This window comes from Pseudomonas sp. SORGH_AS_0211, assembly GCF_031453455.1.
Classification (GTDB): domain Bacteria; phylum Pseudomonadota; class Gammaproteobacteria; order Pseudomonadales; family Pseudomonadaceae; genus Chryseomonas; species Chryseomonas aestiva.
The window spans coordinates 3,538,140-3,648,911 of record NZ_JAVIZV010000001.1 but is presented as its reverse complement, the minus strand read 5'-3'; the positions used below and the strand labels follow the sequence as shown (position 1 = coordinate 3,648,911).

Sequence of the window (110,772 nt, the reverse complement as noted above, 5' to 3'; positions counted from 1 at the left end):
CCGCCGCCGATGCCCAGCTCTATGCGGCCAAGCACCAGGGCCGCGCCCGGGTCTGTGCCGCGGAACTGGCTGGCTGAGGCTATCCCGCGAAAGGGCCCGTTCGGGTAACGCCGGGTAACAGAGGCCCGGGCTTTCTTCGCTGTCCAGTGTGGTGTTTCAGACGTTCGCGCAAGAATTGGCAATTGATTTTTGTTCATGGGCCAGGCGCCGGGACGAGTCATAGCAGGGCTGTGGCGAGGAGGGGCAACGCCGTCCAGGGACAAAAGGCGCCGGCAAAATTGCGTAGATAACTTTTGAAACACCACACCAGGCTGGGCGGCGAGGCGGCAGACTGTCAGACTGCGGGCAGGGATTCTGCCGCCGGTAATCTATGTACGCCTTCACGCAACGCCAGGCCATCTTGGCCAGCTGGATCATCGTCTTCACCGCGCTCTATCTGGTTCTCCCGCTCAAGCTCCTGCCCAGCCTGCTGGCCGGCCTGCTGGTGTACGAACTGGTCAACACCCTGGCCGGGCGCCTGCAGCGGCAAATGCCCGGCGGCGGCGCGCGCTGGCTCGCCGTGGCCCTGCTTGGCGCCCTGGTGGTGAGCCTGCTGACGCTGTTCTTCGTCTGGTTCACCAGCTTCATCATCCAGGAGGTGCAAAACCCCGGACGGCTGCTGGACAAGTTCATGGTGCTCACCGAGCGCGCCCGCGCCCAGTTGCCGCCTTCGCTGGATGCCTACCTGCCGGCCAACGCCGACAGCATGAAGCAGGAGCTGGTGGAATGGGTACGCGCCCATGTGGCGCAGCTGCAGCTGTTCGGTCGCGACGCGGCGCGGACCTTTGTCATTGTGCTGATCGGCATGATCCTCGGCGCCATCGTCGCCCTGCAGCCTACGCCCGATCCCGAGCGCCTGCGCCCGCTGTCCGGCGCGCTGCTGGTGCGTCTCGGCCTGGTGGCCCAGGCCTTTCGCAACATCGTCTTCGCCCAGATCAAGATCTCGCTGCTCAACACCACCCTGACCGGCATCTTCCTGCTCGGCGTGTTGCCGCTGTTCGATGTCCATCTGCCGCTGGCCAAGACCCTGGTGATCCTCACCTTCATCCTTGGCCTGCTGCCGGTGATCGGCAACCTGATGTCCAACACCCTGATCTTCATCGCCGGCCTGTCGCTGTCGATCTGGGTCGCGGTGGCGGCGCTGGGCTACCTGATCGCCATCCACAAGCTGGAATACTTCCTCAACGCCCGCATCGTCGGCGGCCAGATCAGCGCTCGTTCCTGGGAATTGCTGGTGGCCATGCTGGTGTTCGAGGCGGCCTTCGGCCTGCCCGGGCTGGTGGCGGCGCCGGTGTACTACGCCTATCTCAAGAGCGAGTTGAGGGCGGAAGGGCTGGTGTAATGAGCGGTCAGATTCGCGTCCTGGTACTTTGCATCCTGCGTCAGGGCAAGCGCATCCTGGTGCGCGAGACGCAAGATCCGCATGATGGCCGGCGTTTCTGTCGGCCCCTGGGCGGTGGCGTGGAGTTCGGCGAAACCAGCCTGGCGGCCGTTCGGCGTGAGATCCGTGAAGAACTGGGCGTCGAACTGGCCGAGGTGAGGCTGCTGGGCACCCTGGAATCGCTGTTCAGCTACGCCGGGCGGCCGGGCCACGAGGTGGTGCTGGTCTACGCCGCCGAATTCGTTGATCGGCATCTCTATGCGCAGACCGAGCTGCCTGGTCAGGAAAGCGATGGTGAGACCTTCATGGCCACCTGGCGGTCGCTCGATTCCTTCGACGACAGCTGTCGGCTGGTACCCGAAGGCCTGCTGGCGCTTCTCGCTAGCGCTGCCTGAAGCCGCGGTCCCTCACTGACGATCCAGATTCGCCCACATGCGCTGCCAGAAGGCACCGGCCTCCTCATTGATGGCGCGCCAGCGCTGCTCCAGGCGTTCGCGCTCGGGCGTGCCCAGGTCTTCCGGGCAGGCCAGGTAGCGATCGGCGGCGGCCTGGGCTTCGGCCTGCAGGCGGCGCCATTCGCGCACGTCATCCAGCCAGCAGCGGCCGGTGATGGTTTCGTAGTATTCGTGGGCGATCGCGTCTCTGCTCATGGGGCGTTCCAGGTAGGGGATACAGCCCTAGACCGCAGGTGACGGCCGGGGTGCCCGCCTCGACCGTCGACGAGATCCAGGCTGTCGTTTTCCCGGATGCAACAGGCGACCAGGCCCGCCCCGCGGGACGGCGCCGGACAGGAAAAAGCCGCGTCGAGACGCGGCTTCGGAGCCTGCCAGGCAGAGCTTACTGGCGCGCCAGCACCGTGCTGCGACCCGCCTTGGGCGCGCCCGGCAGGGGGCTCAGCGCGCCGCTTTCCAGCCAGCGGCGCACGCGGGTGGCGTCGGCCATGTGGGTGAACTTGCCGAAGGCGTCCATTACCACGAAGGCCACCGGACGACCGGCCATCACGGTACGCATCACCAGGCAGTGACCGGCCTTGTCGGTGTAGCCGGTCTTGGTCAGCTGCACGCTCCAGTCGGCGTTGTAGACCAGATGGTTGGTGTTGCGAAAGCCCAGCACATAGTTGGGATTGTGGAAGGCCTGGGTCTTTTCCGGGGTGGTGCTGAGTTGACCGAGCAGCGGATAGTGCTCGGTGGCCTTGAGCAGGGTGACCAGGTCGCGAGCGGTGGAGACGTTCAGCGGCGACAGGCCGGTGGGTTCGGCGTAGCGGGTGTTTCTCATGCCCAGGGCGCGGGCCTTGGCATTCATGGCGGCGACGAAGGCCCGCTGGCCACCCGGATAGTGATGGGCGAGGCTGGTGGCGGCGCGGTTTTCCGAGGACATCAGCGCCAGTTGCAGCATGTCGCGCCGGGTCAGCTGGCTGCCCAGGCGCACCCGCGAGAAGATGCCGCGCATGGCCGGATTTTCGCTGATGTCGATGTCGATGGTCTGCTCCAGCGGCAGCCGGGCATCGAGCACCACCATGGCGGTCATCAGCTTGGTCACCGAAGCGATGGGGGCGACCTGGTCGGGATTCTGGGAAAAGAGTACCTGGTTGGTCTTGAGGTCGACGACCAGGGCGTGGTTCGAGGCCAGGCGCTGGGCGGTGGCGGCCGCCGCGGCCTTGACCTTAGGTGGGGTCTGGGCCAGGACGGCCGGACTCAGCCCGACCAAGCCAGCCAGCAACAGGCCGGCAAGTTGATGACAGATCTTCACGGTGGCAGCTCTCAAAAGGGGGGCGGGATTAGAACAACCGCGAACGGCAATGCCCCTTGCAGATCAAGGACATTGCTCAGAGATTTCACGTCTTTTATCACCCGGAATGTCGGCTGGGAATCCGACAAGGCAGCTTTTTACACAGCGCGCTGGCAAAAAGTCACAATAAGTTGCATATGGGCGACGGACGGCGGGGATGGCGGAGCGAAAGGGCGCCCGAGAGGCCTCGGGCGCCTTGCCTTTCAGTCGCGGGCTTCCTGGGCGGCGGGACCGAGCATGCTGCCGGTGACCAGGTAGCGTTCGTGCCAGGCGAGCGCCTCGGGCAGCAGGTGCGGGGTGTGCTTGCCGTGGCTGCCGGCCAGGGCGCGTTCGAAGTAGTCCGCCAGCGCCGGGCGGAAGCTCGGGTGCACGCAGTGCTCGAGGATGGCCCGGGCGCGCTGCTTGGGACTGAGCATGCGCAGGTCGGCCAGCCCCTGGTCGGTGACGATCACCGAGACATCGTGCTCGGTGTGGTCGACGTGACTGACCATGGGCACCAGGGTCGAGATCAGCCCGTTCTTGGCCGTGCTCGGCGCCATGAACACCGACAGATAGGCGTTGCGGGCGAAGTCGCCGGAGCCGCCGATGCCGTTCATCATCCCGGTGCCCATCTGGTGGGTGGAGTTGACGTTGCCATAGAGGTCGGCTTCGAGCATGCCGTTCAGGGCGATGCAGCCCAGCCGCCGCACCAGTTCCGGATGATTGCTCACGCCCTGCTGGCGCAGGATGATGCGCTGGCGCAGCGACTCGGCGTGCTCGACGAAGCGCTCGATGCCCGCCGGACTCAGGGAAAAGGACGTGGCCGAGGCCAGTTCCATCTTGCCGCTGATGAGCAGTTCCAGCATGCCGTCCTGGATCACCTCGGTGAAGGCGGTCAGCCCCGCGAATTCGCTCTCGGCCAGGCCCTGCATGAAGGCGTTGGCGATGTTGCCGACCCCCGACTGGAGCGGCAGCAGATTGGCCGGGATGCGCCCCTGGCGTACCTCGAAGCGCAGAAAGTCCAGCAGGTGCGCGGCGATGGCCTGGGAAGCGGCGTCCGGCGCCTTGAAGGGGCTGTTGCGGTCGGGGGCATCGGTCTCCACCACGGCCACTACCTTGTCCAGCGGCACCTCCAGATAGGGCGAGCCGATGCGGTCGCCGGGGTGCGCCAGGGGAATGGGCGTGCGGTGGGGCGGCAGGGCGCCGTCGGTGTAGATGTCGTGCATGCCGTCCAGGGCGTCGGGCTGCCAGCGATTGACCTCGAGGATCACCGCATCGGCCATGTCCAGCCAGGTCTTGTTGTTGCCCACCGAGGAGGAGGGCACCAGCAGACCGTCTTCGCGAATGGCGGCGATCTCCACCACCGCCACGTCGATCTTGCCGAAGAAGCCATAGCGCACCTTTTCCGCCAGCTGGCCCAGGTGGATGTCCATGTACTCCAGGCCACCGGCGTTGATGCGGCTGCGCAATTCCGGATCGGACTGGAAGGGCACCCGCAACTCGATGCCATCGACTCGCGCCAGGGCGCCGTCCAGCTCCGGTGCGGTGGACGCGCCGGTCAGCACCTTGATGCGAAAGGGTTCGCCGGCGCCGTGGCTGGCGGTGATGCGCTGGGCCAGGGCGCCGGGCACGGCCTTGGGGTAACCGGCCCCGGTGAAGCCGCTCATGCCCACGGTCATGCCGTGACGGATGAACTGCGCGGCCTGCTCGGCGCTCTGGCGCTTGGCGGCGAAACCGGGATGGCGAATACGGTGGGACATGACGACCTCTGCGGGTGTTATCGAAAGCACACTAAGAATGTGGATTCTACGCCGAAGGGATGCTTAGGTCCCTAAGCAAAAGGTCGGGTGGAAGGGGAAATTTTGGGGGAGTGGGGCGTAGGTTGGGTTGAGCGACAGCGAAGCCCAACGCTTTGGGCTTTGATCAATCCCCAGGCGGATTACTGAGTGCTTTGATGGTTTTTGTTTCGCTCCCTCGGGCGAGTCACTTTTGCCAGTCGCGGCAAAAGTAACCAAAAACGCCGTCCCCACGCTTCGGCTCTCCGCTTCGCTTCGGGTCCCCTCGCTCCGGTGCCGCTCCAGGGGCACGGCACGAAGGGGCCTCCTGCCCCTCGCGCCTCGCTCGGCGTCCTGCCTCGCATCCCCTTGCGCGACCCCTACACTCGGCCTCACTGACGGGGACGGGGACGGGGACGGGGCGCAAGCCTGAGGATTCGGCGTTCAGGGGTCGTAGCGTGGAAAACCGCGCAGCGTTTTCCACTGAGGAGGTAACGCCTATCGCGTGGACAAGGCTGCGCCGTTGTCCACCCTACCGGTTTGCACCCAAGGCATCAGGCGCGTGAATCGCCCCGTTCAGCAGGGCGAATGCCAGCGTCGTGGAGTGGGTCGAGCCGCAGGGATGCGGCGAGAGGTCCAGTGGGCCATGGACGGCCCATCTGGACCGACCCTGGAACGGCGCTGGCGTGAGCGGACCCGGAGCGCAGCGTAGGGCCGAATGTCTGGGGCAAGCGTTTTTGCTTACTTTTGTCCGGGGCGCGCAGCCGCGACTGAAAAAAGCAAGTCGCCCGGGTGGGCGAAACAAGAGCCACAAGCAGACCACCATAAACAGCTAGGGCACCTATAGCCCTAACCGCCCCGTTGGGCTTCGCTGCGCTCAACTCAACCTACGGTGCTCCGCCCGGGCCACCAGGCCCCCGACCTCCGCCTCACACCACCATCATGATCCACGGCACCCCGATCCCCAGCAGCACCAGCAGGAACAGCGCGCCGAAAATGGTCCCCAGTCGCCAGTAATCCGCACTGGGCAGGTAGCCGCTGCCGTAGTACACCGGGCTCGGCCCGGTGCCGTAGGGCGTGATGATGCCCATCAGCCCCAGCGAGGTGCCCAGCAGCAGGGCGAACACCGGCAGGTCGATGCCGGGGATGCCCATGCCGGCGGCCAGCATCACCGGCAGCAGCGCCGTGGTGTGGGCGGTGGAGCTGGCGAACAGGTAGTGGGCGAGATAGAAGACCGCCACCAGCACCACCATGGCGGTGCCGGCGTGGAAGCCGCCCAGGTGGCCGGCGACCCACTGGCCGAACCAGGCGACGAAGCCGACCCGGGTCAGGCCGTCGGCCAGGGCCACCAGGGTGGCGAACCAGGCGAAGGTGTTCCAGGCGGCCTTGTTGCCCAGGGCGTCGTTCCAGGTGATGACCTTCAGCAGCAGCATCAGCACGATGACCAGGATGCCCACCAGTGCCGGATCGGCCCAGGCGGCACCAAAGATCCACAGCGCCAGGGCACCGATCACCAGGGCCAGCAGCAGCTTTTCATCGCGCGTCAGCGGACCGAGTGCGGCCAGTTCCTTGGCCGCCCACAGCGGCACCTGATCGTTGCGCTTGATCTCCGGCGGATACAGCCAGTAGGCCAGCAGCGGCAGCAGGGCCAGCAGCAGGATGCCCATGGGCGCGGCGGCGATGAACCACTGGCCCCAGCTGATATGGACCTGGGCGGTCTTCTCGATCAGCGCGGCGGCCAGCAGATTGGGGGCGAGGGCAGTGAGGAACAGGGTGCTGGTGACGCAGGTGGAGGAGATCGCCACCCACATCAGGTAGGAGCCGATGCGCCGGGCGCTGGGGTCGTTGGGCTTGGAATCGTAGAGCAGCGGCAGGTTGCGGATCACCGGGTAGACAGTGCCGCCGCTGCGGGCGGTATTGGACGGGGTGAAGGGCGCGAGGGCCAGATCGGCCAGCATCACCGCGTAGCCCAGGGTCAGGGTCCGGCGGCCCATCGCCTTGACCAGCAGGAGGGCGATCCGCCGCCCGAGCCCGGTCTTCTCGTAGCCCAGGGCGAACATGAAGGCACTGAAGATCAGCCAGACGGTGTTGTTGGAAAAGCCCGCCAGACCCCATTTCAGCGCCTCCTGGGGCGCGCGAAAGCCCGGTGTCGCCAGTTGCGCCGGGCTGAACAGCACCCAGGGCGCCAGCAGGGCCGCCAGGGCCACGCCGATCAGGCCGATGACCGCGCCGGGCAGGGGTTCGAGGATCAGCCCCACCACCACGCCGGCGAAGAGGGCGAAGTACAGCCAGGCATGAGCGGGCAGGCCCTCCGGTGCGGGCAGCAGCGCCAGCAGTCCGGTGACGGCGAGGGGCAGCAGGAATTTCCAGGTGGTACGCATCGGGCGCTCGCAGATTCCGGTGGTCTCGGGAAACCGGCCTGGGCCGGGATGGCTGACGGTGCTGTTCCAGAGGGCTGCGCGGTCAGCGGCAGCCAGCTTTGCAAAGGCCAGGCTGCTTTCCCAGCGCTCGGGCCGTGGTCATTCGTCGCAGTCCTGCGGTCTTAGGTTCCCTGAGGGCATTCTTTCGCTATCGAGAATGACTTGCAACAACGCGAAGACGCCGGTCGTTGCCGATTGCGCCCGTCGCTCACCTCGGCGAACAATCGGACTGTCCGCCAACCCTGACCACACGAGGATGACCGCCATGAAGTACCGCCTGGGAGAACACCGTGTCGACGCCCATCCGCACAGCTGGGTCGCGCCTACCGCCGCGGTGATCGGCAAGGTGCGTCTGGATGAGGGCGCCAGCGTCTGGTTCGGCGCGGTGCTGCGCGGCGACAACGAGCTGATCCATATCGGCCCGGACAGCAATGTGCAGGACGGTGCCGTGCTGCACACCGATCCCGGCTCGCCGCTAACCCTGGGGCGTGGCGTCACCGTCGGCCACCAGGCCATGCTGCATGGCTGCGAGATCGGCGACGGCAGCCTGATCGGTATCCACGCCGTGGTGCTCAACGGTGCGCGCATCGGGCGCAACTGCCTGGTGGGCGCCAACGCCCTGGTCACCGAGAACGCGGTGATTCCCGACGGATCCCTGGTGCTCGGTTCGCCGGCCAAGGTGGTGCGCACCCTGAGCGAGGCCCAGCAGGCGCAGCTGGCGGCCAACGCCCAGGTCTACGTGGCCAATGCGCGGCGCTATCTGGAGGAATTGTTCGAGCAGGGGGAGTAGGGCGAGAGGGTAGCGTGGCTTCCAGCCCGTTGGGCTTGTCCACGGACGCATCGAATACGGCCAACCCACCCTCACGGCTTCTCGAACCGATAGAACAGATTGGGCTCGCTGACCACGTACAGCCGGCCCTGGTCGTCCATGGCCACGCCTTCCGCCTGGGGCACGCTGCGGCTCAGGCCGTGCTGGCCGCGCAGCAGCGACAGTGAGCTGATCGGCTTGCCGTCGTCGTCCAGTTCCAGCACCAGGCGCGACTGATCCGAAAGCGCCAGCAGGTGGCCGGTGCCGGGGTCGAATTGCAGGCTGGAGAGATCACGCACGAACAGGCGGCGATCGCGTTGTGGGTCCGTGCGCAGCGACAGCGCCTGCAGGCCTTCGAAGGCTTCGCTGCCGAGGCCGTCGATCTCGTAGATGCGTACCGGATCGCTTTCCTTGGCGACGAAGAAGCGCTCGCGGGCCGCGTCATAGGCCAGGCCTTCATTGCCGCGGTTGTCGCTTTGCACATCGCTGAGGCTGAAGGGGTGACTGACCTGGCGGTCGTCGACGTCCACCACCCGGGTGTCGGCGCCGATCCGTACCCGCACCAGGCGCTGGCGGCGCTCTTCGCTGATCATGTACACCCCCGGCTTGATGTACTCGATGGCTTCCGGGTCGCTGAAGCCCCTGAGCTCCACCTGGCGCAGCAGCCGGCCGTCCAGGTCCAGTTCGAGAAAGCGCGCCGGCTTGTTGGTGACGCTGACCAGGGTGCGGCGATCCGGATCGAAGCTCAGTGCCGAGACATCGGTGATGCCCTCGCCGATGGGGCGGGCTTCGACGGTGACCCGGTAGCTCGGCAGCCACAGCGAACGCGCCTGGCGACTCTCGGCCTGGAGCTGGCTCTGGACGTTGAACCAGAGCCGCTCGAACAGCCGATGCTGCTGGGCCACCAGGGTCAGGGCCAGCAGCAGGGCGCCGCCTAGCAGCGCGCCCAGGGTGCGAGGGGAAAACAGCGGAAACATCGACAGGGTCCTGAGGCGGTAATGCCGCGCAGCCTAAGGGCGCCACCCTGAATTCAAGCTGAATAGGCGCTCATTGCGCCGCTTTGGACACCTTGTGAAACACGTGGAAGAGATTGGGTTCACCAATCATGTAGAGATTGCCGGCTTCGTCGAGGGCCACGCCTTCCGGTTGCTCCATGGTCGCGTCCAGGCCATGCAGGCCCCGTCTCAGGCTGATGAAGCTGACCGGTTGTCCCTCGGCGGTCAGCTCCACCAGGGTATGGGACTGGTCGGACAGTGCCAGCAGGTGCCCGGTGCGCGGATCGACTGCCACCGCAGAGTAGTCGATCACCAGCTGCTTGAGGGGAAAGGGCTGGAGGGTACCGGTAACGCCGCGGCCGTCGCTGGCCAGGGTGAAGAGCGCGGCCGGATCGCGTTCCTTGCTGAGGATCAGGCGTTGCTGCCGCGGATCCCAGGCGATGCCTTCGAAGCCCTTGTTGCCGGCGTCGGGAAAGCCCAGGTCGTGGTGTTCGAAGGTGTTGGCGTCCAGCTCCCGGGTGTCGTCGGCCAGCTGGAACAGCGACAGCCGCCGCTGGCGCTCGTCGACGATGGCCAGGCGCCCGTCTTCTAGGGCGGTCACGCCTTCCAGGTTGGAGACGTTGCGGATCGGGATGCGTCTTAGGATGTCGCCGGTCAGGCTCAGTTGCACCAGGTAGGGGGTGCTGCCGGTAACGGCGAAGAGGGTGCGGGTACGGGGATCGTAGGTGAGGTCGGAGGTCTCGGCCTCGGCCAGGCCCGGCAGCTGCTTGCCCTGGATCACCGCCTGGTAGTCCGGCAGCCAGACCGCCTGGGCGCGGACTTCCGGCGGCGTGCGGTATTCCTGCCACCAGAGCAGGGCCCGGTCGTTCCAGTGCCAGACGAAGGTGAGGACGATCAGCACCAGCAGGACGAAGGCGGGGAGGAGGCGCAACAGGATGAGGCGAGGGAGTCTGGACATGCGGGCTCGTACGGCTTCTTGTTATGGCTTGTCGGCAAAGTCGCCGAGCGAAGGTCAGGCAAGGCAACAACCCTTGAGGAAGCGGATCGGACTCGCGCTCGCGTTTACGCGTGGCAAAGGAGCATTCCGAAAGGGTTTCAACGCCGCCTGGCCGAGCGTAGGCACTTTCCAGGCAAAGCCTAGAGCGTCGTGGCCGTCCCGGCACACCGTCGCCCGGCACCGGCCGGGCGACGGTGGGTGGCGGGGTTATAGCACGCGCGTTTCGAAGCGGCTAACCTCCGGCAGCTCCAGCACCAGATCATCGCCCACGTTGAGAGGTCCGACACCCACCGGCGTGCCGGTGAGGATGACGTCGCCCGGTTGCAGGGAGAAATGCCCGGCGATGGCCTGGATCAGCGGCAGGATGGGATTGAGCATGTCGCGGCTGTTGCCGTCCTGGCGCACTTCGCCATTGATGGTCAGGCGCACCGGGATGTCGGCCAGGTCCTCGAAGGCATCGCCCGGTACGAAGGGCGCGAGCACGCAGGCGCCGTCGAAACTCTTGGCGATCTCCCAGGGATAGCCCTTTTCCTTGAGCCGGCCCTGCACCTCTCTGAGGGTCAGGTCCAGGGAAGGGGCGAAGCCGGAGATGGCGTCGCGCACCTCTTCGGTCGTCGGCTTCTTCGACAGCGGCTTGCCGATCAGCACGGCGATCTCGGCCTCATAGTGCACCGAACCCTGGTCGGTGGGGATGGCGAAACCCTCGGCCACCGGCACCACGCAACTGGCCGGCTTGATGAACAGCAGGGGTTCGGTGGGAACCGGGTTGTTCAGCTCCTTGGCGTGCTCGGCGTAGTTGCGGCCGATGCAGACGACCTTGCCCAGGGGGAAGTGGATCTTGGTGCCATCGAGGTACTGGTGCTGGTAGGCCATCTGGTGCTCCTGATGAGTGGCGTCTGCTGGCGATCTTGACCCCCACGATCTTAACCAAAAGCGCGGGCCGCGGCGCGGTCCTGGTCGCAAGGCGCTCATGGTCGCCCTGAGAAAGCTTCAGGTCGCAACCGGACCTGCATGCGGCGGCTCATGCTAAGATAGCGCCCCCTTTGCCGCTGGCTGAACTGGCCTGCGCCGCGCCGGCATCCTTACTCCCTGGACACTCTGGATTCAACGCAGATGAGCAAGACTTCCCTCGACAAGAGCAAGATCCGCTTCCTTCTCCTGGAAGGCGTCCACCAGTCCGCCGTGGATATCCTGAAGTCCGCGGGTTACAGCAACATCGAGTACGTCGTAAGCTCCCTGCCGGATGCCCAGCTCAAGGAAAAGATCGCCGACGCCCACTTCATCGGCATCCGCTCGCGCACCCAGCTCACCGAAGAGGTGTTCGACTGCGCCAAGAAGCTGGTCGCCGTCGGCTGCTTCTGCATCGGCACCAACCAGGTCGACCTGCAGGCCGCCCGCGAGCGCGGCATCGCCGTGTTCAACGCCCCCTATTCCAACACCCGTTCGGTCGCCGAGCTGGTGCTGGCCGAGGCCATCCTGCTGCTGCGCGGCATCCCGGCCAAGAACGCCTCCTGCCACCGTGGCGGCTGGATCAAGAGCGCGGCCAACTCCTTCGAGATCCGTGGCAAGAAGCTGGGCATCATCGGCTACGGCTCCATCGGCACCCAGCTGTCGGTACTGGCCGAGGGCCTGGGCATGCAGGTGTTCTTCTATGACGTCATCACCAAGCTGCCCCTGGGCAACGCCCAGCAGGTCGGCTCCCTGACCGAACTGCTCGGCATGAGCGACATCGTCACCCTGCACGTGCCGGAAACCCCCGCCACCCAGCTGATGATGGGCGAGCGCGAGATCCGCGCCATCAAGAAGGGCGGCATCCTGATCAACGCCGCCCGCGGCACCGTGGTCGACCTCGACGCCCTGGCCGCCGCCATCAAGGACGAGCACCTGATCGGCGCCGCGATCGACGTCTTCCCGGTGGAGCCGCGCTCCAACGACGACGAGTTCGTCTCCCCGCTGCGCGGCCTGGACAACGTCATCCTGACCCCGCACATCGGTGGCTCCACCGCCGAGGCCCAGGCCAACATCGGCCTGGAAGTGGCCGAGAAACTGGTCAAGTACAGCGACAACGGCACCTCGGTGTCCTCGGTCAACTTCCCCGAAGTGGCCCTGCCGTCGCACCCGGGCAAGCACCGCCTGCTGCACATCCACCAGAACGTGCCGGGCGTGCTGTCGGAGATCAACCGCGTCTTCTCCGAGAGCGGCATCAACATCTCCGGTCAGTACCTGCAGACCGACGAGAAGGTCGGCTACGTGGTGATCGACGTCGACGCCGACTACTCCGACCTGGCCCAGGAAAAGCTGCAGAACATCAAGGGCACCATCCGTTGCCGCGTGCTGTTCTAAGCCGCCAGGCGACATGAAAAAGCCCCGGTCGGGTTCGCCTGACCGGGGCTTTTTTGTGGGCCGGGTGCGGAGCTCGTTGGGCTTCGCTGCGCTCAACCCAACCTACGACAGCCTGGTAGGTTGGGTTGAGACGGCTCCATCGTCGAAGTCCAACGCCGCGTAGCGTGGATAACGGCGCAGCCTTATCCACTGGCCTCGCACAAACCTCCCGGTGGAAAACGCTGGCGCGGTTTTCCACACTACGGATTCAGCTGCGCTCCAGCCGCTCCACGCCCTGGGCGGTGCCCAGCAGCAGCACGTCCGCCGGGCGGGCGGCGAAGAGGCCATTGGCGACCACGCCGACGATGTTGTTGATCCTGGCTTCCAGGCCCAGCGGATCGACGATGTGCAGGTTGTGCACGTCGAGGATGACGTTGCCGTTGTCGGTCACCACGCCGTCGCGGTATTCCGGGTCGCCGCCCAGCTTGACCAGTTCGCGGGCCACATGGCTGCGGGCCATGGGGATGACTTCCACCGGCAGCGGGAATTCACCGAGGACCTCGACGCGCTTGCTGGCGTCGGCGATGCAGATGAAGGTGCGCGCCACGGCGGCGACGATCTTCTCGCGGGTCAGGGCCGCGCCGCCGCCCTTGATCAGGTTGAGGTGGCCGTCGGCTTCGTCGGCGCCGTCCACGTAGAATTCCAGGTTGTTGACACCGTTGAGGTCGTAGACGGTGATGCCATGGCTTTTCAGCCGGTCGGCGGTGGCCTGGGAGCTGGCCACGGCGCCGTCGAATTCCAGCTTGTGCTTGGCCAGCAGGTCGATGAAGAAGTTGGCGGTCGAGCCGGTGCCCACGCCGATCACGCTGTCGCGGGAGAGCTGGGGAAGGATGAGGTCGACCGCGGCCTGGGCGACGGCCTGCTTGAGCTGGTCCTGATTCATGGGGGTATCCGCAGAGAAAACGGGTGGAGGGTCGCTGATTATAGCCGCTCGGACGGCCTGGCTAACCCACCCGGGAGTGCCCGTAGTAGACTTTTCGCCCCCGCCGCACCCACCGGATCGCCCTGCCGATGCTCGAACAGTACGTGAAGAAGACCCTGCTCGCCCCCGTCTACGACGTGGCGATCGAGACGCCCCTGCAACCGGCGCGGGCGCTGTCCGAGCGATTGGGCTGCCAGGTGCTGCTCAAGCGCGAAGACCTGCAGCCGGTGTTTTCCTTCAAGATCCGCGGCGCCTACACCAAGCTGGCCAGCCTCTCGGCCAGCGAGAAGGCCCGCGGGGTGATCACCGCCAGCGCCGGCAACCATGCCCAGGGCCTGTCCCTCGCGGCCCGCGAGCTGGGCGTGCGGGCGATCATCGTCATGCCGCGCACCACCCCCGAACTCAAGGTCATCGGCGTGCAGTCGCGTGGCGGCGAGGTGGTGCTGCACGGCGACGCCTTTCCCGAGGCCCTGGCCGAGGCGCTGCGCCTGGTCGAGGAGCAGGGCTACACCTTCGTGCCGCCCTATGACGATCCCGATGTCATCGCCGGCCAGGGCACCGTGGCCATGGAGATCCTGCGCCAGCATCCCGGGCGTTTGGACGCCATCTTCGTCCCGGTTGGTGGCGGCGGTCTGATCGCCGGCATCGCCGCCTATGTGAAATACCTGCGGCCCGAGATCAAGGTCATCGGCGTCGAGCCGGACGACTCCAACTGCCTGCAGCAGGCCATGGCGGCGGGTGAGCGGGTGGTCTTGCCGCGCGTGGGACTGTTCGCCGATGGCGTGGCCGTGGCCCAGATCGGCCATCACACCTTCGAGATCTGCCAGCGTTATGTCGACGAGGTGATCACGGTCAGCAGCGACGAGATCTGCGCGGCGATCAAGGACATCTACGACGACACCCGCTCCATCACCGAGCCCTCGGGGGCCCTGGGCGTGGCCGGGATCAAGAAGTACGCCGAGCGTGAAGGCTCCGGCGGCCAGGTGCTGGTGGCCATCGATTCCGGCGCCAACATCAACTTCGACCGCCTGCGCCACGTGGCCGAACGCGCCGAACTGGGTGAGCAGCGCGAAGCCATCATCGCCGTGACCATCCCCGAGCGGCCAGGGAGCTTCCGGGCCTTCTGCGAGGCCCTGGGCCGGCGGCAGATCACCGAATTCAACTACCGCTACCACACCGGCGAAGAGGCGCACATCTTCGTCGGCGTCCAGACCCATCCGCAGCGCGATCCGCGCGAGGCGCTGCTACAGGGGCTGCGCGACCAGGGTTTCCCGGTGCTGGACCTGACCGACAACGAACTGGCCAAGCTGCATATCCGCCACACCGTGGGTGGCCATGCCGCGCGGGTCGGCCAGGAGCAGGTGTTCCGCTTCGAATTCCCCGAGCGACCGGGCGCGCTGTTCGACTTCCTCGAAAAGCTGGGCGGACGCTGGAACATCAGCATGTTCCATTACCGCAACCACGGCGCGGCGGACGGCCGGGTGTTCGCTGGGCTGGAAGCCAGCCAGGCCGAACGGCCGGAGCTGCTGGCGACCTTGGATGCCATCGGCTATCGCTATTGGGACGAGACGGAGAATCCGGCGTACCGGTTGTTCCTGGGCTGAGGTCTGGCGGTGTTGGGCTTCGCCAGGCTCAGCGCCAACCCATGGGGCATACGGGTAATGGCGCAGTCTTATCCACCGCTGGCGCCGACGTGTGTCAGTGGAAAACGCTACGCGGTTTTCCACGCTACGGCGAAGATCGCGGCCATGGGCCGCTCCTACAGGGAATGACGCCTTTGTAGGAGCGACCGCATCGACGGACCGCCATGGGCATAATGAGCCCCCAAGCCCACGCTGGACCAGACCGCCCGCTCTCCCTCGGGGAGAGGGCTGGGGTGAGGGCGGCCAGACACCGCCAGTCCCGCCCGTTGGGCTTCGCTGCGCTCAGCGGCAACCTACGAAGCCAGCGGCTCCACTTGGATATCCGTCAGTCCATGCACCTCCGCCTGGCGCAGGATGGCCGCGGCTGGGGCATCGGCGGGCGGCAGGGCCAGGCTGTTCTCGGCGTCGGCGCGAAGGTGCTCCAGCACGGCCAGGGCCGCTTCATGGGGCGCGAGCGTCGACTGCGGATGGTCGAGATCGAGCTGACGGGACTCGCCGTCCTTGTGGTAGTGGACGCGAAACGTGGGCATGGCGGCGGCCTCGGGCGGGTTTCTAGACAGACCCACCCGAGCGCGCCGCCGTTCCGGCCTACTTGAGGATGACCAGCTTGCCCTTGAGGGCGACACCGGCCATGAGGGCGCCGGCGTGGCACTCGTAGCGGCTGGGATCGCTCCACTCGTTCTTCTTGTAGTAGCTGGTGATATCGGTGACCGCATTGGCACCGGCGGCCTTGGCGGCTTCCTGCAGGCGGATCAGCGCCGATTGCAGCACCCAGCGGCAGGCGACCTCGTCGGTCTTGTTGAAGGCGTTGGTCTTCTGGTTGGTGGTGATGCTGGAGTTGACCACCGTGGCCTTGCCCGGCACCGGGTTGCCGGCCAGGTAGAACTTCACGCTGCCATCCAGACGCTTGGCGGCCAGGGCTTCCTGGACGACTTCGGCGAAGGGCAGTTGCAGGGTGGTGTCGCGGGCCTGGGCGGCGCTGGGCAGCAGGGTGGCCAGGGCCAGGGCCAGGGCCAGGGCGAGGGTAGGGGCTAGGGTACGCATGGCGACTTCCTTGTGGTGGTGGGGATGACTGTTTAACCCAGAACGCCCGCTCCGTCAGCCTGGAGACCGGCGTTCTGCGATATCGCGCAGGCCGCGGGCGGTCATTCCGCGTCGGCTGCGGGGGCGGGCAGCTGCAATTGCCGGCGGATGTCGGCGTCGAGCAGCTGGACCCATTTGTTGTAGTTGCGATGGATGCGCTCGCCGTCGTAGTCGAGGCCGGCGCTGTCGCGGTAGCGGATCTGGTAGCCCTTGGTGCTGTAGGGGATGTCGACCCAAGCCTGGTGGCGATCGCGCACCACGATGCTGGCGACCACCAGGCCGGGGCTCTCCTGGCCGACGCTCCAGCCACGGCGTTCGAGGGTGTCGACGATGGCGCGGCGGACATCGGCGGCGTTCTCCGTACGGTCGGCGGGAAAGACCTCCTGGGGCGTCACCAGGGGCGCGCGGGTGCAGGCCGCCAGGAACAGCAGAGCGGAGACGAGCAGCAGGCGACGCAACATGGGAGTACCTCGAGCTATGGCCATCAGGACCAGCGACGGAAGATCAGCGAGGTGTTGACCCCGCCAAAGGCGAAATTGTTGTTCATCACATGCTCGGTACGCAGCGCCCGCGGTCCGTCACGCAGATAGTCCAGCTCGCCGCACTGGGGGTCCAGGTCATCAAGGTTGAGCGTGGGCACGAACAGCTCGTCGTTCATCATGGCGATGCTGAACCAGGATTCCAGGGCGCCACAGGCCCCCGAGGGTATGGCCCAGGTAGCTCTTCTGCGAGCTGATGGGCATGCGGGCGCCGAACAGCGCCTGGGTGGCCCGTGTCTCGGCGATGTCGCCCTGTTCGGTGGCGGTGCCGTGGCCGTTGACGTAGCCGATGGCCTCCGGCGTCAGCCCGGCGTCTTCCAGGGCCAGCTCCATGGCGCGCTGCATGGTGGCCTGTTCCGGGCGGGTGGAGTGCTGGCCGTCGGCGTTGCTGCCGAAGCCGACGATCTCGGCATGGATGTGCGCGCCGCGCGCCAGGGCGTGCTCCAGCTCTTCCAGCACCAGGATGCCGGCGCCTTCGCCGATCACCAGGCCGTCGCGCCCCTTGTCGTAGGGGCGCGGCGAGGTATGGGGGGCATCGTTGCGCAGGCTGGTGGCATAGAGGGTGTCGAAGACCATGGCCTCGCTGGGACAGAGTTCCTCGGCGCCGCCCGCCAGCATCAGCGGCAGGCGCCCGAACTTGATGGCCTCGTAGGCGTAGCCGATGCCCTGGCTGCCGCTGGTGCAGGCGCTGGAGGTGGGGATCAGCCGACCCTTGAGCCCAAAGAACAGACTCAGGTTGGCGGCCGCCGTGTGCGGCATCATGCGCACATAGGTGTTGGCGTTGAGGCCCACCGCGGCGTCGCTGAGCAGCATGTTGGCCAGCGCCTTGATGTCGTCGGTGCTGCCGGTGGAGGAACCACAGGCCACGCCCATGCGGCCGTCGGTGATGCCGGGATCATTCAGCAGCCCGGCATCGGCCAGGGCGCGTTCGCCGGCGGCCACCGCCAGCTGGGAGACGCGGCCCATGCTGCGCAGCTGCTTGCGCGTCCAGTGGCTGGGCACCTGGAAGTCGACGATGGGTCCGCCCAGGCGGGTGTTCATCTCGGTATAGCGATCCCAGGCGTCCATGCGGCGAATGCCGCTGTGGCCGGCCAGGAAGAGATCGCGGATGGTCGGCCAGTCACTGCCCAGGGCGGTGACGCCGGCCATCCCGGTGATCACGACGCGGCGCGCGCTCATCAGCACAGCCCTCCGTTGACCGCCAGCACCTGGCGGGTGATGTAGCCGGCCTCCGGGGCGAGCAGGAAGGCCACCGCATGGGCCACCTCCTCGGGGGTGCCCATGCGCCCGGCGGGGATCATCTCGAGGATCTTGTCCACCGGCACGTGCTCGTCGAGGATCTCGGTGTCGATCAGCCCCGGGGCCACGCAGTTGACGGTGATCCTGCGCTTGGCCAGCTCCACCGCCAGGGCCTTGGCGGCGCCGATCAGCCCCGCCTTGGAGGCGCTGTAGTTGACCTGGCCGCGATTGCCGATCAGCCCGGAGACCGAGGTGATGCAGACGATACGCCCCGGCGCGCGGCGGCGGATCATCGGCATGACCACCGGGTGCAGGACATTGTAGAAGCCGTCGAGATTGGTGCGCAGGACCACGTCCCAGTCTTCCCCGGTCAGCGCCGGAAAGGCGCCGTCGCGGGTCAGACCGGCGTTGCAGACCACGCCGTAGTAGCCGCCGTGGGCTTCGGTATCGGCGTCGAGGATGGCCGCGCAGGCGGCGCGGTCGCCGACGTCGAATTGCAGCACCCGGGCCGTGCGACCCAGGGCCTCGACCTCGGTGCGCACGGCCTCGGCTTCCTCGCGACGGCTGCGGCAGTGCAGCACCAGGTCGTGCCCGGCCGCGGCCAGGCGCAGGGCGATGGCGCGGCCCAGGCCGCGGCTGGAACCGGTCACCAGGACCGGAGCGGGGGCGACGCTCATGGCGCGGGCTCCTCTAGATACAGATCCGCCCGGGGCGGACGATAGACGTTCAGGCGGGCGCTGGCCTGGCAGCCAGGACCCTGCAGGTGGCAGTCGAAGATGGCCATGCCATCGTCGTTCTGCAGTGCCGGCTGAGCCTGGATGCGCAACTCACCGCCAGCGGGAAAGGCCGCCACATCACAGGCGAACTGGCGGGTGCCGAGCAGGAAGCCCAGAGCCGGGGCCTCGCCACGGCGCCGCGCCTGGCAGCCGGCGAAGGCGGCCACGCTCTGGGCCATCAGCTCCACGCCGATCCAGGCCGGCAGGGCGCCGTCGGCGTCGGTGAAGAGGCCGGGGCGTACCACCAGGCGGGTCTCGATGCCCTGGTCGTCGCAGGCGAGGATCTCCTCGATCAGCAGCATGTCGCCGGCGTGGGGCACCAGCTCGGCGAGGGGCCAGGAACTCATGGCGTGGCTCCGAGGATGAGGCTGACGTTGCTGCCGCCAAAGGCGAAGCTGTTGCTCATGGCGTGGCGGCGGCCGTCCAGGCGGCTGTCGGCGTGGGCCAGCGCCAGGCGTGGCAGGGCCGGATCGGCCTGGCCGTCCCAGCGCTGCGGTGGCAGCTGGCCGGCCGGGTTGAGGACCGGGTCCAGGGTCAACCAGGCGAAGGCGGCTTCCAGGGCGCCGGCGGCGCCGAGGGTATGGCCGGTCAGCGGCTTGGTCGAGGAGCAGGGCACCCCGGCCGGGAATACCTCATGGGTGGCGTGGCTTTCCATGGCGTCGTTGTGTGGCGTGGCGGTGCCGTGCAGGTTGAGATAGCCGATGTCGCCCGGCTGCAGGCCGCTGGCGCGCAGCGCCGTCTGCATGGCCTGGACGGCGCCGCGACCGCTGGGGTCGGGGGCGGAGATGTGGTGGGCATCGGAACTGGCGCCGCCACCGAGCAGGGCGATGGGACCGGGTTCGCGGGTCAGCAGGAACAGCGCCGCGCCCTCGCCGATGTTGATGCCGCAGCGATTGACCGAGAAGGGATTGCACAGCGACTCGCTGACCGCTTCGAGGGCGGCGAAGCCGTTCAGGGTCAGGCCGCAGAGGCTGTCGACGCCACCGCAGAGCACGGCATCGCAATGGCCCTGGACCAGTAGCCGACGGGCGCTGAGCAGGGCGCGGGCGCTGCTGGTGCAGGCGGTGGAGAGGCCATAGCAGGGGCCGCTCAGGCCCAGGTAGCGGGTGAGGAAATCGGCCGGCGCGACCAGTTCCTGCTGGGCGTACTGATAGCCCTCGGGCAGCTGGCCGCTGCGCTGGTGCACGGCGATGCCCAGGCTGGCCTCGTGAATGCCGGAGGTGCTGGTGCCCAGCACCACGCCGATGCGCGCAGGACCGTGGCGCTCGATGGCCTGGCGCACCTGGGGCTCGATCTCGGTCAGGGCCGCCAGCAGGAGCTGGTTGTTGCGACTGAAGAAGGGGGCCCAGTCGGCGGGCCAAGCCGGCAGGGGGGCGCTGACGGTACCCACCGGCGGCTGGCGCTCGGGAATCCAGCCCGGGGTGGGCTGCATGCCCGCCGTGTCGCCGGCAAACAGGCCGCGCGCCACCTCGGCCTTGCCCTGGCCCAGGGCGCAGAGCAGGCCCAGGGCATTCAGGTAGGCACTCAAGGCGCGGACTCCGGCAGCAGGGTCAGGCGATAGCGCGACCCGTCCGGCGCCTCTAGCTCCAGGCGGTCGGTGGCGGGATAGCGCACCTGCCAGTCCTTGAGGCGACGGCTACCATCGGCGGCCTGTTGCCAGTCGTCCGCGGCATAGGTTCGCGGCAACCGCTCGGCCGGGGTCAGGGCGAACAGCAGCACGCTGAAGAAGGTGCGCGCCCGGGGATTGGGCGGCAGCAGGCCGTCGGCGTGCCAGGCGCCGTCGAGCAGCCGCTGGCGCGCCTGGGGCACGCCCAGGGGGTCGAACAGCGAAAAGCGCAGGGCTTGGCCTTCCGGCTGGATGGCCAGCAGCAGGGCGTCGCTGCCCTCGGCGGTCTGGCGTTCCACCTGGTAGACGAGGGCGCGCGCCAGCGGCGGCGGACTGCTGGGCAGCGGCGGCTGGCTGGCGCAGGCGGCGAGCAGCAGCAGGCAGGCCAGCGCGAAGACGAACGGACGGGGCAGGGTCATGCAGGATGGGCCGAATTCAGCTGGCAGAGCTCGACGAGCAGGCGCAGGCGCCGCTTGGGCTCCTTGACGAAGGGGTTGCGAAGGTCCCAGGCGTAGCCGGCGAGAATGGCGCAGATCATGCGGCGGATCTCGGGATCGGCGTTCTCGAAATAGATGACGTCCTGGAAGCTGCCATCGTACCAGCCCTCCACATAGGCACGGAACGTATCGACGCCCGCCTTGAGCGGTCGGGCGAATTCGCCCTCCCAGTCCACCGCCTCGCCACGCAGCTGGCGATCCACCAGCGGCGCAGCCAGGCTGGCCGAACGCAGGGCGATGGTGACGCCCGAGGAAAACACCGGATCGAGAAACTCGGCGGCGTTGCCCAGCAGGGCGAAGCCGGGGCCGTGCAGGCGCTTGACGTTGGCCGCATAGCCGCCCAGCTCGCGCACCGGGGTATCCCAGACCGCATTGTGCAGCACCCGGGCCAGACTCGGGGTCTCGGCGACCCAGTCGCGCAGACAGGTGGCGAGATCGGCGGCGCGTCCGGCATGGCGCTCGGCGGCGGCCACCACCCCGACCGAAGTGCGGCCGTCGCTGAAGGGGATGGTCCAGAACCAGACGTCGCGCCAGGTCGGGTGTGGTGGTGATGAGGATGCGCTCGCGGTCGAAGCCGGGATCGTCGATGCGGTCCTCGACATGGGTGAAGAGGGCGCGGCGCACCGGGAAGTCCGAAGGGGCTTCCAGGTCCAGCAGGCGTGGCAGCACCCGGCCGTAGCCACTGGCGTCGAGCAGGAAGTCGGTGGTCAGCGCATAGGCGTGGCCGTCGTCGCCCAGCACCTCGATCCGGGTCTTTTCACCGCCTTCGCCCAGGGTCACGGCGGTCACCCGCTGGCCGTAGCGGATTGCCACGCCCTGGCGTGCGGCGTCGTCGGCGAGGATCTTGTCGAAGGGGCCGCGCTGGACCTGGAAGGTGCTGCGCCCGCCACTGTAGGTGTCGCGGAAGTCGAAGTCGGTGTAGCGCTCGCCCCAGGCGAAGGCGGCGCCGACCTTGGTCTGAAAAACGGCGGCCTCGACCGCCGGCAGCATCCCGGCTTCCTCGACGAAATCCAGGCTGTGGGAGAGCAGGCTCTCGCCGATGGAAAAGCGCGGAAAATGCTGGGCTTCCAGCACCAGCACCGGATGGCCGCGACGCTTGAGCAGCGCGGCGACCACGGCGCCGGCCGGGCCGGCACCGATGATGACCAGGGGATGATGTTCAACCATGACGAAGGTCCTTTTCGTGGGAGACGGGGGGCGAGGCCCAGGGTGCCAGCAGGAAGCTGAACACCAGCCCCAGGCTGATGGCCAGGCCGAAGTTGGCGATGGCCGGGGTGCTGCTGAGCAGCAGCAGTCCAAAGGACAGCCAGCTGCCGACGCCGGACAGCAGGCCGCCGAGCAGACTGACCGCCGCGCCGCCGATGGCCTCGTGCATGAGGATGGCGTAGTCCACGCCGATGGCGGTGATGAGCAGCAGGGCGAAGAGGCTGAACAGGGTCAGTGGCTGACCCAGCCAGCCGAGGCAGGCCAGGGCCGCCAGGGCGGCCAGGAGCGGCAGGCAGACGATGCGCAGCGCCGCGCGGCGACCGAAGGCCCAGAGCAGCAGGAGGAAGATCGCGCCCGAAGCCAGCAGCTTGAGTTCCACCGCCAGGCGCTGGGTGTGGACGAACAGTCCGCGCAATTCGCCGAGGCGATCCACCAGCTGCACGCCGGGCAGGCCCTCGGCCACCGTCTGCAGGACCTGGGCGTTGCCCAGCCCTTGCAGGCTGACCAGGCCGGCCGCGCCGCCATCGACGGTCCGGCCCAGCCAGAGCGGTCGCCAGAGCTCGCCCAGCGGGCCGGCCAGGGCCTGGTCGAGACTCAGGTCGGGCAACTGGCGCAGTTGATCGAGTTCGGCCTCCAGCGCCTCGGCCGGGATGCCTACCGCCAACAGGGGTTGCAGGCGCTCGCCCCAACCGGCCAGGGCCTGGCGCAGTTCGGCCTGGGCCGCGGCGGGAGCGACCAGGCCACTCAGGGCGCGATAGCCCTGCAGCTTGCCCTCGGCGACCAGGGCGTCGAGGCGCTTGCCCAGGACGGTCTGGCGCTGTAGCACCTCGTCGGCATCGCCGCCACGCACCAGGAAGAACTGGCTGGTGGGCTGCAGGCCGGTGAGACGGGCGATGGCTTGGGCTTCGCGGGTCAGCGCCGGGTCCTGGCCAAGCCAGAGGCGCAGGTCGTTCTGCAGGTGCAGCTGCCAGACGCCCGCGCCACAAAACGCCAGCAGCGCCAGCAGCAGCGGCAGGCTGCCGGTGCGCGCCAGCAGGCGCAGCCGCAGGTCGAGCAGGCGTTGCATCAGCCGCAGGGGCGCGGCCGGCGGCGCCAGGTCCAGGCATTGCCACCAGGCCGGCAACAGGCAGACGGTGGTGAGGTAGGCGCCGATCAGGCCGGCGGCGGAAAACGCCGCCACCTGGGTCAGCGCCGGAAAGGGCGTGCAGGCCAGCGCCAGGTAGCCCAGCAGATTGGTCGCCAGGCTCAGGGACAATCCCGGCAGGGTCTGGCGCAGGATGGCCGTGGCGTCCCAGGGGCCGCCCTTCCAGCTCTTGCTCAGGTAGTGCAGCGGATAGTCGGCGGCCACCCCGGTGAGGCTGGCGCCAAGGATCAGGGTGAGGGCGTTGATCTGGCCGAACAGCAGCACGCAGGCGGCGCTGCCGGCCAGCAGGGCCACGCCCACCGCCAGCAGGCTGAGCAGCACCCGCCAGCGGCGGAACAGCCCCAGCAGCAGGGCCAGGGTGCCAAGGGTGGCCAGCCCGCCGATCAGCGACATCTCGCGACTGGCGGTGGCCTGGCCGGCGGCGGCGTATCTCAGGCCGCTGGCGGCGAGTAGCTGACCGCCATCGGCGACCACCTCACGGCGGGCGGCCTCGATCAGGGCTTCCACCCGGGGCGGGGCGTCGAAGTCGAAGGCATCGGCGCGGGTACGGGCGCGGATCAGGGCCCAGGTCAGGCCGTCGCCCTGGGTCAGCAGCAAGCCGCTGCCGGCGTCGAATTGCACCTTGCTGGCCGGGGTGAGCTGGCGCTGCACCAGCAGGCCGAGGCCGAACCAGTCCTGCTCCAGGGGCAGGGCGCCGGCGCCGGCGAAGGGATCGAAGAGGGCCGCGGCTCGGGCCTGCAGATAGCTGTCGGGCGTCTTGAGCAGCTCGTCGCGCGCCGGCCCCAGTGCCAGCGCCAGGCGGCTAGCCAGGAGCTGCTGGCGCAGGCCGGGCAGGTCCGGCGTGAGTTGCCACTGCACCTTCTCGAACAGCGGTTCCCGGGACCAGGCCTGGCCCAGGCGCTCGGCCAGGGCGGCTACCCGCTCGCGCTGGGGATAACCGACCAGCAACAGGACTTCGCGATTGAGCGGCTCGGCCATGCGCGCCTCGGCCTGCAGGGTCAGGGCATCACCGGCGCCCTGGGGCAACAGCGCCAGCAGATCGGCCGCCACCGGCGGACCATGGCGCCACTGCCAGGCGCTGAGCGCCAGCAGGGCGAGCAGGAACAGCAGGAAGGGGCGCTGCAGCCGGGTCACTGGAAGACCGCGCGCTGCTCGGCGCTCAGGGTGTCGCGAGGCTGGCCGTCCAGCTTGAGTAGGCTGCGATCGCCCTGGGTCTCGCGGATTTCCACCCGTTCGACCAGGGCGCCGCCCTGGATGAAGATGCCGTCGAACACCTGCTTGAGCAGGGCGCCGCGCGGGGTCAGGCGCAGCTGCCAGTGACTGGCGTCGCCCGTCAGGGCCAGCTCGAAGTCGCGTTCCAGGCCGCTGCGATCACCGCCGAGCACGGCCAGGAACAGCGCGCTCTGGCGCGCGGCCAGGTCGCTGCCGGGCAAGGGCGTCCAGCCCGTCGGCGTCTGCTTGGCGATGGCGCCCGGGGTGATGCGATAGGTCTGCGCCAGGGGCTTTTCCAGCCGCCAGAGCAGGCCCAGGCCGCGGGCCAGGGTGAAGTGACCGCTGCTGGTGAGCGGCTGCGGCAGGGCGCGCAGATAGCGCTGCTGGACGAAGCTGCCCTCGACCGCCGCGGGGCGCGCCAGCTGGGCGGCCAGGTCATCGAGATCGAAGGCCTGGGCCAGGGGCGCGGCCAGGATGAACAGCAGGGCGATCAGCGTGCGCATGCCAGGGCCCTCTCCACGGCGTCGATAAAGACCTTGGGCGAGGCCAGCTGCATCTCGCGGCTGGCCAGGTCCACGGCGACCTGCACGGTGCTGGCGCGGGTCAGGCGCTCACCGGTGACGGCGTCGCTGATCAGGTAGTTGAGCTTGAGGCGATGCTCCCACTCCACCAGATCGGCGCGGACGCGGACGCGCTGCTGGAACAGCAGCGGACGGATGTAGCGGATCTGCAGGTCGATCACCGGCCAGCCATAGCCGGAGTCGCGCATCTGCAGGTAATTGTGGTCAAGGCGGTCGAGCAGCGCGCAGCGCGCCACCTCCAGATACTTCACATAATGGCCGTGCCAGGCGATCTCCATCATGTCGACGTCGAAGAAGGGGATCTGCATCTCCACCTCGACCTGCAGGGCACCGGTCTTACGCATAGAGCCTCCAGTGGCGGGCGCGAATCAGGGTCAGGGTCTGGCGCAGTTCGGCTTCCAGGGCACGGTCTTCGATCAGCGGCGGGAAGGTCTCGCCCAGCGCCCGGTGCATGGCGGCCAGGGGCACGGGCGGTTGCCCGCCCTGCGCACACCTGAGCCAGACGCCCTGCTGGGCAGCCAGCAGGGTGGCGGCGGCCACCTGCTCGGTGAGCTCCAGCACGCGCAGGGCGTCGCGGGCGGCGATGGTGCCCATGCTGACCTTGTCCTGGTTGTGGCATTCGGTGGAACGGGAGAAGACGCTGGCCGGCAGGGTGCCCTTGAGCGCCTCGGCGGTCCAGGCGCTGGCGCCGATCTGCACCGCCTTGAAGCCGTGGTTGAGCATGGCCCGCTCGGCCGGCGCGCCGGAGAGATTGCCCGGCAGGCCGTGGTTGTAGCGGGCGTCCACCAGCAGGGCGAGCTGGCGGTCGAGCAGGTCGGCGACGTTGGCCACCAGGGTCTTGAGACTGTCCATGGCGCAGGCGATATGGCCGCCATAGAAGTGGCCGCCATGCAGCACCCGCTCGTCCTCGGCGTCGATCAGCGGATTGTCGTTGGCGCTGTTGAGCTCGGTCTCGATGAACTGGCGCAGCCAGGGCAGGCTGTCGGCCAGCACGCCCAGCACATGGGGCGCGCAGCGCAGCGAATACCTGTCCTGCAGGCGGTGCAGGGGCGCGGCCGGCCCCTCTGCGGCCAGATCCGCGCGCAGCCAGGCGGCCACCTGGCCCTGGCCCGGATGGGGCTTGGCGGCGAACAGGCGCTGGTCGAAGTGCTCGGGATTGCCGGCCAGGGCCACCACGTTGAGCGCGGTGATGCGGGTCGCCAGGCGCAGCAGGTACTCGGCGCGGGAGAAGGCCAGGCAGGCCAGGCCGGTCATCACCGCGGTGCCGTTCATCAAGGCCAGGGCTTCCTTGGGCCTGAGCACCAGCGGCGTCCAGCCCAGCTCGGCATGGACGTCCGCGGCGTCCCGTATCTCGTTGCGCCAGAGCATCTGGCGCTCGCCGCAGAGGGCGGCAGCGACGTAGGACAGCGGGGTGAGATCGCCACTGGCGCCCACCGAACCCTCTTCGGGGATCAGCGGCAGGATGTCTTCGCGCAGGAAGGCGGTGAGGCGTTCGAGCAACTCGACGCGCACCCCGGAGACGCCCTGGCACAGCGACTGCAGCCGCGCGGCCAGCACCGCACGGGTCGCCGCCGGATCCAGGTGGCGGCCCAGGCCGCAACCGTGGAAGGTGTAGAGCTGGCGCGGCAGTGCCTCGACCTGGGCCAGGGGCACGGCGACCACGCAGGAATCGCCATAGCCGGTGGTGATGCCGTAGACCGAACCCTCGCGGGCCAGCAGCGACTCGACGAAGCGGGCGCCGCGGGCGATGCCGTCGCGAAAGGCGGCGTCGTCCTGCAATTCGGCCTGGGCCCGGCCCTCGGCCAGGGCGACCAGGTCTTCGACGGCAAGGGCCTGGCTACCAAAGCGAACACTAGCGTTCATCGCGACTCCAGAAGGGGTAGAAGTTGAACCACTGCCGCGGCGCCTTGAGGCAATGGGCGGCGAGGCGCTCGGCATAGGCCTGGGCCAGGCCCTGGATGCCGGCGGCGCGCTCCTGGCGGCGCCAGGCCGGGGCCGGGGCGAAGTCTTCCAGGTAGAGGTGGTAGCCGTCGGCTTCGCGCAGGCAGAACAGCAGGTTGGTCGGGCAGCGCAGCAGGTGCGCCAGCAGCCAGGGGCCCTGGGGGAAGGGCGCCGGGGCGCCGAGGAAATCCACCTCGACGGTCCGACCGCCGTGCAGCGGCACCCGGTCACCGGCGATGGCCAGCCATTCGCCGCGCTCCAGGCGTTCGCTGAGCTGCAGCATCACCGCCGGGTCCAGTTCGCTGACCTGGATCAGCCGCAGGTCGCTGGCGCCGGCTTCTTCCAAGAGGCGATTGAAGGCTTCGGCATGGCGGGTGTGCACCAGCACATTGAGGCGCACCCGCCGCCCCAGCTGGGCCAGGGCGCGACAGACCTCCAGATTGCCCAGGTGGGCGGTGACCAGGATCTCGCCACGCGGCGCGTGCATGCGGCTGTGCACCTGATCCGGGTCGTGCAGTTGCACCTGATCCAGGCCGAGGCGGCCGTTCCAGGCATCGAGCTTGTCCAGCAGGGCTTCGGCGAAGGCCATGAACTGGGCATAGCCGCTGCGCCAGCTGGGCTGCAGGTCGGGGCGCTTGCTCCAGTGGGCCAGGCGCTGCTGGTATTCGCGGATGCCGCGGCGGGCGCGGGCGCCGAACAGGAAGAAGTACAGCACGATCAGCCGCAACAGCGGAGCGATGGCGCGGCGGCCCAGGTGCCGCGCCAGCCAGGCGGTGAGGCGCATCAGCAGGGGGCTGCCGCGCTCGCGCTGCTGCGCCCAGTGGCCGCTCACGCGCGCACCCGGCGCCAGAGCAGGCGCGGCGCGCGCAGCAGCATGCCGAAGAACAGCCGGGTGTGCATGCGCGAGATCAGCACGTTGTCCTGCCAGAGGCGAAAGTGCGAGCGACCGTCCAGCGGGTAGTGCACCCGGGTCGGGCGCCAGCGCATGGGCTGCTCGCGCCAGGCCAGGCGCACCAGGATCTCCGGGTCGAAATCCATGCGCTTGCCCAGGCCGCCAGCGCGGATCACCGCCAGGGTTGGCGCCAGCGGATAGACGCGAAAGCCGCACATGCTGTCGCGGATCGCCAGGGATAGGCTGTTGATCCACACCCAGACATGGGTGAGGTAGCGGGCATAGAGCCGGCCCTTGGGCACCGAGTCGTCGAACTGCGGGTAGCCGCAGATCAGCGCCTCGGGATAGGCCTGGGCCTCGGCGAGAAAGGCGGCCACGTCGGCCAGGTCGTGCTGGCCGTCGGCATCCACCTGCAGGGCATGAGTGAAGCCCAGGCGCTGCGCCTCGGCGAGTCCGGCCATCACCGCGCCGCCCTTGCCCTGGTTGACCGGCAGCCGCAGCAGATGGACATCGGGCTGGGTCGCCAGCTCGTCCATCACCTGGGCGCAGGCGGGGCTGGAGGCATCGTCCACCAGCACGCAGGGCAGCGCGCGCTGGCGCAGCGCCTGGACCACCAGCGGCAGGGCGTGCTCATGGTCGAACACCGGGATCACCGCGCAGGCACGAAAGCTCATGGCTGCGCCGCCTTGAGCAGGATGCGCCCGGAGGAGCAGGCCGCGGCGCCCTGGCGAAAGGCGAAGTGCAACTTGCTACGGGTGGCGTCGAAATGGAAGGTCAGGGTTACCCGGTCGCCGGGGCGCAGCAGCTGCTGGAACTTGAGCACCTCCAGGCCGGCGAAGTCCGCGGGCAGATCCAGGTGCTGACGGGCCAGGCGCTGGGCCCAGCCGACCTGCACCACCCCGGGCACCACCGGCGCCGTGGGGAAATGACCGGAAAAGAACGCCAGGTCCGGGGCGACTTCCAGCTCCAGCCGCCAGCCGTCCTCGGTCTGCTCGACGCCGAGCGGCTCGATGTCCACCGGCCGTGGCTGGGCCAGCAGGCGTTCCACCTCGGCCTGGGCCAGCTTGCCCTGGGCGCTGTAGGGCAGCGCCAGCAGCAGGCGCCAGCGGCGCGGCAGGGCGATGGCCTCGCAATGGCCGGCCAGGTGTTCGCGCAAGTCGGCCACCAGGGCGCGCCGACCGCCGTTACGCAACTGGTGCAGGCCGCTTTCGCTCAGGGCGACCAGGGCGCCGAGCAGGGCGCGACCCTGTTGCACCACGCCCAGGCGGACGTCGGCGATGGCGGGATGGTCGAGCAGGCGCGCTTCCAGTGCCGGCAGGGCGATACGCTTCTCTTCCAGTTTGACGATGCGATCCAGCCGCCCGAGCAGCTCGAAGCGACCCTCTCCCAGCAGGCTCACACCGTCCATGGTCTGCTCGCATACGCCCTGGGGCAGATAGGACGAGGTCAGCCAGAGGGCGCCGTCAGCGTCCTGGCCCAGGGCGATGTTGGCGAAGGCCCGCCAGGGCTGCGGGCCCTGGCGCCAGGCGATGCCGCCGGTCTCGGAGCTGCCATAGACCTCGGTGGGGTATTGGCCGAAGCGCGCCTGGCAGGCCGTGGCCGCCGCTTCCGGCAGCACGCCGCCAGAGGAAAATACCCGCACCACCTGAGCGAGGATGACGTCGTCGAGGTTCTCGCCCAGGCGCTTGAGCAGCGCCGGGCTGCTGATCCATACCGCGCGTTGGCCCTGGCGCAGCAGGGCGGCGGTCTCCCGCTGCAGCTCCTCGGTGAAGGGCAGCGACTGGCGGGCGAAGGGGCGACCGGCGCAGAGCGGCCAGAGCACGCGAAACAGCAGGCCATAGATGTGCTGGGTGGAGACGCTGCCAAGGATGGTCGCCTCACCGAGGGACTCACCCCACAGCCGCTCCAGGGCAGCGACCTCGTTGGCCAGCTGGAACAGCTGCTTGGCGATCGGCTTGGGCTCGCCACTGGAGCCCGAGGTGCTCAGGGTCAGCAGCGGTGCCTGGAGGTCGAGCACGGCAGGCGCCAAGGGCTCGGCGGCCGTCCAGCCGGCAAGATCGTCGAGCCAGGCGTCGAGTGTAGGCAGCAGCCGAGCACGGGTGGCGGGCTGGGCGTCGGCTGGCAGGATCACCTCGATCCCGGTGCGCCAGGCGCCGAGCAGGGCGCAGGCCAGGTCCTCGGCATCGTCCAGGTGCAGCGCCAGACGCTTGAGACCAGCGGCCTGGAAGGCGGCCGCCAGGCTCAGGGCGCGCTGCTTGAGGGCCGCATCCAGCAGGCTCGCGGCGCCCAGCAGGTCGGCGAGAGGGGTGAACGTCATGGCAGCCTCCGCACGCGCTGGCGGACCAGCCATTCACCGGCGAACAGCAGGCCCATCAGGCCATAGGCGATCACCCCGGTATAGAGCGTCCACCAGGCCAGCGGCGCCCAGAGCGCCAGGGCAGCGGCGGTGAGCGCATTGAACAGAAAGAACAGGCACCAGACCTGGGTCACCCGCCGGGTATAGCGCACCGCGCGCGGCGGCAGCTCGGGTTCGCGCAGCCGCGCCAGGCGCTCGATCAGCGGCTGGCCGCGCAGCAGGCTCAGGCCGAATACCGCCAGCAGGAAGAGGCTGAGCAGCACCGGATACCAGCGTAGCAGGACGGCGGCGTCGCTCAGGGCCAGCAGCAGGCAGAAGCCCAGGGCGACCAGGGCGGTGCCGCGCTGCAGGCCGTTGAGGCCGGGTTGCAGCAGGCGCAGGGCCCAGAGGGCGCCGAGGCCGGCGGCGAACAGCCGCGGCGAAAGGTGCTGCAGGCCAAAGTAGACGGCGAAGGGATAGGCCAGGCCGAGCAGGAGCAGCAGGGCTCTGGCGACCAGGCCCAGGGGGGAGCGGGAGGGCAGGGCATTCATAGGCGGCGGATCAGGCGTCCGCTTGGCTGATGCGATGGACGGCCTCGACCACGTCACCCACGGTACGCACCTGGCGGAATTGCTCGGCGGCGATCTTGTGGCCGGTCTGGCGCCGCAGGTGGTCGATCAGGTCGACGGCGTCGATGCTGTCGATCTCCAGGTCCTCGTAGAGGTTGGCCTCCAGGGTCACCCGCTCGGGCTCCAGTTCGAAGAGTTCGACCAGGGCGCTGCGCAGGGTCTCGAAGATGGCTTCACGGCTTTGCATGGCGATCTCCTCAGGCGGCGCGCTGGGCGGCGACGAAGGCCGCAAGGGCGTTGACGTTGGCGAAATGGGTGCGGGTGTCCTTGGCCTCGGCGTCGATGCGGATGCCGTAGCGCTTCTGGATCGCCAGGCCCAGCTCCAGGGCGTCCACCGAATCCAGGCCCAGGCCGTCGCCGAACAGGATCTGGTCGTCGCCGATGTCGTCGACGGTGACGTCCTCGAGGCCGAGCGCCTCGATGATCAGGCTTTTGAGCTCGAGATTGAGATCAGTCATGGTTGCCGGTTTCCTTCAGGTAGAGCTGGTGCAGCTGGTCGTTGAGTTCACGCGACGCCAGCGGCAACGGCCGCCCGGCGAAGGTGGTGGGATCGATGTCGGCGCCGACGTCCAGTTGGAAGTCGAAGCGCCGCGCGGGAATGCGATACCAGGGCGTGGCCTTGGTCAGGGTACTGGGCACCACCCGGATGATCACCGGGGTGATGCAGCGGGCGCCGCGCAGGGCGATGGCCGCAGCACCTCGATGGAAGCGCGGCGGCTCGCCGGGGGTGGTGCGGGTGCCCTCGGGAAAGATGATCAGCGTCTGGCCTTCGCGCAGGGCGTCGGCGGCTTCGTCGAGCATCTCGGCGCTGCCGTTGTTGCTGATGTAGCCGGCGGCCTGGATCTGCCGCTTGAGATAGGGGTTCTGCCAGAGGCCCTGCTTGACCACGCAATTGGCGTCGGGCACCAGGCCGATGAGCACCACCACGTCGATCAGCGAGGGGTGGTTGGCGATGATCAGCTGGCCCGGACGCCCCAGGCGCTCACGGCCTTGGATACGCAGATTCATCACCCGGGTCAGCACCATGAAGGCGACGAAGAAGCGGAACAGTCGGGCATTGGCCCGCCGCGCACGCTGGCGGCGGCGCAGGGGATCGCCCGGCAGCACCAGCAGGAGCGGCAGGATCAGCAGACGAAAGACCAGGGCGCCGCAGCCGAATACCACGAAGTTGAGCCCCGTGGCCAGCAGGCGGTAGCCGTAGTCCAGGCGGCCGCTCATCCGCGGGCCTCCGCCTGCCAGTGCCAGGCGCGCCCGGCATAGGCGAGGTACAGGGCGCCAGGCGCTTCCAGCAGGCGCAGCAACTCCAGGGCATGGGGCCAGGCGCTGGTCGCCGCGTCCGCCGGGGCCGGCGCGCCGCTCAGGCCATGGCTGCTGCCCGGGGTGAGCAGCAGGCCCACGGCATAGGGAAAGGGGACGTCGTCGATCTGCGGTGCATAGAGGGTGGGCGGCGCCTCTTCGGCGATCACCACCAGCACCCCGCTGGCGCCTTCGGCGAGCAGGGTGCAGGCCTCCAGCACGGCGTGTTCGAGACCGTCGCGGCCGGTGGCCAGGGCGTTCATCTCGCTGTGGTCGCCACGCAGGATCGACCACTGGCCGATGATGGCGTTGTGCACCGAGAGGCTGAACTGGGTCGGCGAAAGCGGCTCGCCGCGGGCCAGCTCCTGGAGGATGGCCAGGGTCCGCGGGGTCTCGCCGTGGCGCGAGGCGAAGATCAGTGGCAGCGGTGCGCCATGGGCGTCGGCCAGCGGCCAGGCCACCTGGAAGGTCATGCGCGCCAGCCGGCTCAGGCGGCGCCGCTGCATGGCCGGCAGGAAGCTGGCATCGGGTTGGCTGCCGTCGTCCGCCGGACGCCAGGGCGCGGCGCACCACTGCCGCCAGGCGTCCTGGTCGCCAAGACCAGGCGCCCAGGCGCGCCAATCGCTAATCTGGAAGTGCATGTTCACAGCCGAATCTACCCCGGAGCCTTGCGTGCTTGCCGTTTCATCTATCCCTGATGAGCAGGGTATTGCAGCGTTCGGCGCGCATTATCCAAGCGGCTCCCACCCTAGGCAAACATTTGTCTGAACTTTGCGAAGGGGTGACAGTCACGGCGCCAAGCCAGGAACAGGCTAGCTTGGCGGGAGGTAGAGGGCCTCTTTTGAGGGAATGAAACGCCGCTCCGTGCGACGAGCGGCAGTGAAACGCGCGATTTACCCGAGGCGGATGAAGGTAACGCTGAAGGTTATCGCGATCAGTGCCGCCGGAGCCGCGCCGGGGTCGTTTTCATCTCCCTGGCGCGGTTGTGGCCCGCGGTCAGGCCGCTGGCAACGGCTGCAATCTCGATAGCCGGACCGCCACGGCCAGGGCCGCCAGCAGCAGGGCGCCGATGAACAGGCCGACGCCGGTCCAGCCCCCCAGGTGCCAGCAGACACCGCCCAGGGTGCCGGCGACGCTGGAGCCGGCGTAGTAGCTGAACAGATAGAGCGAGGACGCCTGGCCGCGCGCCTGGCGCGCCCGCCGCCCCACCCAGCTGCTGGCCACGGAGTGGGCACCGAAGAAGCCGAAGGTGAACAGCAGCATGCCCGGCAGTATCAGCCACAGCGAGGTGAACAGGGTCAGCAGCAGGCCACCGAGCTTGAGCACGATGGCCGCGGCGAACACGCGCCGCCGACCGAAGCGATCGGCCAGGCTGCCGAACTTGGCCGAGCTGTAGATGCCGGCCAGATAGACCAGCGAGAGGACGCCGATCCACGCCTGGCTCAGATGGTAGGGCTCGGCCAGCAGGCGATAGGCGATGTAGTTGAACAGGGTGACGAAGGCGCCCATCAGCAGGAAGGCCTCCAGGAACAGCCAGGGCAGCCCGGCATCGCGAAAGTGCAGGGCATAGCCGGCGAGCAGGCTGCGCGGCCGCAGGGCCCGTGGCTGGAAGCGTTTCGACGCCGGCAGGCTGCGTTTGAACAGCAGCGCCGCCACCAGGGCCAGCACCCCCAGGGCGCCGAGGGCGATGCGCCAGGAGACGAAGTCCACCAGCACCCCGCTGATCACCCGGCCGGACATCCCGCCCAGGGCGTTGCCACTGATATAGAGGCCCATGGCATAGCCCAGGTGCTCGGGGTGCACCTCTTCGGCCAGGTAGGTCATGGCCACCGCTGCTACCCCGGCGAGCGACAGCCCGACCAGGGCACGGGTCAGCAGGATGCCGTCCCAGGTGGGCATCAGGGCGCTGAGCAGGGTGAAGGCGCCCGCGGCGAACAGCGCATAGACCATCACCGACTTGCGCCCGATGGCATCGGAGATTGGCCCGGTCACCAACAGGCCGCAGGCCATCAGCCCGGTGGCCAGGGACAGCGACAGACTGCTGGCCGCGGCGGTGAGGCCGAAGGCCTGGGAAAAGATCGGCATCAGCGGCTGCACGCAATAGAGCAGGGCGAAGGTGGCGAAGCCGCCGCAGAACAGCGCCAGGGCGGTGCGCAGGAATTGCGGCGTGCCCTTCTCGATGAAGGCGTCCGGTTCGTGGTGGGCTTCGTTGGCGGCGGGCAGGGTGGCCAGGGTGGGGGCGGGTGGCGTGGCGGACGACCGGGACGTGTTCACGGGTACCTCAGGGCAGGTCTGACCTCACCACCCTAGGCTGACGGATGCCATATATCCAATATATTGTCCGTCTCGATTGATAGGTTTTACGACTCAATGGAAGACGTATGGAATTGCGCCACCTGAGGTACTTCGTGGCGGTGGCCGAAGAGCTGCACTTCGGGCGCGCCGCCCAGCGCCTGAATCTCTCCCAGCCGCCGCTCAGCCAGCAGATCCAGGCCCTGGAAGCCGAACTGGGCACCCGCCTGCTGGAACGCACCAACCGACGCGTCGCCTTGACCGAGGCCGGCCGGCTGTTTCTCGACGAGGCCCGGCAGATCCTCCTGGCCAGCGAACGCGCCGCCGAACGCGTCCGCCGCGCCGGCCGCGGTGAGACCGGCCAGTTGCAGGTGGGCTTCAGCGCCTCTTCGCCCTTCGTCGCCACCATCCCCAAGACCCTGTTCGCCTACCGCCGCGCCTATCCCGAGGTGCGGCTGCAATTGCAGGAGATGAGCAGCCGCGAACAGATCGACGCCATGCTCGCCGGCAACCTGCAGATCGGCCTGATCCGCCCTATCGAATTGCCCGACGCCCTGGTGGCGGTCGAACTCTTCCGCGAACCCCTGGTGGTCGCCCTGCGCCACGACCATCCGCTGGCCCAGCAGGGCAGCGGCCCGCTGCCCCTGGCCGCGCTCGCCGACGAGCCCTTCGTCTACTTCCCGCGCAGCTTCGGCACCGGTCTCTACCAGCAGCTCCACACCCTCGCCGCCCGCGCCGGCTTCACCCCGCGCATCGTCCAGGAGGCCAGCGAAGTCCTCATCATCCTCGGCCTGGTCGCCGCCGGCCTCGGCGTCACCGTGCTGCCCGCCACCTACCAGCGCACCCAGATGGAAGGACTGGTGTATCGGGAGCTGGACGATCCCGAGGCGACCTCGGCGGTGTGGTTGCTCAGGCGCCGGGATGAGGTGTCGCCGCAGGCGGAGGCGTTTGTGGGGTTGTTGTTGATTTAAAAATATCCTATAGGTTCTCTCAAAACGTAGTTGTTTTTTACATTGTTTGGTTTTTAGATATTACTGGTGTAGCCGAAAGATAGAGTCAGCTAAGCGAGTCCCTGTCGATACTAGCTTAGATAATACTCTTAGCTGTTCTCTTGTTGCGATTGACTCTGTTTTTGTAGGGTAATTTATAGTGTGATCAATTTCTCCCCAAACTTCTTCGAATAGAGTTCTCACTTGAATTTCGCATTTTATTCTTGTGTCGTTTGCCGGCATGACTACATAATGGATGCTTGTGTAGTAGCTTTCTTTGATTTTGACGTTTAATTCTAGTGATTCAAAGAATTTTTGAGATTCTGGATCCCAGGAGTATGCTACGGGTGCCTCGTATAAAGTCCAATCTCCTGAATTTACTTGCTCCATAATAAATTGGTGGATTGCTGTAAGTTGGTCTTGGTATAGGTGGAGCACCCGTACACCAGCTAGGTCTGTCACTTTCTCAAATATATTATGCTCTGTTACTGGGTCGTCTGGATTGTGTTTCCTTATAAGCTTTTCTCTTAGATGATTCTCGTCTTTTATTCGTTGTTTTACGCTGTGAATTATGGGCTTTCCGTATGTGTTTAGAGTGGGTTCTAACTTAAAGCAGTCAACGACCGCGTTAAGAAAGCGTTGGAACATATGTTTTTGAGAGGAAAATTTACAAACCGCTTGATTCGTTATCTCTTCGGACATGTCTTACCCCAATAGAGAGATGCGGTTAATGAGATCTTCGCAAAAGCTCTGATATGCTGGGCCTGTTGAGGCATATTTGGCACTAGCACCTGTCAGAGTATTTTTGTGGTCATCATGGACCCCGTTGGGAAGAAGTTCTGGCACTCTCCACATTGGTCTATGATAAAACTGAGCCATAGATGGAAAAGTATTGTGCGTATACATTAGAGACCTTCCTCCAATGGGGGCGATAAGTAATTCTTCTGGTAAGTGATCTCTTAATGAAGGCTTAATGTTTTCGCATATCGTCTGAGGAACTTGTCTTGCGTAATTGTAATGTGCTGCGGCAAGCCCCCAAGTATCTTCGCTGCCTGAGTATTTTTTGGCGTTGTATATCGTATAGCCCAGGAATGTCACATATCTTTCAGGGAAATATTTTCGCTTTTCGCTGGAAATAAGTTTATAAATTATGTCGAATTCATCTTTCCAGGCGGAAAGGGCTTTTCCTATATTTCTTATTCCGTACAAAGAGAAGAGATCTGGTAGGGCTGGAACGAAGAATCCATCCACTGTGGATATTACCGATTTATTTAGTGCTCCTAGGCTCGGAGAGGTGTCTACGATAACATAATCGTAATTGTGGATTTCTGAATATCGTTCAGCCAGTTCTCTAATCTTTGTGATTGTTCTTAATGCTAAAGGCTCTCCACGATAGAGATCTGTCCATCGGCTTGAGATTTTCTCTTCAAAAAAGTGAAGGGTCAACCTTCCTGGAATAATGTCGAGAGTTTTTGTTATGCTTAGCGGGGGCGGTAGCTGTTCGAGTTCTCCGGTGCCTTCTTCTGCAGGTTTTACAAGGTAATGTAGGCTGCGAGGATTTTTATTTATATCTTCGAATTGGCTTTGTGATAATTTTTTTCTTTGAGATTCAAACCCTTCATTTATGAATAAGTCTTCTTCTTCCCATATTTTATGTATTTCTTCTTCAGCTACTGAATATATTGTTAAGTTGCACTGTGGGTCTGCGTCGATCATCAGGACTTTGTTGCCCATCTCCGAAAGAGCATGACTTATGTGGTATGTAAGGGTTGTTTTGCCAACGCCGCCCTTATTATTAAACACTGATATGACTTTCATTTTTTTCTCCTGTTGAGCCTTTCAAAGGTGCCGTTTGTTAACGTAGTCTTTCAGTTTTTTTGTGAAGCATGATTTCTCTTGGTACGTCATTACCAACCGATCAATCGCCCTCGTCATCGCCACATACAGCAACCGCGCCTCATCCACCTCCGGCTCGCCCTGCTTGGGCATCTCGCCTAGTCCTGGAATCAATACCAGCCCGAACTCCAATCCCTTGCTGGAGTGCATGCTGACGATCTTGACGCTGTCTTCTTCATCGTAGAGTTGGCCACGGCCCTTGGTGCTGGCGCCGGAGCGGTAGGGGAGGGCGGCTTTCTGGAGTTCGTATTCGGCCTGGTAGGCCTGGCGGGTGCTGCGATAGAGGATGGCCATGTCGCTCAGGAGTCGACCGTTTGCCTGTTCGTCGCGGATGCGGGTGATGAGCAGGTCCCACTCTTCGCGGTCGCTGCCGCATTGAATGAGTTCGGGGAAGGGGCCGCGGCGGCCGGCGCTTTCCGGGGCGATCAGGGGCACGCCGTCTTCGCTGGCGTCGCGGCTGGTCAGCAATTCGGTGGCGAAGGCGCGGGCCACGGACAGAATTTCTACCGTGTTGCGGTAGTTGAGCTTAAGGATGGTGGTGCGGCCCTGGGCCTGGATGCCGACGCTGGCGAAGCTGAAGTCCAGCGCCTTCTTGCCGCCCTTGCCGCGATAGATGGCCTGGGCGTCGTCATAGAGCACCAGCAGCGACTGGGTGCTGGGGTCGACCATCTGCACCACCAGCTGGAACCACTCGGGGGCGAAGTCGTGGCCTTCGTCGATCAGCACGGCGCTGTATTGACCGCGGGGGATCTGGCCACGGTCGACGCCATCGATGGTGCGCAGCACGTACTGCTCCATCTTGGCCGCTACCGGCAGGCGGTGGTCCGGCTTGTCCACCTGGTAGGCGGTGAGCATCTCGGCGCACCAGGCGTGGAAGTTCTGCACCACCACCCGCTCGCCCAGGCCCCTCTGCTCGATCACCTGGCGCAATCGACCGGCCAGGGACTTGTTGTAGCAGAGCACCAGGATGGGTTTGACCGAGACCTTAGCCAGGTGGGCGCAGCGATAGCCGAGGATCATCGTCTTGCCGCTGCCGGCGGCGCCGTGGATGACGCGGTGGCCGTCGCCCAGGGAGCGCGCCAGTTGTTCCTGCTGCAGGTCCATGACCTTGATCAGGCTGGGCAGGGGCGCCTCGGCGGCGTCGAACAGGCCGAATTGGCCGGGCTGGCTGTTGACTCGCACCTCGGGGTAGAGGTGATACCGCACCCGGTCGATCTGCGGCAGGCTGAGGGCGCAGGGAAAGACGTGGGGGAACATGTCCCAGAGGCGTTGCTGGAAGGCCTCCGGATCTGCGGCTTCGGTCATCTCGTCCTGGAACAGCACCCGCTGGGGGTCGAGAACGTCGGCGAGATCGGTCTGCTCGAATTGGCGGCGGGTGATGCCAGTGAGCACCACGCCCCAGCCCCAGGGCATGATCAACTGGCCCGGATGGGGCGAGCCGGCGCTCTGGCGCAGCAGCGGGTCCTTTTTCAGCAGGAGGTCGACTTCGAGGATGTAGGAGCGGGCTTGCAGCAGGGGGTTGGCGACAGTCTTGAGGCCGTCCTGGGTGTGCAGGCGGACCTTGCCCGGGGTGACGGATTCGAGGGTGGCGAGCTTCCAGTCCTTGACCTCCAGCACCAGGATGCCGCGCCGTGGATGCAGCACGACGAAATCCGGATAACGGGCCTTGGGGCCAACCGGGACGTTGCTCCAGCAAAGGTAATCGTCTTCGAGCAGCTTTTCCAGGCGTTCGGCGAAGCGGCGTTCACCGGGCGTATCGAACTGGCATTGGCTGCGAGCGGGGAAAAAGCGGGCCATCGGTCATCCATTCCGAGGTGCGGGCCAGGGCGAATAAACCGAGACCTGGTGCACAAAAATCCTTTCGTCATACGTTAGCCAGGCGGGGTCGACGGGTAAAGCGGGCAAATGACCTCGGCAGGTGATTGGCGGGGGTTGGCCGACCGATGGTGGCTGGCAGGTGGCCGGTATTGGGCTGTTTTGGGGGATATAGGGGCGTTTCGAGGGTCGGTTTGCCCTCACCCTGGCCCTCTCGCTGGAAGAGGGCCGGGGTGAGGTGCGGTGCCTTGGGTCGTTGGGCTTCGACGGTGGAGCTGTTTCAACCCAACCTACGGGTAGCGGGTAGGTTGGGTTGAGCGCAGCGAAGCCCAACAGGGCCCAGGCTGGCTCAGTAGTAGCTGCGCATCACCGCTATCCCTGCCTCCAGCACCTCCTGCCATTCCTGGCGCAGCGCTGGAGAGAAGTCAGGATCATGTTGGGTCAGGGTGGCGAGCAGGCAGTCGACCCAGAGATCGTAGAGTGCGGGGTCGATGTCCAGCCGTGCGCGGCAATGGCTTTCGCCTAGCTGACGCAGCTTGGTGGCGGGCATGCCGCGGGCCACCAGCACCAGGTTCATGATGCCGTGGCGCAGCAGCAGCTTTTGCGCGGCCATGTCGGTATGGGCGAACTTCTCCCGGACCCGGGGCGAGCTGGCCAGGAAGCGCTGGTAGAAATCATCGAAGAAGGCGGGGCTGGCGCAGCAGCGTCCGTAGCTCAGCATCACGTTCTGGGCCGGCAGCATGCGGATTCCTGGGCGGGCAAGAAACGGCGCAGCTTGCCTGGGCGATGCGGCGGACATCTTGATCCCGGTCAAGGGCAAGGTGGCTCGCAGACCGCTGAAACATTTTGAACCAACTCTCGCGGCGACTTCTCTACCTTAAGCGCAGCGGTCGCCGAGAAACCCCTACTCCAGAGGACCTGGCCGTCACTGCGCACCTCTCGTCCCCCTGGAGAACCCCATGAGTCAGACCCCCCTGTTGCTCGGCTTCGTCATCATGTCGCTCGCCTCGCTGGCCATCTATGCCAAGGGTGCGCACCGCGGTCCGCTGCGCGGCCATACCCTGGTCCATGCCGCCGTGCCCTTCATCGCCGCCACGGCCTATCTGGCCATGTACCTGGGGGTCGGCAATCTGATCAAGCCGGACGGCAGCATCACCTACGTCGCCCGCTACCTGGACTGGACCTTCACCACGCCGCTGCTGCTGGCCGGGGTGGTGAGTTCGGCCTATCTGGGTGCCCGTGAGCAGGAAGGCGAGGCGGGTTTCGTGGCCTCCATCGTGACCCTCGACGTAGTGATGATCGTGACCGGCCTGGTCGCGTCCCTGGCACCCTACGGCACCCTCAAGTGGGTGTTCTTCGCCTGGTCCTGCGCCGCCTTCGTCGGGGTGCTCTATCTGCTGTGGAAGCCGCTGGCGACCCTGGCTGGGCAGCACGCCGCGATTGGCGCGGCCTATCGCAAGAACGTCGGCTTCCTCAGCGTGCTCTGGCTGATCTACCCGGTGGTGTTCGCCGTGGGGCCGGAAGGTGTCTGGGCGGTGAGCGACACGGCCACGGTCTGGATCTTCCTGATCCTCGATGTGCTGGCCAAGGTGGTCTATGCCTTTACCTCCGAGCGTAATCTCAAGGCGGCCCTGGCGCGGCCCGGCGTCTGAGCATGACGGCCACCGGGCGAGGCTGGCTGGCGCTGGTGCTAACCGCCGGGCTCGTCAGCCTGGCGGGCGGGGCCGGGCAACTGGCCTATGCCCTGGCGGTAGGCCTGGGTCTGGGCCTGCTGCATGGCGCCAGCGATCTGCGGCTGGTCGCGCCCGCGCGGCGCCTTGCCTTTCTGGGCTGCTATCTGGCGACGGCCCTGGCCTGTCTGCTCTGCTGGCAACTGGCAGGCACGGCGGCTTTGCTGCTGTTCCTGCTGCTCTCGGCCTGGCACTTCGCTCATGAAGACGAGCTGTTTCCCGATCGGCTGACTTCGCTGGCCCTGGGGCTGTTCATTATTGGCGGTCCGGCGGTGGTGCACGAAGCCGCCGTCGCCCGGTTGCTGGCCCTGGCCATGGGGCCGGCTGCCGCTCTGGCCCTCGCAGACTGGCTGGCCCGTGTACTCGCCATGGGTGGCTTGCTCGCGCTGCCAGTGCTGTTGCTGGCCGCCTGGCAGCAGCGTTGCCCCAGGTTGGCGGTAACGCTGCTGGCCGTGGTGCTGGCGCCGCCCCTGGTGGGGTTCGCCCTGGGCTTCTATCTGCTGCACGCCGCGCCCCAGACCGGGGTGCGCCAACGTTTGCTGGGGACGGCCACCTTCAAGGCCTATCTGCGCCTGACGTGGCCGATCCTGCTGGGCGCTGCGCTGTTTGCCCTGGCCGGTGGCTTGGTGTTCCTGCTGCAGGAGCGTACCGGCATCCGCGCGTTGTTCGCCGTGCTAGCCGCCTTCGCCGTGCCGCACATGCTGGTGCTGCCGCGTTTTCTCGAAGCCGGCGTCGACGCCGCGCCGCGCTCAGGGCCGCAGGTGGTTGAGCGGTAGTTCGGTACTGGCCAGGATCTGGTTGAGCACAAAGCTCGACCGCACGCTGGAGACGCCCTCGATGCGCGTCAGGGTGCCCAGCAGCAGCTGCTGGTAGTGCTCCATGTCGGGCACGACGACCTTGAGCTGATAGTCCGCATCCATGCCGGTGACCAGGCAGCACTCCAGCACCTCGGGGCACTGGGCGATGATGGCCTGGAAATTCTCGAAGCGCTCCGGGGTGTGCCTGTCCATGCCGATCAGCACGAAGGCGGTCAGCGACAGGCCAAGTTTCTTGCGGTCGAGCAGGGCGACCTGGCGGGTGATGTAGCCGCTGTCTTCCAGTTGCTTGACCCGTCGCGAGCAGGGCGAGGGCGACAGGCCGATGCGTTCGGCCAGTTCCTGGTTGGAGAGGCGCGCGTCGCGCTGCAGTTCTGCCAAGATTTTCAGATCGAAGCGATCGAGTTTGTCCACTTTGCGTGCCTTGCGCTAGCCGATTGCGCCTAATCCTAGGTTTATGGCCAGGGATTGCGCAAGAGGTAGGAAAGAAGCTGCACAACGCAACCCGCTGCCGGCAGCAGGGGCGTAAGCTGAACTCAACTTCGATAGCCCGGTAGAGCTGTCCAACGAAGGCGCCCCAGGAGGGCCTTTCGCATCGTCAACGACGGTATCCCGTCCGCGCCGCCCGGGCCCGCCCAGGTCACCATTCCTGGTCGATCGCAGCCACCGTCACGAGCGGTGCGAGAGGACAACGAATTCAAGGGGAGGCCGCAAGGTCTCCCCTTTTCTTTTGGGCAGGATGTGGTGGGGGCTGGTGCTCACCCCGGCCCTCTCCGGGGGGACAGGGGCATTGGGGGAAGGTTTGGTAAGGGGGGAAGAGCAGCGCGGCCATGGCGGTCCGCCGATGCTGCCGCTGCTTTGGAGGCTATTCGATCGCGGCCATGGGCCGCTCCTACCGGTACGGATACCCCTGTAGGAGCGGCCCATGGCCGCGATGCTCAGGCCTGCCCGGGCGGCTGCTTGTCCACGGTGAGGGGCGCGTCGCTGGCTAGGAATTCCCGGGCTTCCTCTTCGCTGGCCACCGAGGGCGGCGAGCCGCGCAGGGGTTGGCCGGCGGTTTCGCGCACGGTGAGCATGGTCAGGATGCCGATCACCGCCGCGGCCATCATGTAGTAGGCCGGCACCAGGGGGTCGCCGGTCTTTTCCACCAGCCAGGCGGTGACCAGCGGGGTGGTCCCGCCAAACAGCGACACCGAGATGTTGAAGGCGATGGACAGGGCGCTGTAGCGGATCGGGGTGTAGAACAGCGCCGGCAGGGTGGACGGCATGGTGCTGGTGAAGCAGGCCAGGGCCATGCCCAGCAGCATCAGGCCGAGGAAGATCAGCCAGTCGTGACCGCTGCCGATCAGCTTGAGGCAGGGAATCGCCAGGACCAGGATCGCCAGGCAGGCGCCGATGATCATCGGCTTGCGGCCCAGGCGGTCGCTGAAGAAGCCACCGAGGATGTTGAGCGGCATCATCACCACCATGACGATGAGGATCAGCAGCAGGCCCTTGGTCTCGGCGTAGCCCATGGTCACGGCCAGGTAGCTGGGCATGTAGGTCAGCAGCATGTAGTCGGTGACGTTGAACACCAGCACCAGGCCGATGCACTTGAGCAGGGCGACGCGATGCAGGGTGAACAGCTCGCGCAGGCTGTGCGCCGGGCCGTCCGCCGCCTTGCCTTCGTTGGCCTCGGTATGGGCCTTGAAGGCCGGGGTCTCTTCCAGCTTGAGACGCATGTAGAGGCCGAGCAGGCCGAGCGGGCCGGCGATGAAGAAGGGCACGCGCCAACCCCAGTCGAGCAGCTGTTCCTGGGTCAGGGCCGCGGTAAGTGCCGTCACCGTTCCCGCGCCGGCGATGTAGCCGGCGAGGGTGCCGAACTCCAGCCAGCTGCCCATGCGTCCGCGGGTCTTGTCGGTGGCGTATTCGGCGATGAAGGTCGCCGCCCCCCCGTATTCACCGCCGGTGGAGAAGCCCTGCACCACACGCGCCAGCAGCAGCAGGGCGGGCGCCCAGATGCCGATGCTCTGGTAGCTGGGGATGAGGCCGATGCTGAAGGTGCCCAGGGCCATCATGATCATGGTCAGCGCCAGCACCTTCTGGCGACCGTACTTGTCACCCAGGGGGCCAAAGACCATGCCGCCGATGGGGCGAACCAGAAAGGCCACGGTAAAGGTGGCGAAGGTGGCGATCAGCTGGGCCGCGGCATCGCCGTCGGGAAAGAAGACCTTGCCCAGCGTTACGGCCAGGTAGCCATAGACGCCGAAATCGAACCACTCCATGGCATTGCCAAGGGCGGCGGCGCCGACGGCGCGCTTGACCAGGGAATTGTCGACGATGGTGAGGTCGTCCGGTTTTACCTCATGGCGGCGCTTGAACCAGCCAACGTGATGATGGTGTTTCGACATGTGTTTTCCTCCTTGCGTGGGGCCATAGACCCGAGCGGACCGCTAGAAGTGCGATGACAGAGGGGCAGAAACTTCCCCGCTACCTCCAGGGATCGGCCCCGGCAATGCCCGAAGCCTGCGATGGTTGCAGGCCGGGGTGTTCGCTCCGTCGTTGCGAGCCCCGGATCTCTCGGCACCCTGCAGTGGCCGTTCGATGGCAGCTGGGCGCGCAGCTAACAGCCAGGCTGGGGCAGGGTCCAAGCCTTGGGGTACTCTGGGTCATCCCCTCGTGGAGCCGTGCGATGAAGTCGCCTGCCGTGCTGTGTGCGCTTGTCCTTTCCGGCGTTTCCCTGTGGAGCGCCGCGCCCGCCTGGGCCGATAACAACTATCGCCTCGGCGGCGGCTATGTCACGCCCCCGGCGGGCGCCCAGCCGCCACCGGTCATGCCCCCAGGCAATGCCGGACGCTGGCAGGGCGGCGGTCAGGGTGACTGGAATGGTGGCCCGCCCGGGCGTGGCGACGGTGCTGGACGCGGCAATGGTCCGGCCCTGGAGCGCTGGGAGCGCAACGCCCCCCCGCCACCGCGGCCGGGCTATCAGCCGGCCTGGCAGGATCGACCCGTCCCCGTGCCGCGCCCCGGCTACATGATGCCGGCGCCCGACCAACCAGAACGGAACTACCCGCCGCCGCCACCGCGTCCGGAGCGGGATCCCCACTGGGCCGGTCCGCGCCCCGGCTGGGGCGCCAATCCCCAGTGGCGACCGGGTTTCGAGGTGCCGGGCGTGCCGGCCGGCTTCACCCGCGTCTGGTACCGGGACAGCCAGTATTACTATGCCGACGGCTACTGGTATCGCCCCCAGGGGCCGCGCTATGTGGTGACCCTGCCGCCGACCGGGGTGCGCGTCAGCGTTCTGCCGGCCTTCGCCGAGACCCTGTGGATGGGCGGCACCACCTACTACTTCGCCGCGGGCAGCTACTACCGCACCGATCCGGGCGGCGGCTTCGTCACCGTCGCCGATCCCAGCGTAGCGGCCGTGCCGACCACGACGGCAGCGCCTGCAGGAACGGGTTACGACGCCTATGACGTCACCGCCTATCCCCTGCAGGGACAGTCGCCGCAGCGCTACGCCACGGATCGCTACGATTGTCGGCGCTACGCCGCCGGAGAGTCGGGCTTCGATCCCGAACGACCCGGCGCGGTCGCCGATCCCTATCTTACCCAGCGGTTCCGCCAGGCACTGGCGGCCTGTCTGGCGGGGCGTGGCTATCGCGTGGAGTAGTTCTCGCCTGGAGTAGCCGTCAGTCGTTGGTCAGCTGCACCAGGGTGAACAGCCCGAAGGGCGGCACGCTGCTGCGGCTGGCGCGGCGCAGGTCTTCGCGGGAGAGGATGGAGTCCATGGCGAAGTCCGGGTGCCAGCCAAGCTTGCGCGAGGCCGGTGCCAGGGCCTTTTCCGCCAGCAGCCGCAGCCCGCTCTCGGCCTGGAAGTGATTGACCAGCAGGATATGACCGCCCGGCTTCACCACCCGGCGCATCTCCTGCATCAGCTTGCGCGGGTTGGGCACCACGGACGCCACGAACATGGCCACGGCGATATCGAAGGAGCCGGTGGGCAGGCCGGTGTCCTCGGCATTGGCTTCGAGCAGGGCGTCCACCGTGGTGAGGGCGTCGCGGCCGACCCGTTCCCGGGCCTTGGCCAGCATGTCGGGCGAGAGATCGATGCCGGTGACGCGCTTGTCGGCGCCGTAGTGAGGCAGGGCCAGCCCCGTCCCTACCCCCACTTCCAGGACCCGGGTACCCGCCAGGGCGTTGACCGCCGCCACCGCGCGCTTGCGGCCCGGCGCGGAAACGCCGCCGAACACCCGATCATAGACATTGGCCCAGCGCCGGTAGGCGGAAATGATGGCGGCATTGTCCAGCGCGGAGTGCGGTGCGGAGCTATCGGCAGTATTCAGCGAATAATCGATTTTCTTCGAGTCGTGCATAGCGGCCTTGTCATTGTCGGTAGATGAAAGCAGCGGCGTTACGAAGCGGATTTGGCGCGGCGTCCGAGGGTGATAAGTGCAGTCTGTGGGTCGATACAGGCGCTTCGCTATTTCGTCGGGCGGATTGAAAGTGGCTCTTTCGCCTTTGTGTCCAGGGGCTGCAAGCCAGGCGTGACGGCTGCTACAGATAGGATCGTTACCGTTTTAGAACAATAGCACCGTGTTTGGCTAGTTATGTCTGGCGTTATCTCGCCTGGATGAGAAGTTGGTAGTTTTAATTGTTTTTGATTGTTCGTTCTTTCAATTTAAATATCATTTTATTATTTGTTCGTTCAATTAATGGGTTTGGCCAGATACACAGCGGCGTACTTCCTGGCATAGCTGAGGTCGGCAGATAACAAGTAGAACGCTGGGAGCGGTGGGAGGCAGACAGGGGAGGGTAGGGAAGGCAAGGGTCAGCGGGCTATGAGGCGTCTCTATTCAAGAGTCTGACCTTTGCCAGGGGGCAGCCGATCAAGACCCGCGTTTCAGAGCATACGGGCGGGAAACAGATGCTTAGATAACATATCGATAGCTGGCTTTATTTACATTTTGCAAAGCAATCTGCCGTGCTGCAGGCCTTCGTTTCGCTCGTGCTGGCCCCTTCCAGTCATCCCGCCAGGATGGCCGAATATCCCGCTATTGCTGATTTACAGCCCGCTTGAGTGCAGCATCCTTGCCATTCCGTCACTTACAAGGCAGACCTGGCATGCAGAAGGCTGCGGGCTTCACTCTTACCGAATTGCTCATAGTCATGGCGCTGGTGGCGATTCTGGTCTCCATCGCAACACCCGGCTTCGGCGCCATGACGAGAGCCAATCGCGTTCTCGTGGCCACGAATGAGCTGACTAATCTGCTCACCTATGCCCGGAGCGAGGCCTTGACCCGGGGGCTCAACGTCAGCGTCGAGGCCCCCGGCGTTAACAACTGGTCCGGGGCGCTCAAGGTCACCACCGCCAGCAGTACAGTGACCGGTGGCATGGAAATCCTGAGGACCTTCGAGGGCACCGGCCTGGCGCCCAGCGGCCTCAACAGCACCGGGACCGCCACGCGCCTGACCTTCAGGCCCAACGGCACCCTGGCGAGTGCCTTCACCATCCGACTCTGCGCCAGCAACGACAGGAGCACCCCGGGCAAGGTCCTCACCGTCACCCAGGGTGGCCATACCGAAGTGGCCGACTTCACGCCGACATCAGTGAGCACCGGATGCAGCTGAGACGCGAGCCTTCCCAGGCAGGCTTCAGCCTGATCGAGGTGCTGGTCAGCCTGGTGATCATCTGCATCGGCGTGCTGGGACTGGTGGCACTGCAGTCGCGCAGCCTGGTGCTGTCCCAGGATGCCATCCAGCGCAACAACGCCATCATGCTGGCCGGCGACCTGCTGGAGCTGATGCGCAGCAACGCCGGGGCCGCCCTGGACAGCAAAGGTCGGTTCAGCATCGACAGCACCTATGCCAAGCCGGTCGGTGAGGACTTCACCACCCGGGCCCTTGAGGCAGCCGATGGCTCCTGTGCCACCCTCGCTCGGGGGCAGGGCGGGGAGACCATCGCCGGCAAGGATCTGACCTGCTGGCTGCAACAGGTGCGGACGCTGCTGCCAGTCAGCGATGCCATCCTCAAGGCCAATTTCGCGGTATGCCCGACGCGCCAGCCGCCGCAGGTGGGCAGCGCGGCGCCCTATGCGGACCCCGATGCCTGCGTGTCACCCGATGCCTCCATGGTCATGATCGTCCTCGCCTGGCAGGACAATACCGGCAACAGCGCCGGCTGCAGTGGCGGCCTGTGCTTCTACACCCTGAGGGGCGAGTTATGAGGGCGCAGCGCGGCCTGTCCATCATCGAACTGATGGTGGCCCTGACCCTGAGCAGCTTTCTCATCCTGGCGGTGACCCAGCTGTACCTGAACAACAAGCGACACGCGCTGTTCCAGGAAGGCCAGGTCAGCAACGAGGAAAACGGTCGGACCGCGCTGCTGCTGCTCGACCAGCAACTGGCGCGCGCGGGCTTTCGGGCCAATCCAACCCTGCAGACGACTCTGGAGACCGCCTTTGCCGCGCGTCCCGCTACCAACGGCTGTCCGGCGATGAGCAGCGGCCAGGCCATCGCCCTGACCGATGACAAGACCGGGCTGTGCCTGCGCTACCAGGGTGAGACGAAGGGCAAGGACAGCGACTGCCTGGGCAATCCCATCGCCGAAGATACCAACGGTAACGGCACCGAGGTGCTGACCCGGATCAGCTACGTCGCCGATCCCGCTGGCGCCCTTGGCCGCGGTACCCTGCAATGCAGCGCCCAGGGCAAGCCGGCCCAGATCATCGTCGCCGGCTTGGCGGATTTCGTCTGGTTCACGTTGCCCACCCCCAGCCAGGCGAGTCAGGCGGTGCGCTATGCCGCGCTGTTTTCCAGTCGTGCCGTACCCACCGAGGGTATGGCCAATGCCATGGCCGCCAACTGGAAGCCCCTCACCGGGCGCGAATTGCCCGCGGGCGCCAGCACCCAGGTGCTGCAGATCGTCCAGGGCAGCGTCACCTTGCGGAATCTGATGCCATGAAGTCCCGTTCACCCCGGCACCAAGGGGGCGCGGTGCTGCTGATCGCCCTGGTCATGCTCCTGCTGCTCACCCTGCTGGCCGTCACCAGCATGCGCGAGACCACTTTGCAGAACCGAGTGGGTGGCAACGTCTCCGAACAGAAACGCGCCTACAACGCCGCCGAATCGGCGTTGCGCGAGGCCGAACGGCGGCTCAGCACCCTGCGGGGGACCCAGGCCTTCAGCAATGCCAGCGGTGGCTTCGACTCCTGCACGACCAGTGCGACTGTCCTGGCGCCCACCGTCGAGAATCTGTGCATCCTCAGCGACAGCAAGGATCTGGACACCCAGGCCAAGGTGCAGACGTGGGCGCAGGCTGCGCTGCAGACCATGGAGCCTGTACCTGCAGCGAACTCCGTGGGTTATCGCGGCTTCGATGGCCAGTCCCGCTATCGCCTGGCGCCGCGCTGGGTAGTGACTGCCATGCAGGGTGGTCCGGAAGGTGATCTAGGTGACGTGTACCAGGGGCGTGGGACCTATTACTACCGGGTAACCGCCGTCGCGCGTAGTGGTGGGGCGCGTTTCCCGGTCATCCTGCAGAGCATCGTCAAGCTGGAGGTGAAATGAAGCTTTCGTTCCGTATGGCGCTATCGGCCGCCCTGCTTGCCTCGGCCAGCGTCAGCGCCAGCAACCTGAACATCGGCCAGCAACCGCTGTTCCTGAGTACCGGCGTCGATCCCAATATCATCGTCACGCTGGACAACTCCAACAGCATGAAGTGGGGCTTCATTCCGGATTCGCTGGGCTACAGCGCCAATGGCCTGCGCACCACGCGGCGGGTCAAGTCGGCGGCCTTCAATGCGCTCTACTACAACCCGGCGGTGAGCTATGCCGTACCGAAGAAGGTCACCTTCAGCAATGGGGTTCTGACGACCACGGACTATCCGGTCAGCAGCGGCACCGGCTTCGATTTCACCCGGGTATACGTGAATGGCTTCCGACCCGGGGCCGGCACCGTGGATCTGAGCCGGGACTATCGCGTCGCCTGGGAATACGACACCGCTCGTGGCCAGGACACGAATTACAACGCCGGGACCAATTATGGTGGCGCTACCGGCACCATCTACTACCTGGCAGAAAATCCCAGAGCGGATTTCTATGTCTGGTGGAACGATAGGACCGAGGCGGGGGTTCCAGCCTATTACTACACGTTCAACAAGGGAAATCCCAACTGCCAGACGTCGAATGAAGACTGCTATACACTGGTAAATCCTACCTCCGCGGCCGATCGGCAGAACTTCGCCATCTGGTATGCCTTCTATCGCAATCGCGCGCTGAGCATGCAGTCGTCGGCCAACCTGGCCTTCTCGCAATTTTCCAGCTCGGTGCGGCTGACCTGGCAGGACCTGAGCAACTGCACCACCCTGAACTCCGGCACCGATTGCTCAGGCATCAGCTACCGCGGCAGCAACCAGCTGCGCACCTTCGATGGCCAGGCGCGGGCCAACTTCTTCCGGTGGCTGGGCGATATCAACTTCAATACCGGCACGCCGCTGCGCAGCGCCCTGGATCGTGCCGGACGCTTCCTGCAGACCAGCGGCAGGGACGCTCCCTACGCCAAGGACCCCGGGGTGACCCAGAGTCCCGAATATGCCTGCCGCCCGAGTTATCAGATCATGATGACCGATGGTAAGTGGAATTCGGACAATATCGGTGCCGGTAACGTGGATGGCAGTGGGCAGACGCTTCCGGATGGCACCAGGTACTCGCCGCGGGCGCCTTTTACCGATAGCGCGAGCAATACCCTGGCCGACCTGGCGTTCAAATACTGGGCGACCGATGCCCAGCCGGGGATCTCGGACAAGCTCTCGCCTTATGTTCGCGACCCTAGCAGTAACACCGATACCCAGTACTGGAATCCCAAGAACGATCCGGCGACCTGGCAGCATTTGGTCACCTATACCGTTGGCTTCGGCCTGAGTTCGTCGCTGACCAACCCGGCCTGGGGCGGCAGCACCTTCGCCGGCGGCTACAGCCCGACCATGAGCTGGCCCGCCGCCAGCAGCGACAGTGACAACAACGTCTATGACCTCTGGCACGCGGCGATCAACTCCCGCGGCGACTTCTTCAGCGCCGACGATGCCAATGGCTTGGTCGACTCCCTGAATCAGGTGGTCAATCGTATCGCCCAGACCAATACGGCCAGTGCCGGCCAGGCCTCGTCACCGCTGCTGGACAGCACCCAGAGTTCCAACTACAGCTATGTGCCCAGTTTCTCCAGCAGCGACTGGAGCGGCGACCTTGCCAAGTACCTGCGCACCTCGACGAGCACTACCAAGGTCTGGAGTGCCCAGAGTCGTCTGGACGCGGCTTATGGCGCGGGCGGCTTTGCCGCGCGCAAGGTGTACATGAGCATCGGCGGTGTGCTGCAGCCGTTCCTGTGGGGCAACCTGAGCGACGACCAGAAGACGGCGCTGAACCGCAACGCCAACGGTACCCGCGACAGCTATGGCGAGGCGCGGCTCAACTACCTGCTTGGCGATCGGAGCAAGGAGAGCCAGACGGCCACGCCGGCCCTGCGCATTCGCAACCATCTGCTCGGCGACATCATCGATTCGACACCGGCGCTGGTCAGCGCGCCCAGCAGTCCCGCTGCCAGGATGAATGCGCTCGGCGCCGCCGGCAGCTACAGCGCCTTCCAGCAGAAATGGGCCAAGCGGGCCACGCGGATCTACGTCGGTGCCAACGACGGCATGCTGCATGCCTTCGACGACAACGGCGACGAGGCTTTCGCCTTCGTCCCCACTGCGGTCATCCCCAATCTCCACAAGCTTGCCGATCCGAGTTATACCGGCAGTACCCATCAGTTCTACGTCGATGGCGCGCCAGTGGTGCAGGACGTCTACGACGGAGAATGGCACACCGTACTGATCGGTACCCTGCGTGGCGGTGGCAGGGCAGTGTTCGCCCTCGATATTACCGATCCCAATGCTCCCAAGGTACTTTGGGAGCGCAGCGCCAATGATGCGGATTTCGGCGAGTTGGGCCTGACCTACAGCCAGCCGGTAGTTGCCCGGCTGCATACCGGCAGCTGGGCAGTGCTACTGGCCAATGGCTACAACGGCGCCAACGACAAGGCGGTGCTCTATGCGCTGGATGTGATGACCGGCAAGCGCATCGCCGCGCTCACGCCCGAGCCCAACGATGGTCTGACCACGCCCAATGGCCTGGCTGCGCCGACGGTGGCCGATGTCGATGGTGATCTGGTCGCCGACTACGTTTACGCGGGCGACCTGCACGGCAATCTCTGGCGCTTCGATCTGATCGGCAGCGAGCTCAAGGCCAATGCCAGCGCGAGCGCCTTCAAGGTCGCCTTTGGTGGTGCACCCCTGTATCGCGCCCGGGCGTCCCGCTACACCAGTGGTGACGCCAACCAGGTCCAGGCCATCACCGCGGCGCCGCGCCTGTTGCGGCATCCCTCGGGGATTGGCCATCTGCTGATCTTCGGCACCGGCAAGTACCTGGAGACTGGCGACGCCACCGCCGTCACCGGCAAGGCCATGAGCCTGTATGGCATCTGGGACCGCCAGACCGCAGGCAAGGCTGCCGACAGTACGCCGACCCTCACCACGGCCAATCTGCAGGTGCAGACCCTGGGCAGCGACACTCAACTTACCTATACGAGCACGGCCCAGGTCTCGGTCACCACGACGGCCAATACCCTGAGCACCAACGCGGTGGACTGGTACGGCGACAGCAACAGGACCGGCAAGTACGGCTGGTACCTCAATCTGCCGTCGACGGGGGAGATGATCGTCACCAAGCCGCTCTACCTGGCCGATACCCTGCTCGCCGCGGCCCTGGTGCCCAATGACAATCCTTGCGATTCGGGCGCCGTTACCTATCTTTATGCAGTGGACCCCTACACGGGTGGCGGGACCAATCACCTGCAACTGGGCAGCCAGCTCCGCTACGCCCGCCTGCAGATGGCCGGACTGCTGAGCGGACTGAACGCATTTGTGTATGGCGATGGTCCTATCAGTGTGGGCGGTACCCTCCTGCCGGGCAGCAACGATGGGTCACAAGGGGGTAGCGGCGGTGGCGGTGGCAACATTGGGGGCGTGCCGTTGGCCAAGCCATCCGAGCGCCAGACCTGGCGTACCTTCTCCAATCAGAATCCCGATCCCTGAGGTAGCGATGCGAGCACGAGGCTTTACCCTGATCGAGCTGATGATCGTCGTGGCGATCGTCGGCATCCTGGCGGCCATCGCCTATCCGAGTTATCAGAACTACGTGCTGCGCTCCAATCGCAGCGAGGGGCAGGCACTCCTCAACGAGGCGGCGGCGCGGATGGAGCGGTATTACGCCCAGAACAACGCCTACACGACCAAGGTCGGCGATCTAAATATCGTCAATGGCAAGACGGCTGCAGGGAGTCAGACGGTGTTGTCGCCGAGCGGCTATTACGAACTGAACCTCGCCACCAATGCAGCCGGTAGCGCCGGCTATACCAGCGATGGCCCCTATGTGCTGACGGCGCAACCTAAGGGGACGCAGGCCAACGATGTCTGCGGCAACCTGATACTCAATGCCCAGGGCGTCAAGAAGGTATCCAAAGGCAACGCCACCGACTGCTGGCGCTAATCCTCCCGTCCCTGCACCAGGCCGGCATCCCGGTCCTGCTCTACGCGATAGCCGCCGAAGCCCAGGGTGACCCTTTGGGTGGCGTCGGCCTTGCCGGCGTCGCGGGCTTCGTGTTCGACCACCAGGCGGTTGAGGCGGTTGAGCAGGTGCATGGATTCGTCGTAGGCGGTGCGATAGAGACTTAAGGTCGAGTCTTGGGTCAGGTTGTGGCCGTAGACCACGTGAAAGGTGAAGTCCGGCGCAGCGCGGTCCTGCAGATAGAGGCGCTCGAAACCGGCCAGCAGGTCGCCGGTGAAGTGGGCCAGCAGCCGCCCCGCGCCTTCCTGGCTCTCGGTGCCGCGCAGCAGCGAGCGGGGCGTGAGCACCACCCGGTCTTCCTCGTCGAGACGGGCATAACCCTTGCGCAGCCATTCATCCAGCACGGTGCGGGCGCGGACGTCGCTGCCGACGCTGGCGACCAGGGCGTCGAAACTCTGTTCGCCGCCGCGCCGCAGGGTGCGGGGGAGGGGGCGCAGATTGCCCTCGGCATCGAGCAGGTCCAGCCGTGAGGTCCAGGCGCTGAGCACCTGCCATTCCAGGCTGGGCGTACAGGGCGTGCGTTCCGGGCTGGCCTCGCGCAGGGCGCGGACCTCGCGGCGCGGCAGGCCGGTCAGGACCGAGATGCGACTGTCGGAATTGGGCTTGTCGCGCAGCGGTTCGAAATCCTGGGCGACCTCGAAGTAGGTCTGGCGCAACAGGCGATCGAAGGTCTGGTAGGTCACGCCGGAGGCGATGGCGATACGCACCAGCCGACCGATCAGGCTGCGTAGAAGCAGGGGTACCTTGGTGGAAAGCATGGGGGACTCGACGCGGCAGACGCCCGCCCATCTTCGCGGGGCCTCGGGTCCCCGTCAAACCAGCCGGTCACAAAGTGTCGCGGACGCGGCTCAGGCTGTCGTCCGCGGGTCAGGGCGCTAACTAGCCAGGGGTACCCGATTCGGTCGCGCCGGCCACGTCCGGATCGTCCGGAAATTCTTCCGGCTCCATGTCCGCATAGGGCAGTTCTTCCGGCGGCGGGGTGTTGCTGGGGTTGTCGTAGGTCTTCTGGTCGGCGTCGCTCATGGTGGCTCTCCGCGGTGGGTGTGGAGATATCGAACCCCTCTGGGCGGGGCCGTTCCCGAGCGCCTGTCGGCAGCGACCTCAGGTCGGCCAGTTGGCCAGGGGCCGAACGTCGTTAGCGCGATAGCGGTCTATTGGCTGACCGTCTCATCCGAATGACGGCGCCCGAGGAGTCCCGTGATGACCACGCCTACCGCTGTCCATCCGTTGCCATTCCAGCCCGCCTTCGAACAGGTGCCGGATGATGAAGCCGACACCATTCGCGAGATGGTCGCGGCCATGAGAGACATCACCGAAACCACCTATGCCAATGGCGGCCATGCCATCCGCAGCGTGCATGCCAAGAGCCACGGCCTGCTCACCGGCCAGGTGCGGGTGCTGGACGACCTGCCGCCGGCCTATGCCCAGGGCGCCTTCGCCGTGCCGGGCAGCTATGCCGCGGTGCTCAGATTCTCGACCAATCCGGGCGACATCCTGGCCGACAGCGTCTCCACCCCGCGGGGCCTGGCGCTCAAGCTGATCGACGTGCCGGGCGAGCGCCTGCCTGGCAGCGAGGGGCAAGTGACCCAGGATTTCGTCATGGAGAATGCCCCGGCCTTTACCGCGCCGGATCCCAAGACCTTTCTCAAGACGCTCAAGCTGCTGGCCAGGACCACCGACCGCGGCGAGGGCCTGAAGAAGGTCGCCTCGGCGGTGCTGCGGGGTACCGAGAAGGTGGTGGAAGCCTTTGGCGGCGAGAGTCCGACGCTGAAGAGCCTGGGTGGCCATCCGGAGACCCATCCGCTCGGCGAAACCTTCTACACCATGGTGCCCTTTCTCTACGGTCCCTATTTCGCCAAGCTCAGCGTGGTCCCGGTGGCGCCCGAGCTGACCGCTCTGACTGACGCGCCGGTCGAGGTCAACGGCAAGCCCGATGGCTTGCGCGAGGCGGTCAATGCCCATTTCGCCCGGCACGGCGGCGTCTGGGAGATCCGCGTGCAGCTGGGCGTCGATATCGAGCAGACGCCCATCGAGGATGCCTCGGTGGCGTGGCCGGAAGATCTCAGTCCCTATGTGACCGTGGCGCGCCTGGAGGTGCAGCCGCAACCGGCCTGGAACGAGACACGCTCGCGCGAGGTGGACGACGCCATGGTGTTCAGCCCCTGGCACGGTCTGGCCGCGCACCGCCCGCTGGGTGGCATCATGAGATCGCGGCAGCCAGCCTACGAGATGTCGTCGCAGTTCCGCAGCGAGCGCAATGGTTGCCCGTTGCATCATCCGCGTGGACCGGTGGAGCTGTAGACGCGGGCACTAGTTGAGCGTGGCGAGCTCGGCGTCGTCGAGTTCGCGGGCGCGTACCGCGGCCGGGCGGCTTACCAGCCCGGCGACATAGCGCTCGAAGTGCGGACGCTTCTCGACGGTGCCAAAGGCCATGCCCCAGGCGAGGTGGGCGCCGACATAGACGTCGGCGGCGGTGAACCGATCGTCCACCAGGAATTCACCCGGGGCCAGGGCGGCGTCGAGGGTATCGAGCACCTCGGCAAGGCTGCCATAGCCCACCGCGCTGCGCTTTCGCGGGTCTTCGGGCAGGACGACGCCCAGCGCCTGGTTGGTGGTGGCGGCTTCCAGCGGACCGGCGGCAAAGAACAGCCAGCGGTAGTAGGCACCGCGCGCCGGATCGCTCAGCGGCGGCGCGAGCCCCGCGGCGGGAAAGGCATCGGCGAGATAGGCGCAGATGGCGGCGGTCTCGGTCACCACGGCGGCGCCATGGCGCAGCGCCGGCACCTTGCCCATGGGATTGATGGCGCGATAGGCCGGGGATTTCATCGCCGGCCCGTAGTCGACCCGCTGCACCTCGTAGGGTTGTCCGAGCTCCTCCAGCAGCCAGCGCACGATGCGGCCGCGCGACATGGGGTGGGTATAGAGCACAGGCCGGTCGAACATGGTGAAGCTTCCTTGAGTTGTCGTACCCCTTAGCATAGGTAGCCCCTCATCCAGCGTCCATTCACAGGAGCCTGGGTACCCTTCTGCTAAACTGGTAAACCTTTACCAGCCGTTTCACAGGACTCCCGTGCCCTCATCCTTCGCTTCCCTGCCACTGGCCGAGGCCATGCAGGCCAATCTGGCCGAACTCGGCTACCTGAGCATGACGCCCATCCAGGCGGCCAGCCTGCCCATCATCCTCAAGGGCCAGGATCTCATCGCCCAGGCCAAGACCGGTTCGGGCAAGACGGCGGCCTTTGGCATCGGCTTGCTGACGGGGCTCAATCCGCGCTATTTCGGCTGTCAGGCCCTGGTCCTCTGTCCGACCCGCGAACTGGCGGATCAGGTGGCTCGCGAACTGCGTCGCCTGGCGCGCACCACGCCCAACCTGAAGATCCTGACCCTCTGCGGCGGCATGCCGCTGGGTCCGCAGATCGCCTCCCTGGAGCATGGCGCCCAGGTGATCGTCGGTACCCCAGGGCGGGTACAGGAGCACCTGCGCAAGGGCACCCTGGTGCTGGACGGGCTCAATGTCGCGGTGCTCGACGAAGCCGATCGCATGCTCGACATGGGCTTCATCGAGGCCATCGCCGACATCCTCAGCCAGACGCCGGCGCGGCGGCAGACGCTGCTGTTCTCGGCGACCTATCCGGAAGGCATCGAGCGCCTGGCCCAGGACTATCTGCGCGCGCCGCTGCGCATCAGCGTCGAGAGTCAGCACAGCGAGACCCAGATCCGTCAGCGCTTCTACGAGATCGCCGCCCAGGATCGCCTCGCCGCCGTGGTGCGCCTGCTCCGGCACCATCGCCCGGCCAGCGCCGTGGCCTTCTGCCAGACCCGCCAGCAGTGCCAGGAGGTGGTCGAGGCGCTGCATGCCCAGCGCATCTCCGCGGCCGCCCTGCATGGCGATCTGGAGCAGCGCGAACGGGATCAGGTGCTGGCGATGTTCGCCAACCGCAGTCTCTGCGTGCTGGTGGCCACCGACGTGGCGGCCCGCGGCATCGACGTCGCCGGCCTGGAAGCGGTGATCAACGTGGAGCTGTCCCGCGATCCGGCGGTGCACGTGCACCGCATCGGCCGCAGCGGGCGGGCGGGTGAGCAGGGCCTGGCGCTGTCGCTGGTGGCCCCGGCCGAGGCCAGCCGCGCCCAGGCCATTGAGGTGCAGCAGGGTTCGCCGCTGGATTGGCAGCCGCTCGGCGCCCTGCGCGACACCCCGGAGCCGCTGGTGCCGACCATGCACACCCTGGCCCTGGCAGCCGGCAAGAAGGACAAGCTGCGCCCCGGCGACATCCTCGGCGCCCTGACCGGCGACGCCGGTCTGCCCGGGGCCAAGATCGGCAAGATCACCCTGTTCGACAACCAGGCCTTCGTCGCCGTGGAAAGAGACATCGCCCGCCAGGCGCTGCAACGGCTGAGCGAGGGCAAGATCAAGGGCCGGTCGATCAAGGTGCGGATGCTGTAGGGCGGATTTGGCTACGGCCATTGTGGCCCTGTCGACCCGCTCCTGACGGTATTCGCCTTATCGCGGCCCATGGCCGCGATAAGCGATAGGCCTGTCTCAGGTGAGCGGTAGCGCCGTAGCGTGGAAAACGGCGCAGCCTTTTCCCCTGGGACTGCGTCGCGAGGCGCGCCCTCACCCCGACCCTCTCCCAAGGGGAGAGGGGGTCGTCCGAATGCCTCGACGTACCTCCGGCTGTTGGGCTTCGACGGTGGAGCCGTCTCAACCCAACCTACGGTCTCGACCTGGGGCGTAGGTTGGGTTGAGCGCAGCGAAGCCCAACGGTGCTTGGTCGCAATAAAGCGTAGGCTACGTCTTGACGCCCATCCGCCGTCTGGCGCGATGCGAGGAGCCGTTGCGTACCGCCCAGCGCAGCACCGGGGCGGTGGCGCCGATACCGGTGCGAATCAGCTGCCGTTGCAGCGGACCCTGGTGGAAACCCAGCTCCGCGCTGGCCCAGTCGGGCAAGAGGTCGATGCCGGCCTGCATCATCAGGGCGCCGAAGGGCTTGGCCAGGGCGCTGGGCGCGGGCGCCTGCAGCAGCACCCGGCAGACCTCGCGACTGCGTTCGTCGCAGACCAGCTGGGGGCGGATCGCCTGGTAGTAGGCGGCGATCTCCGCTCGCGAACGGGGCACGTCGGTTGCGCCCAGGCGTTCGGCGACCAGGGCGATCTCGGCGTAGTAGCGATCCTGTTCGGCACCCGGCAGCCGGGGATCGAAATAGCGCAGATAGGCGGCCAGGAAGTGACTGACCTCGGCCACATGGACCCAGGTCAGCAGCGCCGGGTCTTCGGCGCTGTAGGGGCGACCGTCGGCGGCCTGGCCGCGGATATGCCGGTGGATGGCCTGGACCCGGGCGATCAGCCGCTCGGCATCGCCGCGGCTGCCGAAGGTGGTGGCGGCGATGAACTGGCCGGTGCGGCGCAGGCGGCCGAGCATGTCCTCGCGAAACTTCGAATGGTCCCAGACCCCGGCCAGGGCCAGCGGGTGCAGGGTCTGCATGAGCAGGGCGGCGATGCCCCCGATCAGCATGCAGGTGAAGTCGCTGTGCACCCGCCAGGGGACGCTGCCAGGCCCGAACAACCCGGGGTCGCCCGGCGGCTGTTCGTAGTCGACCTCGCCCAGGGACAGCCCGGTGAGGCTCATCACCTGCCGCTCGATACGGTTGCGGATCAGTTCCATGGGCTAGCGCGGCAGCAGGTAGAGGGCGGCGTACTGCAACAGCATGATGGTCTTGCCATCCAGCAGCCGACCGTCACGGGCCATGGCCAGGGCCTCGTCGAAGGGCAGTTCCAGCAGCTCGATGTCCTCGCCTTCCTCGTGCAGGCCACCGCCGTCGGCGATGCGCTGGTCGGCGCGGTATTCAGCGGCGAAGAAGTGCAGCAACTCGGTCACCGAGCCGGGACTCATGAAGGCGTCGAACAGGTGCTGGACGTTGTCCAGGCGATAGCCGGTCTCTTCCTCGACTTCGGCCTTGATGCGCGCTTCGGGAGCGGCCGCGTCTAGCAGGCCGGCGGGGGTCTCCACCAGCAGGCCGTCGTCCAGACCGTTGCCCAGGGTCGGCAGGCGGAACTGGCGGATCAGCAGGACGGTGCGCCGCTCGCGGTCATACAGCAGGATGGTGGCGCCATTGCCGCGATCGTAGGTCTCGCGGGTCTGGCGTTGCCAGCTGCCGTCGCGGCGCAGGTAGTCGAAGGTGGTCTTCTTCAGCAGGCCCCAGTCGGCGGAAAGGGTCTCGACCTGCTGGATGCGAACGCGCGGGGTATCGGGCATGGGGGCTCGTCTGGACGGGAGGCGTCGGGCCACGGTAGCAGAAGCGGTGCCTTTTAAGGCACGCGACGCGACCCCGGGTTCCACCCCGCCGTGAGGCCGGCTGGTAGCCGACGTCTAGAACCAGCGGTCGTTCTTCTTGCGACCCCGCGTCATGGACGGCAGGATCAGGCCGGCCAGCAGGCCGGCGCCGGCGATGCTGCCGCCGTAGACCATGTACTGCATCAGCGCCTGCTTGTTCTCGTTGCCGAGCTTGGCCTGGGTACTGCGCAGTTCCGACTGGGCCTGGGTGAGCTGGGCGTCGAGGTCCTTGCGGCGGCTCTCCAGCTCGTCGATCTGCTTCTTGCGCGAATCCAGGGTCTCCTGCATGCCCTGGACGCGATTCTTCCAGCTGTCGTCGATGGTCTTGAGCTGGCCGCTCAACTCGGCCACCTGCTGTTCCAGCTGCGGCAGGCGCTCGGCCTGGCCGGGCTTGGCCTGCAGGTCGGCATTGGGGATCCAGACGGTGCTGCCGCCTTCGCCGCGCACCTGGCTGTAGTCGCCCTGGGTGCTGATCAGCTCGACCTTCTGCCCGGACTTGAGGGTGCCGACGATGCGATAGCCATCGGTGGGACCACTGCGGACATAGGTGGTCAGGCTGTCGCTGACCCAGCGGGCAGTGCCTTCCTGGGCCACGGCGGTGCCGGCCAGGGAAGCGAGGGAGGCGGCCAGGCACAGGCCGAGATGCGGTAGGCGGGACAGCAGGCGAGATGGGGACATGGGCATGATCGGGTCTTTATGCATGAGCTGAAAAGATGAAGGCCGTGGTGAACAAGCCGGATTATTGTGGGGCAGTACCCTAGCAAGCTGCCGCGCTCTATCCGCCAACCCGTAGCGCCCTCTGTTCGAGACGGTGAAGCAGTTCAAGCTTTGGCGGTGGAAAGCGACGGCCAGTGTCATCTTGCCGCCATGCGGCGGCGGGAGAAAGCGGCCAGGCCATTCAGGATCTTGCCGGCGACGCTTCAGAGGCGCTGCAACAGATCCAGACTCAGGGCCGCGAGTGCGCCCAGGCCGGCGCAGCCGAAAGCCAGCGCCTTGGCCCACCAGCGTTTCCAGGCGATTGCGCCAGCCACCATGCCCACCCCGCAGAGCAACAGGCCGGACTTGAGATAGAAGTCGGACCAGGCGAGCAGCTGATCGATGAAGTCGAAGAGTTCTTGGAATTCCTGCGGCATGGGGCCTCCTGGCGCGCTGGCGCTATTGAGTCGCCGGGACCCCGGTCGTTCCCTGGCAGTCCGCCGCCAGCAGCCGCTCGGCCGAACCCTGGTCGCCCGGCTGGCTGCCCGCGCGGCCGGCCAGCAGCAGGAACTGGCGGCTGGCGTCCCGGCTCGGCAGCGCGACCACCGCCAATGACAGGCGTGGGTCCGGCAGCGGGTAGGGCGGCTGGCTGGCCAGGGCCTGGAAGAAATCCGCGGCCAGCAACTGGGCTTCGCTCAGCCGCCGCGCCTGATACCGACTGCCCGCCAGTGTCTTTGGCAGCGCGCGCCAGTGTTCGTCCAGCTCGGGCGCCAGTGGCGAGAGCTGCTCGCGCACCTCGGGCCGCAGGCAAGCCAGGTGTACATGCAGCTGATCCTGGCTGCGCCCGCTGGGGGCATTGAGCGCGAGGGCGATCCGCTCATCCGCCACCGGCGCCCGGCCCCAGGCGCTCAGGTACCAGCGCTGGCGCCAGGCCAGACCGAACCAGTTGGGTTGGCCGGGCTGCCAGAGCGCCGGACTCTCCAGACCACGCAGCGGCCGCAGCGGCACTAGGATGAAATGCTGTCGTTCACCCGGCGCGCGCAGCACGGCGAAGCCGGGCTCCTTGACCACTTGGCGACAGGGGGTGGCCAGACCGGTAAGCCGGGCATTCGGCACGCAGAGCCCGGTCGTGACCTGGCGTAGCAGGTCGCGGCTGGCACAGCCCGTCAGCCCCACGCCCAGCACCAGCAGCCACAGCAGGCGCCGCCACGACGAGCGGATGTCGGGCGGCGGCGAACAACTGCGCGAACTGCGCTTCCAATGGCTATCAGGGCAATGCAGCGGGAGATCAGCCATGGCCAATGGTTGGGCCGGAGACGGCGCGGTTCAGGAACAGATCGACAGCACGGTGGACGATGCGGTGCAACGCGCCCGCAGCCGTCTGCACCGAGGCGCGAGCCTCACTCACTGCGAAGAGTGCGGCGACGCCATCCCCGAGGCGCGCCGCCAGGCGGTGCCGGGCGTACGCCTGTGCATCCGCTGCCAGTCCGAGCAGGACGCCGAAGACCAGCGCGCCGGCGGCTACAACCGGCGGGCGAGCAAGGACAGTCAGTTGCGCTAGGGCCGGGGCGGCCTTCAGCCGCGTGGACGCCGGGCCGGTTTCCAGCCACTGGCGTAGTCGCAGCCCAGCGTCGGCCGGCATCAGGGCGCTGCCGGGATCTGCAGGCCGCGTTGCACCGCCGGGCGGGCGAGGAAGGCGTCGAGGGCGCGACGGACCTCGGGGAAGTCCTGGAAGCCGATCAGGTCGGCCACCTGGTAGACCTCCAGCAGGGCGCGGATCCAGGGGAAGGTGGCGATGTCGACGAGGCTGTAGTCCTCACCCAGGATCCAGGCGCGGCCGCGGAGCTGGCCCTCCAGCACGCCGAGCAGGCGCCGGGCTTCGGTCACATAGCGGTCGCGGGGGCGCTTGTCTTCGATGTCCTTGCCGGCGAACTTGGTGAAGAAGCCGAGCTGGCCGAACATGGGGCCGATGCCGCCCATCTGGAACATCAGCCACTGGATGGCCTGGTAGCGCCGCGCCGGCTCCTCGGGCAGCAGGCGCCCGGTCTTTTCCGCGAGGTAGAGCAGGATGGCACCCGATTCGAACAGCCCTAGGGGTTCGCCACCAGGGCCGTCGGGGTCGAGGAGGGCGGGGATCTTGTTGTTGGGGCTCAGGGAGAGGAATTCCGCAGTGTGCTGGTCGTCCCGGCGGAAGTCGATGCGGTGCACCTCGTAGGGCAGGCCGAGTTCTTCCAGGAGGATGGCGACCTTGACACCATTGGGCGTGGGCAGCGAATAGAGTTGCAGGCGCTCGGGATGCCGGGCGGGCCAGCGGTGGGTGATGGGAAAGCGTGACAGATCGGCCATGGTGGACTCCGGAAAGGGGGCGGCTCTGGGTGAGACCGGCCAGCACGGGCCGGGTTGCCAGGCCTGCAGCGAAGCGGAACTTAGCGCGATGCCTACCTCTCCATCTGAGACGTACCCGCCTTCAGCCCCGCACCGAGGATTTCCCATGCTTCCCCACAGTCAGCAGGGCAGCGGTTCGCCCACCTTCGTGCTCATGCACTTTCTCGGCGGCTCCCACCGCACCTGGTTTCCCACCGCCCCCTACCTGGATGGCGAACATCGCTGCGTGGCGCTTAATACGCCGGGCTTCGGCGATGCCGCCGAGGTCGCGGGCTACAGCGTGGCCGAGATGGCCGACCAGGTGGATGCCAGCATCCGCGCTCTGGGCCTGGAACGCTGCATCCTGGTCGGCCATTCGATGACCGGCAAGGTGGCCGTGGTGCTGGCGGCGCGGCGACCGGAGTATCTGGTCGGGCTGATCCTGGTGGCGCCTTCGCCGCCCGGGCCGCAGCCCATGAGCGAGGCGGATCGCGATGCCCAGCGCGCCTATGGCAAGAGCCGGGCGGAGGCCGAGGCCTTCGTCGACGAATCCAGTGCCCATCGGCTGCCCGATGCCATCCGCGAGGTGGTGATCGCCGATGCCCAGCGGCTGAATCTGCAGGCCTGGCGCGCCTGGGTCGATCATGGCAGTCGCGAGGACTGGAGCGATCGGATCGACACCCTGGACTATCCGGTGCTGCTGGTCTGCGGCGCGGATGACCAGCAGGTGCCGGGTCCGGACGAACAGCGCCGCACCACCCTGGCGGCCTTCCCCAACAGCCGCCTGGAGGTCATTCCCGGTGCCGGCCACCTGATGCCGCTGCAGACGCCCCAGGCGCTGGCGCGGCTGATGCTCGACTTCGCCCGGGAGCTCTGACCGGTGGATTCGCTGACCCAGGCCGTGCTTGGCGCCACCGTCCAGACCGCACTGCTGGGTCGCTGGCAGGGTCGGCGCGCCATCCTCTATGGCGCGGCCCTGGCCACCCTGCCGGATCTCGACGTGGTCATCGACTACGGCGATGCGGTCAAGGCGATGACCTACCACCGTGGCTTCAGCCATTCGCTGTTCGTGCTGACCGGACTGGCCCTGCTGCTGACCTGGATCTGCGGCCGCTGGCGCAATCCTGGATACGGCCCGGGACGCCTGTTCCTGACGCTCTGGCTGGTGCTGGTCACCCATCCCTTGCTGGATGCCTTCACCACCTATGGCACCCAGTTGTTCTGGCCGCTGCCGACCACCCCGATAGCCTGGTCCAGCGTCTTCATCATCGATCCGCTCTATACCCTGCCGTTGCTGGTGGCGGTACTCGCTGGCCTGGTGGTTGGCCCCCTGGGCAGGACCCCTCGGCTGGCCGTCGCAGCCTTGCTACTGTCCACGACCTACCTGGGCTGGACCCTGGTGGCCAAGTATTCCGCCGAGCGCCATGTACGCCAGGCGCTGGCGGCCCAGGGGCAGGCGGATGCCCGCCTGTTCAGCGCCCCGCTACCCTTCACCAGCCTGCTCTGGCGGGTCATGGTGGATGACGGACCCGAGCGCTACCGGGAGACCTGGGTAGGGCTGTTCGACGACCGCCCACCCGTCCTGGTCCCACTGCCACGGGGTGGCGAACTGGCGCCGATCCTCGCCGACTCGCCGGCCGAACAGCGGCTGCGCTGGTTCACCGACGACTGGCTGCGCTACGACCGCCTGGGCGACGACCTGGTGGTGACCGATCTGCGCCTGGGCGCCACTGGCTACCACAGTTTCCGCTTCGTCTTGGCTCAGCGGGAGGCCAGCGGTTGGCGACTGGTCGCCGAACCCTCGCTGTGGCCGCGCGAGCGCGGCGGTCGCGAACAGTTGGCGGTGGTCTGGCGCAGACTCTGGCATCCGGAGTCGCCGGCACCGGTGGCGGACTGGGCGGCGCGGCTGTCGCGCCTGCCGGACTGACGCCAGGCCTCCAGCAGCAGTCGCCACCAGGGGCGCCGGGCCTCGCGCAGGGCGGTATGGCGATCCAGACCGATATCGGTCAGTTCCCGGTCGGTAAGGTCCGGCAGGCTGCGGCGGGTGGTCAGCTGGCGTCGGAACAGCAGCCAGCAGCCGCTGGCGCGGGTCTGATCGTGAAGGCTGGGGTCTCTGGGCATGGCGTCTCTCCTGGGCTGTCTCCATGCTCCGCCGCCAGCAGCCTCAGGGGCAGATCCAGGCCGGTGGGTTGTCCGCCATACAGCGGCCTTACAGCGGCCAGCTGTATGGTGCACGGCGTGGCCATCTGTATGGCGCGCGTTTCTTGTCTACGCCGCTATAGTCCGGGCATGAATCGCTATCAGTTGTTGGCCGATGCCCTCGGCCGCCGTATCGAGCAGGGCCTCTATCGACCGGGCGAACGCCTGCCGTCGGTGCGCGCCCTGGCCCAGGAGCACGGGGTCAGTCTGGCCACGGTGCAGCAGGCCTATCGGCTGCTGGAGGACCGTGGCCTGGTGGAGCCACGGCCCAAGTCCGGCTACTTCGTCCGCCTGGAAAGACGCGTCATCGAGTTGCCGCGGGTGACCCGGCCGGCGCGCTGGCCGGTGGAGGTCTCCGGCTGGGAGCCGGTACGGGAGCTGATGACCAGCACCCCGGATTCGGTACGGGTGCAACTTGGCCGCGGCCTGCCGGATACCGAGGCGCCGACCCTGGCGCCGCTGCTGGCCGGCATGGCGCGGCTGGCGCGGCGACCGGGCAATGCCGGGCTGTCCTACGACAGCATCCAGGGCGTGGCGGCGCTGCGCGAACAGGTGGCGCGGCTGCAACTGGATGCCGGCTGCGTGCTCACCGCCGATGACATCGTCATCACCAGCGGTGCCCACGAGGCCCTGGCCACGGCCTTGCGCGCCACCTGCCAGGAGGGTGACATCGTCGCGGTGGATTCGCCGACCTTCCACGGGGTGATGCAGACCCTCAAGGGCCAGGGCCTCAAGGCGCTGGAGATCCCCACCGATCCGCGTACCGGCATCAGCCTGCCGGCGCTGGAACTGGCCCTGGAGCAATGGCCGGTGCGCGCCATCCAGCTCACCCCCAGCTGCAACAATCCCCTGGGCTACTGCATGCCCGAGGCCAGCAAGCGCCAGCTGGTGGCCCTGGCGCGCAAGCACGACCTGGCGGTGATCGAAGACGATGTCTATGGCGATCTGCTCTATGGCTATCCGCGGGCACGGGCGCTCAAGGCCTTCGACGAAGACGACCGGGTGGTGCTCTGCAGTTCCTTTTCCAAGACCCTGGCGCCCGGGCTCAGGGTTGGCTGGGTAGCGCCCGGGCGCTATGCCGAGCGCATCCTGCACCTCAAGTACATAGGCACCGGCTGCACCGCCCCCCAGCCGCAGCTGGCCATCGCCGAATTCATCGCCGCCGGCCACTACACCGTGCACGTCCGCCGCATGCGCGCCCAGTACCAGCGCAATCGCGACCTGATGAGTGCCTGGGTGCAGCGCTACTTTCCCGCCGGTACCCGGGTCAGCCAGCCCCAGGGCAGCTTCCTGCTGTGGGTCGAGTTGCCCGAGGCCTGCGACAGCCATCGACTCAATCGCGAACTGCTCGCCCAGAGCGTGCAGATCGCCTGCGGCAGCATCTTTTCCGCCTCGGGCAAGTACCGTAACTGCCTGCGCCTAAACTATGCCCAGGCCCAGCGTCCGGGGATCGAGGAGGGCGTGCGGCGTGTCGGCGAGGCCGCGTGCCGGCTGCTCGACGAAGCGCTGCCGCGGTCGCTGGCGCTGCCGGTCTAGCCGAGTTCGGCGATCTCGCTGCAGTTGCGCCCGCGATGCTTGGCCCGGTAGAGGGCGGCATCGGCCTGGGCCAGCAGGCGGACCGGGACGCCTTCCGCCAGCCGCGGCGTCACCGCCACGCCGAAGCTGGCGGTGACCGGCAGCGCCTCGGTCGGGCCGACGGCGAAGGGCGCCTCGGCGATGCCGCAGCGCAGGCGCTCGGCGAGCGCCAGGGCGTCGGTCGGCTGGGCCACATCGGCGAGCACGGCGAATTCCTCGCCGCCGATCCGGGCAATGCGATCACCGGGACGCAGCAGCTCGCGGCAGCGCTGCGCCAGCTGCTGCAGCAGCAGATCGCCGGCGGCGTGCCCGTAGGTGTCGTTGATGCGCTTGAAGTGATCGATATCGAAGGCGATCGCCGCCAGCTGTCCGGTGGTGCGGGTCACCCCCTGCGCCAGCTCGCGTTCGAAGGCGCGGCGATTGGCCAGGCCGGTCAGGTAGTCGGTCTCCGCGCGAATGCCCAGTTCGGCGATCAGGGCATCACGCTCCTCTCGCAACCGGTCGGCCTGCAGCCATTCGTCTTCCAACTGAGCGAAGGCGGCGAACAGGCTGCGCGGGTCGTTTTCGGCCACCGTCCCGAGCGGTCGGGCGCGCCGGCTGAGGCTCAGCAGCCGCTGGGTATTGGCCAGCAGCGGCGTCAGCAGGCGCTGCTTGAGCAACAGCAGGCCAGTACCCAGCGCCAGCAGGATGCCCACCGCCGCGGCGATGGTCAGCCACAGCCGCAGCTGGGCTTCGCGTGCCAGGACGTCGGCTTCCTCGTGGGCCAGGCTCAGCATCTCGTCGCGCAACTCCAGGATGCTGACCATGGTCGGGACATAGCCCTGGGCGAAACTGGCCGCGCTGGGCGCCGTGCCGGTCGCCAGGGCGGCGAGGGTCTGGTGGTACCAGTCCAGGCCTTCGCCCAGGTAGCGCTCCTGCACCTGCACGAAGCGGTCAGGCTCGGGGCGACCGGGCGCCAGATTGAGGTTGCTGCGCAGGAGATCCATCAGCTGGTTGATGCGGCCCTGGGTCTGCAGCAACTGGACCTGTTCCGCTCCACTGGGCAGGCGCTGCGCCTGCAGCGCCGGGGTCAGCAGCGAGCCCAGGCGTCCGGCAGTATCGCGCAGGTGGGCGGCGAGCTTGGCATTGACCAGGTAGATGGCCACGGCCGGGCTGCGCTGGATGAGGTCGTGCAGGGTAAGGTCGGCGGTGATGAAGTTGCTGTCGAGGGCGCGGAACATGCTCTGGACCACCGTGGCGATATCCTGGGGCTCGGGATCGTCCGGCGTCGCCTGGAGGCGCTGGTCGACCCGGGCGCGGGCCTGCAGCAGCGCTTGATAGCCGTTTGCCGCCTGCTCGGCGGTCACGCTGCATTGCCTGCACCCCTGCAACAGTGCCTGTAGCCGGGCGAAGCGCTGATCGCTCAGGGCTCGGGCGCGCGCCAGCTCATGGCTATCGCCGCCGCGACCGCCGAGCAGGGCATTGGGTCGGGCCACGCTCGGCGGAGACGGCCTCCACCAGCCGCAGCGCCTCTTCGTAGACCGGCAACTGGTCACGGGTCAGGCCCATGCTCGCCGAATTCTCGTGGGCCTGCTGGACGAGCAGGGCCATGCCGCAGGCGGTGGCGAGCGAGGTCACCACCAGCAGGGCATTAATTAGTCGATTGAGGTGAGTGGTCAGCAGAAAACGGCCAGACATCAGGCGACACCGAAGCGAACATGCCCAGGAGGCGAGCCGATTCCAGACAGCGGTGGATTCAGGCTCTCAAGGTGCGCCGATGTTAAAAGGTCTAGCTTTCAAAACGTATACAGCCGGGGTCGGGCAGTTTGGTTATTGCGCAAACGGTCATGCCTGTAGCACGAGCGGCAGGGCGGCCACGAAACCTTGTCAGGCAGACGGGGTATTGCCCACCCTCTACACTGGCCATTTTTGCGAGGTCCTGCCATGCCACCCCGTATCTATCTTGCTGGTCCCGAGGTCTTCCGGCCCGATGCCGTCGCCCAGGGCGAGGCGCTCAAGGCGCTGTGCGCCCGGCACGGCTGCACGGGCCTGTTTCCGCTGGACAACGCCGTTCCCCCGGCGCTGACCGAGCCACGCGAGCAGGCGGCCTGGATCTATCGGGCGAATCTGGCGCTGATCGAGCAGGCGGATGGCGTCCTGGCCAGCCTGGACTTCTTTCGCGGCGCCGAGCCTGACAGCGGCACCTGCTTCGAGGTGGGCTACGCGGTGGCCCTGGGCAAGCCGGTGGTGGGCTATGTGCCGGAGACGGGCAGCCTGGCTGAACGGATTCGCGCGCGCCATCCCGAGTGGGTAGGGGCGGGGCTGCTGGATAAGGACGGTTGGACGCTGGAGGAATTCGGCCTGCCGCTGAACCTGATGCTGGCGGTACCGGCCAGCATCGTCGTCGGTGGGCCGGAGGTGGCCCTGGCGGTATTGCGCGAACGGCTGGGCTAGCGAGGTGGGCGTGCGACCCTCACCCCGGCCCTCTCCCAAAGGGAGAGGGGGTGGTTGGCCAGGACGGTGGAAAAGGCTGCGCCGTTTTCCACGCTACGGGGCCTTGACCCGGGAAGGGGGGCGGGGTCAGCCGCGCGCCAGGGCCGCCAGTTCGTCCAGTCCGCTGTGGCCATCGGCATAGGCCGCGCGGAAGCTGTCGCGCTGTTGCCAGCGCGCCCAGAAGGCCGCCAGGTGCTCGAAGCGCTCGTCCAGCGGCGTCTGGTTGGTGGGGAACTTGGAGAAGGCGATGGCGGTGCACAGGGTGATGTCGGCGAAGGTCGGCGCCGCGCCGCCCAGCAGCCACTCGCGCCCATCGGCCAGGTGCCGATCCACCAGCGCCGCGTGCATCAGGGCTTCCTTGCGGCAATGTTCGCCCCATTGCGGATTGTGGGTCAGCTCCAGCTTGTGGCCGAGGCCTTCGTGCTGCACATGGAACATGGTCACGATGCGATAGAGCACATGGACGAAGATGCGGTCGTTCCACATGGCGTCCTGGCCCTGTTCCAGCGGCGTCTCGCCCATTACCTTGCGTCCGGGATAGCTGTTGTCCAGATAGCGGGCGATGGCCGCGCTCTCGGCCAGGTAACCACCCTCGGCGAATTCCAGGGTCGGGGTCTCGCCCCAGGGATTGCGCTTGAGATGCTGCCACTGGCGTTGCTCGCCTTCGGGCGCCATCTTCAGGATGACCTCCTCGAATTGATCGGCGATGCCCTTTTCATGGATGAACAGCCGCAGCCGTTGCGGATTGGGAAAGGCGGACGGCGAGGTGAAAAGGCGTAGCTTGGCCATGGAGGGCTCCGGAAGGGACAGTGACGAAGCATGCGACTGCGGCCAGTCGTGCCGCGTTCGTACGAGGTGACCAAGGATGCCGGGCCAGGGCAGGGGCGAACAGCCAAGCCGCTGTATGCCCTCCATGCAGAGAGTCGATTGGTCAGGCCGGCGTTCAGCTCATGAGGCTGGCGACGATCCGTTCGCGCAGCCAGGCATGGGCTGGATCGCGGTGCAGGCGTTCGGGCCAGAGCAGCAGCATGTCGAAGCCCGGGATGGCCAGGGGTGGCGGCTGGACCTGGAGGCCGGGATGGTTCAGCGCGATCTGGGCGGGCAGCAGGGCCACCAGATCGCTGACCAGCAGGGCACTGGCCAGGGTGGCGAAGTGGGGCACCGACAGCACCACCCGCCGTTCGCGGCCCTGTTCCGCCAGCAACCGGTCAGTGACGCTGGCGAAGCCGCCACCGCTCGGCGAGACCAGCGCCTGATCCAGTTGGCAGAAGGTTTCCAGGGACACAGGTTGCAGCAGCGCCGGATGGCCGCGCCGGCCCGCCAGCAGATAGTGTTCGGTGAACAGCAGGCGCTGGCGCAGACCCGCTGCGGCGGTATCGGCCACGTCCAGCGCCAGGTCCAGGCGATCCCCCTCCAGTTGTTCGGCGAGCAACGCCGGCGTCTTGTCCAGCAGCGCCAGGCGGATACCGGGCGCCTGCTGGCGCAGGTCAGCCAGCAGCGGGGTGAGCAGGGTGGTGGCACTGTGGTCGCTGGCGGCGATGCGCCAGGTTCGCTCGGCGCGAGCCGGTTCGAAGAGGGCGGCCGGTGCCAGGGCCTCGTCCAGGGCGGCCAGCGCCTGGCGCAGGGGCTCACGCAGCGCCGTAGCGCGCGCCGTGGGTCGCATGCCGCGCGGCCCGGGTAGCAGGAGGGGATCGTCCAGCAGGTGGCGCAGCCGGCCCAGCTGCAGGCTGACGGTGGGCTGCGCCAGATTCAGGCGGCGCGCGGCGCGGGTGACGTTGAGTTCCACCAGCAGGGCGTCGAGAGTCACCAGCAGATTGAGATCGAGGCGGCGCAAGCTATTGTGCATGGCAATGGCTACTGTTTCGGTAATTCATTTCCAGCATAGCTCCGCCGTCACCTAGCCTGACCACCTTTCATTCGAGAGGTACGTGCAATGAAGGTCCTGCTGGTCTACGCCCATCCCGAACCCCGATCGCTCAACGGCGCGCTGCGCGACTTCGCCGTGGCCCATCTGCAGGCGGCCGGCCATGCGGTCCAGGTCTCCGATCTCTATGCCCTGCACTGGAAGGCCACCCTGGATGCGGCGGACGCGCCGCACCTGGCGCCTGGGGCGCGCTTCGATGCGGTCCTGGATTCCCGGCAGGCCTATGCCGCCGGCCAGCAACCGGCGGATATCGCCGCCGAGCAGGCCAAGTTGCTGTGGGCCGATGTGCTGGTCCTGCAATTTCCGCTGTGGTGGTTTTCCTTGCCGGCCATCCTCAAGGGCTGGGTGGAACGCGTCTATGCCTGCGGCTTCGCCTATGGCGTCGGCGAGCACAGCGACACTCACTGGGGTGACCGTTATGGCGAAGGCACCCTGGCCGGCAAGCGCGCCATGCTGGTGGTGACCTGTGGCGGCTGGGCGTCGCATTACAGCGAGCGAGGCATCAATGGCGCGCTGGATGACATCCTCTTTCCCATCCAGCACGGCATCCTCTTCTATCCCGGTTTCAGCGTGCTACCGCCGTTCCCGGTCTATCGCACGAGCAAGGTGGACGCCGCCGGCTTCGAGCGACTGTGCCAGGCCTATGGGGCGCGGCTGGATGGGCTGGCCACGGACACGCCCCTGGCGTTCCGGCGGCAGAATGGTGGGGATTACGAGATTCCGGCTCTGACCCTGAAGCCCGAGCTGGCGCCGGGGCGGACCGATCTGGGGATTCATCGGCGAGAGGCGTGAGGGCTGGCGCGGCCTGGTTGCCATGGCTCGAGCTCATGCCGAGGTTGGCGCTGCGCGCAGCGAAGCCCAACAGCGGGGTTGGGCCTTGGGCAATGTTGGGCTTCGCTGGCGCTCAACCCGACCTACGAAAACCGTGCCCCGCGCCGTAGGTTGGTGCTGAGCGTAGCGAAGCCCGACAGCGGGGTTAGGCCTTGGGCAATGTTGGGCTTCGCTGGCGCTCAACCCAACCTACGAAAACCGTGCCCCGCGCCGTAGGTTGGCGCTGAGCGTAGCGAAGCCCAACAGGCGGGAATGGGCGTTGGGCAATGTCGGGCCTCGCGGCGCTCAATCCGACCTATGCAAGCCAGGCACGAGCGATTTCAATTGGCTCTCTTGCTGTCCACCTGGTCCAGGCGGCCGCCGCGAAAGGTGAGGAAATACAGCATGCCGTTCCACGGACCGTAGGCCCATTCCTCGACGAATTCCACCTGGCGATAGCCGTAGCCGTCGGTGACCTGGCGTTCGCCCAGGGGTGTGACGGTCAGCGGATCGCCGCACTTGCCGCGAACCTCGTGGGTGGTGGAGCCGGTCGAGACCAGGGCGCTGCCGCAACGCAGCGACGCGGCCTGGCTGGTGCCGGTGGCGAGCAGGAGCAGCAACAGCAGTACGCGCTGATTCATTGGCGCTGGAACTCGATGCGAGTGAGGCGGTTGGCTTCGAAGGTGAGGATGTAGTTGGCGCCGTTCTTCGGGCCGTAGACCCATTCCTCGATCACCGCCTCACGGCGTTCGTTGCGGCCCAGTTCGTAGCCCACCAGGTCGCGGTGGGCGGGTTCGCCGCATTTCTGCAGCACTTCGAAGGCGCGATCGCCCCGGCTGACCAGGGCGTTGCCGCACCTCATGGAATCGGCGGCGGCGCCGGTGGCGACCAGCAGGGTGAGGGCGGCGAGCAGGCAACGCATGGGGGTCTCCTGACCGGTCAGAGCACCCCGAGCTGCAACTGCGCGGCCGTGGGCGATTCACCGGATTGGGCTTGAGTGCTGACGTCCAGCAGATAGACCCGCTGGGCATCCAGTTTCGCCGTGTCCACCAGATAGGTCTTGATGGCACCCGCGCGCTGCTGGGCCAGGCTGCGCAGGAGGCCGTCGTTGCCGCTCCAGGCTTCGAGCACCGCCTGGCGCAGGCGCGCCGTGCGGGTGGCATCGTCAAGACTATCCCATTCCTGCGGGGGTTGCGCCTGCAGTCGCAGGCGGTACAGGCCTTCCAGCAGGGGCGCGCGCATGGCATCGGGCACCTGGAGCTGGCTGGGATCGGCCGGGACCTTGTCGCCGCGACGCTGCAGCAGGTTGAAGTACTGGGTCTGGAAGTCCTTTTCCAGCTGGCTGGCGGCCAGGGCGCGGCCATCGCTGGCGGCGCCGGCATGGCCCCTGACCTCCACCGTCAGCTGCGGGCGCTGGCGCAGGGCCGCGGCCAGCTTGTCCAGCTCGCCGCGGGCCTGGGTCGAGAGCGTGGTGCTGCCGGCGGCGAAGTCGATGGCGCTGAGATCCGCCTCGTGCCCGCCGACCAGTCCCGCCAGCATGCGGAAGGGCGCCTGGACGGCGCGGCTGAGCACATTGCGCAGGGTCTGCCAGACCACCGGCATGACGCTGAAGTTGGGATCGGCGAGATTGCCCGCCACCGGCAGGCGCAGGTCGATGCGACCGTGGCTGTCCTTGAGCAGGGCCACGGCCAGGCGCACCGGCAGGTCCACGGCGTCCTTGCTGTCCACCCGCTCGCCCAGTTCCAGCTGGTCGAGCACCACGTGGTTCTGCGCCTGCAGCTTGCCGTCGTCGATGCGGTATTGCAGGTCCAGGTCGAGTCGCCCCTTGCGCACCGCGTAGCCGGCGAACTTGCCGGTGTAGGGCGACAGGGTGGTGAGTTCGACCTGGCGGAAGTAGGCGGTCACGTCCAGCTGCTGCAAGGGATCGAGAGGGTCGAGGCGGCCCTTGATCTCCACCGGGGCGAAGCGATCGACCTTGCCGGCGAGGTGGATGTCGGCCGGCTTGGAGGCGGCGGTGTCCAGGGTGCCGATGCCGCCTTCCAGCGACTGGATGTTGGTGGCGAAGCCGGGCTTCAGGCTGTTGTCGGCGAAGTCGGCGCTGCCGTCCTTGATGCTCACGCCGCCGATGCGGATCTGCAGCGGTGGCGAGCTGTCCTTCGACGCGGTTTTCGGCTGGGGCACCAGCAGGGCGCTGAAGTTGTTGCTCAGGTTTTCGTTGATCACCAGGGTGCCATAGGGCTTTTCCAGGTCGATCCTGTCGATCACCAGCCGCTTGCCCAGTTCGAAGGCGATGCCCTGCACGTCCAGCCGCTGCCAGCGCATGAAATCCTGCTGGTGCAGGGTGTCGAGCACATGCACCTGGGTCACCTGGGCCGCGCCGCTGAGGGTAAGGCCCAGGGGTTCGCCCGGGGCCAGGGCCACCTTGAGCCGGCTGGCCAGCTGGCCGCTGCGGATCTCCAGGCGCACATAGGGGCTGAGATAGGGCTGGGCCTGGCGCAGGTTGAGTTCGTCGATGCCGACGTCGAAGCTGCCCTGCAGGGGCGTCAGCGCCAGCTGGCCGCTGGCGGTGATGCGGCCGCGATCACCCAGGGTGGTCTTGAGCTCCAGGCCAAAGGGTTTGCCGCTGGCGGTATCGAAGCCCTTGAGCGCCAGGTCCAGGCCGCTGAAATAGAGACTGGCCGGCTCCTGGGGCACGCGGTCCACCAGGTGCAGCTGGTTGTCGCTGAGCTGGGCGTCGTCGAGCTTCACGCGCCAGGCCGGACCACTGCTGGGGGCATCGCTGGTGGGGAAGAGCTTCTGCCAGTCGAGCGTGCCGTCCTGCTCGCGATTGCCCCAGGCATCCAGGCCGTTGCCGCGCAGGCGGGCGATGCTGACTTCGCGCTTTTGCAGATCCAGACCGATACCCTCGGCGGCCAGGCGCTTGAAGCTGGCCTTGGGTTCGGCATCCACCGCCTGCACGGCGACGTCGTCCAGCGCCAGGCGGCCCTGGCTGAGTTGCAGTTGCAGGGTCTTGCTCAGGTCCAGGCGGTAGTGGGTACTGGCTTCCAGGCGTCCCTTGCCCAGCGCCAGCGGCAACTGGTTGCGCACATAGGGCCACCAGGGCGCGAGGCTGACGCCCTTGAGGGTCAGGTCGCCTTCGCTGCGCAGCGGCAGGAGATCCAGGCTGCCCTTCCAGGTGAGCTGGCCGCCCTGGGCGGTGGTGGCGGTCATTGCCAGTTGGCCCGGGGTGTCGCCGCTACGGGTGCGGAAATCCTGCAGGGTGGCATCCAGGGGGGTGAAGGTGGCCTCCACCGGCTGGGCGCCCTGGGCATCGAGGAAATGCAGCCGGCCACCGACCAGGGCAATGCGCTCGATGTGCACCGGGAAGGGCTGGCCCGGCTCCGCATCCGCCGGTGTCGGCGAGGCGGTGGTGGGGTCGCTGCGCCAGAGTTTGGCCAGATTGACCTGGCCACCCTTGGCGATGCGCAGATCGACCTGGGGCTGGTCGAGGCGCACCTCGGCCAGGTGCAGGGTCCGTCGCCAGAGGCTGTCCCACTGCACATCGGCCGAGAAGCCTTCGGCAGCCACCACGGGGTGCTCCGCCGGACCGATCAGCAGCTTTTCGGCGTGCAACTGCAGGGTGAAGGGATTGAAGCTCAGGGCCTGCAGGCTGGCGGGCTGGGTGAGGCGCTCGGCCAGCGTCTGGTTGAGATAGTGCAGGGCGAGGCGCGGTCCGGCCAGGAATCCGAGCAGACTGTAGAGGGCCAAGAGCACGAGCAGCACGAGGCTCGCTTTCACAATTCTGGACATGCAGGCATCTAGGACGGCGAAGGTGCCCGGATTATGGCACGGCACCTTCGCCAACGAGGGCGCTGGCCGTCCCAAAAGCACTGCTGGCTAGGCGAGTCGTCAGGGACACGACTACAGGATCGGCAGCAGGATCGATCACATTTTCGCCAACCCGGACGAGCGGAGCGGGCGCACGACCGATCAGTGGTCAGGTGGACGGGAAGGCTTCTGGTAGAGGCGTCGAGGCCTTTGCCGAAGGCTCTACCGCGGCACTTTGCCATGATCCATCCGTCGCCCCGGATTAAGTTTGACTTAAGGACCGCCGACTAGTCTCGCGAACAGGTTGCATTCTCAGGGAGGGGGCGGCGACGGGCTGAGCGGCTCGTGGCGCGACGACAGGACGGCAGCGGCAACCGTGAATCGAGAATCCGCGTCGCCGGGAGTAGCAGATGTCCAGTCCGATCCAGCTCCGTTCCATCCAGAAGAAGATCCAGTTCCTGCGCACCACCTTCAGCTATGTCGGCTGGTCGCTGTTCGGTCTGCTGCTGTGGGACGTGGCGGTCACGGTGGACGCCATGCTGTTCGTCGACGAGCGCTTCGACCTGCCGCTCACGCCCCTGACCCTGCTGTGCTCGGCGCTGGTGGTGCTGATCAGCTTTCGCAACAGCAGCGCCTATGCCCGCTGGTGGGAGGCCCGTACCCTGTGGGGCGCCATGGTCAACAGCTCGCGCAGCTTCGGTCGCCAGGTGCTGACCCTGATCGACGACCAGGGCAAGGCGCAGAATCGGGTCAAGGCGGTGCTGCTGCGTCGGCACATGGGCTACCTGCACGCCCTGCGCGCCCAGCTCAAGCGCCAGGACCCGGCCGCGGCGGCGGCGCCCTATCTGGCCCGCCACGAGCTGGTGCTGGCCGACGGCAGCCTCAACTTCGCCAACGACATCCTTGCCGGCACCGCCGAGCTGATCGCCAGCGAATACCGCCAGGGCCGGCTGGACAGCATCCGCCTGGCGCGGCTGGAAGAGACCCTGGTGGACATGTCCAACTGGCAGGGTGGCATGGAGCGCATCGCCAACACCCCCTTGCCCTATCCCTATGTCTGCTTTCCGCAGCTGTTCAGTTTCCTGTTCTGCATCGCCATGCCGCTGGGCCTGGTCTCGACCCTCGGCTGGTTCACCCCGCTGGTGTCGACCGTGGTCGGCTTTATGCTGCTGGCGCTGGAGCGCATCGGCAGCGATCTGCAGGCGCCCTTCGCCGACAGCCAGCACCAGATCACCATGGACAAGCTGTGCGCCACCATCGAGGCCAACCTGCTGTCGATGCTGCGGCCACGCAGCGAAGAGGGCAGCGCCGTGGCCCTGGCCCAGCCCGAGGTCGAAGTCGCGCCGAGCCGACGGGTGGCCTGACCGGCGGCGTTCCCCAGGGGCGGCGGGTCGCCAGGCTGGAAAACGTGCGGAAAGTCCCGCGCCAGAGGCATTTCTTTCCTGGGGGTACGGCACTAGCGCCGCTTCGCTCCGGTCACATTTTGCAATCTCCCCTGGCAGCGGTGGTTGGCTGGGACCCGGCGGTCATACCGTGGGTCACTGGCGGGCCGGGGCGAGAGGTGCCGTGGGGCCTGCGTCCCGCGACCTATATCTCGCTACGGATGCCCGCTCATGTCCGAAACCCGTTCCCCGACCGCCGGGGCCAGCGCCGAACCCTCTCGCCGCGCGCGCCATGCCCTGGATGCCCTGAACTTCACCCTGGCCGACGTCCGCGACGGCCTGGGCCCCTATCTCGCCATCTACCTGATCGCCGTGCGCGGTCCGGGGGAGGGCTGGAACGAGGCCACCGCCGGTTTCATCATGACCCTGGCCGGCATCGCCGGGCTGATCGCCCAGACGCCCGCCGGCGCCCTGATCGACCGCACCCGCCACAAGCGCCTCATGGTCGGCGTCGCCGCCCTGGTGGTGACCGTCTGCAGCGTGCTGCTGCCCTTCGTCTCCAACTTCTATGTGGTGGCGGCCACCCAGTCGCTGGCCCATGCCGCGGCGGCCCTCTTCGCCCCGGCGCTGGCGGCCATCACCCTGGGCATCGTCGGGCCCAAGGCCTTCACCCGGCACATCGGCCGCAACGAAGGCTTCAACCACGCCGGCAACGCCGTCTCGGCGGCGCTGGCCGGTGGCCTGGCCTATTTCTTCGGCCCCACCGTGGTGTTCTGGCTGATGGCGCTGCTGGCGGCGGCCTCCATCGTCGCCATCGTCCGGGTGCCCCAGGACGAGATCGACGATGACCTGGCCCAGGGCCTTGGCGACGAAGTCGGCGCCCGCGATGCCAAGCCGGTATCGGCCTGGCAGGCGCTGCTGGCCAATCGCAAGTTGCAACTGCTGGCGCTGCTGGCTGCGATCTTCCACCTGGCCAATGCCGCCATGCTGACCTCGGTCGGCCAGCAGCTGACCCATATCGTCGGCAAGGACAGCGCCACCTCGCTGGTGGCCGTCTGCATCGTCGCCGCCCCAGTGCGTGATGGTGCCGGTAGCCATCCTGGTGGGGCGCAAGGCCGACGTCTTCGGACGCAAGCCGATCTTTCTCTTCGCCTTCGCCGTGCTGGCGATCCGCGGCGTGCTCTACACCTTTTCCGACAGCCCCTACTACCTGGTGGCGGTGCAGCTGCTCGACGGCATCGGGGCCGGCATCTATGGCGCCCTGATGCCGGTGATCGTCGCCGACCTCACCCGCGGCAGCGGGCGCTTCAACGTCAGCCAGGGCGCCATCGCCACCGCCCAGGGCCTGGGCGCGGCGATCAGTGCCACCATCGCCGGGATCATCATCGTCCGCTTCGGCTACTCAGCGGCCTTCACTACCCTGGCGGCCATCGCCGCGGTGGGCTTCGTGCTCTATCTGCTGCTGATGCCGGAGACCCGCGACGAGCATGTCGCCGGGGACACGGCGCGTTCGAGCGGTTCGGTGGTGGGAGGCTGAAATGGCACGCCAGGATGAGTTCCTCGCCTTCGCCCACCTCGGCGATCTGCACCTGACCACCGCCGAGGCGGACAATGCCCGGGACCTGCGGACCCTCCTGCAGCGCCTGCGCGGGCGCACCGAACTGGATTTCGTCCATCTGCCCGGGGACAACGCCGACAACGGCACCGCGGAGCAGTACCGGTTGCTCAGGCGGTTGCTGGACGACTTTCCGCTGCCGGTAACGGTGATCACCGGCGACCACGACATGGAAGGTGGCGATCTCGGCCCCTTCTACGCCGAGCTGCAGGTGCCCCAGCTGCCTTATTCTAGGGAGGTCGGCGGGGTCCGTTGCCTGTTCCTGGACATGTGCGGACCGGGCACCGGCGGGCCGGATTTTCGTCTTGGCAGCGAACAGTTGCAGTGGCTGGAGCGGGAGCTGCACGAGGCGACCCGGCTGGAGCAGCGCTGCGTGGTATTCATGCACAGCTATCCGGCGGACCTGCAGGGGCCCGGCGAGGCCGAGCGGGTGGCGCGGCTGCTGCACGAAGGTCCGGTGCGCCTGGTGGAGATCGGCCATACCCACTACAACGAACTGGCCCACGACGGCGGCGTGCTCTATGCCGCCTGCAGATCCACCGGCCAGATCGAGGAAGGCGGTGTAGGATTCGCGCTGGTCACCCTGGACGGTCCGGCGGTGAGCTGGCGCTTTCGCGAATTGCCCGACGGCTGGCCCTGGGTGCAGATCACCGCGCCCGGTGATGCCCGTCTCAACGGCGCCGGCGTGGCCGAGGTCCGCGAGTGCCGGGTGCTGGTGCTGGCCGAGAGCGAGATCAGGATCTGCGAGTGGCAGTGCGACGACGGTCCCTGGTGGCCCCTGCAGCCGCTGGGCGAGGGCCGCTATCGGGGGGACCGACCCGTGCCGGAGGGCGTCCGCCGGCTGCAGGTCCGGGTCCGGGATGCGCAAGGCGGCGAAGACCGTGACGAGATCGAGCTGAGCGGTCATCCGTGCCTCATCGCCGCTCCCGCCGACTGGGGCTCGGATCGCACCCGGCTGGGTGAATGGCAGGCCAGGGGCGTCCTGGGTACCCAGCTGGGGCCCAATCGCAATGGCCGCAAATGGTGAGGTCGGCCAGGCCGGTTTCGCGAATCGACTAGAAGGAACAGCGCTTTCATGGGGTCCATCATCACCACTCCCCACGTCCTGACGTGGGTCATCGCCGCCCTGGCCACCCTCGGGGTGGTCTCGCGACCCTTCGGTCTGCCGGAGGCCCTGTTCGCCGTCGCCGGCGCCGCGCTGCTGGCGCTGTTCGGCCTGCTGCCGCTGGACGGTGTCTGGCACGGCGTCGCCAAGGGTACCGACGTCTATCTGTTCCTTATCGGCATGATGCTGCTGGCCGAGATCGCTCGTAAGGAAGGGCTGTTCGACTGGGTCGCCGGCCATGCGGTGCGCGCGGCCAAGGGGTCGGCGTTGCGGCTGTTCGCGCTGGTCTATGGCGTCGGCATCCTGGTCACGGTGTTCCTTTCCAACGACGCCTGCGCCGTGGTGCTGACCCCGGCGGTCTACTACGCCACCCGCGCGGCGAAGGTGAAGAATCCGCTGCCCTATCTGTTCTCCTGCGCCTTCATCGCCAACGCGGCGAGCTTCGTGCTGCCGATCTCCAACCCGGCCAACCTGGTGGTCTTCGCCGAGCACATGCCCGAGCTGAGCCGCTGGCTGGCGCTGTTCACGGTGCCGTCGATCCTGGCCATCGCCGCGACCTTCCTCACCCTCTGGGCGACCCAGGCCAAGGTCCTGCGTGCCGAGCGGTTGTCCGAGGGGGGCGCGGTGGAGGCGCTGCCCACCACCGGACGCATCGCCGGCTGCGGCCTGATCCTGACCATCCTGGTCTTGCTCGGCGCCTCGGCGCTGGATCTGGAGCTGGGTCTGCCGACCTTTCTCGCCGGCTTCGCCACCTTTCTGGTGGTCGTGGCCTGCAAGCGTGGCGGCGGCCTGGAGTTGCTCAAGCACATTTCCTGGGGCGTGCTGCCGCTGGTGGCCGGGCTGTTCGTGCTGGTGGAAGCGCTGGAGACCACCGGGGTGCTGCAGGCGCTGGCCAATCAGCTGCAGGCCGCCGCCCAGGCGACGCCGGAGCGCGCCGCCTGGGGCGCCGGACTGCTGGTGGCCTTTGGCAGCAACCTGGTCAACAACCTGCCGGCCGGTCTGCTGGCCGGAGCGGCGGTGCAGACCGCCCATGTCTCGGAAAAGATCGCCGGTGCCGTGCTGATCGGCATCGACCTCGGGCCGAACCTGTCCATCACCGGCTCCCTGGCGACCCTGCTGTGGCTGGCCGCGCTGCGCCGTGAAGGGCTGGCGGTGAGCTTCTGGCAATTCCTCAAGCTGGGCGCCGTGGTGATGATTCCGGCGCTGCTGCTGGCGCTGGCTGCCCTGATCCATCTCTGACGGACGGTCTCCCGGCGTAGCGGCATTGTCGCTGCGCCTGGGGCACTATCGGGGTTCGTCCGCTACGGAGCATCGCCCATGGTCATCGCCCGCTACACCGGCTTCGCCCAGGCCCTGCACTGGCTGACCGTCGCCTTGCTGTGCCTGCTGTTGCCCTTCGTCTGGGTGGCGGAAAACTTTCCGCCCGGACCCGTGCGCACCCTCTGGTATCTGCTGCACGAATCCACCGGGATCTCGGTCTTCCTGCTGATCCTGATCCGTCTGACCTGGCGCTGGCGGCATCCGGCGCCGCCGGCCCATCCTCGTGACGGTCGTCTGCTGCAGCTGCTCGCCGCGCTTAACCATGGCCTGCTCTATGCCGTGCTGCTGCTGATGCCGGTGACTGGCTACCTGATGGCCGGGCAGGGCCAGTCGGTACCGGTGTTCGGACTGTTTTCCCTGCCGGGTTTTCCCCGTCATGAAGCCCTTGGCATCCTCGCCAATCGCATCCATGTGGCGGGCCAGTTCGCCGTCTACGGGTTGGTGATCCTGCACGTGGCGGCGGTGGTCTGGCATGTGGCGATCCGCCGCGATGGCACCCTGGAGCGGATGTTGCCCGAGCAACGGCCTTAAAGCCTCAGCCCCCTTCCACCAGCAGCCGATCACGCTCCAGCAGGGCCGGCAGGGTCTCGCGCAGGTGGTCCACCAGGGTGCGGATCTTGGCGTCGAGAAAGCGCCGCGACGGATAGAGCGCATGGATGTCCAAGGCATAGAGCCGATGCCCGGGCAGCACCCGCTGCAGGCGGCCACTGGCGAGACCGGCGACCGCGGCGTACAGCGGCAGGGCGCCGATGCCCAGGCCGCTGGCCACGGCTTCGGCCAGGGCATCGGCGGTGTTGACCTGGAAGGGCGGTCGATCCACCGCCACCTCGGCGCTTCCCTCCGGCCCTTCCAGCAACCAGCGATCCGGCGCCATGGCGCGATTGACCAGCCGCAGGCAGCGATGCCCGACCAGCTGTGCCGGAGTGGTCGGCCGGCCCTGGCGCTCCAGGTAGGCAGGCGCCGCGCAAAGTACGCTATGGGTGCTGCCCAGATGCGCCGAATGGAAGGCCGAGTCCGGCAGACCGTCGGCCAGGATCAGCGACAGGTCGTAGCCTTCCTTGAGGATGTCGGTGAAGGTGTTGGTCAGTTGCAGATCCAGGTCGACCTCGGGATAGCGCTCGCCGTAGCTGGCCAGGCTCTGGATCAGATAGTGCTGGCCGAGGCCGGTCATGGTGTGGATGCGCAGCCGGCCACGCGGCACGGCCAGGGCGTGACGGGCCTCGGCATCGGCTTCGTCGAGGTCGGCGAGGATGCGCCGGCAGCGCACCAGGTAGCGTTCGCCGGCTTCCGTCAGGCGCAACTGGCGTGTGGTGCGGTGTAGCAGCCGGGTCTGCAGGTGCTGCTCCAGCTGGCTGACCGCCCGGGATACATAGGCGGTGGTGAGTTCCAGCTGGCGCGCGGCGGCGGTGAAGCTGCCGGTCTGGGCCACGCAGGCGAAGGCGCGCAGATTGAAGAGATGATCCATGGACGGGGCAGGGCCGGACAAAGGGCCATTGTGGGCCATTACCCGCTCGTTGGTTAAGGCTGTTTGCCGCCATGCCCGGCTTAATCCGGGCGGGCGGAGCTTTCTAGAATGGCCACCGAAACGCTGCGTCTCGCCCCTTCCGATCGCTCTCGTTGGCCAGCATGCCTCTCGCCTCACCGCCGCTCGCGCGGTCCGCCGCTGCCTTTTCCCGCACCCGCTGGCCGAGCCGCAACGCCTGGCGCCGCGCCGCTCGCGAATGGGACCGTACCGATGGCCAGACCTGGGCCTTCATCGCCAAGGCGCTGTTGGCCGCGGCCCTGGCCCTATGGCTGGCCTATCGCCTGGAACTGCCGCAACCGAGCACGGTGCTGGTCACCGTGTTCATCGTTCTGCAGCCGCAGAGTGGCCAGGTGCTGGCCAAGAGTTTCTATCGCATCCTGGGCAGTCTCGCCGGGCTCACCTTCACCGTCGCCGCCATTGCCCTGTTCGCCCAGGAGCGGGTGCTGCTGCTCGGCGCCCTGGTACTGTGGATCGGCTACTGCACCCGCGGCGCGGCGCGCTATCGCGACTTTCGCAGCTATGCCTTCCTGCTGGCCGGCTACACCGCCTGTCTGGTCGGGCTGCCGGCGGTGGCCCAGCCCCAGGGCGCCTTTCTGCAGGCGGTGTGGCGCCTGCTGGAGATCGCCCTGGGCATCTGCTGCGCCGGGGTGGTGAGCGTGGCGATCCTGCCGCAGACCACCCGTGGCGTCTTGCGCCGCACCCTGGCGCAGCGCCTGCGCGACTTCCTCGCCATGGCCCATGACGGCCTGCTCGGCCGTCTCGACGCCGAACGCTTCGTCGCGCTCAGTGCGCGTTTCGCCGCCGACTCCGTGGGCTTCGAGAGCCTGCGCAGCGCCAGTGTCTTCGAGGAGCCCTATCTGCGCCGACGCAGCGGACGCCTGGCCGCCCTGGGCAATCGCCTCATGCTGCTCAACACCCGCTTCCATGCCCTCCATCAACTGCTCGAACGCCTGGCCGCTCGGCCACCGGCCGTGCGCCAGGCGCTGGTGCCCGCGCTAGGGTTGATCGCCGCCGCCTTGGCGCCAGGCCTGGGCCGCCTGCCGGAAGAGCGTGACCTGCGCCGCCTCAGTGAGCGCCTGGCCGCGGAGCGCAAGACGCTGATGGTCGCGATCCGCAGTGGCCGCCAGCAGCTGATCCGGACCGCACCCGCCACCCAGGCCGACCGGCTCGACTACGACACCGCCGCCGAACTGCTCTATCGCTTCGCCGAGGATCTGCACCTGCTGCTTGGCGCCCAGCTGGCACTTGAGGCGCCGGCGAGCACGACACCCGCGCCCCGGGAAACCTTCACGCCCCTGGCCAGCCGCGCGGTGGCCTGGATGGCCGGGCTGCGTAGCGCCCTGGTGGTGCTGGGCGTGGGGCTGTTCTGGATCGAGACCGCCTGGCCGAGTGGTGCGGCCTGCACCCTGGCGGCGGCGCTGATCTCGGCGCTGGCCTCCACCTCGGCCGATCCGCGCCGCTATTGCCTGCAACTGGCCGGTGGCACCCTGGTCGGGGCGCTGGCCGGTGGCCTGCTGCACGTCCAGGTGCTGCCCTGGATCGATGGCTTCGCGCTGTTGCTGCTGGTCCTCGCGCCGGTGTTCGCCGCCGGTGCCTGGCTGATCACCCGACCACGCCTGGCCGGCTATGGCACCGGGCTGATGGTCTGGTTCTGTTCGGCGGCGCTGCCGGGCAATCTGCCGCGCTATGACGCCGACCTCTTCTGCAACACCTACCTGGCCTATCTGCTGGCCTGTGGCGTGGCGGTGGTGGCCGTCAGCGTCCTGCTGCCGCCGAGCCAGCCCTGGGTCTGGCGCCGGCTGGAGGATGCCCTGCGCGAGCGCCTGGTCCACGCCATAGGCGCGCCCCTGAGCGGCCTGAGTGGTCGCTTCGATTCCGGCCTGCGCGATCTGCTCAACCAGGTGCAGGTGCTCACCGTGGGCCAGCCGGTGGTGCAGCGGCAGCTGCTGCGCTGGACCTTTCTCAGTCTGGAGCTGGGCCACGCCGTCATCGAGCTGCGCCTCGAGCAGGCCGCGCTACCGCCCTTGCCCTGGTATCGCGAACAGCGCGCCTGGCGCCTGGCGATCCGCGCCCTAGGTCGGGCGCTGGTGCGACTGTTCCGCCAGCCCGGTGCCGCCAACCTGGCCCGCGCCCTGACCGCCGTGGACCACGCCATCACCCTCGCGCACCAGGCCCAGCGCCACCTGGAGCCCACGCCGGGCGACTTCGATCGCTCGCCGCTGCGGCGCATCGCCAGCTACCTGCACGTCATCCGCACCTCGCTGCTGGCGCCGGATTCGCCCCTGGCCGGGTACCTGCCGCCGGCCCGGCCACCGGCGCGTGACGAAGGCTAGGCAGCAGCCCGCCAAAATCCGACTAGGCTTACGGACGGGGAGGGCCACAGGCCCTCTGCCATGCGACTTTCGGCACAACCAGAACAAGGCCCGCCTGCCCATGCCCGTCCGCTTCGTCCGTCCGCTGCTCTGTTCCGCCAGTTTTCTCCTGACGCCCCTGGCGTCTGCCCTGGAAGCCCCCGGTGCCCCCGGCGCCGCACCCTTCTGGTCCTATGCCGGCAAGACCGGCATCGGCACCAGCTACGAAGCCTATCGCGACGGCGCCTACAGCGACCAGGCCAGCACCGGCCGCGTCTCGCGGGTGTGGTTTTCCCTGGCCCAGGGGGTGGTCACCGAGACCATGCAGGGACTCATCCACGAGGCGCAACTGCGCGAGATGCAGCTGGTGATCCGCGGGCCCGACTTCACCCACCTGGAGCGCGACGACACCGACAGCCGCATTGAATACCTCGCCACCGATACCGCCGGCCGGCCCACCTCGCTGGCCTACCGGATCGTCAACCGCGACCGCCAGGGTCGCTACGAGATCGAAAAGCACGTCTTCACCGACCCGGACCAGGACACCCTGGTCATGCGCGTCATCTTTCGCAGCCAGGACCCGCGCATCCAGCCCTATCTCTATGTCGATCCGGCGCTGGCCAACAGTGGCAGCCACGACCGCGCCGCGGTGAAGGGCGGGGTGCTCTATGCCAGCGAAGGCGAGCACGCCCTGGTGGTCAAGGCCAGCCAGCCGCTGCAGACGCCCACCGTGGGTTTCGTCGGCAGCTCCGACGGCCTCGACGACCTGCGCCGCAACGGCAAGCTGACCCAGACCTACAGCAGCACCGGCGACCAGGCCGGCAACGTCGCCATGCTGGCCAGGCTGCCGCTCAAGGGCGCCGAGACCACCCTGGACGTGGTGGTGGGCTTCGGCGCCAATCCGCGCCAGGCCGAGGCGGCGGCGGATGCCACCCTGGCCCGCGGTTATCAAAAGGTGCTGGCCCACTACAACGGCGAGGGCGACGCCATCGGCTGGCAGGACTACCTGGCCAGCCTCGACCAGCTGCCGCGCCTGCAGGCCCAGGCCGGCGACGGCGGCAAGCTGGTCAACGCCAGCGCCCTGGTGCTCAAGGCCCAGGAGGACAAGACCCACGCCGGCGCCCTGATCGCCTCGCTGTCCAATCCCTGGGGTGAAACGGTGCCGGCTGGCAAGGGCACCACCGGCTACAAGGCGGTCTGGCCACGGGACTTCTACCAGTGCGCCATGGCGCTGCTGGCGCTGGGTGACCGGCAGACGCCCAAGGTCGCCTTCAGCTACCTCAAGCAGGTGCAGGTGGATGCCAATACCGCGCACAAGCCGGCCGACAGCTCCGCCTTCATCCATCAGCAGAAACAGGGCGACGAGGTGCGGGCACCGGGCGCCACCGGCTGGTTCCTGCAGAAGACCCACGTCGACGGCACCATCGAGTGGGTCGGCGTGCAACTGGACCAGACCGCCATGCCGATCATGCTCGGCTATCGCCTCTGGCAGGGCGGCCTGCTGGGCGACGCCGAGATCGACCGCTGGTACCGCGAGATGCTCAGGCCCGCGGCGGACTTCCTCGCCCGCGACAGCCAGGTCAACCTGGGCTGGAACACCTGGCAGGTCAAGCCGCCGCAGACCCAGCAGGAACGCTGGGAGGAGCAGTGGGGCTATTCGCCATCCATCACCGCGGCGGTGATCGCCGGTCTCGCCACCGCCAGCGAACTGGCGCGCCATGCCGGCGACGAGGCCAATGCCAGCCGTTACCGCGAGACCGCCCGGCGCTATTCCGGCCAGGTGGAAAAGACCATGGCCACCACCCAGGGCAGCCTGGGCGCCGGCAACTACTACCTGCGCATCACCCAGAACGACGATCCCAACGACAAGGGCAAGCTGGTGGACAACAACAGTCGCCCGGGCCTGCCGGAGGACCAGGTGCTGGACGCCGGCTTCCTCGAACTGGTGCGCTACGGCGTGCGGCCGGCGAGCGATCCGCTGGTACAGAAGAGCCTGGCGGTGCTGGACGACGAAGGCCTGCCGGAGAATCTGCGGGTCAAGTACAGCTTCCAGTACCCCGGCATCACCGGCACCTTCCCCGGCTGGCGGCGCTACGGCAACGACGGCTATGGCGAGAGCGAAAGCTCCGGCATCAATTTCCCGGCCACCGAGCAGCCGGTAGCCAATTCCGGATTGCGCGGCCGGGTCTGGCCGATCTTCACCGGCGAACGCGGCCATTACGAGCTGGCGCGCCTGGTCCTGCAGGGCAAGCCGGACCCGGCGGCGCTGGGCAAGCTGCGTGACACCTACGTCCGCGGCCTGGAGCTGTTCGCCAATGCCGGCCTGATGCTGCCCGAGCAGGTCTGGGACGGCGTGGGCGACAACCGGCGCCACGGCTACACCCAGGGGCAGGGCACCGATTCGGCGACGCCGCTGGCCTGGTCCCATGCCGAATACGTCAAGCTGCTGCGTTCCCTGGCGGATGGCCAGGTATGGGATCACTACCCGGTGGTGGCGCGGACGTTGGCGCCCTGAGCAAGGTGAATGGCCAGGTCGCCAGTATCGTCAGGGCTCGCGACCCGGTAGCAGGTCTGGTCGATTTCGCTCCAGCCAATGCATGACGTGCTGGAGCAGGACCTCGGCCTGCTGCAAGGCCTCCTGCGCCATCGACTCGCTGACCAGATCGCCCGAGTAGTCGATGACATTGCGTTGCTTGCGCAAGGTATCCAGTACCACCATCGCCGATGTATCAAGACCCATGGTCCGGGGTAGCGACTGGATCATGGTCTGATGGTGGCCGGGACGGCTGGTTAGGGTCCGATAGCCATTGGCTTGAAGCGCTGCGTTCGCGCCTTGCATGATCGCCTTGTAGGCCAGGTCGAAGCGGCTTTCGCTGCTCAACGTTGGCAGACGCGCATCGGTCAAACTGCGTTGCGCGGCCTCTAGCAGGCGCTGGATGCCCGCAGGGTCAGGTGTGATCGCCTCAAGACTTTTGCCTAGCAAATTATCCAAGGTCATCTGTCCATCCTTGTGACAGTTGCCCAGCGGTGCCTATGACGAACACCTTGGGCTTCTTCAGCAGATCCGTGATGAAGGCCCCCCCTTCCATCAACAGCTTCTGCCATTCCTCTCGTCGGTATACCTTGGGATTGATCTCTCGGCCAAGCGTTTCCTGACAGGGATAGAGGGCGGCCACTACCTCACCGAAGGTCACAGTACCCAGGATCATGAGGTCTATATCGCTTCCGCTGTTTGCCTTACCACTCGCCATAGAGCCGAAGACGAAAGCTGTTTCTATCCTGTCTGCAATGGGGCTCAACGCTTCGGCTAGGATGTCGGTAAGGCCGCTAGTCTTGCGCAGAATGCTCGCCAGCTCTTCGAAGATGGGGCAGTCCCGGTTAGCGCGGTAGTGCTGTTGATTACCCACGCGCGTTTTCACGGCCAGACCGGCCGCGACCAGCTTGACGAGTTCGCGACTCAGGGTACCGGACTGGGTCTCGGTCAAGCGCGCGATTTCGCGTTGGTGATAGGTGCTCTCAGGATGGAGTAGAAGAAGCGCTAGGACTTTGCGGCGATAGTCGGGAAAGAGAACGGAGGCGAGTGACATCAGAAGTCCAGGTGCTGCCTTTTAGGCTGCAATTGAAGCCTAAAAGGCAGCAATCCTCCAGTACTAGCGGGCCTGTGCTGATCAGTTGGATGCCGAACCGACAAGCGGTAGATCTCTCCTATGCCCAGTGCCAGAGCCTCTATCACCTTGCCTCCCTCAGGGAACGCCTGTAACAAGACTTGTCTGATGGGCGTTCTCGCGCTTTCCTGAGGCAGCGGATCCTTCCGCTCGCCGCTGTTCTCCTCTCTTTCCGGTCTCTCTGCCCTCAGTCGCGTACCGCGCGGTAGCGTGCCCGGCTGTCGCGCTTTTCTCTCGCTCGCTCCGGCGACCGCTCCGGCGGTCTGGGGGCGGGTCTTTGCCGGTTCCTGTCAAGAAGGTCACGGATATGACTGACGTCGCTCTCCCCATCGCCCTCTACCTGGGCACCCTGGTGCTGCTGGCTTTCGCCCTGCGCCGCAGCCCGCTGCTCACCGAGGAGACCCTGGCGCGCTCCTCGCCGCTGGATGCCTTGCGCGGCATCCTCGCCACCGCCGTGGTCTGCCTGCATTTCGTGCTGACCTATCACCTCAAGGCCGAGGGCCAGTGGCGCGAACCCGACAGCGACCTGCTCTACAACATGGGTGTGGTGCCGGTCTCGCTGTTCTTCATGATCACCGGCTACCTGTTCTTCGGAAAGGTCTATCGGCGTACGCCGGACTGGGGCGAGCTGCTCCGTTCGCGGGTGTTGCGGGTAATGCCGCTGTATCTCTGCGTGGTGGCCGTGGTGGTGCTCTTCACCCTGATCCGCACCCACTTCGTCATCGCCGACGGCCAGCACTTCATGCTCGAACTGCTCAGCTGGGAGCTGTTTTCCGGCTTCAGTCTCAACGGCCTGGAAGAGAGCGGCTGGATGACCGCCGGCGCCCACTGGACGCTGCGCTACGAGGCGCTGTTCTATCTGGCCCTGCCGATCATCGCCGCGCTGTTCAATCGCCGTGGCTTCGGCCTGCCACTGCTGGTCTCGGCGCTGCTGGTGGGTGGCCTGGTCGCCGCCGGTTATCACTATCACGTGCTGGGCGCGCGCTTCGGTCTGCTGTTCCTGCTGGGTTTCCTGCCGGTGTTCGTCAAGGTCCATCGACCGGCGCTGCTGGCACGCTTGCGCACGCCCCTGGTGGCGGCACTGTCGCTGGCGCTGGTGGCTTACGCCATGACCCAGCCGGACTACAACCTCAAGCAGATGCTGGCGCTGGCGTTGCCCTTCGCCGCCATGGCCGCCGGCAACGACCTCTTCGGCCTGCTGCGCAGTCGTGGTCTCAAGGTGCTGGGCGAGATCAGCTACAGCCTCTATCTCACCCACGGCCTGCTGCTCTACGGACTCTTCACCCTGCTCAACCTGGGCTCGGTGGAGACCCTGGGCACGCTCGGCTTCATGGCGCTGCTGCCGCCGGTGCTGGTGCTCGCCTGCCTGCTGTCGATGCTCAGCTACCGCTGGATCGAGCGTCCGCTGATGCACCTGGGAAGGGCGCCACGGCCTCGGCACGTGCCGGCGTAAGCGCCGGCGCCGTCCCGGGATACTCCAGCAGAAAGGCCAGTGCCTGGGCGCAGGAGGCTTCCACCTTGAGCGCCAGCAGGTCGTCCGCGCGGGTACGCCCATAGCCCAGGGCGGCGATGGGCAAGCCGGCGCGGGCCGCGGCCTGGGCGAAGCGAAAGCCCGAATAGACCATCAGCGACGAGCCCACCACCAGCAGCGCATCGGCGCGGCCCAGGTGGGCGAAGGCACGCTCCACCCGCGCGCCGGGCACGTGTTCGCCAAAGAACACCACGTCCGGCTTGAGCAGGGCGCCGCAGCGCGGGCAGTCGGGCACCCGGAAACTCATGAAGTCCACGCCTTCCAGATCGGCATCGCCATCCGGCGCGGTAGCCGCGTCCAGCGCTAGCCAGTCGCCATTGAGTTCGCCCAGCCACTGCTGGAATTCCTGGCGCGGCAGACGCAGCTCGCAGCCCAGGCAGCGGATCTGGTCGAGGCGGCCGTGCAGGTCGATCACCGCCTCGCTGCCGGCGGCCTGGTGCAGGCGATCGACGTTCTGGGTCAGCAGCATCTCCACCTGGCCGCGCCGCTCCAGGGCCGCCAGGGCCTGGTGGGTGGCATTGGGCCGCGCCTGGCAGAAGCGCGGCCAGCCGATCAGGCTGCGTGCCCAGTAGCGACGGCGCAAGAGCTCGTCGCCGACGAAGGCCTGCAGGGTGACCGGCTGCGGGCGCTTCCAGGCGCCCTCGCGGTCGCGGTAGTCGGGAATGCCGGAATCGGTGCTGCAACCGGCACCGGTGAGCAGAAAGATCCGCTCGTGCCGGGCGATAAAGGACTGGAGCTCGGGCAGGGACATCGGACACCTGGAGTTGCGGACGATACCCCCAGCTTGGAAAGGGTTATGCCGGGAGGCAAGCCGCAGCTGACGAACGTCCTGTCCGCCAGGCGGCGCTTCGCCTCCTAGTACACCGGCACATAGATATAGATCTGCGAATCCTGCGCATCCACCCCGGTGAAGGCCTCGGTGTAGTGCTCGAAGCAGGCGCCCGGACGGGGTTGCAGGCTGCGCGCCGGCAGCAGCTCGGCGAACAGTCGGCCGAGGCTCTTGGCCACGCTGGGCGCCGTGCCCAGGTGCACGTAGCGGGCGTAGCGGCCTTCCGGCAATTCCTGGCGCACCATGCCAGCGGGCAGGGGGGCGCCCGGTGCGGTGGCCACCGCGGCCAGGTAGTGCATGGCGCCGGCCTGACGCCAGCTCAGGCCATACCATTCGGCGTCGCCTTCGCGACCGGTGATTTCCCCGGCACGGTCGGCGAAGCGCCGCCAGAGGGCGGCGATGTCTTCGCCCTGGCCAGGCTCGAACAGCAGACCGGTCACTTCCAGGGCGGGGTGGTCGACGATTTCCAGCGACATGGGACAGACTCTCTCGAAGATGCGATGAAGGCGGCCACCTTACTCCAGCGGCGCGCGGCGGTCAGCCGGGACAGGACAGGAACCGGCGGGACCCAGGGTCGCAGCGTACCCGAGCTGCCATCCCGGTTCACCGGGTGTTCTCCTGGCGGCCGCGAACTCGGCGCGCGTCCCTGCTGCGCCATCCAGGTGCCCGGCCGGGGTTCAGCGGTCCGCGGCGAGCGCCTGGGTCAGCGCCAGGCCCGCCAGGCGCGCGCTGGCCAGCAGTCGCTCCAGGCTCTGGCCATGCCGCGCGCTGGCGGAGAGCCCGGCCATGGTGGTGATGACGAAGTCGGCCAGCTCTTCCGCTCGCTCTGGCTGGCAGGCGGCGATACGGGTGCGGATGAGCGTCTGGGCCGCCTGGTGGTGCCGGTCGGCTGCCGCGCGGGCCTGGGGGTCGTCGGAATGGGTGCCCTCCAGCACCAGGCAGCCGGTCGAGCTGGGGTCGGCTACATAGCTGCGCGCCGCCTCTTCCAGCACCTGGGTGAGCGCTACCGCCAGGGACGGTTCGCCGTCCAGGATGTACTGCAGCAGCACGGCGCCTGTCGAGATGTAGCGCTCAAGTACCCGCTGGTACAGCTCGAGCTTGCTGCCGAAGGCCGCATAGAAGCTCGGCGGCCTGATCCCGAGCGCCTGGGTCAGGTCGGCGACGCTCAACCCGTCGTAGCCCTTTTCATGGAACAGACGCTGCGCCTGGACGAGGGCCTCGTCCGGATCGAAGCGGCGGGGCCGCCCACGCGGTGCGGGTTTATTTGTAGTGCTCATTACAAAAATACTTTGACAGCGGCTGGGAGAGGCTTATTGTAGCACTCACTACATTAATCAGGAGGCAGATCCATGAGCAATTTCGCAGGCAAGCAGGTGTTGGTGCTGGGCGGCAGTCGCGGCATAGGCGCCGCCATCGTGCGGCGCTTCGCCGCCGAAGGCGCCCGGGTGACCTTCACCTATGCCAGTTCCGGGGACGCCGCCCGGGCACTGGCCGCGGAAACCGGTAGCAGCGCCGAGCTGACCGACAGCGCCGACCGCGACGCGGTGATCGCCCGGGTGCGCGCCTGTGGGCCGCTGGACGTGCTGGTGGTGAATTCCGGCGTGGCGCTGTTCGGCGATGCCCTGGAACAGGATCCGGACGCCATCGACCGAATGTTCAGTATCAACATCCAGGCGCCCTATCATGCGGCGGTCGAGGCCGCGCGGCAGATGCCGGCAGGCGGGCGGATCATCGTCATCGGTTCGGTGAATGGCGATCGCATGCCGTTGCCCGGTTTGGCGGCCTATGCCGTGAGCAAGTCGGCCCTGCAGGGGCTCGCCCGCGGTCTGGCACGGGACTTCGGTCCGCGTGGCATCACCGTCAACGTGGTGCAGCCGGGGCCCATCGATACCGAGATGAATCCGGCAGATGGCCCCATGAAGGACCTGATGTACAGCTTCATGGCGATCAAGCGCCACGGCAGTGCCGACGAGGTGGCCGGCATGGTCGCCTGGCTGTCCGGCCCCGAGGCCGGCTTCGTCACCGGTGCCATGCACACCATCGACGGCGCCTTCGGCGCCTGATCGCGGCACGCGCCCCTGTCGCCCAGGGCCCAGGCGACAGGGGCGACAACCGGCTGCCCCGCCCGCACGCCTAGTGCGCCGGCCCCAATACCTCTTCGGCGATATCCAGCAGCGCCCGCAGCCTGTCCATGTGGCGCAGGTCCTGGTGATAGCCCACCCAGATATCCCGCGACGGAGGGCTGCCGAAGCGCTCGATGAGCTGCAGTCCTGCCGTCGCATCGCCGAGCGGGCGGGGCAGCACGGCAACCCCCAGTCCCCGTCGGCACATCTGCGCCTGAACGGTTCGACTGGTACTGGTGAAGGCGCGTTGCGCTCCCGGCAGCCGGTCGAGCAACCAGGCGACATCGGGAAAGTGCGCTTGCGCGCTGTTCATGAGGATCAGCCCGACCGCCGCCGTATCCTCCTGCACCGCCAGCGCCGTCTCGGCGGCGCCATAGAGGCCATAGGGCATCCTCAGGAAACGGCGCTGCACGATATCCGGTTCGCCGAAGGGCACCAGGCGAAAGGCCACGTCCGCATCGCGGCGCGAGAGATCCAGCAGTCGATAGCTGGCAATGACCTCGGGTACCACGGCAGGGTGCCGCCGGGTGAGGTCGGCCAGGACCGGCGCCAGGACATAGCCGGCAAACCAGTCCGCCGAAGAGATCCGCAGGATGCCCTCCAGGCGCTGGTGGTTACCTGCCAGACGCCGCTCCATGGCCAGGGCGGAGGCTTCCATGGACTCGGCCAGGGCGAATACGGCATCTCCCGAATTCGTCAGGATCAGGCCCTCGCGTGTGCGCCGTAGCAGCGCCTGTCCGGCTTCATCCTCGAGCGTTTTGATCCGGCGACCTACCGTCGGGTGGCTGATTCCCAAGGCTCGCGCGGCCGAGCCATAGGATCCGCCGCGGGCAACGGCCAGAAAGATCCGTACATCGCTCCATTCCATGGCGAACCTGCGTTCAAAAATGAACATTCAATATGCAGGAAAGGCAGTCCCCAAACAATATCGTAAGGGAGACCATGGCGGCTCACGTCTACTTCAGAGACTTTGGATTCAGCCAGGGATGTTCGCACTGGCTCCATGTAGGTGAGCGGCTATGAGCAGATTGCTGGATAGGGTTGCGATTGTAACGGGCGCCTCCAAGGGCATCGGCGCGGGTATTGCCCGGCAACTGGCGGCGGATGGCGCCAAGGTCGTCATCAGCTATGCGTCCGGCCAGGACGGGGCGGACGCCGTCCTCGCCGACATCGAGACAGCAGGGGGTACGGCGATCGCGCTACGCGCCGATGTCCGCCAGCGGGCCGACATGGACGCCCTGGTGAAAGCGGCCCTCGAACACTTCGGTCGCCTGGATATCCTGGTGAACAATGCCGGCGTCTATCAGTTCGCCAGGATCGAAGACACCACGGTGGACCTGTATCGGCTGCAATTCGACGTCAATGTGCTCGGACCCTTGCAGCTCATAGGCGCCGCCAGTCCCTATCTGGGCGCCGGCAGCAGCATCATCAACATCAGCTCGAATGTCACCAGCGTCCTGCCGGCGGAAAGCGCCGTCTACAGCGGCACCAAGGGCGCGCTCGATGCGATCACGGGGGTGCTCGCCCGCGAGCTGGGCCCTCGTGGTATCCGCGTGAATGCCGTCAGTCCTGGACTCATCGAAACCGAGGGCACCCGGACCGCCGGCGCCCTGGGCGCGGAATTCCAGGCCTGGAACGAGGCCCGCACCCCGCTCGGCCGTATCGGCCAGGTACGGGATATCGCCCCCATCGTCGCCTTTCTGGCGTCCGACGAGGCCCGCTGGGTGAGCGGCGAATTCATCTTCGGCTCCGGCGGCATGCGCTAGGCCAGGCGCTTGCCTTCGCCGCGCGCGCCGATCGCTGTCGCCGCTTGCTGACGCCCCTGCCAGCGATAGCCGCGAATTTCGAGAAATCGCTGCACCTACAGGTCGCGGGCCGGCAACGCCTGCGCGGATCAGGATGCAGCCCGATTGACGGTAAACGTTCATGAACTCATCCCTTCCCATGGTCCAGCCCGACAGCCGTCGCTGGTTCGCGCTGGGCGTGCTGCTGATCGGTACGCTACTGCCACCGCTCGACTTCTTCATCGTCAATGTGGCGCTGCCGGTGATCCGTCGCGACTTCGCGACCACCTCGGATCTGGCGCAACTGGTGGTCTCCGTCTATGCGACGGCTTATGCGGTCACCCTGATCCTGGGCGGTCGTCTGGGTGACATGTTCGGCCGCAAGCGTGTCTACCTCGGCGGCATGCTGGGCTTCGGTATCGCCTCCGCGCTATGCGGGGTCGCGCCGACGCCAGCCATGCTGATTGCCGGACGACTGTTGCAGGGCGTAACGGCTGCCATCATGGCGCCGCAGTCCATGGCCCTGATCCATGCGACCTTCCCTGCGGAAGAGAAGAATCGGGCGCTCGGCCTGTACGGCGCGACCTTCGGACTCGCCGCCGTGCTGGGCCAGCTCTTGGGTGGGGTGCTGATAGAGGCCAATCCCTTCGGATTGGGCTGGCGCAGCATCTTCCTCATCAATCTTCCGGTCATTCTCTGCGCCCTGCCGACCGCGCTGGTCGTGCTGCGCGAGAGCCGGGCCCGGCAACCGGGCCGGCTGGATGTCATGGGCGCCGGCCTGCTCGCGGCTGGGCTGCTGGCGCTGGTGGTACCCCTGGTCGAGGGGCCACGACTGCACTGGCCCTGGTGGTCGCTCCCCCTGCTCCTCGTCAGTGGCGGGTTGCTGATCACCTTCTGGCGCTACGAGCAACGCAAGGAAGCGGCCGGCGAGACGCCCTTGGTCCTGCCTTCCTTGCTCACCGCCTCCCGGCTCAGACGCACCCTCCTGGCGACCTTCCTGTTCTATGCCCTGGCGCCTTTCTTTCTCATCTTCGCCGTCTACCAGCAGGCCGGTCTGGGTCACGGAGCCCTGGCTGCGGGTTGGGCGATTCTGCCCCTGGGGATCGGCTTCCTCTGCGGGCCCCTGTGCAGTCCGCATCTTGCCCAACGACTGGGTGCGCGCACCGCCGCCTTTGGCATGGCCCTGGAGGTCCTGGGCCTGCTGTTGGCGGCCGCGCTGGCGGGCTTGCCCACCTGGCTGCCGGTGCCGCTGCTGTTGATCGGCCTGGGGCAGGGCATAGCGCTTCCGGCCCTGGTGAGAGTGAACGCGGATCAGGTGGCACCGAGCCTGGCCGGACTCGCCGCCGGCTTGATGAATGCCACCTTGCAGATCAGCGCCGCCCTGGCGGTAGCGCTCATCGGCGGCCTGTTTTTCGCCCTCGCCCCCGATGGCGCTGGCGCAAGAGAGGTACAGGTCGCCTTTGCCGTTGCCGCCCTGACGATGGGCGGTGCCTTGGCGCTAGCAGCCGTCTTGAGCTGGCCTAGCGCCCCGACGACCGCCGCACGCGGGGCCTGTGACGCAGAGTGAACAGCGCCTTTCACGGCGCGAGGAGAACAGCATGAGAAAGACCTGGCTTATTACCGGCTGCTCGAGCGGTCTTGGCGGCCATATCGCCGCAACGGCCGCTGCGCGTGGCGACAGAGTCGTGGCAACGGCTCGCGATCCTGCCGTACTGCAACCCCTGGCCCGGCAATTTCCGGAGAACCTGAGGGTCGTGCAGCTGGATGTCACCGACCCTGCCTCGGTGGCTGCCGCGATTGCCTGTGCAGAGCGGGAGTTCGGTGGTCTGGATGTCCTGGTGAACAACGCCGGGATAGGCTTCATCGGCGCCGTGGAGGAGGCCGAGCCCAGCGAATACCGGCCGGTGTTCGACGTGAATGTGTTCGGTCTGATCGAAACGACCCGCCTGGCGTTGCCTGTCCTGCGTCGGCGCGGCGGCGGCCGGATCGTCAACCTGTCATCCGGGGCAGGGCTCTCGGGAGGACCGGGCTCCGGCTACTACAGCGCGAGCAAGTTCGCGGTCGAGGGATTTTCCGAGTCGCTGGCCAGGGAAGTGGCACCCTTCGGAATCCGCGTGACCATCGTCGAGCCCGGGCCGTTTCGCACCGACTTTCTCGGACGCTCCATCGCCATGGCGGCGCGGGTGATCCCGGCCTATGCCGACACCGCGGGGCGACGGCGCGCCTACCGGGACAGCAATCACGGCAAGCAGGCGGGAGATCCGCGCAAGGCTGCCGCGGTGATAGTGCAGGCCGTCATGGCGACCGAGCCGCCCTTGCATCTGCCGCTCGGACCGGTCGCCTACGACATCGCGGAACGCAAGTCGCAGGCGCTGCGCGCTGACATGGCGGCCTGGCGCGATATCGCCCTGCATACCGACTTCGACTGATCGATCCTGGCGGGGCTGCGGTGCCCGTGGCCCCGGCCCTTCCACCCGCCTCGCGGATCATCTCGATCCCTATGCCCGACCCGCTTGAGCGGCACGCTCAGCGCAGTGAGATGCCAGGGTCGTTTTGCCTGGTGAGTGGATTCCGTTCTCGGCAAGCGTCCTTGCCGTTCCGTACATGAACACCGCTGGAGTGCTCCATGAGTCATACCTTCCCGGATTCGACTGCCGGCCACTGGCTGCAACGCTACTATTTCATCAGGGCTGCGGTTTCGCTGCTGTGGATCGCGCTGGCGCTCGCCATCGGCCACGAGCAGGGGTGGGTGGGGCCGCTGTTGCTCGTCCTCTACCCGGCCTGGGATGCCCTGGCGAACGTCCTCGATGCCCGCCAAAGCGGCGGACTGCGGCACAACGCTGCGCAACGGCTCAACGCCGTCGTCAGCCTGGGCGTCGCCGTGGCGATAGGGCTGGCATTGACGTTCGGCCTAGGCGCCGCGATCGGGGTGTTCGGGGTCTGGGCCTTGGCCGCTGGGCTTTTCCAGCTGGTCGTGGCGGTACGGCGCTGGCGAACGTCCGCTGGCCAGTGGGCGATGATCCTGAGTGGCGCTCAATCCGCCCTGGCGGGTGGCTTCTTCGTGAAGCAGGCGAATGACGGAGTCCCGCTGGATGTTTCCAGCGTGACGCCCTATGTGGCTTTCGGTGCCTGCTACTTCCTGGTCTCGGCGGCTTGGCTGGCGGTAGCGAAATGGCGGCGGAGCGCGGCCGGCAAGCGAGCCTGAGGTGGAGCCGACGCCCTGGTAGGCGCCGACCCGGTGGCGAAGGACTCAGCCGTAGCGCTTGAACGCCTCGATGGCCAGGCCGTTGCCGATGTTGCCGAAGCGGTCACCGTCCACCAGGCGGGCGCCGGGGAAGCGTCTGGCCAGGGCCTGGCGCAGCGCCGGGATGCCGCTGGAGCCGCCGGTGAAGAACAGGCTGTCGACCCGTGCGGGATCGAGGTCGGCGCGGGCCAGCAGGTCGTCCACGCCGCGGCTCAGGCGTTCCAGTTGCAGGGCGATGGCGGCGTCGAACAGCGGTCGCTCCAGATCCGCGGCCAGGCCGGTCTCGATGCGATCCAGGCGCAGGGTGCGGCGCCAGTCGTCGGTCAGGGCGATCTTGGCGTCTTCCACCTGGATCGCCAGCCAGTGGCCGGCGCGCTGTTCGATCAGCTTGAACAGCCGATCCATGCAGCGGGTGTCCTGGGCGTCGTATCTCATGTCGCGCAGGCCCAGCACGCTCTTCTTGGCGTAGACGGCGTTGATGGTGTGCCAGGTCGCCAGGTTGATGTAGTGGCTGGTGGGCATGGTGGCGCCACTCTTCATGGCGCTGCCGTAGCCCAGCAGCGGCATCACCCCTTCCAGACTCAACTGGCGGTCGAAGTCGGTACCGCCGACGTGCACGCCGCCAGTGGCGAGGATGTCACCGGCGCGGTCGGCCAGGTTGCGGCGCTCCGGCGCCAGGCGCACCAGGGAGAAGTCCGAGGTACCGCCGCCGATGTCGACGATCAGCACCAGCTCTTCGCGCTCGATGCTGCGCTCGTAGTCGAAGGCGGCGGCAAGGGGTTCGAACTGGAAGGAGATGTCGCTGAAGCCCATTTGGCGCGCCACCGCGGCCAGGGTGTTCTCGGCCTCCTGGTCGGCGACCGGGTCGTCATCGACGAAATGCACCGGACGGCCCAGCACCACGGCGTCGAAGGAGCGATCGGCCTGCTGTTCGGCGCGCTGCTTGAGGGTGCCGAGGAAGAGGCCGAGTACCTCGGTGAAGGGCAGGGCGCTGCCGAGGATGCTGGTCTCGCCCTTGAGCAGATTGGAGCCGAGCAGGCTCTTGAGCGAGCGCAGCAGGCGCCCCTCGTAGCCTTCCAGGTATTCGTGCAGCGCCTGGCGGCCATAGGCCGGGCGGCGCTCCTCGGCGTTGAAGAAGATCACCGAGGGCAGGGTGGCCTTGCCTTCTTCGAGGGCCAGCAGGACCTCGCCCGAGGGCCTGAGCCAGCCGGCGGTGGAGTTGGAGGTACCGAAGTCGAGGCCCAGGGCGCGGGCGGGTAGAGCAGCAGACATGTCAGGATCCGTAACGCGAGCAGCCGCGCAGTTTAGCCGAGACGCGCGTGCAGGCGAACCCTGGCCGGATGCCAGCAGGATCGACCCGCGCCGCTGCAGGCCTGAAGCGATGGCAGGCGAGCGGAGGTGTCAGCCCTTGCGCGAGCGGTCGCGCGGCTCTTCCAGTGTGCAGACCTCATCCTGGCAACGCCGACTGCCCTCTGGATGCGGCAGCCAGGTCAGGCCTGGGCGCAGCTTCAGGAAGAGCCGATAGCCCAGCTCCAGAACGGGGCGCAACGGCCGCCAGGCCAGCGGCCGCGCCCAGTTGCCGAGGCCGGCGGTGCGCCAGCTCCAGTAAGTGGCGTCCAGGCCCTTGAACCAGCGGCCGTCGGCATCCCGGGCGTGCAGCAGGTCGAGCATGGCCTGGCGCGGCGGGGCATCGACCGGCGCCTGCGTGGGGTAGTCCGGCGCGGCCAGGTCCACCAGCTGCAGCTGGCTGGGGTCGGCATGGCGGCGCAGCCAGGCGATCTCGCGGGCGCACAGCGGACAGGCGCCGTCGTGAAAGAGGGTCAGGGGCAGGCGAGGTGCGTGCATCGTGATCTTCCCAGGGGTCTTGCCTATCTGGACCGGCAGGCAGGGCGGCCGTTGCGCTTTCCGCCGAACGGTAAGCGCAACGGCCTCTCGTGGCGAGTCGGAATCAGAGACGCCGGATCACGGCATGGTAAGCAATCTGATAGCGAGGTCGGTATGGATCTGGGAATCAAGGGGCGCGTCGCCCTCATCACGGGTGCCAGCGGTGGCATGGGTCTGGCCACGGCGAAGCTGCTGGCCGAGGAGGGCGTCAAGCTGGTGCTTTCCGACCTGGAGCAGGGCAAGCTGGAAGAGGCGGCCAAGGGCCTGCCGGACGATACGCTGCTGATCGCCGCCGACATGACCGACCAGGCCGCGGTGGACCAACTGGTGGAGCAGGGCGAAGCCCGCTTCGGCCAGATCGACATCGTGGTGCACACCGCCGGTGTCACCGGCGCCAAGGGCGATCCCCTGGAACTGGCCGATGCCGACTACGAGGAAGCCTGGGCCACCGACTTCTTTTCCGCCGTGCGCGTCGGCCGCGCCGCCATTCCGCGCATGCGCAAGCGCGGCTGGGGCCGCTTCGTCTGCATCACCTCGGAAAACGCCGTCCAGCCCTATTGGGAAGAGGCCGTCTACAACGTGGCCAAGGCGGCCCTGGCCGCCTTCATCAAGAACCTGTCGTACAAGGAAGCGGCCCACGGCGTGCTGTGCAATACCGTGTCGCCGGCCTTCATCGAGACCGGCATGACCGACGGCATGATGGAAAAGCGCGCCAAGGAAAAGGGCGTCTCCTTCGAGGAAGCCATCGAAAGCTTCCTCGACGAAGAGCGGCCCGGCATCGTGCAGAAGCGCCGCGGCACGGTGGAAGAGGTGGCCGCGGCCATCGCCCTGCTGGTGTCCGAGCGTGCTTCCTTCATCAACGGCAGCAACCTGCGCGTGGATGGGGGCTCGGTCCAGGCGGTGCAGAACTAAGGTTAAAAAGTGCCTGCGCTCGGTGATGCTGCGTTAAAAACCAGCTGGATCGCCAGTCCGATCGGAATGCTCATTTACTATTTGTAAACTCGTTCGCGAGCCCGGTCCGCTTCCTCGCTGGTTTTTGCCTTGCCTGACCTTCGCTCGGCGACTTTTTAGCAAAGCCTTATCGAGGCTGGCGGGGCGGCTCCTCGGCCGTCCCGTTTTCCTGCTGGCGGCGCACGGCTTCTTCCAGGGGAATGAATTCCACCTGGCGATCCTTGACCACCGGCGGCAGGGTGATGCCCATGGAGACATAGATGCTGGTGAACATGTCGATGCCCATGTCCGCCGGTTTCACCCAGTCCACCGGCACATAGAGCAGCCCGCCACCCACGGGTACCGGCGCCGAGGGCACCAGCACGGCGTGATAGTGGCGACCCTCGATGTCGATCACCGCCGGATTGGGCAGTAGCGCCAGCACCGCCACACCCTTGCCCCCGAAGAAGCACCACACCGGACTCATGGCGCGGATGTCCGCCCCACCTTCCTTGCGGTCGAGCAACTCGACGAAGCGCTCGGCCAGGCCATAGAGCTTGCCCACCACCGGAATGCGGCGAAAGGTCAGGTCGGCGAACCAGCCCAGTGGCCGGCGCAGTCCCAGCTTGACCGCCAGGCCCAGCGGATAGAGCAGCACCAGCAGCAGCAGGGTACCGAGGCCATAGGCCGCCAGGGAATTGCCGACGAAGGGATGACCGACCGCCACGAACAGGCGGCCCAGGGTGGTGTTGGGTCCGATCAGGCCATTGAGGAAACTGACGATCCAGCCGATCAGCGCCAGGGTCAGCACCAGCGGCAGGAGCAGCAGTAGACCGGCCAGCCAGGTGGACACGATGCTTTCGATACCGCGACGAACGAAGGGCATGCAAGAACTCGACGGCTAAAGCGCCATTCTATACGGGCCAGGCGCGCTCGGCGTCGGCGCGGGCCGACTTTCTGGGCGCGCCCTCCTCACAGCCAGCGGCGATAGAAGGCGGCTTCCTGTTCCAGGGCATCCGCCTGGTTGTCCGCCCGGCGAAAGCCATGGCCTTCATCGGGATAACGCCTGACCACCACCGGTATGCCGCGCGCTTCCAGCGCCGCGGCCATGGCATCGGTCTGCGCCGGGACCACCACGGCATCCTTGAGGCCCTGCAGGAAGATCACCGGCGCCTGGATACCGTCGGCATGCAGCAGCGGCGTCCGCGCCTCGTAGCGCGCACGATCGGCCTCGGGATCGCCGATCAGCCAGTCCAGGTAGTCGGCCTCGAACTTGTGAGTAGCCTTGGCCAGCGCCAGGGGATCGCTGACGCCATAGAGGCTGGCGCCGGCGCGGAAGACGTCGCGGAAGGCCAGGGCGCAGAGCACCGTGTAGCCGCCCGCGCTGCCGCCGCGGATAAAGGCCCGCGCCGGGTCCACCAGGCCCTGGGCGCCCAGGTAGTCGACCACCGCGCAGGCATCCTCGACGTCCACCTCGCCCCAGCGCAGGTGCAGCGCCTGGCGGTAGGCCCGACCGTGGCCGCTGCTGCCGCGATAGTTGAGATCGGCCACGGCGAAGCCCTGGCGCACCCAGAACTGGATGCGGGCATCGAACACCGGATAGGTGCAGGAGGTGGGACCGCCATGGATGCTGACCAGCAGGGGCGGCGGCCCCTCGCCGTGCCGTTCCGGCAGATAGAGAAAGCCCCGGGCCTGGCTGTCGCCGCTGGGATAGCTCAGCGACCGGGGCGCGACGATGGCGCTGTCGCCGAAGGGCGCGACGCCGCCGGTGACGATCTCCACCGCGCCGCTCCGGCGGTCGATGGCCAGCACCGCCGAGGGGCGTGTGGGGGACGCGGCGATGCAGTAGCAGTGACTGTCGTCCAGCGCCAAGCCACGGAAGCGGCTGAAGTCCGCGGCCAGGCGGCGGGTCTCGCCATTCGTCCGGTGCTCGCCGAGCAGGCCGAAGCCATCTTCCTGCCAGGTTGCCAGCCAGCCTTCCGCGGTCGGCAGCCAGCTGCTACCGCCCAGTTGCCAGGGCGCCGCCGCATGATCCGCCGCGGGTGCCTCCTGGGGGGCGAAGCCCGCCGCGGACTCGCACCAGGGCTGCCACCAGCCCTGGCGATCGCTCAGCGCCCAGAGCCGTTGCTCGCTGTCGAACTGCGGTTGTTGCAGCGACTCCTCGGGATCGGCCGACACGACGGCGGGCGCACCGAGGCGTCCTGTGGTATCCAGCGGCGCCGTCAGCAGCCGGGTGCGGGTCCAGGGCTGGTGGGGCCGGTCCCACTCGATCCAGGCCAGGCGGCGGCCGTCGGCGCTGGTGCGTGGTGCGGCGTAGAAGTCCGCGCCTTCGGCCAGCACCTGGCGCGCGCCGCCCGCACGCAGGGCGACCAGGCGATGCCGCGGCGGCTGCTCGCGGCGATCCTCCTCGACCGCCAGCACCTGCTGCCGGACGCCATCCCAGTGCAGATCGCCATAGCGCCAGGCCTCGCCACCGGCCAGCCATTCGGGCGCGCCGCCCTCTAGCGGCTGGCGATAGACCGCCTGGTCGGCTTCGTTGACGAACAGCGGTCCCTGGTCACCCAGGCAAAGGGCGCCGCCGCCGTATTCGTAGACCTTGCTGCGCAGGCTGAAGCCCGCCGGCGTGAGACAACGCGGCGCGGCGCCGGCCTCGCGTACCCACAGCCGGGTGGCGCCGTCGGCGGGATCGTACTGACTCCAGTAGAGGCCGCTGGCATCGACCTTGAGTTCGGTGAAATCGATACCGGCGGCAACGGCCTGGGCTGGCGTGAGCGGGATAGGGGCGGTCATGGCGACTCCAGAGGTGTGCACAGCCGTCTAGCCTAGCAGCTGGGTGCGGAGGACTGGGTGAGGGATGCCACGCTGTTGGGCTTCGCTACGCTCAACCCAAACTGCGGGGGCTGCGTTGCTTTTGCCCCTCTCCCTGTGGGGGAGGGTTGGGGTGAGGGGGCAGTCCGTTCGGCGCCGGTGCTAGAACAGCCCCAGCTGCTCCCCCGGCGGGGCGAACTGGCTGCAATCCAGGCCCTCGCCCTCGCGGCGCTCCAGGCCGAAGCGGCGGCGTGCCAGGCGAAAGCGCTGGGCCAGCAGGTCGGCGAACTGGCCTTCGCCCTTCATGCGGATGCCGAAGCGACTGTCGTAGTTCTTCCCGCCGCGCGACTGGCGGATCAGGCTCATCACATGGGCGGCGCGGTCGGGGAAGTGCGTCTGCAGCCATTCCTCGAACAACTCGACGATTTCCAGTGGCAGCCGCAACAGCGTATAGCCGGCCGAGCGGGCGCCGTGGTCGCGGGCCGCCTCCAGCAGGGCTTCCAGTTCATGGTCGTTGATCATGGGAATCATCGGCGCCATCAGGGCACTCACCGGCACGCCGTGCTCGTGCAGGGTGCGCATGGCGCGCAGCCGGGCCTGGGGCGCCGCGGTGCGCGGTTCGAGGATGCGCTTGAGGTCATCGTCCAGCGTGGTCAGGCTGAAGGCGACGCGCACCAGATTGCGCTCGGCGAGCTGCACGAAGAGATCCAGGTCGCGCAGGATCAGCGCGCTCTTGGTGATGATCGTCACCGGGTGGCGATAGCGCAGCAGGATCTCCAGCGCCTGACGGGTCAGCTGGTACTGCCGCTCGATAGGCTGGTAGCCGTCGGTATTGATGCCCAGGGCGATGGGCTGCGGCTGATAGCCCCGCTTGCTCAGCTCCGCCTCCAGCCGCTCGGCCAGATTGGTCTTGGCGATCAGCTGGGTCTCGAAGTCGATACCGGGCGAGAGGTCCCAGTAGGCATGGGAGGGGCGGGCGAAACAGTAGATGCAGCCATGCTCGCAGCCGCGATAGGGATTCACCGAGCGATCGAAGCCGACGTCCGGCGACTGGTTGCGGCTGATCACCGTCTTGGCCGTTTCCTGGCGCACGCTGGTGGTGAAGGTCAGCGGGGTAGCTTCCTCGTACCAGCCGTCGTGCTCGGCCTCGCTGCGGGTCGCGGCAAAGCGATTGTGCGGATTGCTGGCGGTGCCACGCCCCCGTGGCGGGCGTTGGGGCTGGGTCATGAGCAGACCTCGATGTCTGTATTTTTATACAGTATAAGGTCTGGTCGATCCGGGCAAGGGTGCGGCTGCCACCCCAACAGCCGCACCCGCGTTTCCTACAACACCGAGATCGGGTAGTTGAGGATGATGCGGTTCTCGTCGAAGGAGCCGCTGGCACTGTAGTCGCGTCTCATGCTGGAGTTGCGCCAGCGGATCAGCAGCTTCTTCAGCGGCCCGCTCTGCACCTCGTATTGCACCTCGGATTCGCGACCCCACTCCTTGCCGTCGGTGATGCTGCCGGTGTGCACGTTGTCGCCGCTGAGGTAGCGGTTCATCAGGGTCAGGCCCGGCACGCCGAAGGCGGCGAAGTTGTGGTCGTAGCGCACCTGCCAGGAGCGCTCCCGGGCGTTGTCGTAGCTGGAGTTGTAGCTGTCGTTGGCCAGGGTGCCGCCGCTGGTGCCGTTGACCCTCATCCAGGCGCTGTCGCCGCTGACGCGCTGCAGGCCGACATAGAAGGTGCCGCCGCCCTGCTTGGCCGAGAGCAGCGCATAGGCGGTGCGGTTGTCCAGGGCACCGGCGCGGGCCGAGCCATCATCGTCGCCGATGAAGTAGCCGAGGTTGGCGCCCAGGGTCCAGCTGCCCACCGGCTGGTAGTGGATCAGGTTGATGAACTTCTGGTTGTAGATGTCTTCGAGCTGGGCGTACCAGAGGCCGATCTGGGTGCGCTTCTCGTTGAACTTGTATTCGCCGCCGACGAAGTTGAAGCGGTCGGAGGTGGCATTGGCGCGGCCCTGCATGAACATGTCTTCCATGCTGGCGTCGTTGCGCGGGCTGTTCTGCCGCATCTGGCCGCCCCAGAGTTCCAGGTTCTGGATCTCGGTGGAGTGGATCTGCGCGCCCTGGAAGGTCTGCGGCAGCGAGCGACCGTCGTCGGATCTGAGGATCGGCAGCACGGCGAACCACTCGCCGACCTTGATATCGGTCTTGGACACCTTGGCCTTGGCGGCCACCGCCAGGCGGCCGAAATCCTTGGCCGGTTCGTTGCCGGCATGGGTCGGCAGCAGCTGGGTGCCGTAGGTGCCGGCGCCACCGTCGAGCTTGACCGAATAGAGCCCCAGGGCATCGACGCCGAAGCCCACCGGTCCCTGGGTGTAGCCGGAGGTCAGGCCGAAGATGAAGCTCTGGGTCCATTCCTCGGCCTTGTTCTGCGCGGTGTAGGCCGGATCGACGAAGTTGCGATTGAAGTAGAAGTTGCGCAGGTTGAGCGTGGCCTTGGTGCCTTCGATGAAGCCGTCCGCGGCCCACAGCGGCGTGGTGCTGGCGAGGGCGGCGAAGGCGGCGCAGGCACGGGCGAGCCGGCCGGAAGCGAGTCGAGTGCTCATGGTGTTCCTTGTTCTTGTAGGTAAGGGGTGCCCTGCCGGCGCGGGGGCGGCATCTGACGAGGGCGGGTAGGGCGGTGGCGCGAGGTACGGCTAGGAGGGTGCAGGCGACATGAGGGATTCCTTTCTTATTTGAATTATCGGAAAGCAGCGGCCGAGGCGTTCGGCCAAGTAGTTATATGACAACGTATGTCTTGCGGCAAGACTACCAAGGTAGCAGGACGGAGCCCTCGCCAGGCGAGGGCTCGCGAGGGGTCAGACGCTGGCCTTGAGGCTGTCCTGGCGGGCCGTGTCGTAGGCGTGCTTGTCCATCTGCACGGCGCCCGGCTTGCCCAGGTCGCTCATGGGTACCCGGTAGGTTTCCGGCGACAGGTAGGCCGCCAGGGCCGACAGGCAGGTCACGCCGAAGGCCAGGCCACCGACCACCAGCCAGATGTTGTCGGTGCCGGGCGGGGCGACCAGGGCGAACAGTGCCGGCAGCAGGGCGGTGAGCATGGTGCCGATGTTCTGGGCGATGGCCATGGCCGAGACGCGGTAGCGGGTCTGGAACTGCTCCGGGTAGAAGCTGGGGAAGACCGCGTTGTAGCCCTGGTAGACCACGCCCCACGTCAGCAGCGACATGAGGAAGGCCAGCGGCAGGTTGTGGATGCTGATGGCATAGAGGTAACCGAAGGCCAGCAGACCCGAACCCAGGGCGCCACCGATCATGGTCGGCCGGCGACCGATGCGGTCGGAGAGGTTGCCGACGAAGGGGATCACCAGCACGGCGACGATGTTGCCCACCACCGGTATCCACAGGTAGACGCTCTTGTCAAAGCCGATGCCGTAGGCCGGCTGCACCGCGTAGGCGGCGCCGAAGATGGTGGCCACCACCGGGATGACGTTCATCAGCGCCATCAGCGCGACCAGGACCATGGCCTTCCAGCTGGTGGTCAGGGCTTCGCCGATGGGCGAGCGTCTGGCCACGGTGGCGGTGCCGGTCTTGGCTTCTTCCTTGACGAAGGCGGGCGTCTCATGGACTTCCCGGCGGATGATGAATCCGGCCAGGAGGACGAAGGCGCTGAGCAGGAAGGGGATGCGCCAGCCCCAGCTGTTGAAGGCATCTGCGGGCATGAAGTAGGCCAGTGGCAGGAACACCGCGGCGGCCATCACCTGGCCGGCCTGCACCCCCTGCAGGGTAAAGCTCGCATAGTAGCCACGTCGGCCGAAGGGCGCGTGTTCGAGCACCATGGAACTGGCCCCGGAGATCTCGCCGGCCACGGCGAAGCCCTGGATCAGGCGCAGCACCACCAGCAGGATGGGCGCGAGGATGCCGATCTGGTGATAGGTGGGCAGCAGGCCCACGGCCATGGTGGCGATGCCCATGAGGAACATGCACAGCAGCAGGACGTTCTTGCGGCCGCGGGTATCGCCCCAGTGACCGAGCACGAAGGCGCCGACCGGTCGCGCCAGATAGCCCACGCCATAGGTGGCGAGGGAGGCGACGATGGCCATCTTGGGATCGCTGGAGGGGAAGAAGATCTGCGGAAAGATCAGCGCCGCCGCCTGGGCGTAGATGAAGAAGTCATAGTATTCCAGCGCCGAGCCGATCCAGCCGCTCGCGGTGGCTTTCTTGGCTTGGGAGCCAGGGGTGGGGGAGGCGGTAGTGGCCATGGTTGTCTCCGGAATTTTATTGTCAGGCCAGGAGGGTTTCAGCGCCGCGCACGAACTCGCTCGGGCCGCGGGAGCCGAAGATGGAAAGGACGAGAGGAGCTAGCCTGGCCGTCGCCGACTGAGCGCGGTGGGACTGCAGACGCGACGGGGGACGCAGGATAACGTGGATAGCTGAGGCATGGACGCACACTCTTGTTTGTCTTGTTATGGTCGACGCGGCGGAAGCGACGAGCGCTGGGCTCTGCGATCCATAGTGCGAGGCGCTGCCGCGCCTGGTCAATTCGCCGGACGACCAAATGTTCGATCAGCGAACAGAAACTAACCGGTTCGTACATAATCCATTGTTGGGCCCCGCGGTGCCACGAATAATCGGTGCCAGACCCGACGAATCCGCGCCACCCCGCCCGCCATGTCCGGCAGCGTGGCCGTCCAACACAGGAGCACCGGCATGCAGCGTTCCATCGCGACCGTATCCATCAGCGGCACCCTGACCGAAAAGCTCGAGGCCATCGCCGCGGCGGGCTTCGACGGTGTGGAGATCTTCGAGAACGACCTGCTGTATTCCGGGGCCAGTCCGCGCGAGATCCGCCAGCGCGCCCAGGACCTGGGGCTGGCCATTACCCTGTTCCAGCCGTTCCGCGACTTCGAGGGCAATCGCCGCGAGCGTCTGCAGCGCAATCTCGACCGCGCCGAGCGCAAGTTCGACCTCATGCAGGAGCTGGGCACCGATCTCATCCTGGTGTGCAGCAACACCGCCGCCGACAGCCTCGGCGACGAGCGCCTGATCGCCGACGACCTGCAGCTGCTGGCCGAGCGCGCCGCGCCGCGCGAACTGCGCATCGGCTACGAGGCCCTGGCCTGGGGCCGCCACGTCAACACCTGGCAGCAGGTCTGGCGCCTGGTGAAGGCGGTCGATCATCCCAATCTCGGCGTGCTGCTCGACAGCTTCCACACCCTGTCCATCGGTGGCGATCCGGCGGCCATCGCGCAGATCCCGGGGGACAAGATCTTTTTCGTGCAGATGGCCGATGCGCCGCTGCTGCAGATGGACGTGCTGGAGTGGAGTCGGCATTTCCGCTGCTTCCCGGGGCAGGGCGAATTCGACCTGGCCGGTTTCCTCGCGCCCATCCTGCAGACCGGCTACCAGGGGCCGCTGTCGCTGGAGATCTTCAACGACGGTTTCCGCGCCGCCCAGACCCGCGCCACCGCCGCCGATGGCCTGAGATCCCTGCTATACCTGGAGGAGCAGACCGCCGCGCGGCTGCAGCGCGAGGAGACCCCGGTGGCGGCGCCGCTGTTCGCCCCGCCCGAGGCGCCGCGTCTGGAAGGCACCGAATTCCTCGAATTCGCCGTGGACGACGGCCATGGCGCCGAACTGGCGCGCTGGCTGGGCAAGCTGGGCTTCGCCCAGGCCGGGCGCCATCGCTCGAAGAACGTCACCCTGCTGCGCCAGGGCGAGATCAACCTGGTGCTCAACGCCGAACCCTATTCCTTCGGCCACAACTTCTTCGAGGCCCACGGCCCCTCGCTGTGCGCCATGGCCCTGCGCGTGCCGGACAGCCAGGCCGCCCTGGAACGCGCCCAGCAGTACCGGGCGCAGCCCTATCGCGGCCTGGTCGGCCCCAACGAGCGGGAGATCCCGGCGGTACGGGCACCAGACGGCAGCCTGATCTATCTCGCCGATCGCGGTGTGGACGGCCGCAGTCTCTACGACACTGACTTCGATGTCAGCGCCGGTGCCAGCGGGGGCCTCGGGCTGACCCATGTCGATCACGTGGCCATCGCCCTGCCGGCCGATGCCCTGGACAGCTGGGTGCTGTTCTACAAGAGCCTGTTCGACTTCAGCGCCGACGACGAGGTGGTGGTCCCGGACCCCTATGGCCTGGTCAAGAGTCGCGCGCTGAAGAATCGCGAGAGCAGCGTGCGCTTGGCGCTGAACATCTCGGAGAATCGCAACACCGCCATCGCCCGGGCGCTGTCCAGCTATCGCGGCTCGGGAGTGCATCACATCGCCTTCGCCTGCCAGGACATCTTCCTGGCCGTGGAGCAGGCCAAGGCCGCCGGGGTGCCCCTGCTGGAGATCCCGATGAACTACTACGACGACCTGGGGGCGCGCTTCGATTTCGACGATGACTTCCTCAGTCGGCTGGCCTACTACAACGTCCTCTACGACCGTGACGCCCAGGGTGGCGAGCTGTTTCACGTCTACACCGAGTCCTTCGCCGACCGATTCTTCTTCGAGATCCTCCAGCGCAAGGATTACAGTGGCTACGGCGCGGCCAACAGCCCGGTCCGCCTGGCGGCCATGCTGCAGGCCCGCCAGGGTCGCCCGGCACCCCTGGAATTCTGAGCCAGGCGGGCACCTGCGGGTGCCCGCGCCTCTCCTCCGACAAGAGTCAGCCCGATGCAGGACACCCCGGCGCTCGCGCCCACGCTCCGTACCCCGCGCAAGAACAATCCCGAGAAGACCCGCCAGGCCATCCTCGCCGCCGCCGTGGCCGAGTTCGCCGACCTGGGGCTGAGCGGGGCGCGGGTGGACGCCATCGCCGAGCGCACCCATACCTCCAAGCGGATGATCTACTACTACTTCGGCAGCAAGGAGCAGCTCTACCTGACGGTGCTGGAAAAGCTCTACAGCGACGTGCGCGGCAACGAGGCCGAATTGCCACTGGACCGCCTGCCGCCGCTGGAGGCGATCCGCACCCTGGCGGAATTCCTCTTCGAGCACCATCGCAGCCACGATGACTTCATCCGCGTGGTGAGCATCGAGAACATCCACCGCGGTCGCCACCTGGCGCAGTCCGCGACCATTTCCAGCCTCAACTCCTCGGCGCTGGAGGCCCTGCGCCGCATCCTGGCGCGCGGCGAAGCCAGCGGCGAGATCCGCAGCGGGCTGGACGCGGTGGATGTGCACCTGCTGATGTGCTCGTTCTGCTTCTACCGCGTCTCCAACCGGCACACCTTTGGCCACATCCACG

Annotated in this window: 104 protein-coding genes and 4 pseudogenes (2 of these 108 running past the window's edge); 40 read left to right on the top strand and 68 right to left on the bottom strand. The window is 67.1% G+C overall.

Going from position 1 to position 110,772, the window contains the following annotated elements; translation table 11 throughout:
• The 3 genes from QE393_RS16920 to QE393_RS16910 all read left to right on the top strand — a co-directional run.
• Positions 1–77 carry the end of a diguanylate cyclase domain-containing protein gene (locus QE393_RS16920; RefSeq protein ID WP_273807146.1) on the top strand. The gene continues 862 nt to the left of window position 1, outside the view, so 77 of the gene's 939 nt are visible here — the last part of the coding sequence; its start codon lies off the left edge, out of view; it ends in the stop codon at positions 75–77.
• A gap of 293 nt (positions 78–370) precedes the next feature.
• Positions 371–1,381, top strand: a complete 1,011-nt coding sequence (locus tag QE393_RS16915) for an AI-2E family transporter (protein WP_133862255.1) — start codon at positions 371–373, stop codon at positions 1,379–1,381.
• Positions 1,381–1,815 (top strand): NUDIX hydrolase, encoded by a 435-nt coding sequence (locus tag QE393_RS16910; RefSeq protein WP_273807145.1) that lies wholly within the window; start codon positions 1,381–1,383, stop codon positions 1,813–1,815. Before QE393_RS16915 ends, QE393_RS16910 begins: the two co-directional genes overlap by 1 nt.
• Before the next feature lie 12 nt (positions 1,816–1,827).
• Here QE393_RS16910 and QE393_RS16905 read toward each other — a convergent pair whose 3' ends face one another.
• The 4 genes from QE393_RS16905 to QE393_RS16890 form a co-directional block, all read right to left on the bottom strand.
• Positions 1,828–2,070, bottom strand: a complete 243-nt coding sequence (locus tag QE393_RS16905) for a hypothetical protein (protein WP_273807144.1) — start codon at positions 2,068–2,070, stop codon at positions 1,828–1,830.
• Positions 2,071–2,257: 187 nt separating this feature from the next.
• Complete coding sequence (gene pbpG / locus QE393_RS16900) at positions 2,258–3,169, bottom strand: D-alanyl-D-alanine endopeptidase (RefSeq protein ID WP_405046260.1); 912 nt, start codon at positions 3,167–3,169, stop codon at positions 2,258–2,260.
• 242 nt (positions 3,170–3,411) lie between these two features.
• Entirely contained in the window at positions 3,412–4,947 is a 1,536-nt protein-coding gene (locus QE393_RS16895; protein ID WP_273807143.1) for an acetyl-CoA hydrolase/transferase family protein, read from the bottom strand.
• 944 nt (positions 4,948–5,891) lie between these two features.
• Positions 5,892–7,343, bottom strand: a complete 1,452-nt coding sequence (locus QE393_RS16890; protein WP_273807142.1) for an anion permease — start codon at positions 7,341–7,343, stop codon at positions 5,892–5,894.
• A 304-nt stretch (positions 7,344–7,647) separates the two neighbouring features.
• Between QE393_RS16890 and QE393_RS16885 the strand changes: the two genes are divergently transcribed.
• Complete coding sequence (locus QE393_RS16885; RefSeq protein WP_271653140.1) at positions 7,648–8,172, top strand: gamma carbonic anhydrase family protein; 525 nt, start codon at positions 7,648–7,650, stop codon at positions 8,170–8,172.
• A gap of 71 nt (positions 8,173–8,243) precedes the next feature.
• Here the strand turns inward: QE393_RS16885 and QE393_RS16880 are convergent, their stop codons facing one another.
• From QE393_RS16880 to QE393_RS16870, 3 genes are all read right to left on the bottom strand, one after another.
• On the bottom strand, positions 8,244–9,167 hold the full coding sequence (locus QE393_RS16880) for an SdiA-regulated domain-containing protein (RefSeq protein WP_273807141.1): 924 nt from the start codon (positions 9,165–9,167) through the stop codon (positions 8,244–8,246).
• A gap of 70 nt (positions 9,168–9,237) precedes the next feature.
• Positions 9,238–10,143, bottom strand: coding sequence for an SdiA-regulated domain-containing protein (locus QE393_RS16875; RefSeq protein ID WP_273807140.1), 906 nt, complete (start codon positions 10,141–10,143; stop codon positions 9,238–9,240).
• 246 nt (positions 10,144–10,389) lie between these two features.
• Complete coding sequence (locus QE393_RS16870; RefSeq protein WP_273807139.1) at positions 10,390–11,055, bottom strand: fumarylacetoacetate hydrolase family protein; 666 nt, start codon at positions 11,053–11,055, stop codon at positions 10,390–10,392.
• A 240-nt stretch (positions 11,056–11,295) separates the two neighbouring features.
• Between QE393_RS16870 and serA the strand changes: the two genes are divergently transcribed.
• Complete coding sequence (gene serA / locus QE393_RS16865) at positions 11,296–12,525, top strand: phosphoglycerate dehydrogenase (RefSeq protein ID WP_273807138.1); 1,230 nt, start codon at positions 11,296–11,298, stop codon at positions 12,523–12,525.
• Between the two features lie 247 nt (positions 12,526–12,772).
• On the opposite strand, the gene rpiA is transcribed toward serA, so the two are convergent.
• On the bottom strand, positions 12,773–13,447 hold the full coding sequence (gene rpiA, locus QE393_RS16860) for a ribose-5-phosphate isomerase RpiA (protein WP_273807137.1): 675 nt from the start codon (positions 13,445–13,447) through the stop codon (positions 12,773–12,775).
• A 116-nt stretch (positions 13,448–13,563) separates the two neighbouring features.
• Here rpiA and ilvA point away from each other — a divergent pair, with 116 nt between their 5' ends.
• Complete coding sequence (gene ilvA / locus QE393_RS16855; RefSeq protein ID WP_310045645.1) at positions 13,564–15,090, top strand: threonine ammonia-lyase, biosynthetic; 1,527 nt, start codon at positions 13,564–13,566, stop codon at positions 15,088–15,090.
• Between the two features lie 332 nt (positions 15,091–15,422).
• Here ilvA and QE393_RS16850 read toward each other — a convergent pair whose 3' ends face one another.
• The 22 genes and pseudogenes from QE393_RS16850 to QE393_RS16745 form a co-directional block, all read right to left on the bottom strand.
• Positions 15,423–15,659 (bottom strand): hypothetical protein, encoded by a 237-nt coding sequence (locus tag QE393_RS16850; protein ID WP_273808933.1) that lies wholly within the window; start codon positions 15,657–15,659, stop codon positions 15,423–15,425.
• Positions 15,660–15,717: 58 nt separating this feature from the next.
• Complete coding sequence (locus tag QE393_RS16845) at positions 15,718–16,173, bottom strand: excinuclease (RefSeq protein WP_273808934.1); 456 nt, start codon at positions 16,171–16,173, stop codon at positions 15,718–15,720.
• Positions 16,174–16,274: 101 nt separating this feature from the next.
• Entirely contained in the window at positions 16,275–16,673 is a 399-nt protein-coding gene (locus tag QE393_RS16840) for a hypothetical protein (protein WP_133862242.1), read from the bottom strand.
• Positions 16,674–16,696: 23 nt separating this feature from the next.
• Positions 16,697–17,930 (bottom strand): annotated as a pseudogene (locus QE393_RS16835) (beta-ketoacyl-ACP synthase).
• Positions 17,930–18,667 (bottom strand): 3-oxoacyl-ACP reductase FabG, encoded by a 738-nt coding sequence (gene fabG / locus QE393_RS16830; protein ID WP_273808936.1) that lies wholly within the window; start codon positions 18,665–18,667, stop codon positions 17,930–17,932. The pseudogene QE393_RS16835 and the gene fabG overlap by 1 nt, the downstream one beginning before the upstream one ends.
• Complete coding sequence (locus QE393_RS16825; protein ID WP_273808937.1) at positions 18,664–19,113, bottom strand: hotdog family protein; 450 nt, start codon at positions 19,111–19,113, stop codon at positions 18,664–18,666. Before QE393_RS16825 ends, fabG begins: the two co-directional genes overlap by 4 nt.
• The gene (locus QE393_RS16820) at positions 19,110–20,294 is read right to left on the bottom strand and encodes a beta-ketoacyl-[acyl-carrier-protein] synthase family protein (RefSeq protein WP_310044784.1); all 1,185 of its coding nucleotides are present in this window, start codon (positions 20,292–20,294) and stop codon (positions 19,110–19,112) included. Before QE393_RS16820 ends, QE393_RS16825 begins: the two co-directional genes overlap by 4 nt.
• On the bottom strand, positions 20,291–20,791 hold the full coding sequence (locus QE393_RS16815; RefSeq protein WP_273808939.1) for a hypothetical protein: 501 nt from the start codon (positions 20,789–20,791) through the stop codon (positions 20,291–20,293). The genes QE393_RS16820 and QE393_RS16815 overlap by 4 nt, the downstream gene beginning before the upstream one ends.
• A pseudogene (locus tag QE393_RS16810) lies at positions 20,788–22,036 on the bottom strand (NAD(P)/FAD-dependent oxidoreductase). The gene QE393_RS16815 and the pseudogene QE393_RS16810 overlap by 4 nt, the downstream one beginning before the upstream one ends.
• Positions 22,029–24,353, bottom strand: coding sequence for an MMPL family transporter (locus tag QE393_RS16805; RefSeq protein ID WP_273808941.1), 2,325 nt, complete (start codon positions 24,351–24,353; stop codon positions 22,029–22,031). Before QE393_RS16805 ends, QE393_RS16810 begins: the two are co-directional and overlap by 8 nt.
• Positions 24,350–24,934 carry an outer membrane lipoprotein carrier protein LolA gene (locus tag QE393_RS16800; RefSeq protein WP_273808942.1) on the bottom strand — a complete coding sequence of 195 codons (585 nt, stop codon included), beginning with the start codon at positions 24,932–24,934 and terminating at the stop codon, positions 24,350–24,352. The genes QE393_RS16805 and QE393_RS16800 overlap by 4 nt, the downstream gene beginning before the upstream one ends.
• Complete coding sequence (locus QE393_RS16795; RefSeq protein ID WP_273808943.1) at positions 24,922–25,356, bottom strand: thioesterase family protein; 435 nt, start codon at positions 25,354–25,356, stop codon at positions 24,922–24,924. The genes QE393_RS16800 and QE393_RS16795 overlap by 13 nt, the downstream gene beginning before the upstream one ends.
• Entirely contained in the window at positions 25,349–26,875 is a 1,527-nt protein-coding gene (hutH, locus tag QE393_RS16790) for a histidine ammonia-lyase (RefSeq protein ID WP_273808944.1), read from the bottom strand. Before hutH ends, QE393_RS16795 begins: the two co-directional genes overlap by 8 nt.
• Positions 26,865–27,737 carry a glycosyl transferase gene (locus tag QE393_RS16785; protein WP_273809040.1) on the bottom strand — a complete coding sequence of 291 codons (873 nt, stop codon included), beginning with the start codon at positions 27,735–27,737 and terminating at the stop codon, positions 26,865–26,867. Before QE393_RS16785 ends, hutH begins: the two co-directional genes overlap by 11 nt.
• Before the next feature lie 44 nt (positions 27,738–27,781).
• Positions 27,782–28,519 carry a glycosyltransferase family 2 protein gene (locus tag QE393_RS16780; protein WP_160921879.1) on the bottom strand — a complete coding sequence of 246 codons (738 nt, stop codon included), beginning with the start codon at positions 28,517–28,519 and terminating at the stop codon, positions 27,782–27,784.
• Entirely contained in the window at positions 28,516–30,162 is a 1,647-nt protein-coding gene (locus QE393_RS16775) for an AMP-binding protein (RefSeq protein ID WP_310044782.1), read from the bottom strand. The genes QE393_RS16780 and QE393_RS16775 overlap by 4 nt, the downstream gene beginning before the upstream one ends.
• On the bottom strand, positions 30,159–30,731 hold the full coding sequence (locus tag QE393_RS16770) for a hypothetical protein (protein WP_310044781.1): 573 nt from the start codon (positions 30,729–30,731) through the stop codon (positions 30,159–30,161). Before QE393_RS16770 ends, QE393_RS16775 begins: the two co-directional genes overlap by 4 nt.
• A 10-nt stretch (positions 30,732–30,741) precedes the next feature.
• Positions 30,742–30,996, bottom strand: coding sequence for an acyl carrier protein (locus tag QE393_RS16765; protein ID WP_027599969.1), 255 nt, complete (start codon positions 30,994–30,996; stop codon positions 30,742–30,744).
• A gap of 10 nt (positions 30,997–31,006) precedes the next feature.
• Positions 31,007–31,267: a phosphopantetheine-binding protein gene (locus QE393_RS16760; RefSeq protein ID WP_017642722.1), complete on the bottom strand. Its 261-nt coding sequence runs from the start codon at positions 31,265–31,267 to the stop codon at positions 31,007–31,009.
• Positions 31,260–32,027 (bottom strand): 1-acyl-sn-glycerol-3-phosphate acyltransferase, encoded by a 768-nt coding sequence (locus tag QE393_RS16755; protein WP_183633321.1) that lies wholly within the window; start codon positions 32,025–32,027, stop codon positions 31,260–31,262. The genes QE393_RS16760 and QE393_RS16755 overlap by 8 nt, the downstream gene beginning before the upstream one ends.
• Entirely contained in the window at positions 32,024–32,746 is a 723-nt protein-coding gene (locus tag QE393_RS16750; RefSeq protein WP_310044778.1) for a beta-ketoacyl synthase chain length factor, read from the bottom strand. The genes QE393_RS16755 and QE393_RS16750 overlap by 4 nt, the downstream gene beginning before the upstream one ends.
• 355 nt (positions 32,747–33,101) lie before the next feature.
• Complete coding sequence (locus tag QE393_RS16745; RefSeq protein WP_310044777.1) at positions 33,102–34,379, bottom strand: MFS transporter; 1,278 nt, start codon at positions 34,377–34,379, stop codon at positions 33,102–33,104.
• A gap of 107 nt (positions 34,380–34,486) precedes the next feature.
• On the opposite strand from QE393_RS16745, the gene QE393_RS16740 reads away from it, so the two are divergent.
• Positions 34,487–35,368 carry a LysR substrate-binding domain-containing protein gene (locus QE393_RS16740; protein ID WP_310044776.1) on the top strand — a complete coding sequence of 294 codons (882 nt, stop codon included), beginning with the start codon at positions 34,487–34,489 and terminating at the stop codon, positions 35,366–35,368.
• 60 nt (positions 35,369–35,428) lie between these two features.
• On the opposite strand, the gene QE393_RS16735 is transcribed toward QE393_RS16740, so the two are convergent.
• From QE393_RS16735 to QE393_RS16720, 4 genes are all read right to left on the bottom strand, one after another.
• Positions 35,429–36,088, bottom strand: a complete 660-nt coding sequence (locus QE393_RS16735) for a RelA/SpoT domain-containing protein (protein WP_310044775.1) — start codon at positions 36,086–36,088, stop codon at positions 35,429–35,431.
• A gap of 3 nt (positions 36,089–36,091) precedes the next feature.
• The gene (locus QE393_RS16730) at positions 36,092–37,204 is read right to left on the bottom strand and encodes a ParA family protein (RefSeq protein ID WP_310044774.1); all 1,113 of its coding nucleotides are present in this window, start codon (positions 37,202–37,204) and stop codon (positions 36,092–36,094) included.
• Positions 37,205–37,225: 21 nt separating this feature from the next.
• Positions 37,226–39,079 carry an NERD domain-containing protein/DEAD/DEAH box helicase gene (locus tag QE393_RS16725; RefSeq protein ID WP_310044772.1) on the bottom strand — a complete coding sequence of 618 codons (1,854 nt, stop codon included), beginning with the start codon at positions 39,077–39,079 and terminating at the stop codon, positions 37,226–37,228.
• A gap of 367 nt (positions 39,080–39,446) precedes the next feature.
• Positions 39,447–39,839 (bottom strand): globin domain-containing protein, encoded by a 393-nt coding sequence (locus QE393_RS16720; protein WP_310044771.1) that lies wholly within the window; start codon positions 39,837–39,839, stop codon positions 39,447–39,449.
• Between the two features lie 217 nt (positions 39,840–40,056).
• On the opposite strand from QE393_RS16720, the gene QE393_RS16715 reads away from it, so the two are divergent.
• Together QE393_RS16715 and QE393_RS16710 are read left to right on the top strand one after the other, a co-directional pair.
• Entirely contained in the window at positions 40,057–40,749 is a 693-nt protein-coding gene (locus QE393_RS16715; RefSeq protein ID WP_273808954.1) for a bacteriorhodopsin, read from the top strand.
• Between the two features lie 2 nt (positions 40,750–40,751).
• On the top strand, positions 40,752–41,603 hold the full coding sequence (locus tag QE393_RS16710) for a Brp/Blh family beta-carotene 15,15'-dioxygenase (RefSeq protein WP_273808955.1): 852 nt from the start codon (positions 40,752–40,754) through the stop codon (positions 41,601–41,603).
• On the opposite strand, the gene QE393_RS16705 is transcribed toward QE393_RS16710, so the two are convergent.
• On the bottom strand, positions 41,577–42,056 hold the full coding sequence (locus QE393_RS16705; RefSeq protein WP_064309082.1) for an Lrp/AsnC family transcriptional regulator: 480 nt from the start codon (positions 42,054–42,056) through the stop codon (positions 41,577–41,579). The genes QE393_RS16710 and QE393_RS16705 overlap by 27 nt on opposite strands.
• A gap of 524 nt (positions 42,057–42,580) precedes the next feature.
• The gene (gene proP, locus QE393_RS16700; protein ID WP_183633305.1) at positions 42,581–44,032 is read right to left on the bottom strand and encodes a glycine betaine/L-proline transporter ProP; all 1,452 of its coding nucleotides are present in this window, start codon (positions 44,030–44,032) and stop codon (positions 42,581–42,583) included.
• A 281-nt stretch (positions 44,033–44,313) separates the two neighbouring features.
• Between proP and QE393_RS16695 the strand changes: the two genes are divergently transcribed.
• The gene (locus tag QE393_RS16695) at positions 44,314–45,291 is read left to right on the top strand and encodes a DUF6515 family protein (protein WP_310044768.1); all 978 of its coding nucleotides are present in this window, start codon (positions 44,314–44,316) and stop codon (positions 45,289–45,291) included.
• 19 nt (positions 45,292–45,310) lie between these two features.
• Here the strand turns inward: QE393_RS16695 and QE393_RS16690 are convergent, their stop codons facing one another.
• Positions 45,311–45,994, bottom strand: a complete 684-nt coding sequence (locus QE393_RS16690; RefSeq protein WP_273808958.1) for a class I SAM-dependent methyltransferase — start codon at positions 45,992–45,994, stop codon at positions 45,311–45,313.
• 748 nt (positions 45,995–46,742) lie between these two features.
• On the opposite strand from QE393_RS16690, the gene QE393_RS16685 reads away from it, so the two are divergent.
• From QE393_RS16685 to QE393_RS16660, 6 genes are read left to right on the top strand one after another with little or no spacing between them, the layout of a single operon-like run.
• A complete protein-coding gene (locus QE393_RS16685; protein ID WP_310044767.1) occupies positions 46,743–47,249 on the top strand; it encodes a GspH/FimT family pseudopilin in 507 nt (168 codons plus the stop codon).
• Positions 47,240–47,845, top strand: coding sequence for a type IV pilus modification protein PilV (gene pilV / locus QE393_RS16680; protein WP_273808960.1), 606 nt, complete (start codon positions 47,240–47,242; stop codon positions 47,843–47,845). The genes QE393_RS16685 and pilV overlap by 10 nt, the downstream gene beginning before the upstream one ends.
• Positions 47,842–48,582 carry a prepilin-type N-terminal cleavage/methylation domain-containing protein gene (locus QE393_RS16675; protein ID WP_310044766.1) on the top strand — a complete coding sequence of 247 codons (741 nt, stop codon included), beginning with the start codon at positions 47,842–47,844 and terminating at the stop codon, positions 48,580–48,582. The genes pilV and QE393_RS16675 overlap by 4 nt, the downstream gene beginning before the upstream one ends.
• Complete coding sequence (locus QE393_RS16670) at positions 48,579–49,187, top strand: PilX N-terminal domain-containing pilus assembly protein (protein WP_273808962.1); 609 nt, start codon at positions 48,579–48,581, stop codon at positions 49,185–49,187. The genes QE393_RS16675 and QE393_RS16670 overlap by 4 nt, the downstream gene beginning before the upstream one ends.
• A complete protein-coding gene (locus tag QE393_RS16665) occupies positions 49,184–52,750 on the top strand; it encodes a pilus assembly protein (protein ID WP_273808963.1) in 3,567 nt (1,188 codons plus the stop codon). Before QE393_RS16670 ends, QE393_RS16665 begins: the two co-directional genes overlap by 4 nt.
• A 7-nt stretch (positions 52,751–52,757) precedes the next feature.
• The gene (locus QE393_RS16660) at positions 52,758–53,204 is read left to right on the top strand and encodes a type IV pilin protein (protein ID WP_273808964.1); all 447 of its coding nucleotides are present in this window, start codon (positions 52,758–52,760) and stop codon (positions 53,202–53,204) included.
• On the opposite strand, the gene QE393_RS16655 is transcribed toward QE393_RS16660, so the two are convergent.
• Together QE393_RS16655 and QE393_RS16650 are read right to left on the bottom strand one after the other, a co-directional pair.
• Complete coding sequence (locus QE393_RS16655; protein WP_273808965.1) at positions 53,201–54,040, bottom strand: DUF6502 family protein; 840 nt, start codon at positions 54,038–54,040, stop codon at positions 53,201–53,203. The genes QE393_RS16660 and QE393_RS16655 overlap by 4 nt on opposite strands.
• Positions 54,041–54,161: 121 nt before the next feature.
• On the bottom strand, positions 54,162–54,305 hold the full coding sequence (locus tag QE393_RS16650) for a hypothetical protein (protein WP_007161029.1): 144 nt from the start codon (positions 54,303–54,305) through the stop codon (positions 54,162–54,164).
• A gap of 177 nt (positions 54,306–54,482) precedes the next feature.
• On the opposite strand from QE393_RS16650, the gene QE393_RS16645 reads away from it, so the two are divergent.
• Entirely contained in the window at positions 54,483–55,583 is a 1,101-nt protein-coding gene (locus tag QE393_RS16645) for a catalase family protein (protein WP_310044764.1), read from the top strand.
• A 9-nt stretch (positions 55,584–55,592) separates the two neighbouring features.
• Here QE393_RS16645 and QE393_RS16640 read toward each other — a convergent pair whose 3' ends face one another.
• Entirely contained in the window at positions 55,593–56,225 is a 633-nt protein-coding gene (locus QE393_RS16640) for a glutathione S-transferase family protein (protein ID WP_273808967.1), read from the bottom strand.
• Between the two features lie 127 nt (positions 56,226–56,352).
• Between QE393_RS16640 and dbpA the strand changes: the two genes are divergently transcribed.
• On the top strand, positions 56,353–57,726 hold the full coding sequence (gene dbpA / locus QE393_RS16635; protein ID WP_273808968.1) for an ATP-dependent RNA helicase DbpA: 1,374 nt from the start codon (positions 56,353–56,355) through the stop codon (positions 57,724–57,726).
• A 345-nt stretch (positions 57,727–58,071) separates the two neighbouring features.
• Here the strand turns inward: dbpA and QE393_RS16630 are convergent, their stop codons facing one another.
• The 5 genes from QE393_RS16630 to QE393_RS16610 all read right to left on the bottom strand — a co-directional run bounded on the left by QE393_RS16630 (position 58,072) and on the right by QE393_RS16610 (position 61,605).
• Positions 58,072–58,944 carry an oxygenase MpaB family protein gene (locus QE393_RS16630; RefSeq protein WP_310044762.1) on the bottom strand — a complete coding sequence of 291 codons (873 nt, stop codon included), beginning with the start codon at positions 58,942–58,944 and terminating at the stop codon, positions 58,072–58,074.
• Positions 58,945–58,947: 3 nt separating this feature from the next.
• Complete coding sequence (locus tag QE393_RS16625) at positions 58,948–59,535, bottom strand: NUDIX domain-containing protein (protein WP_310044761.1); 588 nt, start codon at positions 59,533–59,535, stop codon at positions 58,948–58,950.
• 114 nt (positions 59,536–59,649) lie between these two features.
• The gene (locus QE393_RS16620; protein ID WP_133863252.1) at positions 59,650–60,297 is read right to left on the bottom strand and encodes a TIGR04211 family SH3 domain-containing protein; all 648 of its coding nucleotides are present in this window, start codon (positions 60,295–60,297) and stop codon (positions 59,650–59,652) included.
• A gap of 236 nt (positions 60,298–60,533) precedes the next feature.
• The gene (locus QE393_RS16615; RefSeq protein WP_310044759.1) at positions 60,534–60,746 is read right to left on the bottom strand and encodes a hypothetical protein; all 213 of its coding nucleotides are present in this window, start codon (positions 60,744–60,746) and stop codon (positions 60,534–60,536) included.
• Positions 60,747–60,768: 22 nt separating this feature from the next.
• On the bottom strand, positions 60,769–61,605 hold the full coding sequence (locus QE393_RS16610) for a CDP-diacylglycerol diphosphatase (protein WP_310044757.1): 837 nt from the start codon (positions 61,603–61,605) through the stop codon (positions 60,769–60,771).
• On the opposite strand from QE393_RS16610, the gene QE393_RS16605 reads away from it, so the two are divergent.
• On the top strand, positions 61,604–61,870 hold the full coding sequence (locus tag QE393_RS16605) for a DksA/TraR family C4-type zinc finger protein (RefSeq protein ID WP_273808972.1): 267 nt from the start codon (positions 61,604–61,606) through the stop codon (positions 61,868–61,870). The two genes, QE393_RS16610 and QE393_RS16605, sit on opposite strands and share 2 nt — an antisense overlap.
• 80 nt (positions 61,871–61,950) lie before the next feature.
• Here the strand turns inward: QE393_RS16605 and QE393_RS16600 are convergent, their stop codons facing one another.
• Positions 61,951–62,655, bottom strand: a complete 705-nt coding sequence (locus tag QE393_RS16600; RefSeq protein WP_310044755.1) for a glutathione S-transferase N-terminal domain-containing protein — start codon at positions 62,653–62,655, stop codon at positions 61,951–61,953.
• A gap of 145 nt (positions 62,656–62,800) precedes the next feature.
• Here QE393_RS16600 and QE393_RS16595 point away from each other — a divergent pair, with 145 nt between their 5' ends.
• Positions 62,801–63,550, top strand: a complete 750-nt coding sequence (locus QE393_RS16595; protein WP_273808974.1) for an alpha/beta fold hydrolase — start codon at positions 62,801–62,803, stop codon at positions 63,548–63,550.
• 3 nt (positions 63,551–63,553) lie between these two features.
• Positions 63,554–64,600: a metal-dependent hydrolase gene (locus QE393_RS16590; RefSeq protein ID WP_273808975.1), complete on the top strand. Its 1,047-nt coding sequence runs from the start codon at positions 63,554–63,556 to the stop codon at positions 64,598–64,600.
• Between the two features lie 95 nt (positions 64,601–64,695).
• Here the strand turns inward: QE393_RS16590 and QE393_RS22610 are convergent.
• Positions 64,696–64,794 (bottom strand): annotated as a pseudogene (locus QE393_RS22610) (hypothetical protein); the annotation flags it as partial.
• A gap of 168 nt (positions 64,795–64,962) precedes the next feature.
• Between QE393_RS22610 and QE393_RS16585 the strand changes: the two are divergent.
• Positions 64,963–66,408: a PLP-dependent aminotransferase family protein gene (locus QE393_RS16585; RefSeq protein ID WP_310044751.1), complete on the top strand. Its 1,446-nt coding sequence runs from the start codon at positions 64,963–64,965 to the stop codon at positions 66,406–66,408.
• Here QE393_RS16585 and QE393_RS16580 read toward each other — a convergent pair.
• On the bottom strand, positions 66,405–67,922 hold the full coding sequence (locus QE393_RS16580; RefSeq protein ID WP_310044749.1) for a GGDEF domain-containing protein: 1,518 nt from the start codon (positions 67,920–67,922) through the stop codon (positions 66,405–66,407). The two genes, QE393_RS16585 and QE393_RS16580, sit on opposite strands and share 4 nt — an antisense overlap.
• Entirely contained in the window at positions 67,879–68,124 is a 246-nt protein-coding gene (locus QE393_RS16575) for a hypothetical protein (RefSeq protein WP_310044747.1), read from the bottom strand. The genes QE393_RS16580 and QE393_RS16575 overlap by 44 nt, the downstream gene beginning before the upstream one ends.
• Before the next feature lie 246 nt (positions 68,125–68,370).
• On the opposite strand from QE393_RS16575, the gene QE393_RS16570 reads away from it, so the two are divergent.
• Positions 68,371–68,880, top strand: coding sequence for a nucleoside 2-deoxyribosyltransferase (locus QE393_RS16570; RefSeq protein ID WP_310044744.1), 510 nt, complete (start codon positions 68,371–68,373; stop codon positions 68,878–68,880).
• A gap of 126 nt (positions 68,881–69,006) precedes the next feature.
• Here the strand turns inward: QE393_RS16570 and QE393_RS16565 are convergent, their stop codons facing one another.
• Together QE393_RS16565 and QE393_RS16560 are read right to left on the bottom strand one after the other, a co-directional pair.
• Positions 69,007–69,708, bottom strand: a complete 702-nt coding sequence (locus QE393_RS16565; RefSeq protein WP_273808979.1) for a glutathione S-transferase family protein — start codon at positions 69,706–69,708, stop codon at positions 69,007–69,009.
• Positions 69,709–69,862: 154 nt separating this feature from the next.
• Positions 69,863–70,765 (bottom strand): LysR family transcriptional regulator, encoded by a 903-nt coding sequence (locus QE393_RS16560; protein WP_310044741.1) that lies wholly within the window; start codon positions 70,763–70,765, stop codon positions 69,863–69,865.
• 87 nt (positions 70,766–70,852) lie between these two features.
• Between QE393_RS16560 and QE393_RS16555 the strand changes: the two genes are divergently transcribed.
• Positions 70,853–71,635 carry an NAD(P)H-dependent oxidoreductase gene (locus QE393_RS16555; protein ID WP_310044738.1) on the top strand — a complete coding sequence of 261 codons (783 nt, stop codon included), beginning with the start codon at positions 70,853–70,855 and terminating at the stop codon, positions 71,633–71,635.
• 359 nt (positions 71,636–71,994) lie between these two features.
• Here the strand turns inward: QE393_RS16555 and QE393_RS16550 are convergent, their stop codons facing one another.
• The 3 genes from QE393_RS16550 to QE393_RS16540 are packed head-to-tail and all read right to left on the bottom strand — an operon-like array spanning position 71,995 to position 75,442.
• The gene (locus QE393_RS16550; RefSeq protein ID WP_273808982.1) at positions 71,995–72,294 is read right to left on the bottom strand and encodes a DUF2845 domain-containing protein; all 300 of its coding nucleotides are present in this window, start codon (positions 72,292–72,294) and stop codon (positions 71,995–71,997) included.
• Positions 72,291–72,575, bottom strand: a complete 285-nt coding sequence (locus QE393_RS16545) for a DUF2845 domain-containing protein (RefSeq protein WP_133862215.1) — start codon at positions 72,573–72,575, stop codon at positions 72,291–72,293. Before QE393_RS16545 ends, QE393_RS16550 begins: the two co-directional genes overlap by 4 nt.
• Before the next feature lie 17 nt (positions 72,576–72,592).
• Entirely contained in the window at positions 72,593–75,442 is a 2,850-nt protein-coding gene (locus QE393_RS16540) for a DUF748 domain-containing protein (protein WP_405046259.1), read from the bottom strand.
• A gap of 428 nt (positions 75,443–75,870) precedes the next feature.
• Between QE393_RS16540 and QE393_RS16535 the strand changes: the two genes are divergently transcribed.
• The 5 genes and pseudogenes from QE393_RS16535 (at position 75,871) to QE393_RS16515 (ending at position 81,413) form a co-directional block, all read left to right on the top strand.
• Positions 75,871–76,824 carry a bestrophin family ion channel gene (locus QE393_RS16535; protein WP_310044732.1) on the top strand — a complete coding sequence of 318 codons (954 nt, stop codon included), beginning with the start codon at positions 75,871–75,873 and terminating at the stop codon, positions 76,822–76,824.
• Between the two features lie 249 nt (positions 76,825–77,073).
• A pseudogene (locus QE393_RS16530) lies at positions 77,074–78,379 on the top strand (MFS transporter).
• A gap of 1 nt (position 78,380) precedes the next feature.
• Positions 78,381–79,484 carry a metallophosphoesterase gene (locus QE393_RS16525; RefSeq protein ID WP_310044729.1) on the top strand — a complete coding sequence of 368 codons (1,104 nt, stop codon included), beginning with the start codon at positions 78,381–78,383 and terminating at the stop codon, positions 79,482–79,484.
• Positions 79,485–79,532: 48 nt separating this feature from the next.
• On the top strand, positions 79,533–80,801 hold the full coding sequence (locus QE393_RS16520) for an arsenic transporter (RefSeq protein WP_310044727.1): 1,269 nt from the start codon (positions 79,533–79,535) through the stop codon (positions 80,799–80,801).
• A 78-nt stretch (positions 80,802–80,879) separates the two neighbouring features.
• Entirely contained in the window at positions 80,880–81,413 is a 534-nt protein-coding gene (locus QE393_RS16515; protein WP_310044725.1) for a cytochrome b, read from the top strand.
• Between the two features lie 4 nt (positions 81,414–81,417).
• Here the strand turns inward: QE393_RS16515 and QE393_RS16510 are convergent, their stop codons facing one another.
• Positions 81,418–82,347: a LysR family transcriptional regulator gene (locus tag QE393_RS16510; RefSeq protein WP_310044723.1), complete on the bottom strand. Its 930-nt coding sequence runs from the start codon at positions 82,345–82,347 to the stop codon at positions 81,418–81,420.
• A gap of 161 nt (positions 82,348–82,508) precedes the next feature.
• On the opposite strand from QE393_RS16510, the gene QE393_RS16505 reads away from it, so the two are divergent.
• A complete protein-coding gene (locus tag QE393_RS16505) occupies positions 82,509–84,740 on the top strand; it encodes an FUSC family protein (RefSeq protein WP_310044722.1) in 2,232 nt (743 codons plus the stop codon).
• A 100-nt stretch (positions 84,741–84,840) separates the two neighbouring features.
• Positions 84,841–87,273, top strand: a complete 2,433-nt coding sequence (locus tag QE393_RS16500) for a glucan 1,4-alpha-glucosidase (protein ID WP_310044720.1) — start codon at positions 84,841–84,843, stop codon at positions 87,271–87,273.
• A gap of 30 nt (positions 87,274–87,303) precedes the next feature.
• Here QE393_RS16500 and QE393_RS16495 read toward each other — a convergent pair whose 3' ends face one another.
• Both QE393_RS16495 and QE393_RS16490 read right to left on the bottom strand, forming a co-directional pair.
• Positions 87,304–87,756 carry a DNA-binding protein gene (locus QE393_RS16495; protein ID WP_273808993.1) on the bottom strand — a complete coding sequence of 151 codons (453 nt, stop codon included), beginning with the start codon at positions 87,754–87,756 and terminating at the stop codon, positions 87,304–87,306.
• On the bottom strand, positions 87,743–88,345 hold the full coding sequence (locus QE393_RS16490; RefSeq protein WP_310044717.1) for a nucleotidyltransferase domain-containing protein: 603 nt from the start codon (positions 88,343–88,345) through the stop codon (positions 87,743–87,745). Before QE393_RS16490 ends, QE393_RS16495 begins: the two co-directional genes overlap by 14 nt.
• A gap of 385 nt (positions 88,346–88,730) precedes the next feature.
• Here QE393_RS16490 and QE393_RS16485 point away from each other — a divergent pair, with 385 nt between their 5' ends.
• The gene (locus QE393_RS16485; protein ID WP_273808995.1) at positions 88,731–89,876 is read left to right on the top strand and encodes an acyltransferase; all 1,146 of its coding nucleotides are present in this window, start codon (positions 88,731–88,733) and stop codon (positions 89,874–89,876) included.
• Here the strand turns inward: QE393_RS16485 and QE393_RS16480 are convergent.
• The 3 genes from QE393_RS16480 to QE393_RS16470 form a co-directional block, all read right to left on the bottom strand.
• Positions 89,803–90,705 (bottom strand): NAD-dependent protein deacetylase, encoded by a 903-nt coding sequence (locus QE393_RS16480; RefSeq protein ID WP_273808996.1) that lies wholly within the window; start codon positions 90,703–90,705, stop codon positions 89,803–89,805. The genes QE393_RS16485 and QE393_RS16480 overlap by 74 nt on opposite strands.
• A 104-nt stretch (positions 90,706–90,809) precedes the next feature.
• A complete protein-coding gene (locus tag QE393_RS16475) occupies positions 90,810–91,259 on the bottom strand; it encodes a GyrI-like domain-containing protein (protein WP_273808997.1) in 450 nt (149 codons plus the stop codon).
• Positions 91,260–91,460: 201 nt separating this feature from the next.
• Complete coding sequence (locus QE393_RS16470; RefSeq protein ID WP_310044713.1) at positions 91,461–92,060, bottom strand: TetR/AcrR family transcriptional regulator; 600 nt, start codon at positions 92,058–92,060, stop codon at positions 91,461–91,463.
• A 72-nt stretch (positions 92,061–92,132) separates the two neighbouring features.
• Here QE393_RS16470 and bdcA point away from each other — a divergent pair, with 72 nt between their 5' ends.
• Positions 92,133–92,846 (top strand): SDR family oxidoreductase, encoded by a 714-nt coding sequence (gene bdcA / locus QE393_RS16465; RefSeq protein ID WP_273808999.1) that lies wholly within the window; start codon positions 92,133–92,135, stop codon positions 92,844–92,846.
• A gap of 70 nt (positions 92,847–92,916) precedes the next feature.
• Here bdcA and QE393_RS16460 read toward each other — a convergent pair whose 3' ends face one another.
• Complete coding sequence (locus QE393_RS16460; RefSeq protein WP_273809000.1) at positions 92,917–93,774, bottom strand: LysR family transcriptional regulator; 858 nt, start codon at positions 93,772–93,774, stop codon at positions 92,917–92,919.
• 151 nt (positions 93,775–93,925) lie between these two features.
• Here QE393_RS16460 and QE393_RS16455 point away from each other — a divergent pair, with 151 nt between their 5' ends.
• From QE393_RS16455 to QE393_RS16440, 4 genes are all read left to right on the top strand, one after another.
• Positions 93,926–94,672: an SDR family NAD(P)-dependent oxidoreductase gene (locus QE393_RS16455; protein ID WP_273809001.1), complete on the top strand. Its 747-nt coding sequence runs from the start codon at positions 93,926–93,928 to the stop codon at positions 94,670–94,672.
• Positions 94,673–94,832: 160 nt separating this feature from the next.
• Entirely contained in the window at positions 94,833–96,257 is a 1,425-nt protein-coding gene (locus QE393_RS16450; RefSeq protein WP_310044712.1) for an MFS transporter, read from the top strand.
• Between the two features lie 31 nt (positions 96,258–96,288).
• On the top strand, positions 96,289–97,119 hold the full coding sequence (locus QE393_RS16445; RefSeq protein ID WP_273809003.1) for an oxidoreductase: 831 nt from the start codon (positions 96,289–96,291) through the stop codon (positions 97,117–97,119).
• A gap of 197 nt (positions 97,120–97,316) precedes the next feature.
• Positions 97,317–97,895: a DUF308 domain-containing protein gene (locus tag QE393_RS16440; RefSeq protein ID WP_273809004.1), complete on the top strand. Its 579-nt coding sequence runs from the start codon at positions 97,317–97,319 to the stop codon at positions 97,893–97,895.
• A gap of 45 nt (positions 97,896–97,940) precedes the next feature.
• Here the strand turns inward: QE393_RS16440 and QE393_RS16435 are convergent, their stop codons facing one another.
• Both QE393_RS16435 and QE393_RS16430 read right to left on the bottom strand, forming a co-directional pair.
• Entirely contained in the window at positions 97,941–99,206 is a 1,266-nt protein-coding gene (locus QE393_RS16435; protein ID WP_310044709.1) for an Hsp70 family protein, read from the bottom strand.
• A gap of 129 nt (positions 99,207–99,335) precedes the next feature.
• Positions 99,336–99,779: a DUF393 domain-containing protein gene (locus QE393_RS16430; RefSeq protein ID WP_310044708.1), complete on the bottom strand. Its 444-nt coding sequence runs from the start codon at positions 99,777–99,779 to the stop codon at positions 99,336–99,338.
• Between the two features lie 153 nt (positions 99,780–99,932).
• Between QE393_RS16430 and QE393_RS16425 the strand changes: the two genes are divergently transcribed.
• Entirely contained in the window at positions 99,933–100,730 is a 798-nt protein-coding gene (locus QE393_RS16425; RefSeq protein WP_310044707.1) for an SDR family oxidoreductase, read from the top strand.
• 166 nt (positions 100,731–100,896) lie between these two features.
• Here the strand turns inward: QE393_RS16425 and QE393_RS16420 are convergent, their stop codons facing one another.
• The 5 genes from QE393_RS16420 to QE393_RS16400 all read right to left on the bottom strand — a co-directional run bounded on the left by QE393_RS16420 (position 100,897) and on the right by QE393_RS16400 (position 107,794).
• The gene (locus QE393_RS16420) at positions 100,897–101,634 is read right to left on the bottom strand and encodes a DUF502 domain-containing protein (protein WP_273809008.1); all 738 of its coding nucleotides are present in this window, start codon (positions 101,632–101,634) and stop codon (positions 100,897–100,899) included.
• 86 nt (positions 101,635–101,720) lie between these two features.
• Positions 101,721–103,538, bottom strand: coding sequence for a S9 family peptidase (locus tag QE393_RS16415; protein WP_310044705.1), 1,818 nt, complete (start codon positions 103,536–103,538; stop codon positions 101,721–101,723).
• 180 nt (positions 103,539–103,718) lie between these two features.
• Complete coding sequence (locus QE393_RS16410) at positions 103,719–104,783, bottom strand: PA0069 family radical SAM protein (protein WP_310044703.1); 1,065 nt, start codon at positions 104,781–104,783, stop codon at positions 103,719–103,721.
• Positions 104,784–104,878: 95 nt separating this feature from the next.
• Positions 104,879–106,144, bottom strand: coding sequence for an OprD family porin (locus tag QE393_RS16405; protein ID WP_310044701.1), 1,266 nt, complete (start codon positions 106,142–106,144; stop codon positions 104,879–104,881).
• Positions 106,145–106,396: 252 nt separating this feature from the next.
• Entirely contained in the window at positions 106,397–107,794 is a 1,398-nt protein-coding gene (locus QE393_RS16400) for an MFS transporter (RefSeq protein WP_310044700.1), read from the bottom strand.
• A gap of 448 nt (positions 107,795–108,242) precedes the next feature.
• Between QE393_RS16400 and quiC the strand changes: the two genes are divergently transcribed.
• Positions 108,243–110,144: a 3-dehydroshikimate dehydratase QuiC gene (gene quiC / locus QE393_RS16395; RefSeq protein ID WP_310044699.1), complete on the top strand. Its 1,902-nt coding sequence runs from the start codon at positions 108,243–108,245 to the stop codon at positions 110,142–110,144.
• Between the two features lie 54 nt (positions 110,145–110,198).
• Positions 110,199–110,772, top strand: the 5' portion of a protein-coding gene (locus QE393_RS16390; protein WP_310044698.1) for a TetR family transcriptional regulator. Its footprint extends 83 nt past the window's final position; only the first 574 of its 657 coding nucleotides appear in the window; its start codon is at positions 110,199–110,201; its stop codon lies beyond the right edge, outside the window.

What these genes read in the sequence shown, in the direction of transcription:
- QE393_RS16555 (WP_310044738.1), top strand. Translation starts at nt 70,853, where the DNA reads ATGAAGGTCCTGCTGGTCTACGCCCATCCCGAACCCCGATCGCTCAAC.
- QE393_RS16505 (WP_310044722.1), top strand. Translation starts at nt 82,509, where the DNA reads ATGCCTCTCGCCTCACCGCCGCTCGCGCGGTCCGCCGCTGCCTTTTCC.
- QE393_RS16575 (WP_310044747.1), bottom strand. Translation starts at nt 68,124, where the DNA reads ATGTCTGGCCGTTTTCTGCTGACCACTCACCTCAATCGACTAATTAAT.
- QE393_RS16665 (WP_273808963.1), top strand. Translation starts at nt 49,184, where the DNA reads ATGAAGCTTTCGTTCCGTATGGCGCTATCGGCCGCCCTGCTTGCCTCG.
- QE393_RS16905 (WP_273807144.1), bottom strand. Translation starts at nt 2,070, where the DNA reads ATGAGCAGAGACGCGATCGCCCACGAATACTACGAAACCATCACCGGC.
- QE393_RS16520 (WP_310044727.1), top strand. Translation starts at nt 79,533, where the DNA reads ATGGGGTCCATCATCACCACTCCCCACGTCCTGACGTGGGTCATCGCC.
- fabG (WP_273808936.1), bottom strand. Translation starts at nt 18,667, where the DNA reads ATGAGCGTCGCCCCCGCTCCGGTCCTGGTGACCGGTTCCAGCCGCGGC.
- QE393_RS16690 (WP_273808958.1), bottom strand. Translation starts at nt 45,994, where the DNA reads ATGCACGACTCGAAGAAAATCGATTATTCGCTGAATACTGCCGATAGC.
- QE393_RS16410 (WP_310044703.1), bottom strand. Translation starts at nt 104,783, where the DNA reads ATGACCCAGCCCCAACGCCCGCCACGGGGGCGTGGCACCGCCAGCAAT.
- QE393_RS16710 (WP_273808955.1), top strand. Translation starts at nt 40,752, where the DNA reads ATGACGGCCACCGGGCGAGGCTGGCTGGCGCTGGTGCTAACCGCCGGG.
- QE393_RS16460 (WP_273809000.1), bottom strand. Translation starts at nt 93,774, where the DNA reads ATGGAATGGAGCGATGTACGGATCTTTCTGGCCGTTGCCCGCGGCGGA.
- QE393_RS16500 (WP_310044720.1), top strand. Translation starts at nt 84,841, where the DNA reads ATGCCCGTCCGCTTCGTCCGTCCGCTGCTCTGTTCCGCCAGTTTTCTC.
- QE393_RS16565 (WP_273808979.1), bottom strand. Translation starts at nt 69,708, where the DNA reads ATGGCCAAGCTACGCCTTTTCACCTCGCCGTCCGCCTTTCCCAATCCG.
- QE393_RS16540 (WP_405046259.1), bottom strand. Translation starts at nt 75,442, where the DNA reads ATGTCCAGAATTGTGAAAGCGAGCCTCGTGCTGCTCGTGCTCTTGGCC.
- bdcA (WP_273808999.1), top strand. Translation starts at nt 92,133, where the DNA reads ATGAGCAATTTCGCAGGCAAGCAGGTGTTGGTGCTGGGCGGCAGTCGC.
- QE393_RS16545 (WP_133862215.1), bottom strand. Translation starts at nt 72,575, where the DNA reads ATGCGTTGCCTGCTCGCCGCCCTCACCCTGCTGGTCGCCACCGGCGCC.
- QE393_RS16605 (WP_273808972.1), top strand. Translation starts at nt 61,604, where the DNA reads ATGGCCAATGGTTGGGCCGGAGACGGCGCGGTTCAGGAACAGATCGAC.
- QE393_RS16730 (WP_310044774.1), bottom strand. Translation starts at nt 37,204, where the DNA reads ATGAAAGTCATATCAGTGTTTAATAATAAGGGCGGCGTTGGCAAAACA.
- QE393_RS16425 (WP_310044707.1), top strand. Translation starts at nt 99,933, where the DNA reads ATGGATCTGGGAATCAAGGGGCGCGTCGCCCTCATCACGGGTGCCAGC.
- QE393_RS16525 (WP_310044729.1), top strand. Translation starts at nt 78,381, where the DNA reads ATGGCACGCCAGGATGAGTTCCTCGCCTTCGCCCACCTCGGCGATCTG.
- QE393_RS16755 (WP_183633321.1), bottom strand. Translation starts at nt 32,027, where the DNA reads ATGAGCGGCCGCCTGGACTACGGCTACCGCCTGCTGGCCACGGGGCTC.
- QE393_RS16660 (WP_273808964.1), top strand. Translation starts at nt 52,758, where the DNA reads ATGCGAGCACGAGGCTTTACCCTGATCGAGCTGATGATCGTCGTGGCG.
- QE393_RS16670 (WP_273808962.1), top strand. Translation starts at nt 48,579, where the DNA reads ATGAAGTCCCGTTCACCCCGGCACCAAGGGGGCGCGGTGCTGCTGATC.
- QE393_RS16910 (WP_273807145.1), top strand. Translation starts at nt 1,381, where the DNA reads ATGAGCGGTCAGATTCGCGTCCTGGTACTTTGCATCCTGCGTCAGGGC.
- QE393_RS16610 (WP_310044757.1), bottom strand. Translation starts at nt 61,605, where the DNA reads ATGGCTGATCTCCCGCTGCATTGCCCTGATAGCCATTGGAAGCGCAGT.
- QE393_RS16585 (WP_310044751.1), top strand. Translation starts at nt 64,963, where the DNA reads ATGAATCGCTATCAGTTGTTGGCCGATGCCCTCGGCCGCCGTATCGAG.
- QE393_RS16800 (WP_273808942.1), bottom strand. Translation starts at nt 24,934, where the DNA reads ATGCGCACGCTGATCGCCCTGCTGTTCATCCTGGCCGCGCCCCTGGCC.
- QE393_RS16885 (WP_271653140.1), top strand. Translation starts at nt 7,648, where the DNA reads ATGAAGTACCGCCTGGGAGAACACCGTGTCGACGCCCATCCGCACAGC.
- QE393_RS16480 (WP_273808996.1), bottom strand. Translation starts at nt 90,705, where the DNA reads ATGTCCCTGCCCGAGCTCCAGTCCTTTATCGCCCGGCACGAGCGGATC.
- QE393_RS16440 (WP_273809004.1), top strand. Translation starts at nt 97,317, where the DNA reads ATGAGTCATACCTTCCCGGATTCGACTGCCGGCCACTGGCTGCAACGC.
- QE393_RS16840 (WP_133862242.1), bottom strand. Translation starts at nt 16,673, where the DNA reads ATGTTGCGTCGCCTGCTGCTCGTCTCCGCTCTGCTGTTCCTGGCGGCC.
- QE393_RS16880 (WP_273807141.1), bottom strand. Translation starts at nt 9,167, where the DNA reads ATGTTTCCGCTGTTTTCCCCTCGCACCCTGGGCGCGCTGCTAGGCGGC.
- QE393_RS16765 (WP_027599969.1), bottom strand. Translation starts at nt 30,996, where the DNA reads ATGCAAAGCCGTGAAGCCATCTTCGAGACCCTGCGCAGCGCCCTGGTC.
- serA (WP_273807138.1), top strand. Translation starts at nt 11,296, where the DNA reads ATGAGCAAGACTTCCCTCGACAAGAGCAAGATCCGCTTCCTTCTCCTG.
- QE393_RS16475 (WP_273808997.1), bottom strand. Translation starts at nt 91,259, where the DNA reads ATGTCGCTGGAAATCGTCGACCACCCCGCCCTGGAAGTGACCGGTCTG.
- QE393_RS16515 (WP_310044725.1), top strand. Translation starts at nt 80,880, where the DNA reads ATGGTCATCGCCCGCTACACCGGCTTCGCCCAGGCCCTGCACTGGCTG.
- QE393_RS16445 (WP_273809003.1), top strand. Translation starts at nt 96,289, where the DNA reads ATGAGAAAGACCTGGCTTATTACCGGCTGCTCGAGCGGTCTTGGCGGC.
- QE393_RS16780 (WP_160921879.1), bottom strand. Translation starts at nt 28,519, where the DNA reads ATGAGCTTTCGTGCCTGCGCGGTGATCCCGGTGTTCGACCATGAGCAC.
- QE393_RS16695 (WP_310044768.1), top strand. Translation starts at nt 44,314, where the DNA reads ATGAAGTCGCCTGCCGTGCTGTGTGCGCTTGTCCTTTCCGGCGTTTCC.
- QE393_RS16640 (WP_273808967.1), bottom strand. Translation starts at nt 56,225, where the DNA reads ATGTTCGACCGGCCTGTGCTCTATACCCACCCCATGTCGCGCGGCCGC.
- QE393_RS16845 (WP_273808934.1), bottom strand. Translation starts at nt 16,173, where the DNA reads ATGCGTACCCTAGCCCCTACCCTCGCCCTGGCCCTGGCCCTGGCCCTG.
- proP (WP_183633305.1), bottom strand. Translation starts at nt 44,032, where the DNA reads ATGTCGAAACACCATCATCACGTTGGCTGGTTCAAGCGCCGCCATGAG.
- QE393_RS16895 (WP_273807143.1), bottom strand. Translation starts at nt 4,947, where the DNA reads ATGTCCCACCGTATTCGCCATCCCGGTTTCGCCGCCAAGCGCCAGAGC.
- QE393_RS16510 (WP_310044723.1), bottom strand. Translation starts at nt 82,347, where the DNA reads ATGGATCATCTCTTCAATCTGCGCGCCTTCGCCTGCGTGGCCCAGACC.
- QE393_RS16735 (WP_310044775.1), bottom strand. Translation starts at nt 36,088, where the DNA reads ATGTCCGAAGAGATAACGAATCAAGCGGTTTGTAAATTTTCCTCTCAA.
- QE393_RS16915 (WP_133862255.1), top strand. Translation starts at nt 371, where the DNA reads ATGTACGCCTTCACGCAACGCCAGGCCATCTTGGCCAGCTGGATCATC.
- QE393_RS16495 (WP_273808993.1), bottom strand. Translation starts at nt 87,756, where the DNA reads ATGACCTTGGATAATTTGCTAGGCAAAAGTCTTGAGGCGATCACACCT.
- QE393_RS16450 (WP_310044712.1), top strand. Translation starts at nt 94,833, where the DNA reads ATGAACTCATCCCTTCCCATGGTCCAGCCCGACAGCCGTCGCTGGTTC.
- pilV (WP_273808960.1), top strand. Translation starts at nt 47,240, where the DNA reads ATGCAGCTGAGACGCGAGCCTTCCCAGGCAGGCTTCAGCCTGATCGAG.
- QE393_RS16415 (WP_310044705.1), bottom strand. Translation starts at nt 103,538, where the DNA reads ATGACCGCCCCTATCCCGCTCACGCCAGCCCAGGCCGTTGCCGCCGGT.
- QE393_RS16485 (WP_273808995.1), top strand. Translation starts at nt 88,731, where the DNA reads ATGACTGACGTCGCTCTCCCCATCGCCCTCTACCTGGGCACCCTGGTG.
- QE393_RS16650 (WP_007161029.1), bottom strand. Translation starts at nt 54,305, where the DNA reads ATGAGCGACGCCGACCAGAAGACCTACGACAACCCCAGCAACACCCCG.
- QE393_RS16870 (WP_273807139.1), bottom strand. Translation starts at nt 11,055, where the DNA reads ATGGCCTACCAGCACCAGTACCTCGATGGCACCAAGATCCACTTCCCC.
- QE393_RS16825 (WP_273808937.1), bottom strand. Translation starts at nt 19,113, where the DNA reads ATGAGTTCCTGGCCCCTCGCCGAGCTGGTGCCCCACGCCGGCGACATG.
- QE393_RS16770 (WP_310044781.1), bottom strand. Translation starts at nt 30,731, where the DNA reads ATGAATGCCCTGCCCTCCCGCTCCCCCCTGGGCCTGGTCGCCAGAGCC.
- QE393_RS16715 (WP_273808954.1), top strand. Translation starts at nt 40,057, where the DNA reads ATGAGTCAGACCCCCCTGTTGCTCGGCTTCGTCATCATGTCGCTCGCC.
- QE393_RS16490 (WP_310044717.1), bottom strand. Translation starts at nt 88,345, where the DNA reads ATGTCACTCGCCTCCGTTCTCTTTCCCGACTATCGCCGCAAAGTCCTA.
- QE393_RS16470 (WP_310044713.1), bottom strand. Translation starts at nt 92,060, where the DNA reads ATGAGCACTACAAATAAACCCGCACCGCGTGGGCGGCCCCGCCGCTTC.
- QE393_RS16645 (WP_310044764.1), top strand. Translation starts at nt 54,483, where the DNA reads ATGACCACGCCTACCGCTGTCCATCCGTTGCCATTCCAGCCCGCCTTC.
- QE393_RS16850 (WP_273808933.1), bottom strand. Translation starts at nt 15,659, where the DNA reads ATGCCCACGTTTCGCGTCCACTACCACAAGGACGGCGAGTCCCGTCAG.
- QE393_RS16420 (WP_273809008.1), bottom strand. Translation starts at nt 101,634, where the DNA reads ATGCCCTTCGTTCGTCGCGGTATCGAAAGCATCGTGTCCACCTGGCTG.
- QE393_RS16435 (WP_310044709.1), bottom strand. Translation starts at nt 99,206, where the DNA reads ATGTCTGCTGCTCTACCCGCCCGCGCCCTGGGCCTCGACTTCGGTACC.
- QE393_RS16430 (WP_310044708.1), bottom strand. Translation starts at nt 99,779, where the DNA reads ATGCACGCACCTCGCCTGCCCCTGACCCTCTTTCACGACGGCGCCTGT.
- QE393_RS16875 (WP_273807140.1), bottom strand. Translation starts at nt 10,143, where the DNA reads ATGTCCAGACTCCCTCGCCTCATCCTGTTGCGCCTCCTCCCCGCCTTC.
- quiC (WP_310044699.1), top strand. Translation starts at nt 108,243, where the DNA reads ATGCAGCGTTCCATCGCGACCGTATCCATCAGCGGCACCCTGACCGAA.
- QE393_RS16675 (WP_310044766.1), top strand. Translation starts at nt 47,842, where the DNA reads ATGAGGGCGCAGCGCGGCCTGTCCATCATCGAACTGATGGTGGCCCTG.
- QE393_RS16455 (WP_273809001.1), top strand. Translation starts at nt 93,926, where the DNA reads ATGAGCAGATTGCTGGATAGGGTTGCGATTGTAACGGGCGCCTCCAAG.
- QE393_RS16405 (WP_310044701.1), bottom strand. Translation starts at nt 106,144, where the DNA reads ATGAGCACTCGACTCGCTTCCGGCCGGCTCGCCCGTGCCTGCGCCGCC.
- QE393_RS16535 (WP_310044732.1), top strand. Translation starts at nt 75,871, where the DNA reads ATGTCCAGTCCGATCCAGCTCCGTTCCATCCAGAAGAAGATCCAGTTC.
- QE393_RS16400 (WP_310044700.1), bottom strand. Translation starts at nt 107,794, where the DNA reads ATGGCCACTACCGCCTCCCCCACCCCTGGCTCCCAAGCCAAGAAAGCC.
- QE393_RS16785 (WP_273809040.1), bottom strand. Translation starts at nt 27,737, where the DNA reads ATGCGCCTCACCGCCTGGCTGGCGCGGCACCTGGGCCGCCGCGCCATC.
- QE393_RS16795 (WP_273808943.1), bottom strand. Translation starts at nt 25,356, where the DNA reads ATGCGTAAGACCGGTGCCCTGCAGGTCGAGGTGGAGATGCAGATCCCC.
- hutH (WP_273808944.1), bottom strand. Translation starts at nt 26,875, where the DNA reads ATGAACGCTAGTGTTCGCTTTGGTAGCCAGGCCCTTGCCGTCGAAGAC.
- QE393_RS16560 (WP_310044741.1), bottom strand. Translation starts at nt 70,765, where the DNA reads ATGCACAATAGCTTGCGCCGCCTCGATCTCAATCTGCTGGTGACTCTC.
- QE393_RS16625 (WP_310044761.1), bottom strand. Translation starts at nt 59,535, where the DNA reads ATGCCCGATACCCCGCGCGTTCGCATCCAGCAGGTCGAGACCCTTTCC.
- QE393_RS16595 (WP_273808974.1), top strand. Translation starts at nt 62,801, where the DNA reads ATGCTTCCCCACAGTCAGCAGGGCAGCGGTTCGCCCACCTTCGTGCTC.
- QE393_RS16740 (WP_310044776.1), top strand. Translation starts at nt 34,487, where the DNA reads ATGGAATTGCGCCACCTGAGGTACTTCGTGGCGGTGGCCGAAGAGCTG.
- QE393_RS16815 (WP_273808939.1), bottom strand. Translation starts at nt 20,791, where the DNA reads ATGACCCTGCCCCGTCCGTTCGTCTTCGCGCTGGCCTGCCTGCTGCTG.
- QE393_RS16630 (WP_310044762.1), bottom strand. Translation starts at nt 58,944, where the DNA reads ATGGAACTGATCCGCAACCGTATCGAGCGGCAGGTGATGAGCCTCACC.
- QE393_RS16750 (WP_310044778.1), bottom strand. Translation starts at nt 32,746, where the DNA reads ATGCACTTCCAGATTAGCGATTGGCGCGCCTGGGCGCCTGGTCTTGGC.
- QE393_RS16720 (WP_310044771.1), bottom strand. Translation starts at nt 39,839, where the DNA reads ATGCTGCCGGCCCAGAACGTGATGCTGAGCTACGGACGCTGCTGCGCC.
- QE393_RS16655 (WP_273808965.1), bottom strand. Translation starts at nt 54,040, where the DNA reads ATGCTTTCCACCAAGGTACCCCTGCTTCTACGCAGCCTGATCGGTCGG.
- QE393_RS16570 (WP_310044744.1), top strand. Translation starts at nt 68,371, where the DNA reads ATGCCACCCCGTATCTATCTTGCTGGTCCCGAGGTCTTCCGGCCCGAT.
- rpiA (WP_273807137.1), bottom strand. Translation starts at nt 13,447, where the DNA reads ATGAATCAGGACCAGCTCAAGCAGGCCGTCGCCCAGGCCGCGGTCGAC.
- QE393_RS16775 (WP_310044782.1), bottom strand. Translation starts at nt 30,162, where the DNA reads ATGACGTTCACCCCTCTCGCCGACCTGCTGGGCGCCGCGAGCCTGCTG.
- QE393_RS16600 (WP_310044755.1), bottom strand. Translation starts at nt 62,655, where the DNA reads ATGGCCGATCTGTCACGCTTTCCCATCACCCACCGCTGGCCCGCCCGG.
- QE393_RS16725 (WP_310044772.1), bottom strand. Translation starts at nt 39,079, where the DNA reads ATGGCCCGCTTTTTCCCCGCTCGCAGCCAATGCCAGTTCGATACGCCC.
- QE393_RS16620 (WP_133863252.1), bottom strand. Translation starts at nt 60,297, where the DNA reads ATGCCCATGTCCCCATCTCGCCTGCTGTCCCGCCTACCGCATCTCGGC.
- QE393_RS16890 (WP_273807142.1), bottom strand. Translation starts at nt 7,343, where the DNA reads ATGCGTACCACCTGGAAATTCCTGCTGCCCCTCGCCGTCACCGGACTG.
- QE393_RS16760 (WP_017642722.1), bottom strand. Translation starts at nt 31,267, where the DNA reads ATGACTGATCTCAATCTCGAGCTCAAAAGCCTGATCATCGAGGCGCTC.
- QE393_RS16550 (WP_273808982.1), bottom strand. Translation starts at nt 72,294, where the DNA reads ATGAATCAGCGCGTACTGCTGTTGCTGCTCCTGCTCGCCACCGGCACC.
- QE393_RS16615 (WP_310044759.1), bottom strand. Translation starts at nt 60,746, where the DNA reads ATGCCGCAGGAATTCCAAGAACTCTTCGACTTCATCGATCAGCTGCTC.
- QE393_RS16685 (WP_310044767.1), top strand. Translation starts at nt 46,743, where the DNA reads ATGCAGAAGGCTGCGGGCTTCACTCTTACCGAATTGCTCATAGTCATG.